Annotated in this window: 103 protein-coding genes, 2 tRNA genes and 2 pseudogenes (1 of these 107 running past the window's edge); 54 read left to right on the top strand and 53 right to left on the bottom strand. The window is 41.4% G+C overall.

Translation table 11 applies throughout. The features are described from left to right. The first annotated feature begins 267 nt into the window (after nt 1-267). From V7L07_RS30945 to V7L07_RS30955, 3 genes are all read left to right on the top strand, one after another. Nucleotides 268-1,986 (top strand): ATP-binding protein, encoded by a 1,719-nt coding sequence (locus tag V7L07_RS30945; RefSeq protein WP_335063210.1) that lies wholly within the window; start codon nt 268-270, stop codon nt 1,984-1,986. Between the two features lie 443 nt (nt 1,987-2,429). Then, complete coding sequence (locus V7L07_RS30950) at nt 2,430-2,708, top strand: GlsB/YeaQ/YmgE family stress response membrane protein (RefSeq protein WP_335063212.1); 279 nt, start codon at nt 2,430-2,432, stop codon at nt 2,706-2,708. Between the two features lie 58 nt (nt 2,709-2,766). Next, complete coding sequence (locus V7L07_RS30955; protein ID WP_335063214.1) at nt 2,767-3,678, top strand: hypothetical protein; 912 nt, start codon at nt 2,767-2,769, stop codon at nt 3,676-3,678. A 509-nt stretch (nt 3,679-4,187) separates the two neighbouring features. Here the strand turns inward: V7L07_RS30955 and V7L07_RS30960 are convergent. Beyond that, nucleotides 4,188-4,421 carry a hypothetical protein gene (locus V7L07_RS30960; protein ID WP_335063216.1) on the bottom strand — a complete coding sequence of 78 codons (234 nt, stop codon included), beginning with the start codon at nt 4,419-4,421 and terminating at the stop codon, nt 4,188-4,190. A gap of 358 nt (nt 4,422-4,779) precedes the next feature. Between V7L07_RS30960 and V7L07_RS30965 the strand changes: the two genes are divergently transcribed. After that, nucleotides 4,780-8,409, top strand: coding sequence for a response regulator (locus V7L07_RS30965; protein ID WP_335063218.1), 3,630 nt, complete (start codon nt 4,780-4,782; stop codon nt 8,407-8,409). Here the strand turns inward: V7L07_RS30965 and V7L07_RS33595 are convergent. Next, a complete protein-coding gene (locus tag V7L07_RS33595; protein ID WP_442936101.1) occupies nt 8,348-8,704 on the bottom strand; it encodes a transposase in 357 nt (118 codons plus the stop codon). The two genes, V7L07_RS30965 and V7L07_RS33595, sit on opposite strands and share 62 nt — an antisense overlap. Between V7L07_RS33595 and V7L07_RS30970 the strand changes: the two genes are divergently transcribed. Genes V7L07_RS30970 through V7L07_RS30980 form a run of 3 tightly spaced genes read left to right on the top strand, consistent with a single transcriptional unit; the run spans nt 8,700 to nt 10,389 of the window. Further along, nucleotides 8,700-9,305, top strand: a complete 606-nt coding sequence (locus V7L07_RS30970; RefSeq protein ID WP_335063220.1) for a vWA domain-containing protein — start codon at nt 8,700-8,702, stop codon at nt 9,303-9,305. The two genes, V7L07_RS33595 and V7L07_RS30970, sit on opposite strands and share 5 nt — an antisense overlap. Before the next feature lie 55 nt (nt 9,306-9,360). Continuing rightward, complete coding sequence (locus tag V7L07_RS30975; protein ID WP_335063221.1) at nt 9,361-9,966, top strand: vWA domain-containing protein; 606 nt, start codon at nt 9,361-9,363, stop codon at nt 9,964-9,966. Between the two features lie 27 nt (nt 9,967-9,993). Then, nucleotides 9,994-10,389 (top strand): salt stress protein, Slr1339 family, encoded by a 396-nt coding sequence (locus tag V7L07_RS30980; RefSeq protein WP_335063223.1) that lies wholly within the window; start codon nt 9,994-9,996, stop codon nt 10,387-10,389. Nucleotides 10,390-10,479: 90 nt separating this feature from the next. Here V7L07_RS30980 and V7L07_RS30985 read toward each other — a convergent pair whose 3' ends face one another. Further along, nucleotides 10,480-10,821 carry a winged helix-turn-helix transcriptional regulator gene (locus tag V7L07_RS30985; protein ID WP_335063224.1) on the bottom strand — a complete coding sequence of 114 codons (342 nt, stop codon included), beginning with the start codon at nt 10,819-10,821 and terminating at the stop codon, nt 10,480-10,482. Between the two features lie 277 nt (nt 10,822-11,098). On the opposite strand from V7L07_RS30985, the gene V7L07_RS30990 reads away from it, so the two are divergent. Further along, nucleotides 11,099-11,665, top strand: coding sequence for a thermonuclease family protein (locus V7L07_RS30990; protein ID WP_335063226.1), 567 nt, complete (start codon nt 11,099-11,101; stop codon nt 11,663-11,665). A gap of 7 nt (nt 11,666-11,672) precedes the next feature. Here V7L07_RS30990 and V7L07_RS30995 read toward each other — a convergent pair whose 3' ends face one another. The 4 genes from V7L07_RS30995 to V7L07_RS31010 form a co-directional block, all read right to left on the bottom strand. Next, nucleotides 11,673-12,554, bottom strand: coding sequence for a carbohydrate ABC transporter permease (locus V7L07_RS30995; protein ID WP_335063228.1), 882 nt, complete (start codon nt 12,552-12,554; stop codon nt 11,673-11,675). Nucleotides 12,555-12,944: 390 nt separating this feature from the next. After that, nucleotides 12,945-15,866, bottom strand: coding sequence for a caspase, EACC1-associated type (locus tag V7L07_RS31000; RefSeq protein WP_335063230.1), 2,922 nt, complete (start codon nt 15,864-15,866; stop codon nt 12,945-12,947). A 329-nt stretch (nt 15,867-16,195) separates the two neighbouring features. Continuing rightward, on the bottom strand, nt 16,196-16,534 hold the full coding sequence (locus tag V7L07_RS31005; RefSeq protein ID WP_335063232.1) for a type II toxin-antitoxin system PemK/MazF family toxin: 339 nt from the start codon (nt 16,532-16,534) through the stop codon (nt 16,196-16,198). Next, nucleotides 16,521-16,745 carry a ribbon-helix-helix domain-containing protein gene (locus tag V7L07_RS31010; protein ID WP_335063234.1) on the bottom strand — a complete coding sequence of 75 codons (225 nt, stop codon included), beginning with the start codon at nt 16,743-16,745 and terminating at the stop codon, nt 16,521-16,523. Before V7L07_RS31010 ends, V7L07_RS31005 begins: the two co-directional genes overlap by 14 nt. 97 nt (nt 16,746-16,842) lie before the next feature. Between V7L07_RS31010 and V7L07_RS31015 the strand changes: the two genes are divergently transcribed. Together V7L07_RS31015 and V7L07_RS31020 are read left to right on the top strand one after the other, a co-directional pair. Then, nucleotides 16,843-17,157, top strand: coding sequence for a BrnT family toxin (locus tag V7L07_RS31015; RefSeq protein WP_335063236.1), 315 nt, complete (start codon nt 16,843-16,845; stop codon nt 17,155-17,157). After that, nucleotides 17,120-17,395, top strand: coding sequence for a BrnA antitoxin family protein (locus V7L07_RS31020; RefSeq protein ID WP_335063238.1), 276 nt, complete (start codon nt 17,120-17,122; stop codon nt 17,393-17,395). Before V7L07_RS31015 ends, V7L07_RS31020 begins: the two co-directional genes overlap by 38 nt. 93 nt (nt 17,396-17,488) lie before the next feature. On the opposite strand, the gene V7L07_RS31025 is transcribed toward V7L07_RS31020, so the two are convergent. Beyond that, nucleotides 17,489-20,230: a caspase, EACC1-associated type gene (locus V7L07_RS31025; RefSeq protein WP_335063239.1), complete on the bottom strand. Its 2,742-nt coding sequence runs from the start codon at nt 20,228-20,230 to the stop codon at nt 17,489-17,491. Nucleotides 20,231-20,235: 5 nt separating this feature from the next. Beyond that, nucleotides 20,236-20,511: a hypothetical protein gene (locus V7L07_RS31030; protein ID WP_335063241.1), complete on the bottom strand. Its 276-nt coding sequence runs from the start codon at nt 20,509-20,511 to the stop codon at nt 20,236-20,238. A 76-nt stretch (nt 20,512-20,587) separates the two neighbouring features. Between V7L07_RS31030 and purN the strand changes: the two genes are divergently transcribed. The 3 genes from purN to V7L07_RS31045 all read left to right on the top strand — a co-directional run bounded on the left by purN (nt 20,588) and on the right by V7L07_RS31045 (nt 24,459). After that, nucleotides 20,588-21,238, top strand: coding sequence for a phosphoribosylglycinamide formyltransferase (gene purN, locus V7L07_RS31035; protein WP_335063242.1), 651 nt, complete (start codon nt 20,588-20,590; stop codon nt 21,236-21,238). A gap of 502 nt (nt 21,239-21,740) precedes the next feature. Then, entirely contained in the window at nt 21,741-22,511 is a 771-nt protein-coding gene (locus V7L07_RS31040; protein WP_335063244.1) for a hypothetical protein, read from the top strand. 436 nt (nt 22,512-22,947) lie between these two features. Continuing rightward, complete coding sequence (locus tag V7L07_RS31045; RefSeq protein WP_335063245.1) at nt 22,948-24,459, top strand: sensor histidine kinase; 1,512 nt, start codon at nt 22,948-22,950, stop codon at nt 24,457-24,459. Between the two features lie 231 nt (nt 24,460-24,690). Here V7L07_RS31045 and V7L07_RS31050 read toward each other — a convergent pair whose 3' ends face one another. Continuing rightward, nucleotides 24,691-25,707: a ribose-phosphate pyrophosphokinase gene (locus V7L07_RS31050; protein ID WP_335063247.1), complete on the bottom strand. Its 1,017-nt coding sequence runs from the start codon at nt 25,705-25,707 to the stop codon at nt 24,691-24,693. Nucleotides 25,708-26,359: 652 nt separating this feature from the next. Between V7L07_RS31050 and V7L07_RS31055 the strand changes: the two genes are divergently transcribed. From V7L07_RS31055 to V7L07_RS31095, 9 genes are all read left to right on the top strand, one after another. Continuing rightward, nucleotides 26,360-27,349 carry a decaprenyl-phosphate phosphoribosyltransferase gene (locus tag V7L07_RS31055; protein WP_335063248.1) on the top strand — a complete coding sequence of 330 codons (990 nt, stop codon included), beginning with the start codon at nt 26,360-26,362 and terminating at the stop codon, nt 27,347-27,349. Between the two features lie 166 nt (nt 27,350-27,515). Then, nucleotides 27,516-28,154, top strand: a complete 639-nt coding sequence (locus V7L07_RS31060; RefSeq protein WP_179068695.1) for a class I SAM-dependent methyltransferase — start codon at nt 27,516-27,518, stop codon at nt 28,152-28,154. A gap of 304 nt (nt 28,155-28,458) precedes the next feature. Then, nucleotides 28,459-29,088: a YqeG family HAD IIIA-type phosphatase gene (locus V7L07_RS31065; RefSeq protein WP_335063249.1), complete on the top strand. Its 630-nt coding sequence runs from the start codon at nt 28,459-28,461 to the stop codon at nt 29,086-29,088. A gap of 53 nt (nt 29,089-29,141) precedes the next feature. Then, nucleotides 29,142-29,477, top strand: coding sequence for an EamA family transporter (locus V7L07_RS31070; protein ID WP_335063250.1), 336 nt, complete (start codon nt 29,142-29,144; stop codon nt 29,475-29,477). Nucleotides 29,478-29,529: 52 nt separating this feature from the next. Next, nucleotides 29,530-31,098 carry a glycosyltransferase family 39 protein gene (locus V7L07_RS31075; protein ID WP_335063252.1) on the top strand — a complete coding sequence of 523 codons (1,569 nt, stop codon included), beginning with the start codon at nt 29,530-29,532 and terminating at the stop codon, nt 31,096-31,098. A gap of 172 nt (nt 31,099-31,270) precedes the next feature. Further along, on the top strand, nt 31,271-33,016 hold the full coding sequence (locus V7L07_RS31080; protein WP_335063253.1) for a protein kinase domain-containing protein: 1,746 nt from the start codon (nt 31,271-31,273) through the stop codon (nt 33,014-33,016). Next, nucleotides 33,016-33,696 (top strand): dethiobiotin synthase, encoded by a 681-nt coding sequence (gene bioD, locus V7L07_RS31085; protein ID WP_335063254.1) that lies wholly within the window; start codon nt 33,016-33,018, stop codon nt 33,694-33,696. Before V7L07_RS31080 ends, bioD begins: the two co-directional genes overlap by 1 nt. Before the next feature lie 88 nt (nt 33,697-33,784). Beyond that, a complete protein-coding gene (locus tag V7L07_RS31090; RefSeq protein ID WP_335063255.1) occupies nt 33,785-34,477 on the top strand; it encodes a DUF4337 domain-containing protein in 693 nt (230 codons plus the stop codon). 223 nt (nt 34,478-34,700) lie between these two features. Further along, nucleotides 34,701-35,918 (top strand): M20 family metallopeptidase, encoded by a 1,218-nt coding sequence (locus V7L07_RS31095; protein WP_335063256.1) that lies wholly within the window; start codon nt 34,701-34,703, stop codon nt 35,916-35,918. Between the two features lie 404 nt (nt 35,919-36,322). Here the strand turns inward: V7L07_RS31095 and V7L07_RS31100 are convergent, their stop codons facing one another. Further along, nucleotides 36,323-37,180: an acyl-CoA desaturase gene (locus V7L07_RS31100; protein ID WP_335063258.1), complete on the bottom strand. Its 858-nt coding sequence runs from the start codon at nt 37,178-37,180 to the stop codon at nt 36,323-36,325. A gap of 236 nt (nt 37,181-37,416) precedes the next feature. After that, nucleotides 37,417-38,481 carry an oxygen-dependent coproporphyrinogen oxidase gene (gene hemF, locus V7L07_RS31105; protein WP_335063260.1) on the bottom strand — a complete coding sequence of 355 codons (1,065 nt, stop codon included), beginning with the start codon at nt 38,479-38,481 and terminating at the stop codon, nt 37,417-37,419. 446 nt (nt 38,482-38,927) lie between these two features. Here hemF and acsF point away from each other — a divergent pair, with 446 nt between their 5' ends. The 4 genes from acsF (at nt 38,928) to V7L07_RS31125 (ending at nt 43,388) form a co-directional block, all read left to right on the top strand. Further along, nucleotides 38,928-39,983, top strand: coding sequence for a magnesium-protoporphyrin IX monomethyl ester (oxidative) cyclase (gene acsF / locus V7L07_RS31110; protein ID WP_335063262.1), 1,056 nt, complete (start codon nt 38,928-38,930; stop codon nt 39,981-39,983). A gap of 371 nt (nt 39,984-40,354) precedes the next feature. Next, nucleotides 40,355-42,385 (top strand): FAD-dependent oxidoreductase, encoded by a 2,031-nt coding sequence (locus V7L07_RS31115; protein ID WP_335063264.1) that lies wholly within the window; start codon nt 40,355-40,357, stop codon nt 42,383-42,385. Nucleotides 42,386-42,708: 323 nt separating this feature from the next. Further along, nucleotides 42,709-43,035: an ATP-dependent Clp protease adapter ClpS gene (gene clpS / locus V7L07_RS31120; protein WP_179064988.1), complete on the top strand. Its 327-nt coding sequence runs from the start codon at nt 42,709-42,711 to the stop codon at nt 43,033-43,035. Between the two features lie 8 nt (nt 43,036-43,043). Next, a complete protein-coding gene (locus V7L07_RS31125) occupies nt 43,044-43,388 on the top strand; it encodes a DUF2103 domain-containing protein (protein ID WP_179064987.1) in 345 nt (114 codons plus the stop codon). Between the two features lie 127 nt (nt 43,389-43,515). Here the strand turns inward: V7L07_RS31125 and V7L07_RS31130 are convergent, their stop codons facing one another. Next, nucleotides 43,516-43,836, bottom strand: coding sequence for a hypothetical protein (locus tag V7L07_RS31130; RefSeq protein WP_335063266.1), 321 nt, complete (start codon nt 43,834-43,836; stop codon nt 43,516-43,518). A gap of 660 nt (nt 43,837-44,496) precedes the next feature. Here V7L07_RS31130 and V7L07_RS31135 point away from each other — a divergent pair. Continuing rightward, nucleotides 44,497-44,943: pseudogene (locus V7L07_RS31135) on the top strand (RNA-guided endonuclease InsQ/TnpB family protein); the annotation flags it as partial. A gap of 41 nt (nt 44,944-44,984) precedes the next feature. On the opposite strand, the gene V7L07_RS31140 reads toward V7L07_RS31135, so the two are convergent. Both V7L07_RS31140 and V7L07_RS31145 read right to left on the bottom strand, forming a co-directional pair. Continuing rightward, complete coding sequence (locus V7L07_RS31140) at nt 44,985-45,434, bottom strand: beta-lactamase hydrolase domain-containing protein (RefSeq protein ID WP_335063269.1); 450 nt, start codon at nt 45,432-45,434, stop codon at nt 44,985-44,987. A 102-nt stretch (nt 45,435-45,536) separates the two neighbouring features. Continuing rightward, on the bottom strand, nt 45,537-46,040 hold the full coding sequence (locus tag V7L07_RS31145; RefSeq protein WP_334765408.1) for a 2TM domain-containing protein: 504 nt from the start codon (nt 46,038-46,040) through the stop codon (nt 45,537-45,539). Nucleotides 46,041-46,491: 451 nt separating this feature from the next. Here V7L07_RS31145 and V7L07_RS31150 point away from each other — a divergent pair, with 451 nt between their 5' ends. After that, nucleotides 46,492-47,208, top strand: coding sequence for an ROK family protein (locus V7L07_RS31150; protein WP_335063360.1), 717 nt, complete (start codon nt 46,492-46,494; stop codon nt 47,206-47,208). Nucleotides 47,209-47,695: 487 nt separating this feature from the next. Beyond that, complete coding sequence (locus tag V7L07_RS31155; RefSeq protein WP_335063270.1) at nt 47,696-48,250, top strand: peptidoglycan-binding domain-containing protein; 555 nt, start codon at nt 47,696-47,698, stop codon at nt 48,248-48,250. Between the two features lie 53 nt (nt 48,251-48,303). On the opposite strand, the gene V7L07_RS31160 is transcribed toward V7L07_RS31155, so the two are convergent. Together V7L07_RS31160 and V7L07_RS31165 are read right to left on the bottom strand one after the other, a co-directional pair. After that, a complete protein-coding gene (locus V7L07_RS31160) occupies nt 48,304-50,724 on the bottom strand; it encodes a sucrose synthase (RefSeq protein WP_335063362.1) in 2,421 nt (806 codons plus the stop codon). Between the two features lie 1,175 nt (nt 50,725-51,899). Then, nucleotides 51,900-51,972: transfer RNA gene (locus tag V7L07_RS31165), tRNA-His, on the bottom strand. Between the two features lie 124 nt (nt 51,973-52,096). Here V7L07_RS31165 and V7L07_RS31170 point away from each other — a divergent pair. The 4 genes from V7L07_RS31170 (at nt 52,097) to cobA (ending at nt 55,088) form a co-directional block, all read left to right on the top strand. Next, entirely contained in the window at nt 52,097-52,480 is a 384-nt protein-coding gene (locus V7L07_RS31170) for a DUF4359 domain-containing protein (protein WP_335063272.1), read from the top strand. 217 nt (nt 52,481-52,697) lie between these two features. Then, a complete protein-coding gene (locus tag V7L07_RS31175) occupies nt 52,698-53,375 on the top strand; it encodes a pentapeptide repeat-containing protein (protein ID WP_335063273.1) in 678 nt (225 codons plus the stop codon). A 190-nt stretch (nt 53,376-53,565) separates the two neighbouring features. Then, nucleotides 53,566-54,312, top strand: a complete 747-nt coding sequence (locus V7L07_RS31180; protein WP_335063275.1) for a sirohydrochlorin chelatase — start codon at nt 53,566-53,568, stop codon at nt 54,310-54,312. Continuing rightward, nucleotides 54,309-55,088, top strand: a complete 780-nt coding sequence (gene cobA / locus V7L07_RS31185) for a uroporphyrinogen-III C-methyltransferase (RefSeq protein ID WP_335063276.1) — start codon at nt 54,309-54,311, stop codon at nt 55,086-55,088. Before V7L07_RS31180 ends, cobA begins: the two co-directional genes overlap by 4 nt. A gap of 245 nt (nt 55,089-55,333) precedes the next feature. Here cobA and V7L07_RS31190 read toward each other — a convergent pair whose 3' ends face one another. From V7L07_RS31190 to V7L07_RS31210, 5 genes are all read right to left on the bottom strand, one after another. Continuing rightward, entirely contained in the window at nt 55,334-56,122 is a 789-nt protein-coding gene (locus V7L07_RS31190; RefSeq protein ID WP_335063278.1) for a COP23 domain-containing protein, read from the bottom strand. A gap of 237 nt (nt 56,123-56,359) precedes the next feature. Beyond that, nucleotides 56,360-56,530, bottom strand: coding sequence for a photosystem II assembly protein Psb34 (gene psb34, locus V7L07_RS31195; RefSeq protein ID WP_335063280.1), 171 nt, complete (start codon nt 56,528-56,530; stop codon nt 56,360-56,362). A gap of 210 nt (nt 56,531-56,740) precedes the next feature. Then, nucleotides 56,741-57,577, bottom strand: a complete 837-nt coding sequence (gene fghA / locus V7L07_RS31200; RefSeq protein ID WP_335063282.1) for an S-formylglutathione hydrolase — start codon at nt 57,575-57,577, stop codon at nt 56,741-56,743. A gap of 137 nt (nt 57,578-57,714) precedes the next feature. Next, nucleotides 57,715-57,903, bottom strand: a complete 189-nt coding sequence (locus tag V7L07_RS31205) for a hypothetical protein (RefSeq protein ID WP_335063283.1) — start codon at nt 57,901-57,903, stop codon at nt 57,715-57,717. 368 nt (nt 57,904-58,271) lie between these two features. Continuing rightward, complete coding sequence (locus tag V7L07_RS31210; protein ID WP_335063284.1) at nt 58,272-59,063, bottom strand: ion transporter; 792 nt, start codon at nt 59,061-59,063, stop codon at nt 58,272-58,274. An 88-nt stretch (nt 59,064-59,151) separates the two neighbouring features. On the opposite strand from V7L07_RS31210, the gene V7L07_RS31215 reads away from it, so the two are divergent. After that, nucleotides 59,152-59,577, top strand: a complete 426-nt coding sequence (locus V7L07_RS31215) for a nucleoside deaminase (RefSeq protein ID WP_335063364.1) — start codon at nt 59,152-59,154, stop codon at nt 59,575-59,577. Between the two features lie 210 nt (nt 59,578-59,787). Here V7L07_RS31215 and V7L07_RS31220 read toward each other — a convergent pair whose 3' ends face one another. Both V7L07_RS31220 and V7L07_RS31225 read right to left on the bottom strand, forming a co-directional pair. Continuing rightward, entirely contained in the window at nt 59,788-60,450 is a 663-nt protein-coding gene (locus V7L07_RS31220; RefSeq protein ID WP_179064973.1) for a response regulator, read from the bottom strand. After that, nucleotides 60,450-61,715: a sensor histidine kinase gene (locus V7L07_RS31225; RefSeq protein WP_335063285.1), complete on the bottom strand. Its 1,266-nt coding sequence runs from the start codon at nt 61,713-61,715 to the stop codon at nt 60,450-60,452. Before V7L07_RS31225 ends, V7L07_RS31220 begins: the two co-directional genes overlap by 1 nt. 359 nt (nt 61,716-62,074) lie before the next feature. On the opposite strand from V7L07_RS31225, the gene V7L07_RS31230 reads away from it, so the two are divergent. From V7L07_RS31230 to V7L07_RS31240, 3 genes are all read left to right on the top strand, one after another. Beyond that, a complete protein-coding gene (locus V7L07_RS31230; RefSeq protein WP_335063287.1) occupies nt 62,075-62,587 on the top strand; it encodes a Spy/CpxP family protein refolding chaperone in 513 nt (170 codons plus the stop codon). A 668-nt stretch (nt 62,588-63,255) separates the two neighbouring features. Beyond that, nucleotides 63,256-64,065, top strand: a complete 810-nt coding sequence (locus tag V7L07_RS31235) for a ScpA family protein (protein ID WP_335063288.1) — start codon at nt 63,256-63,258, stop codon at nt 64,063-64,065. 239 nt (nt 64,066-64,304) lie between these two features. Then, nucleotides 64,305-65,474 (top strand): NDP-sugar synthase, encoded by a 1,170-nt coding sequence (locus V7L07_RS31240; protein WP_335063290.1) that lies wholly within the window; start codon nt 64,305-64,307, stop codon nt 65,472-65,474. A gap of 151 nt (nt 65,475-65,625) precedes the next feature. Here V7L07_RS31240 and speA read toward each other — a convergent pair whose 3' ends face one another. After that, on the bottom strand, nt 65,626-67,644 hold the full coding sequence (gene speA / locus V7L07_RS31245) for a biosynthetic arginine decarboxylase (RefSeq protein WP_335063291.1): 2,019 nt from the start codon (nt 67,642-67,644) through the stop codon (nt 65,626-65,628). A 279-nt stretch (nt 67,645-67,923) separates the two neighbouring features. Between speA and ndk the strand changes: the two genes are divergently transcribed. Beyond that, entirely contained in the window at nt 67,924-68,373 is a 450-nt protein-coding gene (ndk, locus tag V7L07_RS31250) for a nucleoside-diphosphate kinase (RefSeq protein ID WP_334776433.1), read from the top strand. A 77-nt stretch (nt 68,374-68,450) separates the two neighbouring features. On the opposite strand, the gene V7L07_RS31255 is transcribed toward ndk, so the two are convergent. Further along, nucleotides 68,451-69,173, bottom strand: a complete 723-nt coding sequence (locus tag V7L07_RS31255; protein ID WP_335063292.1) for a TerC family protein — start codon at nt 69,171-69,173, stop codon at nt 68,451-68,453. A gap of 279 nt (nt 69,174-69,452) precedes the next feature. Here V7L07_RS31255 and V7L07_RS31260 point away from each other — a divergent pair, with 279 nt between their 5' ends. Together V7L07_RS31260 and V7L07_RS31265 are read left to right on the top strand one after the other, a co-directional pair. Then, nucleotides 69,453-69,722, top strand: a complete 270-nt coding sequence (locus V7L07_RS31260; RefSeq protein ID WP_335063294.1) for a type II toxin-antitoxin system ParD family antitoxin — start codon at nt 69,453-69,455, stop codon at nt 69,720-69,722. Next, nucleotides 69,722-70,027 carry a type II toxin-antitoxin system RelE/ParE family toxin gene (locus V7L07_RS31265; RefSeq protein WP_335063296.1) on the top strand — a complete coding sequence of 102 codons (306 nt, stop codon included), beginning with the start codon at nt 69,722-69,724 and terminating at the stop codon, nt 70,025-70,027. Before V7L07_RS31260 ends, V7L07_RS31265 begins: the two co-directional genes overlap by 1 nt. Before the next feature lie 6 nt (nt 70,028-70,033). Here V7L07_RS31265 and V7L07_RS31270 read toward each other — a convergent pair whose 3' ends face one another. The 6 genes from V7L07_RS31270 to V7L07_RS31295 all read right to left on the bottom strand — a co-directional run bounded on the left by V7L07_RS31270 (nt 70,034) and on the right by V7L07_RS31295 (nt 77,940). Then, entirely contained in the window at nt 70,034-71,419 is a 1,386-nt protein-coding gene (locus tag V7L07_RS31270) for an EH signature domain-containing protein (protein ID WP_335063366.1), read from the bottom strand. Between the two features lie 434 nt (nt 71,420-71,853). Beyond that, a complete protein-coding gene (locus V7L07_RS31275) occupies nt 71,854-72,858 on the bottom strand; it encodes a methyltransferase domain-containing protein (protein ID WP_335063298.1) in 1,005 nt (334 codons plus the stop codon). A gap of 88 nt (nt 72,859-72,946) precedes the next feature. Beyond that, complete coding sequence (locus V7L07_RS31280) at nt 72,947-74,758, bottom strand: ABC transporter ATP-binding protein (protein WP_335063300.1); 1,812 nt, start codon at nt 74,756-74,758, stop codon at nt 72,947-72,949. A gap of 182 nt (nt 74,759-74,940) precedes the next feature. After that, a complete protein-coding gene (locus V7L07_RS31285) occupies nt 74,941-75,759 on the bottom strand; it encodes an ABC transporter ATP-binding protein (RefSeq protein WP_335063301.1) in 819 nt (272 codons plus the stop codon). A 112-nt stretch (nt 75,760-75,871) separates the two neighbouring features. After that, nucleotides 75,872-76,912 carry a FecCD family ABC transporter permease gene (locus V7L07_RS31290; protein WP_335063302.1) on the bottom strand — a complete coding sequence of 347 codons (1,041 nt, stop codon included), beginning with the start codon at nt 76,910-76,912 and terminating at the stop codon, nt 75,872-75,874. After that, nucleotides 76,909-77,940: a FecCD family ABC transporter permease gene (locus V7L07_RS31295; protein ID WP_335063304.1), complete on the bottom strand. Its 1,032-nt coding sequence runs from the start codon at nt 77,938-77,940 to the stop codon at nt 76,909-76,911. The genes V7L07_RS31290 and V7L07_RS31295 overlap by 4 nt, the downstream gene beginning before the upstream one ends. 683 nt (nt 77,941-78,623) lie before the next feature. On the opposite strand from V7L07_RS31295, the gene V7L07_RS31300 reads away from it, so the two are divergent. Next, the gene (locus V7L07_RS31300; RefSeq protein WP_335063305.1) at nt 78,624-80,729 is read left to right on the top strand and encodes an acylase; all 2,106 of its coding nucleotides are present in this window, start codon (nt 78,624-78,626) and stop codon (nt 80,727-80,729) included. Between the two features lie 261 nt (nt 80,730-80,990). Here V7L07_RS31300 and V7L07_RS31305 read toward each other — a convergent pair whose 3' ends face one another. Next, nucleotides 80,991-81,539, bottom strand: a complete 549-nt coding sequence (locus V7L07_RS31305) for a hypothetical protein (protein WP_335063307.1) — start codon at nt 81,537-81,539, stop codon at nt 80,991-80,993. Nucleotides 81,540-81,548: 9 nt separating this feature from the next. On the opposite strand from V7L07_RS31305, the pseudogene V7L07_RS31310 reads away from it, so the two are divergent. Both V7L07_RS31310 and V7L07_RS31315 read left to right on the top strand, forming a co-directional pair. Beyond that, nucleotides 81,549-82,247 (top strand): annotated as a pseudogene (locus V7L07_RS31310) (hypothetical protein); the annotation flags it as partial. A 20-nt stretch (nt 82,248-82,267) separates the two neighbouring features. After that, the gene (locus V7L07_RS31315) at nt 82,268-82,408 is read left to right on the top strand and encodes a hypothetical protein (protein WP_335063311.1); all 141 of its coding nucleotides are present in this window, start codon (nt 82,268-82,270) and stop codon (nt 82,406-82,408) included. Nucleotides 82,409-82,433: 25 nt separating this feature from the next. Here the strand turns inward: V7L07_RS31315 and V7L07_RS31320 are convergent, their stop codons facing one another. The 3 genes from V7L07_RS31320 to V7L07_RS31330 all read right to left on the bottom strand — a co-directional run bounded on the left by V7L07_RS31320 (nt 82,434) and on the right by V7L07_RS31330 (nt 85,063). Continuing rightward, complete coding sequence (locus tag V7L07_RS31320) at nt 82,434-82,895, bottom strand: cupin domain-containing protein (protein WP_335063313.1); 462 nt, start codon at nt 82,893-82,895, stop codon at nt 82,434-82,436. Nucleotides 82,896-82,944: 49 nt separating this feature from the next. After that, the gene (locus V7L07_RS31325) at nt 82,945-83,643 is read right to left on the bottom strand and encodes a CAP domain-containing protein (protein WP_335063315.1); all 699 of its coding nucleotides are present in this window, start codon (nt 83,641-83,643) and stop codon (nt 82,945-82,947) included. Nucleotides 83,644-83,935: 292 nt separating this feature from the next. After that, nucleotides 83,936-85,063, bottom strand: coding sequence for an acyltransferase family protein (locus tag V7L07_RS31330; protein ID WP_335063317.1), 1,128 nt, complete (start codon nt 85,061-85,063; stop codon nt 83,936-83,938). A gap of 123 nt (nt 85,064-85,186) precedes the next feature. On the opposite strand from V7L07_RS31330, the gene V7L07_RS31335 reads away from it, so the two are divergent. After that, nucleotides 85,187-85,645, top strand: a complete 459-nt coding sequence (locus V7L07_RS31335; protein ID WP_335063319.1) for a peroxiredoxin — start codon at nt 85,187-85,189, stop codon at nt 85,643-85,645. Between the two features lie 152 nt (nt 85,646-85,797). On the opposite strand, the gene hpf is transcribed toward V7L07_RS31335, so the two are convergent. Then, entirely contained in the window at nt 85,798-86,442 is a 645-nt protein-coding gene (gene hpf / locus V7L07_RS31340) for a ribosome hibernation-promoting factor, HPF/YfiA family (protein WP_335063321.1), read from the bottom strand. Between the two features lie 632 nt (nt 86,443-87,074). On the opposite strand from hpf, the gene lipB reads away from it, so the two are divergent. Together lipB and V7L07_RS31350 are read left to right on the top strand one after the other, a co-directional pair. Next, on the top strand, nt 87,075-87,758 hold the full coding sequence (lipB, locus tag V7L07_RS31345; RefSeq protein ID WP_442936100.1) for a lipoyl(octanoyl) transferase LipB: 684 nt from the start codon (nt 87,075-87,077) through the stop codon (nt 87,756-87,758). A gap of 323 nt (nt 87,759-88,081) precedes the next feature. Further along, entirely contained in the window at nt 88,082-88,282 is a 201-nt protein-coding gene (locus V7L07_RS31350) for a hypothetical protein (protein ID WP_179068660.1), read from the top strand. A 92-nt stretch (nt 88,283-88,374) separates the two neighbouring features. Here the strand turns inward: V7L07_RS31350 and V7L07_RS31355 are convergent, their stop codons facing one another. Then, on the bottom strand, nt 88,375-89,130 hold the full coding sequence (locus tag V7L07_RS31355; protein WP_334777377.1) for an amino acid ABC transporter ATP-binding protein: 756 nt from the start codon (nt 89,128-89,130) through the stop codon (nt 88,375-88,377). An 80-nt stretch (nt 89,131-89,210) separates the two neighbouring features. Here V7L07_RS31355 and V7L07_RS31360 point away from each other — a divergent pair, with 80 nt between their 5' ends. The 4 genes from V7L07_RS31360 to V7L07_RS31375 all read left to right on the top strand — a co-directional run bounded on the left by V7L07_RS31360 (nt 89,211) and on the right by V7L07_RS31375 (nt 93,755). After that, entirely contained in the window at nt 89,211-90,728 is a 1,518-nt protein-coding gene (locus tag V7L07_RS31360; RefSeq protein ID WP_335063323.1) for an ABC transporter permease subunit, read from the top strand. A gap of 120 nt (nt 90,729-90,848) precedes the next feature. Continuing rightward, entirely contained in the window at nt 90,849-90,929 is an 81-nt protein-coding gene (locus tag V7L07_RS31365; protein WP_335063369.1) for a hypothetical protein, read from the top strand. A 128-nt stretch (nt 90,930-91,057) separates the two neighbouring features. Further along, a complete protein-coding gene (locus V7L07_RS31370; protein WP_335063325.1) occupies nt 91,058-91,630 on the top strand; it encodes a chemotaxis protein CheB in 573 nt (190 codons plus the stop codon). 4 nt (nt 91,631-91,634) lie between these two features. Further along, nucleotides 91,635-93,755 (top strand): hybrid sensor histidine kinase/response regulator, encoded by a 2,121-nt coding sequence (locus V7L07_RS31375; protein WP_335063327.1) that lies wholly within the window; start codon nt 91,635-91,637, stop codon nt 93,753-93,755. 115 nt (nt 93,756-93,870) lie between these two features. Here the strand turns inward: V7L07_RS31375 and V7L07_RS31380 are convergent, their stop codons facing one another. From V7L07_RS31380 to pdhA, 5 genes are all read right to left on the bottom strand, one after another. Beyond that, on the bottom strand, nt 93,871-94,242 hold the full coding sequence (locus tag V7L07_RS31380) for a DUF2237 family protein (protein WP_334777383.1): 372 nt from the start codon (nt 94,240-94,242) through the stop codon (nt 93,871-93,873). Between the two features lie 473 nt (nt 94,243-94,715). Beyond that, nucleotides 94,716-95,795 (bottom strand): class II fructose-bisphosphate aldolase, encoded by a 1,080-nt coding sequence (gene fba, locus V7L07_RS31385; protein WP_094346179.1) that lies wholly within the window; start codon nt 95,793-95,795, stop codon nt 94,716-94,718. A 322-nt stretch (nt 95,796-96,117) separates the two neighbouring features. Next, nucleotides 96,118-96,189: transfer RNA gene (locus V7L07_RS31390), tRNA-Lys, on the bottom strand. Nucleotides 96,190-96,250: 61 nt separating this feature from the next. Further along, the gene (locus tag V7L07_RS31395) at nt 96,251-97,120 is read right to left on the bottom strand and encodes an aldose epimerase family protein (RefSeq protein ID WP_335063328.1); all 870 of its coding nucleotides are present in this window, start codon (nt 97,118-97,120) and stop codon (nt 96,251-96,253) included. A 100-nt stretch (nt 97,121-97,220) separates the two neighbouring features. After that, nucleotides 97,221-98,255, bottom strand: coding sequence for a pyruvate dehydrogenase (acetyl-transferring) E1 component subunit alpha (pdhA, locus tag V7L07_RS31400; RefSeq protein ID WP_334731591.1), 1,035 nt, complete (start codon nt 98,253-98,255; stop codon nt 97,221-97,223). A gap of 873 nt (nt 98,256-99,128) precedes the next feature. Between pdhA and V7L07_RS31405 the strand changes: the two genes are divergently transcribed. Next, the gene (locus V7L07_RS31405) at nt 99,129-101,435 is read left to right on the top strand and encodes an IMS domain-containing protein (protein ID WP_335063330.1); all 2,307 of its coding nucleotides are present in this window, start codon (nt 99,129-99,131) and stop codon (nt 101,433-101,435) included. Nucleotides 101,436-101,655: 220 nt separating this feature from the next. Beyond that, on the top strand, nt 101,656-102,276 hold the full coding sequence (locus V7L07_RS31410; protein WP_335063332.1) for a hypothetical protein: 621 nt from the start codon (nt 101,656-101,658) through the stop codon (nt 102,274-102,276). 219 nt (nt 102,277-102,495) lie between these two features. Here the strand turns inward: V7L07_RS31410 and dhaL are convergent, their stop codons facing one another. The 8 genes from dhaL to V7L07_RS31450 all read right to left on the bottom strand — a co-directional run bounded on the left by dhaL (nt 102,496) and on the right by V7L07_RS31450 (nt 111,308). Then, complete coding sequence (gene dhaL, locus V7L07_RS31415; protein ID WP_335063334.1) at nt 102,496-103,131, bottom strand: dihydroxyacetone kinase subunit DhaL; 636 nt, start codon at nt 103,129-103,131, stop codon at nt 102,496-102,498. 53 nt (nt 103,132-103,184) lie between these two features. Then, entirely contained in the window at nt 103,185-104,261 is a 1,077-nt protein-coding gene (dhaK, locus tag V7L07_RS31420) for a dihydroxyacetone kinase subunit DhaK (protein WP_335063336.1), read from the bottom strand. Between the two features lie 179 nt (nt 104,262-104,440). Next, nucleotides 104,441-105,316, bottom strand: coding sequence for an MBL fold metallo-hydrolase (locus V7L07_RS31425; RefSeq protein WP_335063338.1), 876 nt, complete (start codon nt 105,314-105,316; stop codon nt 104,441-104,443). A gap of 159 nt (nt 105,317-105,475) precedes the next feature. After that, on the bottom strand, nt 105,476-106,180 hold the full coding sequence (locus V7L07_RS31430; RefSeq protein WP_335063340.1) for an RNaseH domain-containing protein: 705 nt from the start codon (nt 106,178-106,180) through the stop codon (nt 105,476-105,478). A gap of 57 nt (nt 106,181-106,237) precedes the next feature. Further along, entirely contained in the window at nt 106,238-106,945 is a 708-nt protein-coding gene (locus V7L07_RS31435) for an O-methyltransferase (RefSeq protein WP_335063341.1), read from the bottom strand. Nucleotides 106,946-107,165: 220 nt separating this feature from the next. Next, nucleotides 107,166-109,046, bottom strand: coding sequence for a glutamine--fructose-6-phosphate transaminase (isomerizing) (glmS, locus tag V7L07_RS31440; protein WP_335063343.1), 1,881 nt, complete (start codon nt 109,044-109,046; stop codon nt 107,166-107,168). Between the two features lie 405 nt (nt 109,047-109,451). Continuing rightward, entirely contained in the window at nt 109,452-109,697 is a 246-nt protein-coding gene (gene psaC / locus V7L07_RS31445; protein ID WP_334696474.1) for a photosystem I iron-sulfur center protein PsaC, read from the bottom strand. Nucleotides 109,698-110,156: 459 nt separating this feature from the next. Next, nucleotides 110,157-111,308 (bottom strand): pyridoxal-phosphate-dependent aminotransferase family protein, encoded by a 1,152-nt coding sequence (locus V7L07_RS31450; protein WP_335063345.1) that lies wholly within the window; start codon nt 111,306-111,308, stop codon nt 110,157-110,159. Nucleotides 111,309-112,062: 754 nt separating this feature from the next. Between V7L07_RS31450 and V7L07_RS31455 the strand changes: the two genes are divergently transcribed. Next, nucleotides 112,063-112,338: a hypothetical protein gene (locus V7L07_RS31455; RefSeq protein ID WP_335063347.1), complete on the top strand. Its 276-nt coding sequence runs from the start codon at nt 112,063-112,065 to the stop codon at nt 112,336-112,338. Between the two features lie 80 nt (nt 112,339-112,418). Here the strand turns inward: V7L07_RS31455 and V7L07_RS31460 are convergent, their stop codons facing one another. Further along, nucleotides 112,419-112,976 (bottom strand): DUF1634 domain-containing protein, encoded by a 558-nt coding sequence (locus tag V7L07_RS31460; protein WP_335063349.1) that lies wholly within the window; start codon nt 112,974-112,976, stop codon nt 112,419-112,421. 1 nt (nt 112,977) lies between these two features. Further along, on the bottom strand, nt 112,978-113,814 hold the full coding sequence (locus V7L07_RS31465) for a sulfite exporter TauE/SafE family protein (protein ID WP_335063351.1): 837 nt from the start codon (nt 113,812-113,814) through the stop codon (nt 112,978-112,980). Nucleotides 113,815-114,792: 978 nt separating this feature from the next. Here V7L07_RS31465 and V7L07_RS31470 point away from each other — a divergent pair. After that, nucleotides 114,793-115,343: the 5' portion of a hypothetical protein gene (locus V7L07_RS31470; protein ID WP_335063353.1), read on the top strand. 103 nt of this gene lie beyond the right edge of the window; 551 of the gene's 654 nt are visible here — the first part of the coding sequence; it begins with the start codon at nt 114,793-114,795; the stop codon falls past the right edge of the window.

The following is a 115,343-nucleotide window of genomic DNA, read 5'->3' on the forward strand; positions in this document are numbered from 1 at the left end:
CCAGTCCCCAATCCCCAGTCCCCACTCCCCAGTCCCCAGTCCCCAATCCCCAATCCCCAATCCCCAATCCCCAGTCATTCTTTCCTCCAAGGCTTTTGAAATTTGTTTCATCAAGATTGCCTTCTGCCTCTCTTGCTAAATTAAAAGTTTTGCTCATATCTGCTAAATATGTAGCTTTCAGCCTGACAAGTGGGAATTTTAGGAAAAGGGCAAAGTTCCTAAAACTAAATCAGCACAGTAGCTAGCACTTGAGGTTTTGAGCAAGGAATGAAAATTAGTCAAAAATTAATTTCGGGTATTTTAGGAATAGCTACTCTCTCAGGAATTATTGGTGCGATTAGTGCCCATCAACAATTAGAGATAGCTAAGTATCTTGCTCAACAAGAGGCAGAAGAAGTTGCTGGACTACTGGGATATTTCGTAAGTCATGAGCTTGAAGACCATAAAATGCGATCGCAAAATGAGATGCTAGCCCATTTGCAAAAGCATGTTGAATCGCTACACAAGCAACGTCAGCGCGATTTGGAGATTGTAGACCGCAATAAAATCATCCAGGCAGATGTATTTACAGAAGATATCGGTACGCGATTAGATCGCGATCGCAATAATGAAGTTGGTAAAACTATTGAAGATGGTATAACAAGAACATATATTGAAACTAGTCCTGAATACCCAAATGGGATTAAATTGATTGCTGTGGCTTTTAAGACTAGCAAAAATGAAACAATTGGTGCAGTAATTTTAGAATATACACCGCTTTATCAAGCAGCACTAGCAACAGCCCATAAAAATATTCTCGTCACATCGGTCATTAGTTTGGGATGTAGCATATTTGCCTTAACAGCCGGTTATCTACTCTCCATAACCATTTCCAAACCAATTAAACAACTCCAGGAAGCTGTGATGAATCTGGCTGAAGGTAAGCTGAATACCAGAGTTAGTATTCGCTCCCACGGTGAGATTGGCGAGTTGGCTACCTCATTCAATAAAATGGCAGACGATCTACAATCTTCCAGAGATGATTTGGTCAATGCTAACGAACAATTACGAGACGAAATTACCGAGCGGCAATTCGCAGAAGCCGAACTTCAGCAAGCTTTAAAAGACCTGAAAAAAACCCAAATCCAATTGATTCAATCGGAAAAAATGTCGAGTCTGGGTCAACTAGTGGCGGGAGTTGCCCATGAAATTAATAATCCGGTTAATTTTATCTATGGCAATCTCCAACACACTGATGATTACACTCAACAATTGCTGCTGTTAATTAAGCTTTATCAAAATTATTATCCTAACCCAGAGCCAGAAATTAAAAATGCTCACGAAGAAGCAGATATTGAGTATTTAACAGAAGATTTACCTAAGATGTTAACCTCAATGAAGATAGGGGCTAAACGCATCCGAGAAATTGTTCTTAGTCTCCGAATTTTCTCTCGTTTGGATGAGGCTGAGTTCAAAACGGCTGATCTCCATGAAGGAATCGACAGTACCCTATTAATTTTGCAATACCGTTTGAAAGCACAAAATAATCGCCCTGAAATTCAAGTGGTGAAAGAATATGGTAAAATGCCTCAAATCCAGTGTTTTGCAGGGCAACTAAATCAGGTTTTTATGAACCTCTTGGCAAATGCAATCGATGCTTTAGAAGATGCTTTCCAAAAAGAACTTTGTCGAAACCCTTTGATTCGCATTTTTTCTGAACAGATAAATGAAAATGCGATCATTCGGATTACTGATAATGGAATAGGAATTCCAGAAGAAATCCAGTCGCGTTTATTTGACCCTTTTTTCACCACAAAACCAATTGGTAAGGGGACTGGTATGGGCTTATCGATCAGTTACCAGATAATTACTGACAGGCATGGTGGATCTTTACAATGTATTTCATCACCAGGACATGGTGCAGAGTTTATAATTGCAATCCCAATTCGAGTTGCAAAATCAGCACAATCATCAATTAGCGATCGCCATAAGCTAAATGACATCTAGTTTGCATATCTAAAATTTATCACAACAGAATTCAGAACTCAGGAGTCAGAATTCAGAATGGGCTAAACCTTAGCTATCCGCTAACAGAATGAATTCTGTACAAGTGGCAGATAGCGCAGTGGTAGTCAGTATTGGTACACTTACAGGTAAAAGCTACGCTTTTAGCGTCTGTCTGCGACACGCTGCGCGAACGTAGAGAGCATCGCATCTTTATTCTGAATTCTGAATTCTGTATTCTGATTCCTGTTTTATATAACTCTTGTGGGATGCGTCGAAAAACCCACCTTAATTATGCAAGTTAAAAGTCGAACAGCTTACCTATCGGTAATATCTAAAGATTTTTGATATTAGTTCTCTAGATAGATCAGAAATTTTGCAGGCAAACTTTAATATAAAGTCAGTTAAAAACAAACAAAGCAGATCCTCAAGGAAGGAGAAATTCTATGACTAACATTATTGCTTGGCTGGTTTTGGGTTTAATTGCAGGTGCATTAGCTAAGTTATTTTATCCCGGAACCCAAGGTGGTGGTATTCTCTCCACAATTATATTAGGAATCCTTGGAGCCGTATTCGGGGGTTATTTGGGTCAAGTCTTGCTCGGAAGTAGTTCAGCCGCCGCCGCATCTGTAGGAGCTTTATCTCTGGGAAGCATTTTATTTTCTGTGATTGGGGCGATGATACTGATTTTCCTTTGGGGTTTACTGACTCGTCGGGCTGTGTAATTACCTCAAATTAGCTAACAGTTTTGGGAATCACTTCTAGCTGCAATAAACCGATAAAATGACACTAGAAAAAGAGCGAATAACTATAGGGGTTTTCGCTAGGTATTCCGATGCACAATTGGTACTTCAAGAGTTAAAAGCTGCTAATTTTCCAATGCAGAAAGTTTCTGTTGTTGCACGGAATACAGAAGAAAAAAGTGATATTGCTGGTGTTGAAATTAGAGAACACACTAGCAATACATCCTCAGAAGATGCTGCTGGAGCCGTTACTGGTGCTGCTTTAGATGGTCTGACTGGCTTATTAGTCGGTTTAGTACTCTTGGTAATTCCTGGTATAGGCCCAGTCATCTTAGCTGGAGCAGAAGTAAGTGCGATCGCTACCACTTTAGCAGGTGCTTTGCCTGCTTTGTTCCTAAGTTTAGGAATTGCTGAAAAGCCAGCACAGGGTTACAGCGATCTTGTCTGCAAAGGTTACTATTTGGTGATAGTAACTGGTATAGACATAGAAATTCGCCTTGCTAAGAGAATTTTTAATCGTCGCGATCTTGAACAGTGGACGATTTGTGAGCCATACTCGACCCCGAATAGTCGCTACAAACACGCACTGGGTATTTTTTATACGCGCCAAGATGCTGAAAAAGCGCTTACTGAACTGAGAACTGCTGGCTTTCCAATGAGTCAAATATCGCTAGTTACTAAACATGCAAGTAGCCTAAATGCTATTTCGGAGGAAAATATTAGTATTTCTCAAGATAACTACACTAATTTAGGAATTTCTGATGATCTGGCCAGATATTATGAGTATCATTTAGGACTTGATCATTACCTATTGGTTCTAAAAGGTACTGATATCTACGTAGCAGGTGCGAGAGCTATTTTAGAAAGTAACAAAATTCAACATTTTACTATCTATAGCCAATCTGAACTTGATGCAACTAGAAGCGATCGTCAGGTGATTAGAAATTTATAGTAAAACGTCAAGTTAATATTAAGATCCTTGACTAAATGTCGTCATTGTGTATATTTCTGAACATTATATATCAGCCTAGTACAGCACAGCGTAAATAAAGCCACCATTTTAAACCGTTGAAAAGCCTAACTTATAAGATTTTTGACTTCCGCCTTGCGATACTAGGAATATACTTATTCCAAAATTATATACTCTTATGGGGATTGATTGGCTTTTAAAACCTTAGCTTTCCACTAAAATACTGCTGGCGATAACCAGGTTATGTTTGCTCTATATACTGATGTATAATAATATTGATATCATGTCCAATCATCAAAGCTAAGATATTTAGCATTTCTAGAAATTGCGTTTTAATGAACTTAATTTTAACTATATGGCAGCATGATTTTACTATCCTGCTTTTTTAAGCCCCAAAGTTATTTAAAGCTCATATATACGAATATTAAATGAGCAGATAATTACTTAATATCCTCCAATGGTGTTTTGATAAAATGATCTCGATATTAAATCTAAGAGGCAAGAGAGTAATCTGTAGGTAAAGTAATATCTGTTTCAAATAGTAAAATAGTAGTTTCGTAACCAATCCTACCTATATCTGGTTCTGAACCCATTTCCATTTCTACGAGATCCGACCAGTATCCAGAGTTAGGATGACATTGTATTATGGTTCCCAATCCACCGATAAATTCCACCTTTTGCCCTTTACAGAATTTAGGTCTTGCTAAGTCAATAACTGTAATCATAAAAACTACCATTTTTGAAAAAGTCTAATGTTAAATTTATAATCTAATAACAAGTGTTTAATTATCCACCACAAGATTCAATTACGACATCAGCCATTGCTTCTTTTGAAAGAAGTTATGCTATCTATTTAAAGGTTCATAAATTAAAACATCAAAATGATAGAAAAGAAAAATATTAGTTATATTTTATTTAAAATAACGTTATATATAAATATATTAAGATACAAATAATAATATTTGCAGTGTAAAAAAAATAGACATTTCCTACGAGAATGTATCCTAATATTTATTTTGGATAGTCAAAACATCATCAGAATAGTCTCAAAAACAGAAGTAACTTGAATACCTGCCGGGAATAATGTTGAACCGTTTGAAGATTGGAACCAAGATTGGAATAAGTTTTGCCTTAAGTTTGGCAACTCTGGCCACCATTGGTCTAATCTCCTACCAAAGCACCAATGAGCTAATTGAAACTTCACGTAAAGAAAGCCATACTTACCAGGTGTTAAGTCAGCTTGAAGACCTCAACTTGCAACTGACAAATGCTGAGACTGGACAACGCGGTTACATTATCACTGGCGAACAGCGCTATTTAGAACCTTATAACGCTGCTATTCAAGTAATAAATCAAAAAGTTAGGGAAATTCAAAGGTTAACGGTAGATAATCCCAACCAACAAAATCGGCTTGATATTTTGCAGCCACTACTAACCGAGAGGATGGCTGTAATGAAAAATGTCATACAGTTACGGCAAAGCCAGGGCTTAGAAGCTTCTCAGAAAGCTGTTTTGACAGACCAGGGTAAGCAACTGATGGATAATATCCAGAAAGTTATCCAGGCGATGAAAAATGAGGAGAATGCACTGCTGAAAATGCGCTCAGAGAAAGCACGAGCAGCCGCCCAGCAAACGATCGCCAGTATTGTCTATAGTATTCCCTTATTTTCTTTGCTCTTAGCTTTGATTGGATTCACCCTGACCAGACATATCTCAGCACCACTGAAGCAAGTTTCTGATTTAGCAGAAAAAATGGCAGATGGGGATTTATCGGTAAGTTTACAAAATAGCGATCGCCTGGATGAAATTGGTGTGTTGACACGCACCTTCAACCAAATGATTGTTAATCTGCGAAACACAACTCAAAGAAATGAGGAGCAAAACTGGCTAAAATCTAACTTAGCCGAATTTACCCAGATGCTCCAAGGGCAGCGAAATCTGGAAAGCGTGGCTCGGATGCTCTTGTCAAATTTAGCACCACTGGTTGGGGCCTCGCAGGGCGTTTTTTATGCGATGGACTCCATAGATGACCAGCCTGTGCTGAAGTTGTTGAGTAGTTATGCTTACAAAGAGCGGAAAAACCTCGCAAATCAGTTTCGCTTAGGTGAAGGATTGGTGGGACAATGTGCCCTAGAAAAACAAAGAATCCTCCTAACAGAAGTTCCTAATGACTATATCCGCATCAATTCTGGCTTGGGAGAAGCACCACCGCTAAATATTATTGTCTTACCTATACTATTTGAAGCAGAGGTAAATGCTGTAATTGAACTTGCCTCTTTTGGGTCTTTTAACCAGTTACACCTGACATTTCTAGAGCAATTGAGTGAAATTCTTGGTGTATTTTTAAATAATATTGCCTCACAAGTACAAACCCAGCAACTACTCGAAGAGTCTGTTGCTTTAACAGAAGAACTCCAAACCCAGCAAGAAGAACTACAGCAAAGCAATCAACGCCTAGAAGAACAGGCGCATGAGTTAGAGGAATCACAATTTCTGGTCAAGCAGTCTAACGAAGAATTACAGCAATTAAATGAGGAGCTAGAAGAAAAAGCAGAATTATTAGAAGTCCAAAATCAGGAAGTTGCCCGCAAGAATCAGGAAGTTGAAGGGGCGAGGCAGTCTTTGGAAGAAAAAGCTGAACAATTGGCATTGTCTTCCAAATATAAGTCAGAATTTCTCGCGAATATGTCCCACGAGTTACGGACACCGCTAAATAGCCTGTTAATTTTGGCAAGGCTGCTAGCAGATAACTCTCTCAACAATTTAACTGACAAACAAGTAGAATACAGCCGGACTATTTACTCAGCTGGAAATGATTTGCTGGAGTTGATTAATGACATTCTAGATTTAGCAAAAATTGAGTCGGGCACTATGTCGCTTGATATTGAGCAAATTGCTTTAGCAGATTTGGAAACATCTCTAGAGCAGACTTTCCGGCAAGTTGCCCACAATAAAGAACTCAGTTTTACTATTGAACTGGATGAGAAGTTACCCCCAACTATTTATAACGACTCCAAACGCCTGCAACAAGTTCTGAAAAATCTCCTAGCTAACGCTTTTAAGTTTACAGAACAGGGAAGCGTGAAGTTACAAATAGCCCAAGTTGATAATTCCATGATTGCTTTTGCCGTCAGCGATACAGGTATAGGTATTCCAGCCGAGAAGCAGAAGATTATTTTTGAGGCATTTCAGCAGGCAGATGGCACTACCAGCCGCAAGTATGGCGGGACTGGCTTAGGCTTATCAATCAGCCGTGAATTGGCTCAACTGTTGGGAGGGAGAATTGAAATAGTTAGCGAACCAGGGCAAGGAAGCACCTTCACCCTTTTCTTACCCAGGCGACAAGAAAAAAAGAATAGTCAAAATACGCTCACTACCCCACCCCCTGAGCCAATCACCTCTATCCGCACAGCATCGACTATCAAAGATGTGCCAATGGTGGAAACCAGAACCACATTTATAGATACCTCTTCATCCGCGAAAGTACTTACCATCCTCCCTAGCGAAATTCCAGACGATCGAGAAATAATTCAACCAGGCGATCGCACCTTGCTAATTATTGAGGATGACGATAAATTTGCCCGCATCTTACTAGATATGGCACGTCAGCAGGGCTTTAAGACTATTGTTGCTTTACACAGTAAACAAGGTCTAGCACTAGCAGAACAGTTTAAACCCAATGCAATTATGCTAGATATCCACATGCCAGAGATGGATGGCTGGACGGTGCTGGATCGTCTGAAGCATAAACCAGATACCAGACATATACCAGTACACATCCTTTCTGTAGATGAAAGACAGCAACGGGGATTAAATCTAGGAGCGATTACCTATCTACAAAAACCTGTGTCTCCAGAAGCCCTAACTCAGGTATTGACTGAGATTAAAGGCTTTATTGAGCGTCAGGTAAAAAATCTCCTGATCGTCGAAGATGACCCGGTACAAGCTCAAAGTATTATCGAACTGATTGGTAATGGCGATGTCCAGAGTACAGCAGTGGGTACGGGAGCAGAAGCCCTCTCGATTTTGCGATCGCATCACTTTGATTGTATGGTACTGGATCTCGGTCTGCCCGATATGAGCGGGTTTGCCCTCATTGAACAGATCAAGCTTGAACCCAGGCTGTTGAAACTGCCAATCATTGTGTATACAGGCAAAGAACTCAGCCGACAAGAAGAAACCCAATTGCGGGGACTAGCAGAGACAATTATCATTAAAAATGTGCGATCGCCAGAACGATTGTTAGATGAAACTGCCCTATTCTTACATCGAGTGCAAGCAAATTTGCCCCCACCAAAGCGGCAAATACTAGAGCAACTACATCAAAACGATCCGGTGCTGGCCAATCGGAAAATTTTGATTGTAGATGATGACCTGCGAAATATTTTTGCCCTGACCAGCTTTTTAGAAAGCTATCAAATGCAAGTCCTATTTGCCGAAAATGGTAGAGATGGCATAGAGGAGCTGCAAACAAATCCTGACATTAATATCGTTTTGATGGATATCATGATGCCGGAAATGGATGGTTACGAAACCACCCGTGCTATCCGCCAGCAACAACAGTTTCGCTCACTACCAATCATTGCTTTAACTGCCAAAGCCATGCCAGGCGACAAGGAAAAATGCATCGAAGCTGGAGCTTCTGACTACATCACCAAACCTGTAGATACTGAGCAACTGCTTTCACTACTGCGAGTTTGGCTGTATCGGTGAACCAGTGAATCAATTGAAGAAGCGGTCTGAGTTTGAGCAGACGCGGAGCATGTTTGGCGCGAGTATATTGCGAACGCAACGGACAGACTTTGCACTTCATTGCAGCAAAACGTACCTCAATGACTGGATAACCACGGTGATCTGTTTTAGGACACCAAGCAACATTGGGATTGCCAGCAGGACAGGTACATGATTGAGTAGCATAATTGATACGAAAGCTTAAAATACTTACGGTGTCGTTAAATTCATGGACTAGACTAGAACCACAGGGTAAGAATCGAAGGAAAATTATGATGAGCGATCGCGACTATACCTTAATCATTGACAAAAGCGGTAGTATGTCCACACCCGACCAAGTGGGTGGTAGAAGTAGATGGGAAATCGCCCAAGAGTCTACTCTCGCTTTGGCCAGAAAGGCCGAACAGTTTGACCCCGATGGCATCACCGTCTATGTGTTTTCTGGTAGATTTAAACGCTACGATGATGTCACCTCAGCCAAAGTCGCGCAGATATTTCTCGAAAACGACCCTTCTGGCACAACAAACTTAGCAGGTGTACTCCAGGATGCACTCAATAATTACTTTCAACGCAAAGCAGCCGGTAAAAGTAAGCCAAACGGAGAGACAATTTTAGTTATTACCGATGGTGAACCAGACGATCGCAAGGCTGTGTTTGAAGTAATTATTCATGCTACTCGCCAGATGGAACGTGATGAAGAATTAGGAATTTCAATCATTCAAGTAGGTTCAGATGCCCAAGCAACTAAGTTCCTCAAAGCTTTGGACGATCAGTTACAAAGTGTCGGCGCTAAATTTGATATTTGTGATACCGTCACTTTAGACGACTTAGAAGAAATGAGCCTTTTAGATGTATTAACAAACGCAATAACTGACTAATGTGCTGATCGCTCATAGTCTAGTAACTCTTTACTATTAACTGGAGAATTTAATAATGCTAGAAAATCGTGACTATACCTTGATTATTGACAAAAGCGGCAGCATGGCAACCCAAGATCAAAAGGGTGGTAGAACTAGATGGGTTGCGGCACAAGAATCTACTTTAGCTTTAGCTAGTAAGTGTGAGCAATTTGACCCCGATGGCATCACTATTTATGTATTTTCTGGTAGATTTAAACGATACGAAAATGTGACATCTAGCATAGTACCGCAAATTTTCCGAGAGAATGACCCCTCTGGTACAACTGATTTGGCAGGTGTGTTAAAACACGCAACTGATGATTATCTGCAACGTAAAGCAGCCGGTCAAACCAAGCCAAATGGTGAAACAATTTTAGTGATTACTGATGGGGAACCGGACGATCGCAAAGCAGTTATGAGAGTAATTATTGAAGCTTCTCGCCGCATCGATCGAGATGAAGAATTAGCCATTTCCTTCATTCAAGTCGGCACAGATCCACAAGCTACCCGCTTTCTCAAAGTCTTAGATGATGAACTCCAAAGTGCTGGTGCTAAGTTTGATATCTGTGACACCATTACTATGGAAGATATGGAAGATTTGAGTCTATCGGAAGTGCTACTTAATGCTATTAATGACTAGCTATACCATTTATTAGGAATTGCCAAAATGGATTCCATTGATAAGCTATTAGCTGAACTCCAAACTGAATACAAAGAAGTAAAACCACAACAGCAGAAATCAAAATCAGCCGCAGCCAAATCGTTTATTCCAGCATCGCCAAAGCCGACATCTTTTATGGATAACCTTTTGGCAGAAGTGAAAGCTGGTTTTGCCGAAGAGGATGCTGCTATTGAATTAAAAAGACAGCAAGAACTAGAACAGGAACGAATTCGACAAGAACAACTTAAAGCCAAACAATTAGAGGCTTTGAAAGTTCAAGCAAAACAATGGTTAGCTAAAGTAGATCCACTTTCGTCTGAAGGACTTTGGTTTGAAAGGTTTGCTGAAAGTTACCCCTCAAAATTAGAGGCAGCGATTGAATATTTACGAAACAACGAATAAAATAATTCGTAATTCGTAATTCGTGATTTGAAGAAATTTGCTAGCTCAAATTGAAAGTTAGCAATGATTATTTATTACTTATGCTCAATATTAATGGTGACTTGATCTAGCTAAATGTTGCACAGCCCATTCATGCATAGCATAGAGAATTGGTTGCAAACTTTCTCCTAAAGGCGTTAGAGAATATTCTACTTTGGGTGGAATTTGGGGATAAACTTCTCGATGAATAATGCCGTCTTCCTCCATTTCTCTGAGTTGCTGAGTTAGCATCTTTTGCGTAACTCCAGGTAAAGCGCGTTGCAACTCACCAAAGCGTTTTACGCCACTCATTAATTCTCTAATAATCAAAACTTTCCAGCGTCCGCCAATCACCTTTATGGTAGTTTCTACTTCACAAGTCAGCCTGAAATGGTTTTCTGCTTCAGCTTTCATAGTTTTTTAGGAATAGCCTAACTCAGGTTTGCTGGGTAGTAATACTATTTATCTGATTATTACTTGTTTTAGGTTTTCCATAACTAGTGTAGCAGTTCCGGGAATATGAAAAGTTTTTCATCAGGCTAAACCTATTGAGTTTTTGCACTTTAATAGCAGAAATCTGTCGCATCATCTTTTGAATTTTGAATTAGCTGTGGCAGTATGTCAACAGTTAACAAATATATCTTTGTATTTTGCTAGTATCATCCCACAGAGGTAATGTAGGTGAGTTTGGATGGAGAGATTAACTAAACCAGTACGATTTTGGCTTTGTGCAACTATCATAATTTGGGGTTTGATGGGCTGCGAACGCTTTATCGGTAATTCTGGAGAACCAGTTGAGCGAGTGAGTGATGGCGATACTTTAGTAGTCAAAGATACCAACGGCAAAAATTTTACTGTGCGTTTTGCTTGTGTAGATGCACCAGAAATAGCCCATACAAACAAAGAAAAACAGAGTAAACGCAGTAGCGATCGCAATCAATTTACTTGGGGTGTAAAAGCTCAAGAACGGGTGCAACAACTGGTTCAACAAGGAGGCGATCGCGTGACTTTGAATATCACCGATAGCGATCGCTATGGACGCAAAATTGCCGAAGTCCGTTTAAAAAATGGTACTTTTGTGCAACAGGTATTGTTGCAAGAAGGTTTAGCAAAAGTATATCGTCCCTATTTAAACAAATGTCCTAGCAAAGATTTAGTTCAACAAGCCGAAGCTGAGGCGAAAGAACGACGGCTTGGCATTTGGAGTGATACTAAATTTGTGAATCCTTGGGAATATCGCAGCCTATATAAAAAATAAAGTCTCCCTACTCTTCTCCCCAAGTTTGCAGTTGCAAATACACTAGTACCAACGTCGCTGCTAGTAATACCGTCGCGGCGGCTGCTGCATAACCAAAATCAAATTGAGCAAAAGCCTCTTGGTAAATGTAGTAAACTAGCAAATTAGTTGAATTCAGTGGGCCACCGCCAGTCATCACATAAACTTGCTCAAAACTCCGCAATGTAAAAATCGCGGTAGTGATGATTGCAAATATCACAGTCGGGCGCAATCCAGGTAGAGTAATATACCAAAATTGTTGCCAAGCATTTGCCCCATCCAAATCTGCTGCTTCGTAACGACTGGGCGGAATTGCTTGCAACCCTGCTAAAAAAACTACCATATTGAAACCGAGTTGTTTCCAAATACTCATTAAAATAATTACCGGCATTGCCCAAAATGTATCCCCTAGCCAAGGTATAGCTGGAATTCCAAAAAAATCTAAAAGCCCGTTAACTGGCCCTGATGTTTGAAACAGCCAGCGAAATCCCAAACCGGCTGCCACAAGTGAAATAATTGAAGGTAAAAAATAAGCACTCCGCAGAATTCCCCGCAAGGGAATGGAGCGATTTAATAGTACTGCCAATCCCAAAGAGATAACTAAGCTGGGAATGATGGTAGCGACAGTAAAATAAAAGGTGTTACCCAAAACTTGCCAGAAGTCTGGGTTGAGTAGCAAGCGCCAATAGTTTTTTAAGCCTATCCAATAAATACCTTTTAAGGTGAAACTACCAGCTGTGAAACTGAGGTAGAACAAATAAGCGATCGGCCAAATGATAAAAACGCCTAGTAAAATTAATGCTGGTGTGAGGAAAATCCAGGCTGCTACTGTATCGTTATCCAACCACGACTTAGGATATATTTTTGGCATCTATAATTTTTTCTTTTAGCTGTATGACCCTCCGCCCTGATTCTACCCTTAGCTTGGTTTCTTCTAGCATTAGCGATCGCTTGGGTAAGCTCTTGGTTCACAATTTAATCTACTCTGTTTTTTGAAAAAAAATTAGATTGTTCTGCTTCGCTACACTCAAAAAGGATGAAGAGTGCTGAATTCCGAGTTCCGTTAGCGCTAGCGGGGCGTTTAGCCCGTGCTGAGTTAAAAGACCGCCCACGTCCGCGCAGCGTCTCACAGAGAGGCGCGGGGCTTTTACCATAGTGCGAAAGTACTAAGTACTGAACTTCAAAACTCAGCACTCAGTACTCAGCACTCAGCACTCAGCACTGAGTATGGTAAAGGAAAGAAGGGTAGAGGGCAAAAGAGCTAAAGTATAAAGGGGTAAAAATTCTTCCCAGCCACGCACACCACACGAATACCAATATCGTGGTTGATGAGGTAGCGCTCTGCCCTATTGTCGAGGTCGCGGGACGCAGAACGGCAATAGATAGGATAGTCGAACCAGGAACCGCCCCGCAACATCTGATATTGATTATCATCATCTATCCATGCACTTCCATCACTAGGCGCTCCTTTATAGCTGTCATGCCAAGTATCTTCGCACCACTCCCAGACATTCCCGTGCATATCGTATAATCCAAAGGCGTTGGGTGGAAAACTTCCTACTTCTGTTGTTTCTTGACGATTTTTTCCTTTTGGTGCAGAAGCGTAGGTATAATTCCCATCATAGTTAGCTAACTCAGTTGTAATCGTCTCGCCAAAGTAAAATGGTGTCGTTGTTCCTGCACGACAGGCGTATTCCCACTCTGCTTCACTAGGTAGGCGATATTCGCGCCCAGTCTTTTGACTCAGCTTTTTGCAAAAGTCTACTGCATTATTCGAGGAAACTCGCTCTACAGGGCGTTTTTTTCCCTTGAATTTAGAGAGATTATTACCCATTATTTGCTGGTATTGTTCCTGAGTCACTTGAAACTTGCCGATAAAAAAAGTAGGCACATTTACAGGGTGCTGTGGTTCTTCATTTTTGGTTCGACCATTTTCACCGGGTGGCGAACCCATATTAAAAGAGCCTCCAAAAATCTCAACCATATCTAAAGTTATGCCATTGCCTAAGTCCTCCTTAAAAAACTTAGCTTCCTTGTTAGAATCTGGTTTAATTACCTGTCCCTTTTCATCCACCGTTACCGTTTCAAACTTAACGGAAATCTCTTCTTGCTGTCTGATTTTCTCTTGCTGTTTCCGGGAATCTGCTTCTGAAGATAGTTGAATAATAATTGCTTCAAGTGCAGATGTTTCTGCATCATTTAGTTCTAAAATTCGTTTTTTCTCTTGCTGTTTCCAGGATTCTGCTTCTGAAGATGGTTGAATAATAATTGCTTCGAGTTCAGCTATTTCCGCATCATTTAGTTCTAAAATTCGTTGAAAACGTTGAAGTTCTTCACGAGTAACGTCACTGAGAGGATATTCAAACTGCATCGATTCTCTAAACACCTCTTCATACTGCTGAAGCTTTTGCCGATGTTCCTCGATCGCCACAACAATTGGATTTTCAATTGCAGTCACATCCTCAGCAGTCAGATTCAAGGCTTGGTGACGTTGCGTTAGTTGAGAGCGTTTGAAATCACTGAGCGGATATTCTTGCTGAATACTTTCAGTAAATTCCTGCTCATATTGCCGCAAGTTTGCTTGATGCGTTTCAATCTCCGCATTAATCCGCCTCTCGATCGCACCCACATCCCCTTCACTCAACCCCAACGTCTGCCACGTTTGCTGCAACTGTTTTTGCATCACCTCATCTGGATAATGCTGGCGCTGCGTCGCCTTCACAAACGCCTGCTCGTATTGCTGGAGTTTTTGATGATAGCTTTCAATCTGTGTTGTGATTTGGGCTTCAATTGGGGCAATATCTACATCCGTTAGTCCCAAGCGCTGCTGCTGTTGGTGTAAATCATTGCGGGTTGTCTCGCTGAGAGGATATTCCTGCTGCGTGGCAGTAAAAAACAGCCGTTGGTAACCCTGGAGTTTTTGGTGATATGCTTCTACCTCAGCCGTAATCTGAGATTCGATCGCGGCAATATCCCCATTTGCAAGCTCTAATTGCTGCTGGGTTTGCCGTAAGCGATCGCGGCTTGTCGTACTAAGCGGAAACTCCTGTCGCAGTGCTGTTGTAAAAGCTTGCTGATAAGTTTGCAGATTTAGCTGATGTGTTTTAAACCGTGCAGTCACTAGTGCCTCAATCGGCATCGTGTCCTCATTCCGCAGCCCCAAAATTTGCTGGAGATTTTGCAAATCGAGGCGATCGCCATCTGTAATCGTTTCGTCTCGCTCCAGTAGCTCGGTGAATACCTGCTGATACTGCTGGAGTTTTTCACGGAACTCCTTGCGGTACGGTTCTAATACCTCATCTTCGATCGCCTTCGCTTCAGTTGTCTCCAATCCCAAGCGAGTCATCTGATAATCTAATGTCCGACGTCCAACAAGGGAAATTTCGCCTCGATGAATAAATCGCATTACCTCTTTACGGTATTGCTGTCTAGGATCGCCCGGAGCCACCTTTGTCAGTCGAATTTTAAAGCCTTCTCGACTTGCATAGATTTCCGGCTTCATCGCCGGCTGAAGTTCTTGCACCTTCTGACTGGCATATTCATGGAGTTCATCAATGGAGATAAACTCATCGCGATCGCGATCGGCTTCTCCCGACTTAATACCTTCAATCAAAAAACGAGTGTAAATCGATAAATCTTGCCCCACTTGCTCAAAGGAATATTGAGTCGAAGTAGAAGAAGTCAACACGACTCGTCCTTCACCACCCAACTGCTGCCGGATGTCAATCGTGCCGTCATCTTTGGCAGACATTCCCTCAGCAAACGCGCCACTAAAGCAGCTATCCAGGATCACCACCTGCCGACGGGAGCGGCTTTCGCTCATGCGATCGTGAATAAAATTGGCAGACACCGATGTTGAGCGAATCAATTCGCCCTGCTGTGTCTTCCTGGTGTTGCGAGTCGCTAGATACAGCCTACCGCGATCGTCTTTGATGCCGTGTCCTGAAAAGTACAGCAGCAGCAAATCATCCTTGTGCCGTCCAGAGAATAGCGTTTCGATCGCCATTTCTACAACTTGTCGCTCAGGATTTTTTAGCAGGGTAATATCTGATGTAGCAAATTCGCCTATCTGTGGATGCAGCAGTAACTCATATACTGCATCCACATCTCTGACCGCACTGGGCAACGGATTCAGCCCAGGCTCATATTCACTGACCCCAATCAGCAACGCTACCTTCACCATTTAACCTACCTATGCTGCGATCAAATTCGATACGCTTTCATCTCTGTACTGTTTCCTTTATAGCAAGTTTTAGAGTATCACCTCTATCAACCCGACTCAACGCGAATGTAGAAATCATCAGGATAAACTACTTCTTGTGGGGTGGGCGTCTCGCCCGCCCCACAAGATTGGGTAATTTATTTCTTGGAAGTCCCTAAAAAGAGAAAATTTTCTTTCTGTTCGATGCTGTGGAATAGCTGAACTTCTAAGGCGATCGCTTGGGTAAGCTTTTGGTTCATAATTATCTCTACTTGGAGTCTTTACTTAAACATCGCTATTTTTCTGCAAACTCAAACCAATCCCAAATGCAATTTCAACGCCGAATCAATTAGTACCATCATCTCTTCGTTTAAACTATTTAATACTTCACCTGTAATTCGTTGCTTAGAAATTGTTCGTACTTGCTGCGCCTGTACTTTAGAAGGTTTTGTTAAACCACTAATCTCTGGATTAAGCAAAACTTCAAAGGGATAAACACGGCTGACATTAGAAGTAAGCGGTAAAATTGTCACAGTGGTAGCAGCACTATTACTGATATCATTACTGACAATTAGCACTGGACGACGTTTACCCATTTCTGAACCCATCACCGGACTAAGATTTGCGTAATAAATATCACCACGTTTCATCTGTTAAACCATCTGCTACTGTCACATCCCAATCGTTATCAATTTCAGCAGACGCTTCTCGGTAAGCTGCCTCTAATTCTCGGTTTCGCAGCAATTCTAATGCTTCTTCAATTACTTGAGAACGAGATTTACATCCTTTATTGCGCTTGTAATTTTCGACAAACTCCACTAAAGACGGTGGCAAGGAAATAGAGAGTTTTTCTACATTCATCTTCCTACCAATTAGTAGCAAAAATAATTACTACTAATATTCTAGCTTAATCTCGTAGCCCAGCAGGTGCGTTTGGCTAAGTGGCTGTAACTACAATTTGTCGTTACAATCAGGTAAGCGTAGCTGTGTTTCGGTAATGCAGTTTGAATGGGATGAAGCAAAACGCTTTACAAATCTTGGCAAGCACGGAATCGATTTTATCGATATCCCAGCAGTATTTGATGGAGACACGGTGACGGTTGAAGATGACCGCTACAGCTACGGAGAGCAGCGTTTCGTCACCTTTGGCTTGTTGCAGGGGCGAGTCGTTGCTATTGTCCATACAGAGCGTGATGATTTAACGCGCATTATTTCTGCAAGAAAGGCAACCAAATATGAGCAACGAATCTATTTCGAGCAATTCTCAGACTGATTGGCAACGACTTGATGCTATGAGCGATGAAGATATTGATTTATCAGATTGCCCAGAAATTACACCAGAACTGTTTGCCAAGGCTACAGTTCGACGGGGTTTACCTGCGGCAAAAAATAAAGCACAGGTGACGTTACGCATTGACAGCGATGTATTAGAGTGGTTTAAGTCGCAAGGACGGGGTTATCAAACGCAGATCAATACTTTACTCCGAGCATATATGAAAGCTCATCGATAGTCATTAAAACGATGCTGTGGAATAGTTGAACTTCTAAGGCGATCGCTTGAGATGGGATTCTATTAACATTATATTTCTCCTCTGCTCATAGAACTATGGTTTATACAAAACCCAACCTCGTGATTTAATCAATCGATTCTCCGATTGTATATTGCCATAACTTAGGAGTTCATGCTGTGCTGATGTTCCACACCCCCAAACTCTTTCTGGATATGGTTTTTGTTCTCCAACACATAATCCTTTCCATCCCTGATATATTGTTGTAGCACCAATTGATACTGACACACTAGAACTATTTACTGTTCTATCTTTGAATTTTTCAAATAAAGAATTCAGCGAATCCATTTGCTGTGTAGTAAGAGATTTTGCTTTAGAGGGTAGTGAAAAAATCTGCGGCATATCAACTCCAATTTGACACTGAATGCGTAAACCATTCTGCTCATTCCAAATATCATAGAAGCCTTCATAGAAACCGTATTTAGTAGCATTTGCGAGAATATTAATACATTGATTATATTGACCTATTGCTAGAAAAGCTTTGGCATCTCTAGTAAGACCTTCCGCAGTTTTTCTTTGTGCTGGGAGAAACATCTCTTTCCACACCACTATTCCACTAACTAAGGCAATTAAGGAAGCAATGTAAAATACTAAATGATTATTCCTACTGGAAAATATTCTATTAGAGTCTAGATTTGAAACTAAATTTCCGCTAATTAAATTATTTTTTGGTGGTTCAGAAGAACTATCATTAGTTGTTTCTGTCATAGAACTAAGCAATGAAGGTTGATCCTTCTGAGTAATCGATTTATCTGGTTCCGATATTAATAACTCTACTGATGATGTTGGATTGTTTGTTAAATTTTGATTAGCAATTAATGGTGATTGATTAGGTTCTAAAGATTGGAAAGTTGTGATAACTTGCTGTTCAATAGAAAGAACAGTACCATTACTCAAATCTAAAACTTGCTGAAATCGTCGCAACTCTTCACGAGTAGCATCACTGAGAGGATATTCAAACTGCATCGACTCTCTAAACACCTCTTCATACTGCTGAAGCTTTTGCCGATGTTCCTCGATCGCAGCAATAATTGGATTTTCAATTGCAGTCACATCCTCAGCAGTCAGATTCAACGCTTGATGACGTTGCGTTAGTTGAGAGCGTTTGAAAGCACTGAGCGGATATTCTTGCTCAATAGCCTCTGTAAATTCCTGCTCATATTGCCGCAAGTTTGCTTGATGGGTTTCAATCTCCGCATTAATCCGCCTCTCGATCGCACTCACATCTCCTTCACTCAACCCCAACGTCTGCCACGTTTGCTGCAACTGCTTTCGCGTCACCTCATCTGGATAATGCTGGCGCTGCGTCGCCTTCACAAACGCTTGCTCGTACTGCTGGAGTTTTTGATGATAGCTTTCAATCTGGGTTGTGATTTGTGCTTCGATTGGGGCAACATCTACATCAGTCAGTTCCAAGCGCTGCTGCTGTTGGTGTAAGTCATTGCGGGTTGCTTCGCTGAGAGGATATTCCTGCTGCGTGGCAGTAGAAAACAGCCGTTGGTAGTCCTGGAGTTTCTGGTGATATGCCTCTACCTCAGCCGTAATCTGAGATTCTATCGCCGCAATATCTCCATTTTCAAGTTCTAATTGCTGCTGGGTTTGCCGTAAGCGATCGCGGCTTGCTGCACTTAGGGGAAACTCCTGTCGCAGTGCCGTTGTAAACGCTTGCTGATATGTTTGCAGGTTTTGCTGATGTGTCTTAAACCGTGCAGTCACTAGTGCCTCAATTGGCATCGTGTCCTCATTCCGCAGCCCCAAAATTTGCTGGAGATTTTGTAGATCGTGGCGATCACCATCTGTAATCGTCTCATCCCGCTCCAGTACCTCGGTGAACACTTGCTGATACTGCTGGAGTTTGTCGCGGAAATCATTGCGATAAGGTTCTAACACCTCATCTTCGATCGCCTTTGCTTCAGTTGTCTCCAATTCCAAGCGAGTCCTCAATACATCCAATGTACGACGACCAACAAAGGAAATTTCGCCTCGATGAATAAATCGCGCTACCTCTTTACGGTATCGCTGTCTGGGATCGCCCGGAGCCACCTTTGCCAATCGAATTTTAAAGCCTTCTCGAATTGCATAGATTTCCGGCTTCATCGCCGGCTGAAGTTCTCGCACCTTCTGACTGGCGTATTCATGGAGTTCATCAATGGAGATAAACTCATCGCGATCGCGATCGGCTTCTCCCGACTTGATACCTTCAATCAAAAAACGAGTATAAATTGATAAATCTTGTCCCTCTTGCTCAAAAGAATATTGTGTTGAACTAGAAGAAGTCAATACGGCTCGTCCTTCACCGCCTAACTGCTCTCGGATGTCAATCGCGCCGTCATCTTTGGCGGACATGCCCTCGGCAAACGCGCCACTAAAGCAGCTATCCAGGATAACCACTTGCCGACGAGAGCGGCTAAGACTCATACACTGTTGGATAAAGCGCGCTGCAACAGCAGTAGAACGAACTAATTCACCTTTGCTATTTTTGCGTGTTTTGCGCGTTGCCAAGTAAAGCTGTCCTAGATCATCCTTGATGCCATGCCCTGAAAAGTAAAACAACACCAAGTCATCTTTTGGGTGATTGGTAAATAGACGCTCGATCGCTTCTTCTACATCTTGTCGCTCAGGATTTTTTAGCAGGGTAATATCTGAGGCAACAAATCCACCCATGTCTGTATGCAGAAGCACCTCTCGCAACGCTTCTACATCCTTAACTGCTCCAGGAAGAGGACTCAGCCCTGGTTCATACTCACTGACCCCAATCAGCAACGCTACCTTCGCCATTTAACTCACCTATGCTGCGATCGAATCCGATATGGCTTTAATTTCTGTGCTGTCTTCTTTATACCAAGTTTTAGAATATTATTTCTATCAACCGGACTAGTTATAAGTTGAATGTGGAACAGCTTACCCTGCAATGCCAATGCATCAGGTAACAATGCCAATGCATCGGCTGACAATGCCAATGCACCGGGTAACAATGCCAATGCACCGAGTAACAATGCCAATGCATCGGTTGACAATGCCAATGCATCGGGTAACAATGCCAATGCGTCCTTTTGCATTAAACAAGCTACGCTTTTACACAAAAGTGTACTTATTATATCTTTTTGGCATCTATAATTTTTCCTCTTAGCTGTTATGACCTTCCGCCCTGATTCTACCCTGAGCTTGATTTCTCCCAGCATTAGCGATGTTTGTGAACAAATTGCCCCTTTAAAACTGGGAATTATGGCTTCTGGGAATGGCAGCAATTTTGATGTAGTTGCCCAAGCTATCCAAGATGGGCGGCTAAATGCCCAAATTCAAGTTTTAATTTACAATAATCCCTCTGCGAAGGCAGCAGTGAGAGCAGCTAATAGAGGTGTAGAAACTGTTTTATTAAATCACCGCAAGTATCAAAGCCGAGAAGAGTTTGATCGGGAAATTGTGCAGACATTGCAGCGCTACGATGTAGAGTGGGTGATTTTGGCAGGTTGGATGCGATTGTTAACATCAGTTTTCATTGATGCCTTTCCTGATAAAATTATTAATATCCATCCTAGTTTGTTACCTAGTTTCAAAGGCATTCATGCTGTAGAACAAGCCTTGGCATCTGGGGTAAAAATCACTGGTTGTACAGTGCATATAGCTTGTTTAGAAATGGACAGTGGCCCAATATTGATGCAAGCCGCAGTCCCAGTACTGCCGGATGATACAGCAGAAACGCTCCACACCAGAATTCAAATTCAGGAACATCGAATTTTACCACTGGCGATCGCTCTGGCAGCTTCTTCGTCAAAGCACAAGTAACCAAACAAAATTAATTACATAGCGATTATTCACAGAATTCTCGGTAATCTAGTTCTACTTGCTTAGAGTCGATGTGATTACGCCAATTAGATAAATCAGCAAACTTGATTCAATCATCTGCGATCGCAAAACCTTGTCTATAGCATTTCCCGACCTAGCAAGGTACACCCGTAAGGTTTCTAACCGCCCGTTTCACGTTAAGTTCACACTAATGAACACTGCCGTGCCCCTACACCTTGCAATCTAATGTTGTACCTCATCTGAATTGGAACCGCTATACCACCACTGCGTAATTGATCCCATGCTGTCATTGATTTTCATTACTTTTTTACAGAAGCGGTGAAAGTTAGTACATCCCTGGTTAGGATAAATAAGGAGAGGGATACTTCAGGGAGTAGAGGTTTGGGTGTTGTTGTGTTTAAAGAGAAGTCGGAAATCTGACATCCTCTGGGTGTAAGATTATACTAATTTGAGTAGCGAGAAACAGTTGAAATAGCGTCTTATGTCAATTATTGCGCTCAGGGCGTGGTATCTACAAGATTATGAGCCGATTCCAGAACTGGAAAAACGTCCGCCAGACATTCGCTTAAGCAAAAAAAGTCTGTTGAAATCAGCATTGCGAGCAGACTTTTTGGAAGAAAGTGACGAAGTGAAGAAATCAACTTGGTTTGGGCGCTATCTGGAAGGGGAAAATATTGAATTTTATATTGAAGGTAGTGGTGGCTATTGTGTCTCTAACATTGACTTAATTAGCCATGAAATTTATTTTACCAAGCAAGCAGTGTTGGCTCAGTTAGAACCAACGATTTTTTTATCTTCTCAAACTGAATATCCCGCAGCGACAGATGCTCTCAGAGAAGAACTGCGAAAAAGTTTGGAAAGTTTAAACTTGCGATCACGCCTTCCCCTAACATTAGTAGAATCCTCTCGTGTCAGTGGCGCACCTCTACGAATTAACCGCACAATCATGCGAAAAATCCGTAAGAGTTTGCTATTTATCGCTGACACTGCGCCCATTGCGATTATTGATGGTAAAGAAATCCCCCAATTAATTCCCAGTCCGAATGTCTGTATTGAAATTGGCTATGCCATCCAAAGTAAGCGTTCTGAACAGATTTTATTAGCGCAGATGGAACGCCCAGACTTTGAAGGGCAATTTTCTTTCGACTTACCCACACAGCAAATTTTGCAATTCCAAGACACCACAGAACTGAATAAAATCCTTACAGGAACCATTGAAAATCAGCTAGCACGATTCAAATTATTTGTTTGAAGCTAGATAATATTACTTATGCATTGACAATAAACATCAAATATGTAATATCATGTCTGGTTAAACACTTGTGATTGCTTCACTTCGTTGCGCTCGCAAGGACATGATATAAAAGGTCAAAAACCATATTTGTCGTAGGGACAATTCATGAATTGCCCCTACAACGCGATCTATTGACCCCTACCCCTGCTCCCCCTGCCCCCCTGCCTCTTCTTCAATCCCTCAAAGACTTCCGTGTATACCGTAGCCTTTCAGGAGAGAGTTTTTCCAGATACCGTGAAAAGTCAGAACTGCGATCGCAGTTAGGGGAAATTGCCCCCGAATTGTTCGGTTCTACCACTGTTATCAGTACACAAATAGCTATAACCTCTTAGGTAGTAGTGAAATTTCTACCCTAGACGCTGTTAGTCGCTCTTGAATTAAGGGGTGAAAACCTGTGTACAAATGGATATTGCCAAGCCTGAGCGAAATCTTGGCTGAAAATCAATCAAGTGTGGCCGAATCTTCACCTGCTAAAGCAGAGCAGCAATGGCGTGTCAGCCTCGCAGCGACAGAACATTTGCTATTAAATACTTTAGCATCTGATTCAGTTGATACAATCCAAGGATTAGTTTTAGCTGCACCAGCACCCTTATTTAGTCAACCAAAACTGATTCAAAGTTTACAAACAGTAACTTTTACGGCAAAACCATTTAATCCCTTGGCACTGATGCCATTTCAGATGCCAGGTGTGATGTCTGCTGCGGGTTACAGCACCGCGTATGTAAATGATGAAATTGCTCCCCATGAATCGGTACTTCCCTTACTACCTGCCGATCCGCTAGGGGCAGAACAATTTTGCTTGGTTTTTACAGATAAATTTAGATTAGTACTGGTTTTAGCAACCCACAAAAACGGTAAAAAAACCTTTTCATTTTCTTTTGAACCAGAAGTAGTGCAACAGGCTTGGCGATCGCTAGGGGCACGAGTAATGCTGGCTAATCCAGAATTTTTCGCCCGCTTGGACGCATTAGTAGAACAGTATTCCCCGGTAGCACCAGACTACCGCATCATAATTCAGTTTAGCCAGTTGTTGCTTCAGAAATTCACAGAACCAGAAGAAACTAGGGACTCTTTACTAGGGACTGGGGATAAGTTGGACAAGGAGAATAACCAATCCCCATTACCCCTTATCCCCAGAGGGGGCCCCACCATCCCCAATCCCCAATCCCCAAATCCTGATGTAGAATTGCTCCAAGCCTTCGCTCACGAAGTTCGCACACCTTTAACAACTATTCGCACCATGACTCGTCTATTGTTGAAGCGGCGAGACTTAGATGTTAGTGTGATCAATCGCTTAAAAATTATCGATCACGAATGTACTGAACAAATTGACCGCATGGAATTGCTGTTTAAGGCAGCAGAACTGGAAACTACTACCTCATCAAAATCATCAAAAACTCAACTCACGCCGATGTCTTTAGATCAAGTATTGCAGCAGAGTATTCCCCGTTGGGAACAAGCAGCACATCGGCGGAACTTAACTTTAAATGTTGTTTTACCTCAGCAACTACCAACAGTGGTGAGCAATCCCACCATGTTGGATCAGGTACTCACTGGTTTGATGGAAAATTTTACTCGCAGTTTACCTGCTGGCAGCCATATTCAAGTACAAGTTATCCCAGCTGGAGATCAACTGAAGTTACAATTATCGCCCCAATTCGGCTGCAAAGATTCAAATAAAGCTGCCACACCTGCAAGGCCACCAATTCGTAAAGCTCTGGGTCAATTGCTGATGTTTCAACCAGAAACAGGTACGATTAGTTTAAATATCGCCGCAACCAAGCATTTGTTTCAGGCGATCGGTGGCAAACTGATTGTGCGTCAGCGTCCACACTACGGGGAAGTTTTGACGATTTTCCTGCCTTTAGAAGTTAGCAATAAACATAAACCAGTAGTCAGTAATTAGACATAAGGATTGGGATTACGGAGTTTATGTCATAGAAGGATAATTCTGTTACAAGTTGCGTTACCTATGTCTCACTAATAGTTAGATAGGCTTATGATCGTAATTAAATTAAGTTATTGCAAATTAGATGTTTTTTAACTTATTCATTTAAAATTTTAGAGTTGCTAAAAATTTACACTGTCCCCCAATAAAGAGGACAGTGTACGTAATTTACACCATTAGAATGACAGTCTAGCGAAACATACTACTGACTGAAGTATCTTCATGAATCCGCCAAATAGTTTCTCCTAAGAGATTAGCTACTGACAGCACCACTAGTTGGGGAAAACGATTGTTTTCTGGTATGGGAATCGTATTTGTCACAATCACTTCCTCAAATAAGCCACTGGATAATCGCTCCATCGCTGGTGGAGAGAACACCGCATGAGTTGCACAGGCATATACCTGACGCGCTCCTTCTTCACGCAGCAATCGCGCTCCTTCAGCGATCGTGCCCCCAGTATCAATCATGTCATCCACTAATACTGCTGTTTTGCCTCTAACATCGCCGATGACATTTAACACTTCTGCAACATTATGTGCCTGACGACGTTTGTCAATAATCGCCAATGGGGCATCACCCAGTTTTTTCGCAAATGCCCTAGCTCTTGCTACACCACCAACATCGGGAGAAACAACTACCAGATCGGGTAATTGTTTGCTTGCTAGATAATCCAGCAATACTGGTGAACCGTAGACATGATCAAAGGGGATATCGAAATAGCCTTGAATCTGAGCCGAGTGTAAATCCATTGCTAGAACGCGATTGGCTCCTGCTTCAGTGATCAAGTTAGCAACCAGCTTGGCGGTTATTGACTCTCGTCCTGCTGTTTTGCGATCGGCACGAGCATAGCCATAGTAGGGAATTACTGCTGTTACCTGTCGCGCAGAAGCCCGACGACAGGCGTCAACCATAATCAATAATTCCATCAAATGATCGTTTACGGGTTGACAACATGGCTGGATTAAATAGACATCACAACCGCGAATAGATTCTTGGATTTGAACGTAAAGTTCTCCATCCGCAAATCTTTTGCGAATCATTGGCCCCAAGTCCATACCCACATAACGAGCGACTTCTTGAGACAGCTGTATATTGGCAGAGCCAGAAAACAGCCGCAGACGATGATTATCGTTGAGTCCTGTTGTAGATGGTTGCACTTTGAAAGTTGCAGAACTGAGTACAGCAGATCCTCTATGTGCATTCATAGTAATATTATCATTAGAGATTTAATAGATTTAACCGAGAAACAGCCTAAAAAAACATCTGTGAGTTTTGTTAAAGCTTCCATACAAAATTTAAACATTTCTGCATAAAATTATCAAATTATCATTCGCTAATTATTTAGTCTTCTTGGCAAATAAGGTATTGATAGCTTAACTGTCATCAATTTCATCCACTAGGTCTATAGTTAAATTTTTTAGGTTGAGGAAAATAACCCCAATTGCTTAAACATTGTTGTAGTAAGTTTTTCTAACTATCTTAATTTATAGCTGGCAGTAAAGCATTTACAACTTAATGAGTTTATTCTCACAACAGTATAGCACCTATTATTAAGTAGAACAAATGTAGTTTTTTGTTTTATATGTTACGCAGTAATAAAAACGATAATCAATTGCGAAGTCCAAAAGAAGCTAGCAGCGCCCAAAACTCACCTACGTACAAGCAAGTTTTTAAATAAAGATTGGATAAAGCTTGAATAAAGATTAAATAAAATTTTTTTTTTGATACCAAAATAAAGGTAGTATTATCTAGAGAAAACCTTGTAAGTATTTTTACTAAAAAAACATATTATTAATAAATCTAAACGAAGTTGTTGAATCTAAATTCTCTTGAGATATAGAAGCGGTAGGCATACTTATGGACTCTCGGCGTACTTCAGTAGTAGAAAAATCTTTAACTGCCATAGCAACTAATTCCAAGAAGTCAGCGTACTACTTAGCTGCCATGCGGCCGCGACAATGGACGAAAAACCTGGTGGTATTTGCAGCACCATTGTTCGCATTTAGCATCAATCTGCAATCTCTGCTGGGTAGCTTATTGGCATTTGTATTATTTTGCTGTGCATCAAGTGGCTTCTACTTAATCAATGACATCGTAGATGTGGAATCTGATCGTCAACACCCTGTCAAGTGTAAGCGTCCAATAGCTGCTGGATTAGTCAGCATCCGTGTTGCTACTGGGATGGCATTGGTGCTTTTAGGTGGAGCGCTAATTTTTGGGTGGTTGCGATCGCCCCATTTGGGTGCAGCGATAACTGCATACGCGCTGTTACAGGTTGCCTATAATCTGCGACTCAAACGGATGGTGATTTTGGATATTGGGGCGATCGCTACTGGATTTGTGCTACGAGCTTATGCCGGCGCTGCTGCTACCAGTATTACTTTATCATCTTGGTTTTTAATGTGTACTGCAATGTTGGCGCTATTTCTAGGTATTGAAAAGCGCAAAGCAGAACTACGATTAGCGCAACTTAAAGGCAACAAGCCTCGCTCTGTCCTCAAATACTATTCCTTGCCTCTACTAGGTCGCATGGAAAATGTTGTCACCACAGGCACAGTTCTCACCTATGCTCTTTGGAGTTCCGGGCCCTATCTACATGGAGCGCCCACCTCTTGGATGCTACTGACTTTACCGTTTGTGTTGTATGGAATTTTTCGCTATCAACTGCTGAGTGATCCCCAACAGATTAGCACTTACAGCGACAACCATCATCCAGAGCAAGGTGGACGTAGTGAACGCCCAGAAGAAGTTTTATTGAAAGACTTGCCAATACTAATCACAGTTATTGGTTGGATTATCACATGCTTTTTGATTCTCTGGTTGAGAAAGCAAGGGATGATTGAATAAATCTCACAGGAGAAGCCACTAGTACCGCAAGGCGGAAGTCAAAATTCAAAAGAATTATATTCCGAGCTTCTTACGCCATTTGAAATAGTCTGTTTATTTACGCCGTGCTGTACTAGCAGTTAGTCTGCCCGATCAAGCTTGTAACTGTTTCACCCTAACAAGTTGTATGAATAGTTTTAGCCTTGCTGACGAGATGAAACTACCTTGTCAAAAAATGTCTGGACTTGCTGCACTAAAAACACGCTATCGTCCATTTATCTGTCCTCTTGATATGGTTCTTGCCAAGATTCCCGAAGGCGCACGTCTTTATGATATTGGTTGCGGTACAGGAGCGTTACTTTATCTGGCTTTAAAGTTGCGTTCAGTAAAAGTAGCTCATGGTTATGATATTTCACGTGAAGCGGTGAAAGCTTCTGAGGCTTTTGCAATGAAATCTGAAATTTTTCAGGTCAGGCATTTGCATCCAGAAGAAACACCACCAGATTTACATGGATATGACACTGTAACTATGATTGATGTTCTCCACCACATTCCTCCAAAATTACAGGACGATTTTCTCCGTAAAACAATTTCGCAGATGGATTCAGGAGCAAGGCTGATTATTAAAGACATTGAGGCATCCAAAATTATTGGGTCTTTTATGAATCAGCTTCATGACTTGTTACTGGCAAGAGAATGGGTTCACCAACGCCGAAGTAGCGATCTTGTTCAAGTTTTTCAATCAATGGGAGCTACAGTTAGTCGTCCAATTCTCCGTTGGACTCTTTGGTATCCACACTTTCAAATTGTGGTATTAGTACCTTAAAGGACTTCCAAATAAAAAAATCTCAAATTTTCTTGTTGATAGGTGTCCGCATTACTTGCCGCGACGCGAACACCCATCCCATATTCAGGGTATGCAGAACTCAGAGCGAGACTTCGACTCTTCTCTACTAGACTCTCTCTGTGCGTAGCTTTCTTCCACAAAAAAGTGCTACTGCAAGTTTGACAATAAACCTGTCGAACTGCTCAGTACAAGTCAGTCAAACGCTGCCCACCCCACAAGATGGATAATTTATTTATTGGAAGTCCCTAAGGCGTGATGGGAGGAAACTTGACGGAATTTGTAGATGAAAAATCCCACAGCTATTTTCATAAAACTCTTCAGCACCTTTATTTCCTGGCTGCATTTGCTCATTCAGGGAAACAACCAACCAGGTTTTAAAAGGAAACCCCACAGACTACCACGACAAGTCTATACATTGGCAAGTATCGAAATTGAGTGGCTAAAAACCTGTAAAATTCAAGGGATAATCCTCGATTTAGACAACACTATTGTTTCAGAAGATGATCTCTACCTATCTCCTTATGCAGAAGATTGGATTAAGCAAGCAAAGTTAGCCGGATTGCAATTTTTTATCCTCTCAAATGGGAAACGTCGCTATCGCGTCAAATATTGGTCTCATCGCCTTGATATTCCAGCACTCAGTCCGGCGAAAAAACCCTTCCCCCCTGCATTTCGACAGGCAACAGCTTATATGAAATTACCAGCAAAACAAATACTCGTTATTGGTGATAGTTTACATACTGATTTTGTGGGAGCATTAATTTGTAGATGTGGTTTCATCCAAGTCGCTAGCCTACCGCACCCGCCCCGATGGTGGGAAAAACTTGCTGGGAAATGGGTGCAAATACCTTATCCATCTGGAGGAGAACTTTGGGATTTTGACGATACTGCTGGCTATGAGAGTTTCTTCTAAATTGCTCTTTTCATCAAAAAAATATCACTTTATAAATTGAGTAAATTTTCACTATGAATAACCAGATAGTTTTTAGCTTGCTGATTTTAATCACGGTGGGGTTAAACACACTGGCACAAAATCTATTGAAACTAGGAGCAGGACAAAATCCGTTAAATATCTATTTAATGGCAGGGATTTTGAGTTATGGTTTGAGTGCGGTTTTTTATGTAGTAGTTTTAGGCAAACTGAATTTATCTGTTGCCTATCCATTAGTAATAGGATTAACAATTATAGTTACAATGATTACTGGATCTGTAATTTTGAAAGAAAAAATCTTAATTTCCCAATGGTTAGGAGCAGGTTTGATGTTGAGTGGTATCTGGGCAATTGCTTTAGGTAAACATTGACTATAAAAAAACTAAATTATGTAAGAACTAAAAGTGCCAGGACGTAAAACAAATGATCATGACAATCAAAAATCAGAGATGGTCTAAATATTATATCTCTATTTTAATATTGGTTTTTTTGAGTGGTTTACTCCGCTTTTTTATGCTGTCAAGCCAGAGTCTTTGGTACGATGAAGGCTTGACCTTAACTAATTCTGATGTTTCGACTTTTCAAGAGAGTATTTCGAGAGTTAGAAACATCACAAATAGTGATAGGTTTCAGCCACTATACTTTATAGTTATGTTTTGGTGGCGTCAGCTATTTGGCGAAAGTGAATTTGCCCTTCGCTCACTCTCTACTATTTTAGGTATTGGCTCAAATGTCATTCTATTCTTTACTGCTTTGCGGATATATGGTAAAAAGCACGCCTTCTGGACTCTGGTAATTTTGACATTCAGTTGTTTCTGTGTCAACTACAGCCAAGAAGCAAGAATTTATTCCTTCGCAATGTTTATCGCCTCACTTCAATTATATTTCTTTAGCAAAGTATTAGTTAAAAATCAAACTCATCAAAATACTTCAAAATGGCTGTTTAGTATTTTTACTGCCTTAGGGCTTTTTAGTAACATTACTATGTGGCTTTTTACTACAGCTTTATGTGTATCTCATATTGCCATCTATAGAAATTTCAAGGAATGGCTACAATGGTGGCTTCCTGCTGCGTTTTTATCTATACCGTCAGTTATATATCACCTGACTTTACCTGGAGCAACCGATCCCGAAACAATTCCAATTAATCGTTTGGGATTACCCATAATCCAAAATATTCTTTTTGTGTTAAATGGAATTTTGGTGGGAACAACCTATGGCCCTTCAATGGAGCAATTGCGCGGTGATGATAGAGTGCAAGTTATGCTTACTTATTGGCCTCAACTACTTTTATTATTAATTGTCGGTACTGTAATTTTATTGGCTTTAGTAAGAGTTTTATTGATACACAAGAAAAAGGGCAGAGAGCAACATCCTGATTACTTTTTTACTTCTGTTTTTGTTATAGCATTTTTGCTAGGATTGCTTTTAGCTATAGTTGCCAAAACTAATTGGGTGCCACGTCACTCTTATTATCTTTGGTTACCACTTGCCATACTTCTACCATCGGCTTTGAGTCAAAGACCTAGTATCACATCAAAGCGCTATGGAGTGTCTAAGTTGGCTCAAATTGCTGTCATCTCTCTGATAGTTATGAATATTTATTCTCTTGGTAACTACTACTTCAATGGAGACTATCAGAGAGATGACTATCGTTCTGCTGTCCAGTACCTAATAAAAAATCGCTCCTCTTCTACACAATCTGTATTTTTATTTGCTAATCCCAGATTATTTGAATATTACGGTGACAGTTTCACTCTGGATGCAAGAAATTTGGGGGAACGGTTAAAAAAAGAAGTTCCGAATGAAAATTTTGCTGAAGAAATTGAAAAATTAACAAATAATAAGGATACTGTTCTCCTGACAATTAATCGTGATTATCAATTTCCTAAAGGGTTGATTGAAAGAAAAATGAGTAGTTTGTATAAGCTGGATTCTCAAGTTGATTTTGCATATTTTAAAATATATCGTTTTGTCAAGAAGAAAAATTGAATTGGGCGATTGGAGGCTCTGAAGTTATGGAGTAAAAAAGAACCTTGCTCTGGTGGGGGTGTAGTTGTTAGGTATAGTAGAATATTGCGGCAGGTAACTGTCAGTCGCCTCTTGGACTTAATCTTTGTGGGTGACTTCCTCTTCAGTTGCTACTACACTCAATCAATCGATCATGCAACCACCCATTACAGTTGGTACTGTCTTGCAAAACCGTTACCGCATAATTCAAATTCTCGGACAAGGAGGATTTGGTAGAACCTATCTGGCAGAAGACCAGAGGCGCTTTAACGAACTTTGCGCGATCAAGGAATTGACTTCAACAGCAACAGGGGCTTTGGCTTGGGAGAAGGCACAAGAGCTTTTTCACCGAGAGGCTGCCATTTTATATCAAATCGAACACCCACAAGTCCCTAAATTTCGGGAAAGATTTGAGCAAGATCAACGCTTATTTTTGGTGGAAGACTACGTTGCAGGTCAGACGTACCGGACTCTGCTAGCTGAACGTCAAGCTGTGGATCAAACTTTTACAGAAGCAGAAGTATTACAGCTAATAGAGTTGTTGCTGCCTGTTTTAGAGCATATTCACAGTCGAGGGATTATTCACCGAGATATCTCGCCAGAAAATATTATTTTGCGAGATAGTGACGCGAAACCTGTGTTAATTGACTTTGGGGTAGTGAAAGAACTAGCAACGCGTTTACGATCGCCAGATAATGCCCTGCCAGAAACCACTGTGGGAAAATTAGGCTACTCTCCTAGCGAACAAATGCAAACAGGGGGAGCTTATCCTAGCAGTGACTTGTATGCTTTAGCGGTAAGCGCGGTCGTTTTGCTGACTGGTAAAGAACCAAAGGATTTATTTGATGAAAACCAACTAACTTGGAATTGGCAGCGGTGGGTAAAAGTAAATCCACGATTTGCTGTAGTGTTGAATCGGATGTTGAATCATATACCGAGCGATCGCTATCAAAGTGCTGCTAGTGTATTGCAAGCACTCCAACCTTTACAGCAACCGAATCTTCCCCCTCTGAATGTGTCCAACTTACAGACAATGGCTGTTGGTCGTCGTCCTGACTTAGTACCACCACCAGCTTCGCCTCAGAAACCCAATCCTGTGATTCCACCAAGCACCACTAACTCAATTTTGGATAATCCCTTAGCGATTACCGCAATTGGCAGCGCTGTCGTGATTATCGCCGGATTCGGTTCTTGGGCGCTGGTAAGTTCCATCCGCAGTCAGCCGAAAACACCAATTGAAACGCTTCCACAAAATTTCCCTTCACCAGTGATTCCTGGTGGTACTACACCCACACTTACACCCACACCCACACCCACCAGCAATCAATCTGTTGTACCTAGTAAACGCCTCAATCTGGGAGCATCTAATAACACAGCCACGGTTAACGATACTCTGAAAACAAATCAAATAATCAGGTACACTTTTTTCGGGCAAAAAGGTGACAAGCTAACTGCGTTTCTTGACCCAGGAAGCAATATTTTGTTAACAGTCTTCAGTCCCAATCAACAACCAATTGATATTAATGCCCAACAAGTAACAGCATATCAAGGCATATTGCTGGTTACTGGTAGATATACTATTGAGTTAACTCTGGTTCCAGGAGTTACCGAAAGCAATTACAACCTGAATGTTGCATTAGAAAAACTAGTTAAACCAACACCCATAGAGACACCCTTGCCAATACCCACAGTAACGCCCTTACCAATACCCACAGTAACGCCCTTACCAATACCCACAGCAACACCCTTGCCAATACCCACAGAAACACCCTTGCCAATACCCACAGCAACACCCTTACCAATACCCACAGAAACACCCTTGCCAATTCCTACCACTATTGAAACGCCAACTTTGCCACCGACTGATGGAACACAACCATTTTCTGGTCAAAGAAATTAATGTTAAACACACTACTAATTACTGGAACTGATACGGAAGCTGGTAAAACTGTTTTAACGACAGCATTAGCAGCCTATTGGCAAAAATATTACCCGCAGCGTAGCTGGGGAATCATGAAACCGATTCAATCAGGAATTGGCGATCGCGAGTGGTATCAAAAGCTATTTGCGCTAGAACAATCTGCTGAAGAAATTACACCTTTGTACTTTCAAGCACCTCTAGCCCCTCCCATCGCAGCAGCACGGGAAAATCGCCAAGTAGATTTAGCTCTTGTGTGGCAAGCTTTGTCTAAGTTGCGATCGCACCGTGATTTTGTACTTGTAGAAGCCTTGGGAGGGTTGGGTTCGCCAATCACAGAGGAATTAACGGTAGCTGATTTGGCAGGGGAATGGCGTTTACCAACGGTATTAGTAGTACCAGTGAGATTAGGTGCGATCGCTCAAGCAGTGGCAAATGTAGCATTAGCTAGACAATCGCGCGTCAATCTCAAAGGTATTGTTCTGAACTGCGTACAACCCCGAACAGATGCAGAAATAGCCGATTGGACACCACATCAATTGATTCAATCACTTACCAATACACCAGTTTTAGGCTGTTTACCTTATTTAGATAATCTTACTGATTTAGATAAACTTGCTCAAATAGCATCAGATTTAGATTGGGAAACACTGACATTTTAAATTGAGCATTGGATATTGAGTATTAACAACATACAATTGCAAATTAAGCAACCCTTGTTTTATATTTAAGTGAAATTGGTATAACGATATGGACATCAACCCAATTGACCTGCTTGGGGAGGACGACGATGAACCGGAAACGCCAGCTAACCGTGAAAAACGCAAAAGTCGTCTAAATAGTGCTGTAGCAATTGCAGTTGCATTGATAGCAACTTTTATGGGCATCTGCAAAGTCAAAGACGATAATATAGTTCAGGCAATGCAGCAAGCTCAAGCAAATAAAATTGATGATTGGGCGTTATACCAGGCTCGTAATATTCGTGAAGAAATAGCCAAATCAAATGTGGTGCAACTCAAATTGCAATCTCTTTCTCAACCTGCTGCTGTGAGGGCTGACTATGAAAAACAGATTGCCGCTTATCAAAGCATTGCGGATAAAGAAGACCAGAAAAAGCAGCAACAGAAGGTAATTGCCGAACAAGATCAAACAACCTATGACCAGCTTAATTATCATGACGACCAGTTTGATCTAGCTGATGCCTCCTTATCGATCTCTGTCTCGCTATTTGCTATTACATCTCTATCTCAGAAAAAATGGTTGTTCTACGCCGCTTTAGTTCCAACTCTATTTGGCTTGATCATGGGGTTATCAGGATTATTAAACTGGCAAGTACATCCTGATGCCTTGACTAAATTACTATCCGAAAATTTCTTAGAAAAGCCAGCCGAAAAAAAAATAGTGCTTTCCATTGGCGCTTCCCCAAATTCCAAAGTGTTTTAACTTACTTAGGGACTTCCAAATAACAAAATATCCAATTAACCCTTGTGGGGTGGGCGACACGAGATCCCAGTTTATATGTCGGGCAAGATGCCCACCCCCACAAGATTGGATAATTTATTTGTTGGAAGTCCCTAAGAAGATTTTGATGCGAATTCTTCCCCATTCCCGGCGATAAACTGGGAAAATAAACTCAGTTATGTACTTAAACTAGTTTGTATTCATAATGGTTTCTACCTTTCCCAATCCCTCTTCTGTTGATCTATCTCGCATCCGACTCGCGATCCGTTCATTGCAACCGCAATTAGTAGAGTGGCGGCGGCGATTGCATCAACAACCAGAGTTGGGTTTTCAGGAAAAACTGACAGCTGAGTTTGTATCACAAAAGCTGCAAGAATGGGAGATTGAGCATAAAACTGGTATTGCCCACACTGGCATTGTTGCCACGATTAAAGGTAACAAACTCCCCACGAGCAAAGTTTTAGCAATTCGGGCGGATATGGATGCTTTGCCAATCCAAGAACTCAACGAAGTACCGTACAAATCGCAGCATGAGGGAGTGATGCACGCTTGTGGACATGATGGACATACAGCGATCGCTTTAGGTACAGCTTATTATCTTCAGCAGCATCGGCAAGACTTCTCTGGTACGGTGAAAATTATCTTTCAGCCAGCAGAAGAATCACCAGGAGGCGCGAAGCCGATGATTGAAGCTGGAGTCCTGAAAAATCCTGATGTTGATGCGATTATTGGTTTGCACTTGTGGAATAATTTACCTTTAGGAACAGTAGGTGTGCGGGCTGGGGCGTTGATGGCTGCTGTGGAGTGCTTCAACTGCACAATTTTGGGCAAAGGTGGACACGGCGCACTACCCCATCAAACTGTTGATTCTGTTGTTGTTGCTGCCCAAATCGTCAATGCTTTGCAAACCATTGTCGCTCGAAATGTGAATCCCATTGATTCGGCAGTGGTGACAGTGGGTGAACTTCATGCAGGAACCAAGCGTAATGTGATTGCTGATACAGCGAGAATGAGTGCTACTGTCAGGTATTTTAATCCTAGTTTGAAAGGCTTTTTTCAAGAGCGTGTCGAGCAGATTATTGCTGGAATTTGTCAGAGTCATGGTGCGAATTATGACTTAGAATACTGGTCACTTTACCCACCAGTAATTAATGATATGAGAATAGCAGAACTGGTGCGATCTGTAGCCGAAGAAGTGGTAGAAACTTCTCTAGGTATTGTGCCAGAATGCCAAACTATGGCTGCTGAAGATATGTCATTTTTCTTAGAAGAGGTTCCTGGTTGTTATTTCTTTTTGGGTTCTGCTAACCCAGCGAAAGACTTAGCATATCCCCATCATCATCCCCGGTTTGATTTTGACGAAACCGCCTTGGCAATGGGTGTGGAAATATTTATTAGATGCGTGGAAAAATACTTTCTTTAAACTTACCGAAGAAAGGCAGAATAATGCAAAAGTACGACGGAGTGATCGCAATCTCTGCGATGGAATTAGTATTTTTCAATAAATCTTGACTTTATTATACAATAATATCAGTTTTATCACTGAACTTTCATAGCTCAATTTAAAGCTATTCTGTAGCGAGAATATACGGTCAATAAATTTATCTGTTGATGCAAGCAGGGGAGGAAGAATTAACTTTTTTCCTTCCCTGCTTATCCGAACCGTATTGGACTCCATTGGATCTACTGCAATACTTGTCGGTTAACGGGAAAAGGGCAATGGGAAAGGGGAAAGAAAAAACTTTTAACCTTTACCCTTTAACCTTTACCAAAAACCAAATTCCAGTTTAAAATCCACGAAGCGAGCAGTATTGGGATCTACTGGATCTACAAATCTCCAGCTTTCATCGCTTGAGCAGGTGGTAGGTTCACATCTTTTGCCAAACTGACTGTTTTCAACAATCCAATTACCCACCAAGTCATGTCAATTTCCCACCAGCGCCAACCACATTTGGCTACGTGAGGATAGGCATGATGATTATTGTGCCATCCTTCTCCATAGGTGAGAATCGCTGCCCACCAAAGATTACGAGAATTATCATTGCAGGCAAAGCTGCGATATCCCCATAGATGAGTTACTGAATTGATAAACCAAGTCGTATGCCAGAGAATCACAGTTCTCAAAAATACACCATAGATAATGAATGACCAACCGCCAAGTACATAAAGCAACAATGCAACTGGAATTTGCAGCGATAGAAAGTAGCGATTGAGCCAACGATAAAAAGGATATCGCACTAAATCGGGAGCAAATCGCTGATAGCGCTCATAATCGAAGAATTCTGGACGGGGATAAAAAATCCACAGGATATGACTCCACCAAAAACCTCTGCGGGCAGAGTAGGGATCTTTATATTCGTCTTCGGTGTGAGCATGATGCAAACGATGTCCAGCCACCCAGAAGATCGGCCCTCCTTGTAAAGATAATGCACCCAAAATGGCGATCGCATACTCTAACCACCTAGGTACTTTAAAGCTGCGATGACTCAGCAACCGATGATAGCCTAAGCAAACTCCGATACTGCCAAATAGCCAGTGCAGAAATACAGCTACACCCAATGCACTCCAAGAGAAAAACCAAGGAGCTAGCAATGCAACTGCATGGATAGTACCAAAAAATACCACTGCGACCCAATCGAGACGCAGAGGTTTCTCTGGCAAAGTTTCTAAAGAATTGAATCTCACTAAATATTTCCTCAACAACCACAAAACAGTTATCAATCAATTCCAATACCGTTCACCTAAGCCCAAAATTCTTGGTAAGTAAGTCGGCACAATAAAACCAAACTGTGTAAAAAAAGTAAACAAGCCTCAAACTCTCTTTCCCCCTGCTCCTTGCCCCCTGTCTTATCCCAACATAATTATTTACGCCGACCTACTTATGGCTGCTCATTGTGAAACTCTTATTACTAAAAATGTTGTTATTTTTGGACAAAAGTTACATTTGTCCAATCATGAGGCTGGAGAAATATTTCGGTAAGCCGTGCTTCGGGTGTGCCTGGTTCTGGCTCATAGCAATATTCCCAACGTGCAAGAGGTGGTAGAGACATCAATATAGATTCAGTTCTCCCATTGGTTTGCAGACCAAAAACCGTCCCCCGGTCATATACCAAATTAAACTCTGCGTAACGACCCCGACGGTATAGTTGAAACTGGTGTTGGCGATCGCCATACTCTATTTCCTGCCGTCGTTCTACAATGGGCAAATAGGCGGGTAGAAATGCTTGACCGCAAGACTGCACAAAGGCAAAAATATCTTCCCAGTTCCGAGATACCGTTCCGACTTGCTGACTGTAGAGTGCTGCGGGACTATCTGTTTGAGAACCAACATAAAGCTGGCCACTAGCATCCTGATAATCAAAGAAAATGCCGCCAATGCCTCGCTGTTCTTGGCGATGTTTCAAGTAGAAGTATTCATCACACCAGCGTTTAAAGGTTGGATAATACTCTGGATGGTAGATATCACAGGCGTTTTTTAACGTCTGATGAAAATGAACTGCATCCTGTGCAAAGGGATAATATGGCGTTAAATCAGCCCCACCACCAAACCACCAAATTGGGCCTGCCTCAAAGTAACGATAGTTGAGATGTACTGTTGGTACGTAGGGATTACGGGGATGCAGTACCATTGAGGTTCCCGTAGCGAAAAACTCATGTCCTGCGGCTTCTGGACGTTGAGCCAAAATTGCTGGAGGTAGATTATTTCCCCAAACTGCGGAAAAGTTCACGCCACCCTGTTCAAACACCCGCCCTTCTCGAATCACGCGGGTACGTCCTTCTCCGCCTTCTACTCGCTCCCAGTGGTCTTGTTGAAAGCGTGCTTCTCCATCAAGTTGCTCTAAGGCTGTGCAAATCTCATCCTGTAAGTTCTGCATGAATTGCTGCGATCGCACCCGCGAATCCTGGGGTATTGTGTTGCTAGGTGATGTCAGCATTGTTGTGTAATTTCTAGATTCTTGCAGAGAATTCTCGGAATGACGACCCATGTTAAAACCTCTGAAACTTTGAGTAAGTTTTTGTACTGATATATAACTATGTAGCTATATAGTTATTTTAAAGCAAAGAAGTTTCAAAACTTAATAAATTATTTAAATCCTAGTCCTCAAAGGTTTTCTGTTTGTACTTTTTCGGTTCTAGTATCTGGGTTATAAGAGAAGGCAGGGGGCAGGAGGAAAGAATTATGATTGAATTGGGAACTGGGAACACTTCGCCAAAGCTCTGTCACTATTGGGGATTGGGAAGATTTGAATGGGGATTCAGACTCCCAAGCAAAATCTTAAAAAATTTCCTCCCCAATCCCCAGTTCCCAGTCCCCAATCCCGCAACCAGAAATTCCGACTTTACTAAAGGATTGTGAAGAGGTCTAGCCAAATAATCCCATCTATCATAACTTAATAGTTATAAAACTATTAACTGGAATGCTGCATTACTCATGGTTAACACCCTACCCAAGCCAGAAACTAAAACCCCCAGCAAAGAAACTGTACTCACCCCTCGGTTTTATACTACAGATTTTGAAACCGCAGCCCAGTTGGATTTGTCTGCCCAAGAAACAGAATTGCAGGCGATGTTGACAGAAATGCGGACAGACTACAACCGCCACCATTTTGTTCGCGATGAAGCGTTTGAGCAGTCTTGGGAACATGTTAGCGGTGAAGCAAGACAGGCATTTATAGAATATTTGGAACGCTCTTGCATTTCTGAGTTTTCCGGCTTCTTGCTATTCAAGGAACTATCCCGCAAGCTCAAAAATCGCAGTCCAGTGCTAGCGGAAATATTTCAACTGATGGCGCGTGATGAAGCCCGCCACGCCGGATTTCTCAACAAAGCAATGGGCGATTTTAAAGTTTCCCTGGATTTAGCCACTGTTACTAAAACCCGCACCTATACGTTTTTCCCGATTGAGTGGGTACTTTACACCGTTTACCTATCAGAAAAAATTGGGTACTGGCGTTACATTATTATTTTCAGACATCTAGAAAAGCACCCAGAAAACGAGTTTTACCCCATTTTCCGGTACTTTGAGAGTTGGTGTCAGGACGAAAACCGCCACGGAGATATATTTAAAGCGCTTTTACGTTCTCAACCGCAACTCTGGAACACCTGGAAATCTCGGCTGTGGAGTCGCTTTTTCTTACTATCGGTATTTGCTACCCACACCTTGACAGTTCATGAACGTTCCGGGTTCTACAAATCACTGGGGCTTGATGCCACAGAATTCGATCTCCAAGTTGTCCGCAACACCAATGAAACCGCCGGACGGGCTTTTCCTGTGATGTTGAATACCGAACATCCCAAGTTTTTCTCCCGCCTGCAACGCTGTGCAGGTTACAACTTGAAAATTGCAGAGATTGAGGGCAGTTCTGTGCCGAAAGTTGTCAAGTTAATTCGCAAACTACCTTTGATTGCAGCAATTATTTGGAATCTGTTGTTAGTTTACCTCATCAAACCCATTGATACTGAGGCTTTACGGGGAACGGTTCGTTAGCTATTAGACATCTGCTAATGAAAAAGTAGGGACGCAAAATCTCGCGTCTCTACAAGGGTGATAGATAATCCATAATTAATTTGATCAGATATCTATTAGACATTTCCAGAAAAGATTTAGATACCACACAATTATACGCAGACCTAACCCCCCTTCCCTACTAGCGTTGGGGGGTTTTAAAGCCTCTCTCCGAAGCGGGGAGAGGTTTGGAGAGGGGTCTTTTTCTTTTCTGGAGATGTCTATTAAGCAAGATGCCCCAGGCTATACTTGCGATCGCTCTATTACGAATGCCTTCAATTAGCTTGTAATGAACATTTGCTGGATGCTACCTTCTACAAGGTGACACAGGATTTGGAGCGGTTTTTTTAACAATGAAGCGTAGACATAAGGTAGCTTTTAGCTTAACATCACTGATTAGTCTCAATTTAATATCTAGTTTAATTGTATTTGATAGAGCAAAGGCAGCACCAGCAAGAACTCCAGACAAAAGTGTTAATTGCGAGATTTTGGTGGTTGGGGGTGGACTATCTGGTGTGGCCACAGCTTATGAGGGTTTGTTAGCAGGACGAACAGTTTGTCTGACAGAAATTACTGACTGGTTGGGGGGACAAATTTCTGCTCAAGGGACATCTGCATTAGACGAGCGCCCAACTCAGCGAGCTCTCAAATTCTATTCTCGCGGCTATCTGGAATTGCGAAACCGCATTGGGCGCAAATACGGTAAGCTTAACCCCGGTGATTGTTGGGTAAGTGAATCTTGTTTTCTTCCTCGCGATGCTCACACTATTTTGACCCAGATGCTTCAAGATGCCGAAAAGCAGGGCAAAGGAAAGCTGCAATGGTTTCCCAACACGGTAATTAAGGATTTAGAAATTTCTGCTGATGGCAAAATAATTAATAGTGCGATCGCAATTCAACATCAACCACCAAAAGGCGCACCACCTCTTAATACTTTTACTTTATCTCAAACTATCGAAGATTCTTATAGCTACGAAAACTCATCTCGGTTTACCAAAACTATTCTCCGTTTCATTCCCAAGGCAGCAAAAGAGGATGCTCCTAAATGGTACGTTGTAGACGCCAGCGAAACCGGAGAAATTATTGCCCTTGCTGATGTTCCCTATCGATTAGGCATTGATGCCCGTTCTTACCTAGAACCTTCTGCTTCTGCCACCAACAACGATCCATATTGCCCTCAAGGCTTTACTTATACCTTTGGAATGGAGGCAACCAAGGAACCGCAACCGCAAACAATGCCCCCATTTTATTTACAATATGCGCCATATTTCAGCTATGAATTAACGCGACTGGCTAACTTTGATTTAGTTTTTACCTATCGTCGCATTTGGAGTCCAAATCAAGGGAAACCAGCAAAATTCGGTGGTGTAAGTTTTACTGCGCCTACACCAGGGGATATCTCAATGCAAAACTGGACTTGGGGTAACGACTACCGCCCCGGAACAGCCAGGGATAATTTAATTTATACTCGCCAACAGTTACAAGCTACTGGACAGTTACAACCAGGGGGGTGGATGGGAGGACTACGAACAGAAACCCTCCGCAACGCTGAGGAAAATGCCCTCTCTTTCTATTACTGGTTGGTAGCTGGAACTACAGATTCTCAACTAGGAGAAGGTGTCAAGCAGCAGCAAACTAATAACCGTTTTGTTTCTGGTTTAAATTCCCCGATGGGTACAGTGCATGGTTTATCGAAATATCCTTATATGCGAGAAGGACGCCGCATCATTGGCCGCCCTAGTTGGGGACAGCCTGGAGGCTTTACTATCTGGGAAATTGATATTTCTCGCCGAGATTATAATGATGAGTATTATTCCAAGACTCTGCCAGCAGATATGTATCGTCGGCTACGAGCAGCAGTTGCCGGTTTAGAAGCCGTATCAGTAATTGACGGTAAAGTTCCACCAGACAAAGCAATGCGACGGACTCGTTCTACCATTTTTCCTGATGCTGTGGGAATTGGTCACTACGCCATAGATTTCCATCCTTGCATGGTAAATAGTCCTCCAGAAGCCCCTGGTAACACAGAACGTCCAGGTGAAAGGCGTGGTGCCGGTCAAGCCTATCCTTTCCAAATTGCTCTGAGGGCGATGATTCCCCAGAAAATTGACAATTTGCTAGTAGGAGGCAAAAGCATTGCCACTAGTCATATCGCCTCCGCTGCCTATCGGGTACATTCCTTTGAATGGTCGGCTGGTGCAGCTGCGGGAACTGTTGCCAGTTTTGCCATCAAAAATGCGATCGCACCTCACCAACTAGTTGATAATTTACCTAAACAAGAGCCACAACTAGAAGCACTCAAACGGCTTTTGCAACAAAATGGCAACCCTACCGCTTTCCCAGATACATCTATTTTTAACGAAAACTGGGATAATTGGAAATAGGGATTGGGGACTGGGGACTGGGGATTGGGGACTGGGGATTAAATTCTTTCCAATGCACAATACCTAACTCTAATATCGAGTTTGGGTGATTACTTGTAATAAAATCTATCAATGTAGGTTGAGTTGAAAGCAGTGAAACCCAACGTGAACAAAGATCAAGTGTTGAGTTTTGTTCCTCAACCCAACCTACAAATATTACCAGTGTTTAACCGAACCTGATATAACTCCTAACTCCTAACTCTTAACTCCCCAATGCCCAAAACAATAAACTAAACTAGTTACTTGTAGTGTAGTTTTGTAAAATTATCTTGACCAATTGTTGTATGGTTATGACACTTTCAGCAGATGTTTACGGAATGGCTACAGCACCAACTATAGCTCCTGAACGGTCTAGTCAAGTTGTCCGTAAGACTTATCCAAATTACAAAGTGATTGTATTAAACGACGATTTTAATACATTCCCACATGTGGCTGAATGTTTGATGAAATATATTCCAGGGATGAGTGGCGATCGCGCGTGGGATCTGACTAATCAGGTACACTATGAAGGTCAAGCGATCGTCTGGGTCGGGCCCCAAGAACCTGCGGAACTCTATCACCAGCAGCTGCGCCGAGCCGGTTTGACAATGGCACCTCTAGAAGCAGCTTAATTAATATTATGGGCAAACCCACCGTAGATCCTCTCCGCACGGCTTCTCTACGAGACGCTACGCGAACACAAAAAGCTGCTAGACTAGTTTGGAATCACTCGACACATCTTTCTGGTCTGATTCCTATATTAGAACGCCTTTGTCAGCACGATGGTATCCAAACTGTGACGCCAGGAGTGATTGGGCGGGCAAAAGGTCACTGTCCAAAAATGCAACTCCGCGTCTCAGTACCGATTCGCGGTGGTTATAAAGTTATCGCACGGCAGGGTAAAACGGTACAAGAAGTATTTATTTTAACGACTTTACCCCAAGATCAATTAGAAACAACATTAGCGATCGCTATGAGATGTTAATCATTCCTCATGCCCTTTAAGAGTGCTGAGTAATGAGTGCTGAGTACTGAGTGGGAACTCGGAGCGGTTTCAATACCCCACTACCGCTAACAGAACTAGTTTTACCCCATGCCCAATGCCCAAAAAACTATTCTTCAACCCGATGTACTGCAAATTTGTGTAGCGGCAAACTAACAATGCAAGAAAAAGTTAAGAAATATGAAAGAGCCGTAGTTATTTTCAAAGTCATGAGTACATAGTCCCAGTTGGGTAAAACCATTTTCTCCAGACCAAAAGCTAGACAATAAACTAGCCAGTAACTAAAGCTCATTCTGAACAGAATTCGCTCTGTTTCTTCCACGTCATTTGTTTGCTGCTGCCCGTCCCACAGTAACAACAGTCCAATAATGCAAGCTACAAAGGAAACAGCAACTACAAATTCGTGACAAAATATATTTAACGAATGCATTTGTGTTTATTCCCACATTTTTCAGTTAAAATTCAGTCTAAAGGAATATTCCTTGCAGAAATACAAATTATTTACAAACCTCAATAGATTCAAGAGCGGTGAGTAAAAAATCTCACCTAGAACTCAACACTTGGTTATGGGTCTAGTCCGGTACGGCGGAAATAAACATACCATTCCAAATGGTGCAAGACCTTGGAATACAATTCTTGTGACTTTTGACTTCCGCCTTGCGGTACTAGTGGTCTATCGCAAAAGTTTTGAAAGTTAGTGGTGTTCAGGAGTGAAACCCAACCTACTGCTCGCTTCTCTTTCCCTCTCATAGAGCTACGCTGTACACACAAGTCCTAAAAACCTTGTTTGATAGGACTTTCCTCGTTCCCATGCTCTGCATGGGAACGAGAGCAACGATAAAATAATAGAAAATCAAGCTTTTTTCGACTTGTGTATACACCATAGCTCTATGAGAGGCTGCGCCAACCGTTTCGCGAACAAGTAAGCGAGAGGCTTCTTTTTGTTTAACTAATTCGGCGGAATTCCCCATCCGTCTACACGGTGGGGATGGATAGCCGGGTGATGACGAAAACACCTCCGACTAATATCAACCGCAGGTTGATAAAGAAGTGGGGTGTTTGAGAAATCACCAACATTATATTTTAGTACAATGTCAAAGGCATGGTGACGCTCGAAGACTCGCTAACGCTACGCTATCGTAATCATAAATTGGCGAAATCAATATCTGATGCGGGTTGGGGAACATTCACTAACTTTTTAGCCTATAAGCTAGAACGCAGAGGTGGAAAGTTGGTTGAAATTGATAGATGGTTCCCTAGTTCTAAGCTTTGCTCTAACTGTTTTTATCAAATAGGTGAGATGCCATTAGATGTCCGTGAATGGACTTGTCCTCACTGTAATACTCACCATGATCGTGACGCGAACGCCGCGCAAAACATCAGAGCAGAGGGTATCAGAATGATAAAGGCGGAAGGTTCAGCCGTCTCTGCTGTAGGAGGGGAGATAAGACCAAAACTCGGACGAAAGTCTAAGTTGCGGCACTCGCCTATGAGTACAGAAGCCCCAACTTCAGCCGTACTCGGCAAGTTGGGGTAGTTCACGCTAAAAGATTAAGGCTTGGTTGTTGCACGAAATCACTAACTTTTCTCTGCTTGCTTGGCAATATACTTCTCAAGTAGGAATTGCTTGAGGTGCGGTTGTTCTAAGTTTAAACCCAGTTCTTGGGCTTTCTGACTAATTTCCTCATAAGTTAGACCTTCACTAATAGCATTGGCAATCAAGGCAATACCACCAGCCCTTGCTCCAGCAGCACAGTGAATTAAAATTGGTTTGGGTAAGTTCTCAATCTCCTGAATAGCTAACTCTGTTAGCTCTTGATTTGCCTCCGAAGGCTTTAACGGAACGTTGGCATATTGCAGTCCAGCGGTTTCGGCTTGCTGCTGTTCGTCATTAAGAAAACCGGCTTCATCGGGAGAACGCAAATTCAGCACCGATTTAAATCCCTCTTGGGCTGCCTGTTTTAAATCTTCAGAAGTTAGCTGTCCAGCAGCGCTTAAGTCGTCACTAACCTTTTTAGTGTTGCTCATAACCTTTAACTACACTATTTCGATAGTTTTATCGTAGTTCATTTTGTAGCTAGAGACAGGATGGAGTTTTGCATTGTTTTGCATTTTATTTAATCCACGTTCCTAAGCCTGTAATGCCTTAAACCACTTATTCAAAACTGTGCTGATGGTTTTTTTAATCTGATGTTTACGACTCCACTTTTGGAATGCCATTTCATACTCTTCACCCTTGATTTGAAAAGTATTCCAAACATCAAGCCCTATAGGCAATCCACAGAATAGCACAATGTACAGTGACCAAGTAATTGCGCCACCAGTGACTAAATTAACCAGTATAAAAAAACCGTTGAGAATTGCATAATTGCCTAGACGTTTCTGAAATCTTCTGATACGGTAGGCATCAAAAGCTTTTCTCTGTTGGACTTGACCCTGTTGTACACTCCAATCACGTTCCGCTAGTTTTAAAGAATCAGGTGATATTTCTAACTCAGCGGCAATTTCTAATATTTGCTCATAAGAAAATTCTGTATCTTTGTCATCAGCTTGACGAGCGATCGCCAAGTGCAGAATTTGTTGGACATCTTCTTGGCTATACGAGCGGATGCTTTGAGGTTCAAACGCCGTCATAATTCTTTCTCTTATATTACTTTTAATAGAAACTTGCTGCCCAATAGATTTTAAGCAGCTACGCCAGTACTATTTCCATTATTCTTACATTAACAAATCTAGATGCTCTCCTGCATCGAATGTATGAGATTTTTAACTTTTGGCAGGGGTAGGAGGCAGGGAAAGAAGTTCTTTAATTTTGAATTGATTTCTCTCTAGCAATATCTAGCAATATAACTGACAATTCAGGTCATGTGGAAAAGCTAACCATTGACCTAACCCCCTTCCCGAAACGGGAAGGGGGAAAATTCAAAGTCTCTCTCCTACAACGAGAGAGAAATAGAAGAGAGGTTTTCCAGATACCGTGAAAAATCAGAGCAATATAAAGACTCTCCAAACATCCAGATATTATCAAATGCAGCAGAGCATAATTAATAACGAAATAGCAGGCATTAACAAGGATGTAGACTCAATGGTTGACGAAAATGGATCGATTCGTACCCTATCGGTTGATATTGGCGGTAGTGGCGTTAAGGCTATGGTTTTGGATATTACGGGGAATCCTATAACCGAAAGGGCACGTTTAGATACACCCCAACCTGCGACACCGGAGGTTGTAATTAATGCAATTGTTAGGTTAGCAGCGGCTCAAGGTGAATTTCATCGCGTTTCGGTTGGTTTTCCCGGTGTGGTGCGCTGTGGAGTTACAGAAACAGCGGTAAACTTACATCCAGATTGGATCGGATTTGATTTGGAAACAGCATTATTAAAACACTTAAATAAACCTGTACGAGTGATTAATGATGCAGATATGCAGGGTTTTGGTGCGATCGCAGGTAAAGGTGTGGAATTGGTGATTACTCTGGGTACGGGGTTTGGTTCGGCTTTATTTGTGGATGGGAGACTGGTGCCAAATATGGAAATGGGGCATCATCCGTTTCGCAAAGGAGAGACTTTCGAGCAACAGTTGGGGCGTGCAGAGTTAGAAAAAATTGGTGAGAAAAGATGGAATAGGCGTTTAGAAAAAGCGATCGCATCTTTGCAACATCTATTTAATTATGATTACCTGTACATTGGCGGTGGCGAAGCTGTGAGAGTGAATTTCCAGCTACCGTTAAATGTAAAACTCATCCCCAATATCACTGGTTTATTAGGCGGTATTGCTTTATGGCGAGATGAAAAAAGGTAAAAAGTTTTTCAGTATCCACAACTAGGCTTACTAAGCAATGCCTCCAATGGGCTACATCTACGGGGATTTTATCAGAAGAATTCATAACTCAGGAGCGGAGCCGGAGACGCTCCGCCTCCGGTCAGAATTCTGTACGAGTGGGTGATAACGCAATACAGTTCAGATAAACCCAAAACACTTGTAGAGACGGTGATTTATCGCGTCTCTATTTGATGGCATTCCCAGATGATCGTATAGTATGTTATTGTCTAAACCGTTGATTTAGATAGTATATCTGACAACTTAATAGCTTGATTAAAGATAAAAAAAGCACAAAACTAATGACATGATTCTAATTAGATGGCATCGGAGGTGAGTAAATATGAACATAACAATATTATCTGAAAAAATTAGTGCATGACTTTTTTATTTTGTGAGTATGTACTATCCCAGACAGCCGCAATATTGTTGCTTAAAAGAAATATTGGTTGAAGTAAAATAAACTACAATGACTGAAATTGGCCTGATGATGACGGGCATGTTAACAATTAGACAAGCATCTGGGGCCAGTTTGCCACAGCAGCAATTATTTCAGGTGCAAAATGACCTAAACCAGTCAAAACAAAGTCAGTTAGAGATAACTGCTCAAGTCACACCACCTGAATTTATGCAGATAGATGAGATTTCCCCGGCTTCTTCCTCAGCGTTAAAAGTAGAGAAAGAAAACATACTTAAGAAAATTAGTAGAAAAAATCAGTTACTAGTTCCTTCTAACTTCAGTGACTCTAAAAAATATTCTCAGCCTGGAGGTAAAATCCGTACAAAGGCTACAGGAAGGTTCCAGAAGTTTAGTAGCCAACCTCTACCAACTCTTTATTTTGGTAGTTCTGGTGTTGCTGTCAGAGCTTTACAACAGCTGTTAGTATCTAACGGTTATGCTGTGAGAGTAGATGGAATTTTTGGCGCACTCACAGAGACGGCTGTCAAAGCCTTTCAAAACCAGCGAAATTTAGGTGTAGATGGAGTAGTTGGTCAACAAACTTGGGGTGCGTTGACAATTTAGTTATTAGTCATTAGTCATTAGTCATTAGTCATTAGCTAATGACTAATCACAAACTAACGGTGCTTATGCTGCTCTAATAGCTGTTGCGCTCTTGGCTTGTAAATTAAATAGAACAAAGCCTCGATATAGCGCAATAAATCTTCCCGATTTTCCTTTGAAGTAAAGTTCCAGAAGCCATAAATCCGCGCTAAGGATAACAGCTTGGTAGTGTGAATTTTCCAAGTATAGGTAGTGTAAACTCGGTCAATTCCTCGCTGAGAAATTTCATTCCAATAGTTAGGATTTTGTTCACATTTAGTAATAAAATCCACTATTTTTGTGGCTGTTTCCTCTAAATTTGTCGGGTTAATCAAAAATCCATTCACCTTATCTTGAATAATCTCTAATGGCCCACCAAACTGTGTGGCGAAAGTCGGTAATCCTGAAACCATTGCTTCTAAAATTGTCAAACCAAAAGCTTCAAATAAAGCTGGTTGTACAAAAATTCCCTGATGATCGGCAATGACTCGGTAAATTTCTCCGGAATCAGTTTTGGAAAGGCGGACACCCAACCAGCGAATCTTTCCGTGGAGATTGTACTGGTCAATGATTTGATAGAGTTTAATAATTTCGTCGCGTTCTTCGTTGTCGCCTGATTCTTCGACGCGTAATTTACCCGCCACCAAAATTAAGTTGCAATGTTCTTGTAATTCTTTACTTTGACCAAAGCATTCAGCTAAACCTGTGAGATTTTTAATGTGGTCGAGACGCGCCATTGAGAAGAGAGGACGCTTGTTAGGATCGTCGAGTTTACCAAAGATTTGCGCGGGGTCTTCCAGAGTAAAGAGTGTTTCTGCAAGGCGTTGGCGATCGCTCTCTACGCGGTCTTTATTTCGGGTATAGGGGAAGTAATTATTTTCGTTTACTCCAGGGGGTACAACATTAAACTTAGGACTAAATAATTCAATCCCATTAGTTACATGGTACAACTCCGGCATGGTGAAGCATTTGTAAGACTCGTACTGTCCTACACTATCCGGCGTCCCGACAATTTCTTGGTAGGTGCTGCTAATCACAAAATTGGCAGCATTCATGGCGATTAAATCAGCAGTGAATTGCAAGGAAAAATGATATTTATCTTCCAAATCTTGCCAGTAGAGGTTACTAAACAAGTATTTAGATTTTTCTAAAGCATGGGCAACGTTACATTGAGTCACTTTCAGCCGTCGCGCCAGCAAGAATGCCACTAAATTTCCATCGGTATAGTTGCCAACTATTAAGTCAGGCGTGCCGTGAAATTCTGCCCGTAGTTCTCTTTCTGAGTCAATGGCGAAAGTTTCTAAATAAGGCCAAAACTCAAACCGGGAAATCCAGTTTTGAGTTATGTTGGGATTAAATTCTCGCAAAGGTACTCGCAAAATCCAAGCGTTTTCACTACCAAGTACTTTTTCTAGCCGTTGATTACAAAGAGTACCATCACTGTTGGGAATCAAACGGGTGAGAATAATTACCTTTGGCTGGACATTCAATCCCTCTAAACCAGCTAGTAGGACATCTTCTTGTAGTTGCTTTTCTAGGCTTTTTGCCTGATCAAGGACGTAAACTACTTGACCACCGGTATCGGGACGCCCCAAAACGCCCTCTTGCCCAAACCAACCGTGAGCTGACACCAAGACGATTTTAAAAATCATCGGGACGCGAGAGATGAAGGCTTCTAGGGCTTGAGGATCGGGAGAATCAATCAATTCATCAAGAATATTGAGGGTTTCCCTAACTCGCGCTGCGGTGTTACCCCAACCCGGTTCAAAACCCATTGTTTGCAATTGAAACCGGAATTGTTCATAGAGTTCATCGTCGGCGCGATTATTCACAAAATCGATCGCCTTTTTAACTTGCTGGGAAAGTTGCTGCTGAGATTTAATGCGATCGCTGATTAGCAGTTGAATACCGTTGTAGTGGTGTAGGCGCAAGAAATGAAATAAGCTGTCCAGCAATTGTTTGGAGTCTTGGAATAGTTGGCTGGAAAGATAGCGGTTGAGGAATTGCACTCCCTTACCAATATTTTTGGGATCGCGGATGACTGGGGTGTAATCATAAAACGGGCCAAAATCCAACTCCAGCAAGCCGCCGTCGTTAGGATGAGATTTATTCACAAAGCGATCGCGCAGATCCAACAAATCCTGCACCGTCATCGGCTCGATGCTCAAGTCTGAAGTCAACCAATAAACTTCTTGGCTGGCAATCTTAGAACGGATAATGAAACAAAAGTTTGAGTCCTCCTGAATTATTTCCTGAGTATAGTAAATGAGTTTTCCTAACTCAGAATAAGTGTAAAAAGTTTCAGGTTTCTGAGACTTGGAGCAATACTCACTATATACATTGAGTATGTCGTTCCGCAGCAAGTACTTCTTTTCTTGTTGGCGTAATTCACTAATAAAGGAACGCAAATCACTTCTTTCTTCACTATCTAAGACTGCTTGAAGCAATTCAGACATGGCAACTCCATTAGATAACGATGTTTGCATTATTAACTTTTAAGGCTAGACAAATAAGCCTCCATCTTTTCTGAAACCGCATATAAACACGAAATAACACAGATAAATCACATTTATCTGTGTACCTACAAATATCAAATTTTCAGTAGGCACTTAAATCATGTTCTACTTTAACTAAAGTATCTATGGCTCAATATTTTTGGCTCTAACCAAAGGAATACAATTTTTATTCCTTTAGTTATATGTTAGTAAATAACTACATAATAATAACTAGGCACAACATATTATGCCCTCATATTCTTGATATAATTTTTACCATATCATTTATTTACGTGTATTGTAAATTTTTGTTGATAAATAGAATGATCTTGATTTGCCATATTTCTAATGCAAACATAAAGTTGTTTAAATCTGGCCGATTTATATGCCTACCAATACACTTAACAATTAAAAATTAAAAATTAAAGAAATTTTAGACGGGGATTTAGCGAGAAACGCGGTCTTGGGCAAAGCCCAAGTGGAGCGATTTCTCAAGACAAACCCCGACTGAAATGGGTGCTACATGTAGATGTAGGGGTTTTAAACCCTTTAATTTACGATAAATTAATAGCTTCCGACCCTAAATGAATCAATTATCAATTACATCGGAAAAAGCGAATTGCGAATTGTTCGGTCAAGGCTAGAATGTTGCAAAAAAATTGTAAGTTGGGTGGAGGCTTTGCGTAACCCAACATCGTGATATCTGTTGGGTTGCGCTCCGCTCCACCCAACTTACGTCTAATGCACAATTTTTTTGCTTGTCCCGCCACTACATATACTTAGATTTTTTCAGGAATCAAATCGGATTCCTATATAAAAAGCTCATGCTCTAGAGAAGTATGAGCAGATGCTTAGTCCAATAACACAGTAACAGCTTCTCTATCCTTAGCCCGTCTCGTAGAGAAGTAGGATGTCGTAAGACATCTTACACCTAATTTTCATTGAGAAAGTAGATTTGCTTATATACATCAAATTATTGAATAAGATAAACTAATAAATTATTCTGGGTTTACAACCCTTTCAAGTCCATAAACTTGTAGATGGCAGACCCTTGCTAAAGTAGTGGTTATGAATCTTCAAAACCACAATCCAACTTTAATATATAGGAATGTACAGATCGATATAAAATTATGTAGGGCGAACGATGGGACTCGAACCCACGAATGGTGGTACCACAAACCACTGCCTTAACCACTTGGCTACGCTCGCCATTCAACAATCTGAATTATAGCAATAATTTGGCAAACGATCAAGAGTTTTTCTTCAAGGAACGGACTTAGTTGATTTAGAGTCTCCAGAATCTAACGATTACAATAAATTTTACTTGGCAAATATGAAACCATTGACCATCATCGCGTATACTGGAGCAGCAGTAGGACTTGCCGCCTTGGGTGTGACAATGGCGAAAACCAATCCCAGTCAGGTTGAATACGAAGAATATGCAGTTCAACGGCTGACAAAATACTTAAAAACCGATGTATGTAAAAAAACTACGAATATTATCGAAAATTTAATCCGTTTTAATTGTGATAAGTTGGTTGACTCAGCTAACCCACAAATCCAAGGAATTATTGCTAGGACTACAGAAAGGCAAAATTTTATTGTTTTTAGTATTTATCGTACAGATTTAAAAATAAATTCTTGGATACCTTCTTACAAATTTGAAACTGTGGGAGCTTTTGATCAATTTTATACTTACACTGCCGAAGAACAATAAATAAGCAGCAGGGTGAGAATATAAAGGTATTGTAACTTCTTTTAATTTTATTCTTGATGCTTTGTTGTAAGCTGCTTTTTAGAAGGAGTTGTATTTCTGCTCAACCTAATTTTGTATTAATTTTAATAAAAATAAGGAAATGTATTTTTTACTTGACTATTAGAGCATTCTTAACGTACAAGGTATTTTTTAGATGAGATGATTTCAAGTAAAAAATATGTCTAGCAAGCATAGAGCTATTGATCCTCCTAATTTACCTTTAGATGAAACAATGAATAAGGGTATACCAGATAACCAATTATATGAATTAGAAAGCTATAAAAATGTACATTTATCAAATTGCCAGATTGAGGGAACGAAGGGAGTAGAGTTTCAGTATGCATACTTTGATAATGTTAAATCTATAAATACTTACTTTAAAAAACTTACTCTACAAGATGTGAGAATTGCTAAAAGTGATTTTGCCAATACTGAATGGGAAGAAGCTTCACTTAATAGAGTTGAATTTCTTAACTGTAGATTGCTGGGATTTCAAGCAATAAAGTCCAGATTCAAAAATGTTATTTTTAAAGGCTGTCAAGGACAATTATCACAATTTAATTCAAGTAAATTTGATAATGCTATTTTTGAGAATTGTATCCTTGAAGAGTCTACATTTATAGAATCTTCTCTGATAAATGTAAAATTTATAAACTGCCAAATGAATAATGTTATGCTTGCTGATGCTAAATTTAAAAATACAGATTTTCGGGGTTCTAATATAGAGGGTTTACAAATTAATATAAATCAGCTTCAAGGTGCAGTTTTAGATATATTTCAAGCGGCTTATATTCTTCAAAGGTATGCAAATGTAATAGTTAAAGCTGTTGATGAAGAAATAACGGATCAGGCATAAAAGTTGAAAGTAAGTTTTGATTTATCGTTGTAAAAGACAACAAATCTGCTACATCAGGCTTATCTTTATCCTCTTTTTTTAGTGAAGTGTTATTAGTAATTGATAATAATTTTAATAATTACTAGAGTACTTAATTATTCCCAGCTTCATTTTAAAATAAAGATAGTAACTGAGAGTTCAAGCTTTGCCAATGTCATCAGCCTATCTGCTATTGTCTCACGGAAGTCGCGATCGCCGCCCAGAAATTGCTATGCAGCAACTAGCTAGGCTGGTATGTCACAAATTGCCAAAAAACCACAACTCAGTAAATAGCGAATATCTGGTTGGCATAGCAGCTTTAGAAATGAGTTCTCAGCCTTTACACGAGCAGATTCAACAATTTGCTAAGAGCGCCTTTGGCGGTCGCAAACTATCTCAAAATGAGAACCACCTCAAAATTGTACCGCTATTTCTGCTGCCGGGAGTGCATGTTATGACAGATATTCCCGCCGAAGTAGCACTCGCACAACAGGCTACTGGTGAAGATATCATCATTGAGTTGCAACCATATTTAGGCTCTCACCCCAATTTAGATAAATTGCTGGCCAAGCAAATAGCTACTATAGAAGCAGAAGTATGGATTCTCTTAGCTCATGGTAGTCGTCGCCCAGGTTCACAAGAAACTGTGGAAGCAATAGCGGCGAGGTTGGGAGCCGTGACTGCTTATTGGGCTGGGCCTCCTAGTTTAGAATCACGGGTGAAAGAGTTGGTAACTGCTGGTTATCGGGAAATTGCGATCTTACCATACTTTTTATTCGCTGGTGGAATAACCGATGCGATCGCTACCTCAATCGAGGCGCTAAAATTACAATTTTCTGCGGTGAATTTCCAATTGGCGCAGCCATTGGGAGCAAGTGCAGAATTAGCCGAGCTAATTTGGGATTTAACAGATAGATGAACCGCACAGAAAAACAGGAGAACAAGTATTTGGGAAAGGTTTATTTAGTAGGTGCGGGGCCAGGAGATCCAGGATTAATTACTCTGAAGGCAAAAGGTTTGTTGGAATGTGCAGATGTAGTTATCTATGATGCCTTAGTCAGTCCGGCAATTCTAGCAATGATTAATCCCCAAGCCGAGCAAATTAATGCTGGTAAGCGTGCGGGGAGACATTCGTTGTTGCAGTCAGAGACAACCCAATTGCTGATTGATAAAGCGCAGGATCATGCAATTGTGGTGCGGCTAAAGGGTGGCGATCCGTTTATCTTTGGTCGCGGTGGCGAAGAAATGGAAGAATTAGTTAAAGCGGGGATATCAGCGGAAGTTGTGCCGGGTATCACATCGGGAATCGCAGCAGCGGCATACTCAGGCATACCTTTAACGCATCGGCTGTATAGTTCATCGGTGACATTTGTAACTGGTCACGAGGCAGTAGGTAAGTATAGACCGATTGTGAATTGGAGTGCGATCGCTCACGGTTCCGAAACCATTGTAATTTATATGGGAATTCACAATCTGCCTTATATTGTGGAACAATTAAGTATCGCTGGGTTGAATTTAGAAACGCCTATTGCTTTGGTGCGCTGGGGTACGCGACCAGAACAAGAAGAATTGATTGGTACTTTAGAGACAATTGTAGAGCAGGTAGAGGAAACTGGATTTAGTGCGCCTGCGATCGCAGTTATTGGACAAGTAGTAAATATGCACAGTATTTTGTCTGGTTGTCGTCCAGTTTAATGTTTGGTGCAAAGCTTGTTTATAGCGGTTATCGTTTGCATGCAATACAGTCTGACCTCTCTCCTAAAAGGAGAGAGGCTTTAAATCTTACTCCCCTTCCCTTGTAGGGAAGGGGCTGGGGGTTAGGTCTGTATTGCGCTCAACTGAGAAACGCTATAAAAAAAAGCGGACAAGATGTCCGCCCCACAATTAGGTAGTTGGATATTTTTATTTGAAAGTCATTTTGTATTAAAACCCACTCTTGTTTACCGGAAATTACCAGGATTTAGACGAGCGCCGTTAGGCTGAGACTGACGACGAATTGCAACTCCCCTCCGCAAATTGTTTCCAGTACCGCCATCTTGGCGATCGAGGAAAGGTTTGAGATTAATCCCACTTCGAGATGAACTAATCCGATTATTACCATTGCCTAGAAGGGTGCGTCCTAAATTATATAATTCGTTGCCTCCACTACTGCGATCGCCATAAGTGTTAACAGCTATAGTCTGTTGTCCACTGTCAGCAGTAGTCAAGTTCTGAAAAATGCTATTGCGGATAACATAAGGATCTTTCCCACGCGGGACTGTCAGCACAATTCTACAGCTTGGATTCGCCTCAGTTGTGACGCAGACGATATTTTCGTTATTTTCGACAGCTGTCTGAAGTTCTTGTAAACCATCTGGACGATAAAGTTCTAAACGACTGGCAATTGCTGCACAACGCCTTTGTGCATCCCAACCACCACCCAAAGCCGCAGGTGCAGCCCAAGGAAAGAATTGTCCTGGTTGACTTTGTGGCTGATACATGACAGTATACTGACCATTGTAAGACTGACAGGTAAACCGAGTTGCAGTGTCAGATGAGGGTGAAGATGGTATACCAGTCGATGTGTCTATTGGGACTGGTGTTGATGTATCACCCGATGGTACTGTAGGCACTACTACACCATCGCCACTAGTACCAGTATCATATTGTGCCATTGCTGCGGAATTGCTCAGACACAAAGATAAACCAAGAACACCCAAAGACATAAATCTCAGCAGTTGTGATGGCATAAATCATCCTCCAGTATAAATCGGTAGGGAATTGATAGTCTAAGTGACGGATAATTCTGTTTTTTGATTCATCAAAAACGCTATTTTTTCCTCTCTTGCCTTAACCGAACAGTATTGGGGCGTAGTCCATTCTGAATTCTTCTTAACAAAACGCAAAAAACCTCGACTAATTTAGCCGAGGTAAATTCGAGAAGTGAGATTGACGATGAGATACAGCGATACTGAAATCGAAAAATCCTAGCTAACGCTAAAACCAACCAAAACTAAAGTGGTGACGATTAAAGTGGCAAAAAGAGCTTGTAAAACGTATTTACGTTGTTCCCAAATTGCTGGGTACTCAGCATAGTATATCTGGGGTTCAGCTGCGTAGTTGTTGAGGATGCCGTCTTCGTTAATGGTGGTATACATAGTTTTTTCTCTTCTTTGTTAAGTTATGTAACTAAATATAACTATTTTGTTACAAATCGTCAATATGGCTTGACAAAAAAAGACTAATAGTATTGATAAAGCTGACTTATCACGGGATCTGGAAAATCTCGCTTCCATTCCATTAAGGAAAGTGTCAAATCTGAATTCCTTTTTTCTGGTCTAGTTTTTTAAAGCGATACCTACGGTAAGCTACGCTAACGCATGGTGGCGGATATGATCTTCAATAAAACTGGCGATGAAATAATAACTGTGGTCATAGCCTTCTTGGTAACGCAAGTTTAGCGGCTGGTTAACATCTGCACAAGCTTGTTCAAATACCTCTGGCAGTAATTGTTCAGCTAAAAATTTATCAGTAGTCCCTTGGTCAATCAGAATTGGACTGTGATATCCTAGTTGCTTGACTAGTTCACTAGCATCATAAGCACGCCAACTTTCTTGATTGCTGCCAAGATAACCACTAAAAGCCTTTTGACCCCAAGGACAATGCATAGGTGCAGTGATTGGTGCAAAAGCTGATACTGATTTATAGAGTTCTGGGTTTCTCAATGCACAGACAAGCGCCCCATGTCCTCCCATCGAATGACCAAAAATACCTTGTTTTTCAGGTTGGGTAGGAAAGTTGGCGGTAATTAAAGCAGGTAATTCCTGGACGACATAACTATACATTTGGTAGTGTTGACGCCACGGTTCTTCTGTAGCATCAACATAAAAGCCCGCACCAGTGCCAAAGTCCCAGTCATCATCCTCAGCTGCAATGCCAGTATTACGCGGACTAGTATCTGGTGCAACCAATATCAAACCGTACTCAGCTGCCGAGCGTTGCACTCCCGCCTTCGCCATAAAATTCTCTTCCGTGCAAGTTAAACCAGAGAGAAAATAGAGAATCGGCACAGGATTTTGAGTTGCTTGTGGTGGTTGATAGACAGCAAAGCGCATTTCACCGTTACAGGCAAAGGAGTGATGACTGTAAAAACCGAGTTTGCCACCAAAGCTTTTATATTCTGAAATGAGGTTGAGGTTAGGCATTGATTATATTCTCTTATTTGACTACATCGGATTTGCTATCTGTAAAATAACGCTGAAGCGGGGTGTTCAAAGAAGAAAACCCAAGCGATCGCATGAACTAACCACCGCTCACACTGAACTTAGGATTATAATGAGCTTTATTTATAAATGCATAATAACCGTGACGCATCAAAGTTATCGTCGTGATAGAGGCATTCAAACTTATTGAAACCTTGTTTTTGAGATATCTCATATAAAGTTTGTTGCGTTTCTGGAAAATCACATGAAGAAATATGGTTTTCAATCATTGAATAGTCTTGCGTTTGGAGTTGTCTGTTCCCTGACATTTTGCTTATTTCCTTAATGTGACAGTTTTGTGAAATCAAGGTTGATAGTGGTTAGTGATTTCTGGAGTTTAGACTAAAATCTTGGACTTTGGACAAAAATATCTGTTCACGAGCAACATGATGCAAATGTGAGTAAATTGGAGCATTAAGAGAATGTTTGAAAAGGGCGAATAGAATTCGCTACTACACAAACCAAGTCCACCTGCGTGGACTAATACAAAATCAAGAGTTTTTAACCTGCGGAGGCAGGTTTTGCCTGTGTAGCCGCGATTTCTAATCGCCCAGGCAAGTAAGAAATTAGACTTTTCAAACAACCTCTAAGAGGAACTCTGCATAAAACCCGATCAAATCCGGGGTGCGATCGCGCCTCAATCAACCCTGCGACTAGGTAACTTAGTCCCACATCTTTTACAAAACCCAGCATCTAGATCGTGGAAAGTCAAACCACAACCTGCACAAACTGTTTCTACCTGATTAGCAGTTTTCACCACTCGCTTAATTAAATCTCCTACTTGCCAAGGAATCAGCGCAATTCCTGTAAAAATCATCAATACTGTTAGCAAGCGTCCTAATTCAGAAATTGGAATCACATCGCCAAATCCGACAGTTGTCATGGTGACAACTGAGAAATAAAAGGCGTCCAAAAATGTACCGTAATTTTGAGGATTAACTGGATGTTCGACTTGATAAATTAAACCAGAGTAAATAAAAACAATTGCAAATAATGTAAATAATATTCGCGCAAAAATCATGCCATCTTCGGTGCTGATACTGGCGAATAAAAACTTTCTATCAATAAATCTAATTAATCGTAAAATCCGAAACCATCTTAGTAGACGGATAAAACTAATATCCACCATTCCGAGAAAGAATGGTAAAATCGCCATTAAATCAATAATCGAATAAAAACTAAAAATATACTTAATTTTATTTTCCGCACTCCAGAGACGGAGTAAATATTCCACCGCAAAGATGATGACGATCGCAGTATCAGCGAGATTTAACTCAAACCGCATATAATCAGGAATATTATATGTTTCTGCCACAAAAATTCCTGATGATATTAACACCAAAGAGGCAAGTGTTAAATTAATTACTTTACCGATTGGTGTTTCTAGGTCTTTTAAGTAAAACTCTGTTTCTTGTCTGCTCAGTAACATATTCGACCATTAATACATCTTAATTTCCAGTTATAGCATTAGAAATACGATATTATTAATCATTATCCTTATGTTAACTCCAGCTTATATGAACCGAGAATATTTTATGCGTTTAGCTTTGGCAGAAGCAAAAGAAGGCGATGCACCTTACGGTGCTGTGATTGTTAAAGATAACGAAGTCGTAGCTGTAGCTCATAATACTGTGAGGAGAGACAACGATCCATCAGCCCATGCAGAAATTAACGTAATTCGTAGTTTAACAGCTAAACTTAAAAACCCCTCTTTAGAAGGTTATAGCATATATACAACTGGTGAACCTTGTCCGATGTGTGCAACTGCTTGTGTTTGGAGTGGTTTATCAGAAATTGTATATGGTGCTTCAATTCAAGATTTAATAAGTCTAAATCAATCACAAATTAATATATCTTCTGAAGAAGTAATATCCAAGTCATTTAGGAATATAAAAGTCACAAAAGGCGTTTTAAAAAATGAATGCTTGGAGTTATTTAAATAAGCTATAAAAAGCTAACTTGTATTAACAATTAGAATATGATGTAGTGTTACGGTTTCTGTAACGCACTGAAAACCCCAAAATGACGCTTTACTTTCAGCGTAAACACACACTACACCTAATATATAACAACTCTATTTTTCCTCAAAAATAGAATTGTTATAGAAGTTAAAATTACGAATTACAAATTACGAATTACAAATTACGAATTATTTAATTTGGCTCATTCAAATAGGATAAATATGTATTTGCCCAAATAGCAGCTTGGGTGCGATCGCGCAAATTTAATCTGTTTAAAATATTTGTCACATGATTTTTCACCGTTCCCTCAGAAATGTAGAGTTCCTGAGCAATTTCTCGGTTACTAGCGCCTGTTGCAATTAACCGCAAAACCTCTTTTTCTCTAGGAGTAAGTTCAGCTAAACTAGATGGTACAGGCGGGGACTGGATTAGTGCAGGATGAGAAAATTGAGTTAGCAGCTTTTTGACTATACCTGGGCCTAAGTGAGTATATCCTTTATGAACAGCACGAATAGCAACAGCTAATTCTTCTGATGGTGTATCTTTCAATAAATAACCCATTGCTCCATGTTTCAAAGCTGCTGATACATATTCATCATCATCAAAAGTTGTCAGTACTAAAATCTTACTTGTGGGAAAACGTTTTTGAATCTCTCGCGTAGCTGCAACTCCATCCATAATTGGCATTCTGATATCTAGTAAGATTACATCTGGCTGAAATTTCGCAACCAAATCAATCGCCTGTTCACCATTTTCTGCTTCTCCAACTATCTCTAAATCTGGTTCTAGTTCCAATAATGCTCTTAATCCTTGACGAATTAAACTTTGGTCATCTACCAGCAACACTTTAATCATTATGTCAACCTTGCTAATGGAATATTAACTATAATTTTACAACCAGAACCAAGAGCGCTATTAATATTAAAGTTACCTCCAAGTGCTAAAGTGCGATCGCGCATACTGTGAAGTCCAAAACCAGTAGTATTTTGCCCTAAATCAAAACCTTTACCATTATCCTGAATTATCAATCGCAAATTACCTTTTGTCCTCGTGAGTTCTAGTTTAACCTCCGTTGCATCAGCATATTTAGATATATTTGTCAAAGATTCTTGAGTAATCCGGTAAATAGCGGTATTGATTTCAGGTGGTAGAGAATATTCCAGGTTAATTTGGTAAATTGGTAAAATCCCGTTAGAGCGATAAAAATTTTCGGAAAGACTAGCGATCGCGCGTTCTAAAGATTGTTCTTGTAAGGGATTAGAACGCATAGTAGAAACAGATTGGCGGACATCTTTTAATGCTTTTGACCCTAATTCCTTCGCAGTTGCGAGAAATGTTTCAGCCTTACCTGGGTTAGATTGCCATAGCTTTAAAGCAGTTTCTAATTGCAGATTTAAAGCAGTTAGAGAATGTCCTAATGAATCATGAATTTCACGAGCAATTCGGTTACGTTCTTCTAAAGTAGCTTGATTTTCAATTCGCATCGCATATTGACGGAGCTTTTCATTAGCGATCGCTAACTTTTCTCGACTATGCCGTTCAGATAATACTGCATTCATCATTAACAAAACAAAAACCAAGCTTAAGCCAAATACCAGCGACGAATTCAAAATCAAAAATCGATATCGTTCTTGTGCTTGTGGTGATGCTTGAAAATTGAATAACTGGTATTTGAGTTGTGTCGTCAAAAGAAATAAGCTAAATGATAAAGTTGTAACGAATAAACGCCCAGGTAACTGAAAAATTAGACAACTGCGAGTAACTAGAATTATGTATAGAAAGGGAAAAAGCCGAGCAAACCTTTCACCAAAAAGTCCAGTTGTTAAAATCAATAAAATTTCAACAGTTATGTAGATAACCTTATTTATCTGGTTACTCCTGGGTAATCTTAAGCCCATTAATGCAAAAATAATCAGACTATAAATTGATAGTTCTGGTAATATGTTACAAACTGACAATTCGGGAAATACACCACAAATCGATAGTTCTGGAGGCTTGGGACGAAATTGCCGTAATGGAGGTGGTATAACTGCTGTCAATGCAGTGATCGCTAATAGTGTCCACTCCAGATAAAGCAGAGATGGAAAAGGATGTTTATTAATTTTAATTTGACTATTCATTAATCGCTTCACTCCAGTTATGAATGAGTTAATAGTTAAGAGATTTGAATGCAACTTGAGCAGTATTTTCCGGCGTTTAAGCTTTTCGCTGACTGAGTAATTAAGACTAAATGCAGGATATCAAAATATTACGTAATAATCTAAACAAAGATTTATCACAATCCTAAATTCTTTGGAAAATCATTCCAAACTCTTAACTTACCACTCCCCACTCCTAACTATTTATTGTCAATCATATTTGTCAAAATTCAATCATGACTAAAGTCATGGGTAGAACCATGACTTTCTCCTCATGTAACTACTAAAGATAAGTTCTTATGATAGTGGCATCCAACCAGGAAAAACCCACGAGATAAGTAATGAAACTCAAAGTATTATCGCTAGTTGCTGGAGCGATCGCCTTAACTTTAACTGCAACCTCCTTTGCTGTTCACGCCCAAACAGCCTCTCCTTCACCCATCTTACTTGCACAAACTCCCCAAAAAGAAAGGGGCCCTTGGAAAGACTTAGGTCTAACAGATGCCCAAAAAACCCAAATTCAGACAATTCGCCGTGATAGCCGCACCAAAATTGAAGCAGTTTTCACCCCAGAACAAAAAGCAAAATTAGAGGCAGCGAAACAAGCACGTCGGGCTGAGTGGGAAGCACGTAAGGCTCAGGGGCAAACAGGTCAAGGTCAACGGCAACTAGGACAGCATCATGGTCGCAAAAAAGGTGATTTTGCTGACTTAAATCTGAGTGAAATACAGAAAAACCAAATCAAACAAATCCGCGAGTCTGAAAAACAACAAATTCAAGCAGTCTTCACCCCCGAACAACTGCAAAAAATACAGCAATTCCGTCAAAATCGTCAACAAAGAAATCCTGGATAATACCTAATCTTTGAAAAAGTATTTAATAAGTACGAGGTGGGCAACACTGCCCATCTCATCCCAGAATAGATTTCCATAGTCAAAAATTAATAGACTTCTTGCAGAAGATGCGGAAAGGGTAAAACTTCATCCCCTTTCCCTTTCCCTATTTATTGAAAATAATAGATCGCAAAGATCCGATGAATCGCCGTCAAGACTGATGGTTGTAAAGACGGCGATTCATCGCGTCTCTTGTCTTAACCAAACAGTATTGAATGGCACTAAGAAAAGCCAAAAGGCTTGTTTCACCTCGTTCCCAGTCTTCAGACTGGGAATGTATTCCCAGAGGGCTGCTGCCTCTGGTCAGTCCACTGGAGGCGGAGCCTCACAAAATCGGTTCCCAGCCTCCAGGCTGGGAAACGGTCAGTACACTAAGGACTGTGTCTTAAACTTAGTCCCATTCCGAACAGTATTGTCTCCACCTGTCCCAGATTTAGGTAGCTCATGTTGCTCACCCCCACAAGAAAATTTGGGATGTTTTTTTATTGACTGTAAGTCACGAGTGTGAGGCTTGCGGAAATCAAAAGTTGCACAATCCGATCTCACAATTCACAATGGTGATTGATCACAAATTTTAGAAGATACTGCCACCAGGCAATTCCTGTCATTAATTAACTTAGAACCTGTTGATGGAAGCTTCCGAGCTATTAGAAACAATCACATTCTTGATTTACCAAGCCGAGCAGGGGGAAATTGATCCTTGGGATGTCCAAGTGATTGAGGTGATTGACCGCTACTTAGAATTGATGGCACCAGGGGCAATAACAAGAGGCTACGAAGCGGACTTGTCTCAATCTGGACAGGCTTTTTTATCAGCATCAATGCTGGTATTATTCAAAGCTAACACCTTGATGCAGTTGTCAACGGTAGAAGATGCACAAGATGGTGTAGAAGATGATACCCTACTGGAAGGTGAAGACGGTGTATCACATCAGGGTCATCGTCTACCATTAGAACGGCAATTGCGTCGTCGTCCAGCGGCAATGCCGCCACCAAAGCGCCGGGTGACTCTGCAAGAGTTAATTGAGCAATTGCAGATCATGGCTAACCAACTGAAACTGGTAGAAAAAGTCAGTAAACCGATCCGTCCCAGGCGTCAGCCTAGCGTCCAGAGTATGCGGGAGGCGCTGGAGTTAGCCCACCAGGAAAATCTGACAGAAGTCGCTGGAGAACTAGAGCAGGTGTTGAGATTGTCAGCAAGAGACCTAAGTTTAGAACAAAATTGGTTAAATTTAGAACAACTTGTAGAATTGTGGACTCAGACAAAGCTTCTCAACCAAAATGGGTCTGGACATGAGTCTAAACAAAGTCAACTAGTTAGCGTTTTCTGGGCACTACTACTACTCTCAGCTCAATCGAAAGTAGAGCTATTTCAAGAGGAGTTTTACGATGAGATCAAAATTCGCTTACTTAGACCCCTTGAACACCCAATGAATTAAGAAAGCTAAAAGTAGCCCTATATCCCTACAGATAATTTACAGATTTTTGATTCAGCCCTAAAATCCGAGTAAATTGAAAGGATAAGCGATCGCTTGTCATCTAAGTATCACGATGGTTGCAATAACCACTAAATTACTGTTATCCCTGTTTTGAGGGATGACTTAGAGCAGAAATAAAAACGATGATTAAGTATCACTCGATGAAAGTAAACTGGCTTGTGGTTGAGGAATAAATTTTTATGAAAGCGATGATTCTGGCAGCGGGCAAGGGTACTCGCGTGCGTCCGATTACGTACACTATGCCCAAACCGATGATGCCCATCCTGCAAAAGCCAGTGATGGAGTTCTTGCTGGAACTGTTACGCCATCATGGATTTGACCAGATTTTGGTCAATGTTAGTCATTTGGCTGAGGAAATTGAAAACTATTTCCGTGACGGTCAGCGCTTTGGCGTGCAGATTGCCTATTCCTTTGAAGGGAAAATTGATGACGACGGTAAACTAGTGGGCGAAGCCATAGGTTCTGCTGGAGGAATGCGCCGCATCCAAGATTTCTCACCCTTTTTTGATGATACCTTTGTGGTTTTATGTGGTGATGCTTTAATTGACCTAGATTTAACTGCGGCGGTTAAATGGCATAAATCCAAAGGTGCGATCGCTACTATTATTACGAAATCTGTCCCCAAAGAAGAAGTTTCTAGCTATGGTGTGGTTGTAACTGACGAAGAAGGCCGGGTCAAAGCTTTCCAAGAAAAACCTTCAACGGAAGAAGCCCTTAGCACCAACATCAACACAGGTATTTATATCTTTGAGCCAGAAGTTTTTAACTATATACCCTCTGGTGTCGAATATGACATTGGTAGCCAATTGTTTCCCAATTTGGTAGAAATCAAAGCACCCTTCTACGCCATCCCTATGGACTTTGAATGGGTAGATATTGGTAAAGTCCCAGACTATTGGCGGGCGATTCGCGGTGTGCTGCTGGGTGAAATCAAAAATGTGCAAATCCCCGGTCATCAAGTCTCCCCTGGCATCTACACTGGCTTAAATGTCGCCATAAATTGGGACAAGGTAGATATCACCGGCCCCGTTTACATTGGCGGGATGACAAGAATCGAAGACGGAGCTAAAATCGTCGGGCCAGCCATGATTGGCCCCAATTGCTGGATATGTAGTGGCGCAACAGTAGATAACAGCGTGATTTTTGAATGGTCGCGCCTGGGACCTGGAGTCCGTTTAGTCGATAAACTAGTATTTGGACGTTATTGCGTAGATAAAACTGGCGCTGCGATCGATGTTCAAGCCGCTGCTTTAGACTGGCTGATTACTGATGCCCGTCAGACAGTACCATCACATACCCCTCTTGAGCGACAAGCGATAGAGGAATTGTTGGGGACAAATGTAAATTAGGGAATGGGGATTGGGGATTGGGGATTGGGTATTGGGGATTGGGTATTAGGTATTGGGTATTGGGAAAAACTTTCCTGTCTAATTCCCATTCTTTACTCTCTCTTAGTCCCCAGTCCCCAGTCCCCAGTCCCCAGTCCCCAGTCCCCAGTCCCTAACTATTTAAGTACGTGTATCTCCTAAGACTCTGCTCGTATGTTTGCAGTAGTCGCTGAGATTCTGCTAGGGTGATGCGCTTTTCTTCTAATGCTTTCTCGCAACGCTGGCGAATGTTTTCCACCATGTCTTCGGAGTCATACTGCACATAGCTGACAACTTCACTCATGGTGTCACCTTTGACAACGTGTTCAATCTGGTAGCCTTTGGGTGTTAATTGGATGTGAACAGCGTTAGTATCGCCAAATAGGTTGTGCAAATTGCCCATAATTTCTTGGTAAGCTCCATTCAAGAACATCCCCAAGTAATAGGGTTCTCCGGGCTTGTAGGTGTGCAACTCTAAAACAGACTTGACATCGCGCAGGTCAATAAAGCGGTCGATTTTACCATCACTGTCGCAGGTGAGGTCTGCTAAAATTCCCCGCCGCGTTGGTTCTTCATCCAAGCGGTGAATTGGCATAATGGGGAATAGTTGGTCGATCGCCCAACAATCTGGTGCTGATTGAAACACTGACATATTCACGTAATAGATGGAAGCCATGATTTTTTCTAGGTCTTCTAGTTCATCGGGTACGTATTCTTGCTGTCTAGTAATGGTAAGAATTTTCTGACAACAAGCCCAGTAGAGGCGTTCGGCTTTGGCTCGTTCTCTGAGGCGTAAAATTCCTAAGTTGAAGCGACTGATGGCTTCTTCTTTGAATTGGGCAGCGTCGTGGAACAACTCTTGATAATTCTCTTGGTTGATGGATTGGTAGCTTTCCCAAAGATAGTTAATAATTGGGGATTCTCCCTCTTGTGGAGGTTCTGGTGCGTCGAGGGGGACATCACTAGTACTGAGAACGTCAAAAATCAGCAGCGATTGATGGGAAGCAAGCGCTCGTCCACTTTCGCTAATCAGTGTTGGTACGGGAATTTGCCGCTCGGCACAGGTATCTTTTAACTCTGCCACGATATCGTTGGCATAGTTCTGCATGTTGTAATTTTTCGATGCATAGAAGTTGGTTTGGGAGCCATCGTAATCTACACCCAAGCCACCACCAACATCAAGATATTTCATATCCGCTCCCAACATGGACAATTCCACATAAATACGGCTGGCTTCTTGGATGGCATCTTTAATCACATTGATAGCAGAGATTTGTGAGCCGATGTGGAAGTGCATCAACTGCAAAGAATCGAGCAGGTTAGCTTCTCGTAACTTGTCAACAGCCTCAATAACTTCAGGCATTGTCAAACCAAATTTAGCGCGATCGCCACTAGAGGCTCCCCAACGCCCCATGCCTTGGGTACTGAGTTTAGCACGAACCCCCAAAATCGGCTTAATACCTAACTGGCGATTGGCATCAATTACCAAATCAACCTCTTCAATCTGTTCTAAGACGATGATTGGTGTTTGCCCTAGTCTTTGGGCTAACATTGCCGTTTCAATGTATTCTCGGTCTTTGTAGCCGTTGCAAACGAGCAATGCTCCTGGTGTATCCAACACAGCTAGAGCAATCATTAATTCTGGCTTGGAACCGGCTTCTAAACCAAATTGATGAGGCTTGCCAAATTTCACCAAATCCTCAATCAAATGCCGCTCTTGATTGCACTTGACGGGAAACACGCCACGGTAGACACCAGGGTAGTTGTAGCGGGCGATCGCTTTAGCAAAACAAGCATTCAAGCGTTCAATTCGGTCTTCCAAAATATCAGAAAAGCGGATCAACATGGGAAGTCCCAAGTTGCGCTGTTTCATGGCGTTGACCAATTCAAACAAGTCAAGAGATCCCCCGCGATCGCCCTTAGGTGACACGGTAACGTGTCCAGCAGCGCTAATGGAAAAATAAGGTTGTCCCCATCCTTCAATGCGATACAAGGCTTCGCTATCCTCAATTTTCCAGGAGCGAGGTAAATCTCCTGTAGTAGGAGGACTAGGTGGTAACAGTTTTTTGTGCTTATGATTTTTCACTTCAAATTTCTGTCCATTGGCAGGTAGTACCACCTCGTCAGATGTAGCAGTTGACTCAACACCCATTTCTTCCTAACCTCTGTTTTTCACCCACGAGTTAACAATTTAGCGCATTCATCTGGGAACGTATATGCACCTAAAGATAATTTCTGAGATAAACTCTGATTGGTCAAGAGTCATTAGTCATTGGTCATTAGTCATTGGTCATTGGTCATTAGTGGAAAACTATTGGACTTAAGACAGAGGATGAATAGCAAATGACATAGACGCGCCAACGGCTACCCGCAGGGTAGGACAAAGGACAATTGACTAGATAAAAACTTTATTAAGTTTTAGGAGATAGCAATGGAACGCACATTTTTAGCAATTAAGCCTGATGGAGTACAGCGGGGATTAGTGGGGGAAATTATCCGTCGCTTTGAAACCAAAGGTTTTACCCTAGTTGGTTTAAAGTTCCTGAAAGTCAGTCGGGAATTGGCTGAACAACACTATGGTGTTCACCGAGAACGTCCCTTTTTTGGTGGTTTAGTGGAATTTATCACTTCTAGCCCAGTAGTGGCGACGGTATGGGAAGGTGATGGCGTTATTGCATCTGCCAGAAAGATTATTGGTGCGACAAACCCATTAACAGCAGAGCCAGGAACCATTCGCGGCGATTTTGGACTGAATATTGGTCGTAACTTAATCCACGGTTCTGATGCTCCAGAAACCGCTCAACAGGAAATCGCTCTATGGTTTAAGGATGAAGAGTTGGTAAGTTGGCAACCACACTTAACGCCTTGGTTGCACGAGTAAGACATTAGGGGCTGGGGATTGGGGACTGGGGATTAGGAATTAGTTATTTCCCCCTGCTCCCTGCCCCCCTGCTCTTTTTATTTAGAGACTTCGCTCTTTTCCGGTTCTACTTGTGGTGACTCAGCAGCAACACGTTTGGAAAATCCCCAACCTAAAATTAAAAAGATGGCAGGAATCATGATCCATTCTGGTGGAACGAGAGCATCGTTCACCACTTTCAATAACAAGCGCAAGCCAACCAAAGCTACAGTTACATAACCTGCATCTTCTAGGTTTTCGTATTCGTCTAGCCAACGGATAAACAATCCCGCCATGAATCGCAGCGCAATAATCCCAATTGTTGCACCCGTCAGCACCAACCACCTTTCTTGAGAAACTGCGATCGCAGTTGTGACGCTATCTAAAGAAAATGCTAAATCTGTAAATGCAATCACGGGTATAGCTTGCAACAATGAATTAAAACGCGGACCGTGGTGGTGATCATCTTCACTTTGTTGAGAGGCAAAGTGCTGGAATACCAACCACAGCAGGTAAGCAGCGCCCAATAATTCAAATTGCCAGAATTGTTGTACCCAAGTAGCAGTTAAAATCAGGGTGATTCGTAGCACGTAGGCAACGACTAAACCAAAGTTGAGGGCCTTACGCTCAAGTTCTTTGTCTTCTAGCCCTTGAGCGATCGCAGCCAGGGCGATCGCATTATCGGCAGATAACACTGCCTCTAAAAATATCAGGATCAGCAGAACTATCGGGGCTTCAACGCTGAAATGAAAGTGGAGGTAATCAAAAATTTGATCTAGCATTCCGGGTTTCTCAAGCAGAAAAAATTAAAATTTGACAAGAACAGAGATTTTCATATTAAAAAGCGCAATAAATTGCTACTCTAATTCAGCTTAACGTGGTTGTGATGTATTTTGAAGAGGGTTGAATGTGTGCGATCGCAGTACTACTCAACTATCATTTGTAATATTTAATACAGTAAAAACTAGATATCTTACTTAATGCGATCGTAATGGACTGCCGTTATTTCGCTTATCGAATTAGAATATGAGAACAAAAATATGAAAATATGGTAATAGTTTATGAATATTTCCTTAACGATCGAGCTTGAGCAGTTCATTCAAAGTCAGGTTGCAAGTGGGAAGTATACTTCATCAGAAGAAGTGATTCTTGCAGGCATTAGGCTATTAGAGGAACGGGAACGTATTTATAAGGGTCGGTTTGAGGAACTCCAAAGGGAAATTATGATTGGGGTTGAGCAACTTGATCGAGGAGAACGACTCGACGGTAGAGAAGTAATCGAGCAACTACGTCAAAAGAACCAAGCTTTGAGAAAGACTCAGGGGCAATAATGAGTTTATATTTTCTATCATTTCAAGCTACCCAAGACTTACAAGAAATTAACGATTACCTATTTGCTGGAAATCCAGATGTTGCAGATAGATTGCTCACACTCATCACTCAAAAGTTTGATATTTTAGCAAAGTTTCCCAGTATCGGACGTAGACGGGATGAGCTTTTACCTGCGTTGCGTAGCTTTCCAGTTGATGATTATTTGATATTTTATCGCCCAATTGCAGAGGGGATTGAAGTTGTACGGATAGTGAGTGGCTATCGTGATTTAGAGACCCTCTTTTTAGATGATGATTTAAGTTAATAATTTTCACTCTATTAAAAAACAAATCTTCTTACAGTAGGCTTTAGCTTCCCGTTCTAGATATTCAATTTCTCTTTTCCACGGCTCAAGACTGTTTTCTCGCTTTCGTAATTTATCTGCTGTAGGGTTTCTGGAAGGCTGGGTATTTGGATTAGGCAGAATTCCATGATTTTTAAGCCAAGTGGGGGAAAATTCCTGCCAAAGATAAACATGATCATGTCTATCGCCACCTAGACAGCGAATACGTTTGACTGAAAGTGTTGATTCACCAAAAAAGATTTGCTGATTTTTGGAATTTTTAGGAAACAGACGCGTCTCACCACCTCTTCCACGAAAGAATTCGACTACAAACCACTCACCAAAATCAAATATACAGACTTCTGTCGGGTCGCTACCATCATCCTCTAATAGATCAACATCACCTTGGATTTGATACGCTATGGCAAGTTGTGATGTCTTAGGTAACAAGATGCGAAGCCGTTCAAAGCGGTTACTGTAACTAGCCCAAAAGTTTCTGCGACTACATAGGCGTTTTGACTCGAAGTCTGGTAAATCGAGCTTGTTCAATATTAGATTTACTAAATTTTGGAAATCACCATACTTGATACCTCCAATCCACTCTCGAAGTCTTCGCCTTGCTGGATCTGAAAGTTTATACCAATTCTCACCATTTCTATAGTTATTTCGCAACCAATCAACCAGTAAAAAATAATTGTTTGATATATCATGAGAAACATTAGTTAGTAAATGATCAACAGCCTTTATTTGCTGACTTCCTGACATTTCATCTAAACAACTTAACAACCATTTTACTTGGTTCTGATTTGGGAAGTTAATTGTAATAAAATAGGGAGCTATGTCTTCTATGAATTGGCTAAACAATGGAATATAAGCAGGTAAAATGTCTTGGATGCTGTTTAGTAATTCAGTTCGATTAACGCACTTTTCACAAGCAATTTTTGCTAATTCTCTACCTGCTTGTTTACTGCAAAGTGCGCGAATAATTTGAACTGGTAGCAGGTGACTAACTAAGTCGGAATTAGCAAAAATATCAAAAGATTCAGCTAGAGACTGTGCTAACACCTGTTCTTGCTGATCGCCATAATAAACAGCTAAACGCCACAATAGCTGATGTTGCAACCATAAATTAGAAATTGCTACCTTCCAAATGGCTGCTGATGTTTTCCTGCATCGGTCAATATTTTGCTGATCCCACTGTGCTTTAGCATGGATGCAGTAAATCCAGTCCAACTTACTTACTCGATCAGCTTTACCCTGTTCAATACCTTCCAATACTTTATCAACACTTGGTATTGATATTGTTACATCTGGTAAGTTACTTGCAAGTTGAATAAGTTGATTAGGACTACACTGGGGAGTTTCAGATCTAATTCAGCTTAACGTGGTTGTGGTGCATTTTGAAGAGGATTCAATGGGTGCGATCGCAGTGCCATTAGGATAATATTTGTATTATTTCATACAATTTAAGTTTTAACATTTGACTAAATGCGATCGCAACAGACTGGTATCAGTTTGCCATTAGGGACTTCCAAGAAATAAATTATCCAATTAACTCTTGTGGGGCTGCCAGATCCCCGACTTCTTCAAGAAGTCAGGGATCTGAACACCACTAACCTCTCAGAACTTTTGGGAGAGAACACTAGAAGCACACAAAATGAAACTGATGCTAAACAAGAACGTTTAAGTAATGCAGACATTGAAACTTAATTCAACAACGGCAAAATTACGCTGTTTACGTGCATTTTGCCGCTTCAGACCTTATAAGCTGTGAACAGATACGAAATATCGCTTTGGTCATCATGCCGCTACCTAACTACGTTTGAGGGAGTTTGGCTGGTAGAGTTTCTATCGATTAATTCTGTACTCCCCTTCGCACGCACAGCGCGGAACATTCCAAATCGGCACAGTCCTGTACCAAAAGCCAAACGCATCAGCAAAAACGTCGGCATCTCGCGCAGAGATTTAATGAAACTAGATAGACCAAAACGCACCAATCCCTGTGGTCTAATCACTCCTTGCCAGATAGAATCCAACCAAGAAGGAAGCGTTTGTTCCGTCCAGTCTGCCGTAATTACCTCCCCCTCGACTAAGGAAGTCGCTGCCAAAAGCTCAGAAAAGCCTTCAATGCTGGAAAAAGCTGGATGAGACCACTGATCGAGAAGTTGCTGCATTACTGGTTTTTCCCAGAAATTTAGAGGTTTTTGGCGGTCATCTCTCTGATTCCAGTCAGCTACAACCAACACCCCACCAGGCTTTAGCACCCGCATTAATTCTCTAGCAAAAACGGTTTTATCTGGCATGTGGGGGCCTGCTTCGATTGACCAGACCACATCAAAACTAGCATCTGGAAACGACAATGCCATCGCATCATCCACCGCAAACTGGGCGTTTAGCCCTTTAGGGGTTAATTCTTGGGCACGCTTTACCTGCTGTGGGCTGATGGTAATTCCTGTGACAGCAAACCCATAATCTCGCGCTAAAATCCGGCTGCTGCCGCCAATACCACAGCCAACATCTAAGACGGTAGTACCAGGAGGTAATTTTTCTATTCCACCCCATTTAACCATTTCATGGACAAAATCAGATTTAGCAGCCAAAAAATCCTTTCTTCGTGGCGGCGAACCGTAGTGACCAAGGTGAATGTGTTCCCCCCAATAAAACTCTACGATGCCGTCAAGAGTCCATTGATCGTAGGAATTGGCAACTGTGGCTGAGGATTGATACTTGCGGGCAGTCAGGAGATAAGCCGCAATTCCAATCACCAAAAACAGAAGAAAACCAATTACAAAATATAATAATAAATTTGACATTGTTTTGAACTCTCCTGTACGCCTACCGTAGATAGATTTTTTGCACGAATCTCGTAGCCATGAATTTTGTAGCAGGAACCCTTGACAATTATTTCATCCCTGACTGCACATTCCATAAGCCAGCATAAATCCCATTGTTATCCAACAATTCTTCATGTGTTCCCGATTCAACTAATTCTCCATATTCCATCACGTAAATACAATCAGCATTGCGGATAGTAGAAAGACGATGAGCGATCGCAATTGTCGTTCGATTAACAGTAATCCGTTCTAGAGAACGCTGAATGGCAGCTTCAGTTTCATTATCCACCGCCGATGTAGCTTCATCTAAAATCAAAATTGGCGGATTCTTTAAAATAGCGCGTGCGATCGCAATTCTTTGGCGTTGTCCACCAGATAGTTTTTGACCCCGTTCTCCAACTATTGTCTCATAACCTTGAGGTAGCCGCAGAATAAAATCATGAGCTTCGGCAATTTTCGCCGCTTCAATTATTTTTTCATCCGCAGCATTAAAAGTACCATAGGCGATATTTTCAGCAATCGTACCGTGAAATAAGAATACATCTTGGCTGACCAACCCGATACTACGACGCAAATCACCTAGATTTAACTTTTGAATATTAATACCATCAATTGCGATCGTCCCCGCAGAAATATCATATAATCGCAGTAATAATTTAACTAAAGTGCTTTTACCGGAACCTGTAGAACCAACAATAGCAATAGTTTTTCCGGCGGGTACATGTAAGGATAGTTTTTTAATTACTGGATCTCTATCTTGATAAGCAAAAGCAACTTTTTTAAATTCAATGTCACCACGTACTCGGTCAACCAATAAAATTTCATCCCCAGTTGCAATATTGATAGGAGTATCTAATAAATTCATGATCCGTTTGGTAGAAGCCATTGACCTTTGATAGTTGTCAAATATTCCGCCTAATTCTACGAAAGGCCACAATAATCTTTGTACTAAAACGAGTAAAACACTATAACTACCAATAGATATTTTACCAGTATATGTTGCCATCCCTCCCCAAAATAGTAAGGCTGTAAACCCTACTAAAACTAACATTCTAATTAAAGGATTAAATGCAGCAGAAAGTTTAATTGCTTTGGTATTACTTTTTCTATATGCTTCGCTTTCTGCTGCCAATCTAGCACTTTCATAGTCTTCGGCAGTAAAACTTTTAATTGTGGTAATGCCACTGATATTATTTGCTAGCCGGGAGTTCAGAAAACCGACTTTTTCCCGCACCTCATCATAACGATCTTCCAAAAGTTTTTGATAGGTAAAAGATCCCCAAATAATAAATGGTATTGGCAACAGTGCTACCAGGGTTATAGAAAAAGGTAAAATAAAAAAACTACCACCAATTAAAATGATAATTGAAGTGATTATATTGATAATTTGATTAGCTCCAAAATTCAATAAATCTTCTAACTGATTGATATCATCATTCAAAATTGACATCAAACCGCCAGTGCTACTTTCTTCAAAGTAAGCTGAATCTAATTTTTGTACATGATTGTAGGTATCCAAGCGTAAGTCATACTGGATATTTTGGGCTAAATTACGCCAAAGTCTACTATATGCATACTCAGAAATTGATTCTAATATCCAGACAATGATAGTAATCAATGAAAGCAGTAAGAATTGCCAAAATATATCTTTTACACCCAACTTGGCAAATACAGAGTTTTGCTGCTCTACGAGAATATCTACCGCAATACCAACTAACCACGGCGGTGCTAAGTCTAAAATCGTATTAATAATAGAACATAATGTTGCCTGCCAAATTTGTAGGTAATATTGACTGCCATAGTTGAGCAAGCGTTGTAAAGGAGAGGCTGGATTTCTATGATTTTTAGATCCTATGGGAGATTTTGATGTGATTGTCACGACTGTTTATTATTTGTAATGAGGTGATTAATAAAGTAGCTAAAAAAATAAATTATCCAATTTTGTGGGGTGGGCAAGATGCCCACCATATCTACTGGGCGGGCAAGATGCCCACCTCACAAGAGTTAATTAGATATTTTTTTTGGAAGTCCCCAAGAGCGATATTTATAGTAAAAATTGCATTAGGAATTTAAGGAAATTTGTTTGTCATTTACTTTTCCTTTTCGTCCTATCGGTACACACATTGGTGTCTCCATTACTGGGTCAGCAATAATTCGGCACTCCAACCCAAAAACCTCTTGAACCATTTCTTGAGTCATCACTAGCTTTGGTTCTCCAGCAGCAAAAATTCGGCCATCTTTGACTGCAACTAAGTAATCAGCATAACGACACGCTTGATTTAAATCATGCAGCACCATCACAATTGTCCGTCCTTGATTTTGGTTCAACTCATACAACAAATCCAAAATCTCTATCTGATGTGCCAAATCTAAAAAAGTAGTCGGTTCATCTAAAAGTAAAATATCTGTATCTTGTGCCAACGCCATTGCAATCCAAGCTCTTTGTCGTTGTCCACCGGACAACGTATCTAATGATCTATCTGCCAATTTCAACAGATCTGTAATTTCTAGTGCCTGCTGCACGATTTTTTCATCTTTTGCTGACCACTGCTGCGACCAATTTTGATAAGGATAACGTCCTTGTGCTACCAAATCTTGCACGGTTAATCCTTCTGGTGCTACTGGCCCTTGAGGCAAAATACCTAATTGCTGTGCGACTTCTTTAGTTGAAAGATTAAAAATAGATGTTCCATCAAGATAGACTGTACCACCACGGGGTTTAAGCAATCTTGCCAAACCTCTTAACAACGTTGATTTACCACAACCATTAGCACCAACTAAACCACTAATTTGTCCAGTGGGAATTGACAAATTTAGGTCACGGATAATCAGCGCACCATCATAAGCTAAAGACAGATTTTTGGTTGACAATCCTTTCATAAGTGAAACCATTTTAGATTTTGGATTTTGGATTTATGAAAATCTAATTTGTTAGTTGATAAAATATCCTTTTTCCCTAGTCCCCAGTCCCCAGTCCCCAGTCTCCAGTCCCTTATTTTTTGCGGTTACGAATTAACAAATAAAGAAAATAAGGAGCGCCAATAGCAGCAGTTACAACGCCACAAGGAAGTTCGATTGGTGCAAATAGCGTTCTTCCTAGCAAGTCTGCTATCACAACAATCACTCCCCCCAAGAGTGCAGAAGTAGGAATCAAGCCTTCATGGGTTGTACCTACTAACTGTCGTCCTACATGGGGTGCGATTAATCCAATAAAACCAATATTACCGGCGGTGGCGACTCCTGCACCTGCTAAGGCTACACCCACCAGCACGAGTAAACCACGTTGCCATTCCACTCGATTACCTAAACTTTTGGCGACATCATCTCCCAAGTTAAGAGCGTTTAAATCCCTTGCTAGTGTCAAAGCCATTGGGATAAAAACAATTAACCAAGGTAACAAAGAAAAGACTTGCTCCCAAGTCCGACTGTAGACGCTTCCAGCTAACCAAACCAAAGCATCACCAACGTCAGAAATTTCGCCAAAGGTAATCATTAAGCTGGTTATGGCACTGGCGATCGCAGATAAACCAACACCCATTAAAATTAATAAAATCGGAGAACTACCATTATTCCAAGCTAGCGAGTAAATTAAAATCGCCATTAGCAAAGCACCAGCAAAGGCTGATAGAGGTAAGGTATAAACCGGTGCTGAGGGAAATAATACAATTACTACAACTGCCGCCAGACTCGCCCCAGCATTGATGCCGATAATACCTGGGTCAGCCAATGGATTGCGTGTCAGTCCTTGGAAGATAGTACCAGAAATTGCTAGCGCTACTCCCACCATAAAAGCTACAAGGGTGCGGGGTAGACGCAAATTCTGAATCACGAATACATGGTCTGGGTTTCCTGTATCTAAACCCAATATAGTTTTCACGATATTTAAAGGCGAGATTGGATATTCACCCCGCCCGATATTCATCACCATCGCCACTACAATCGCTACTGCCAAACATAGCAGTGTGACTGGTACACGTCGGTCGATGCGGAAAGATATCACCTGCGAACGAATGACTAGCCAATCAAAACTCATTTTTTCACCTTTGACTTAGCTAGGTAGACAAAAAAAGGAGCGCCAACTATTGATGTCATTACACCTACAGGTAATTCTTGTGGTTTGAGCAATACACGGGCAGCAATATCTGCAACCAAGAGTAAAATAGCACCCAGAACTGCACAATAAGGTAATATCCAACGATAATCGGCTTTAATATAAAATCTCACTATATGAGGAACGACTAAACCAATGAAGCCGATTGTCCCTGCAAGAGCGACGGCACTTCCTGCTAGTAAGACTACGCTGATAGCGGTAAATATTTTGATCGAAGCTGTCTGTTGACCCAAGCCTTTAGCGACATCTTCACCTAAACTCATAGTGGTAATTTGTCTGCCAAGGGCAAAAGCTAATACTAATCCGATGCCAACGAAAGGTAGTAGTTGTAAGAATAAATTAAAATCTCGACCAGATAAGGAACCAGCTAACCAAAATCTCACCTCTTCGAGTGTTTGTTGACTGACAATGAGGATACCGGTGGTGAAGGAAGAAATCAGAGCAGTTAACGCCGCTCCTGCTACTGTCAGATTCAGTGGGGTGGCTCCTCCTCTTCCCAGAGAACCAAGGAGGTAAACTAACACTGCTGTTAGTCCCGCACCCAAAAATGCGACAAGGGCGTAAACACTTAGGGATGAGCTGCCAAAAACAAAAATTGTGACAACCACAAAGAGGGCGGCTCCCGACTCAATACCCAAAATACCTGGATCTGCTAAGGGGTTTCGCGTCAAACCCTGCATTAATGCTCCTGATACAGCAAGAGATGAACCTACAAGGATAGCAATTAGCGATCGCGGTAATCTCACAGTCTGAATAACTAAGTGATCGTAGGAACCATCAAAGGCTATAAAAGATGTCAAAATCTTACCTAGAGGTATTTCTGCTGCACCTAGCGTCACACTGTACACCAAGCAAATTAGCAGCATACATAGTCCCAAAACCAGACCAAATAAGGCTGACATTTGTGGCTTTTTTAATCCTCTCGGTGAGAGTGTAGTTGCTTTTATCATGATCCTGCTATCACTTGAAAATATTACGCTCTAGTGGTTAGTTGTTTTTTCAATGGGCACTCTCAATATTTAACAGCTTTTTAATCATTTAAATTGATAATCTTTCTTGATAAATATATAGATTACACGATCGTGTAGCCCTTTCTCCATTTTTCAAAGGAATAAAGGATGCTCTTAAAACTTTGACATCTTTTCTCAATAAAGTGGTATTGTTAGATTAACTTAAATCTGCTTTCTCAAAGTCAATTGTGTGCAAAGAGGGGACTGGGGACTGGGAAAGAAGCAAGGGAGCAGGGTGCAGGGAAGAATGACACTAAGAAAAGCCAAAAGGCTTGTCTAACCTCGTTCCCAGTCTGAAGACTGGGAATGTATTCCCAGAGGCTCTGCCTCTGGTCAATCCACTGACTTTTCACGTTATGTGGAAAAGCTACAAAAAAAACTAACCCCCTCTTCCCTACCAGAGGGGAAAACTCAAAGTCTCTCTCCTAAAAGGAGAGAGAAATAGAAGAGAGGTTTTCCAGATACCGTGAAAAGTCAGGGTCAATCCACTGGAAGCGGAGCCTCCAGGCTGGGAACCAGTTAGTGCAACAGCTGTGTTTTAACTTAGTGCCATTCCTCCCTGCTCCCTTGCTTCCTCCCCAGTCCCCAATCCCCAGGCATTACATCTCTAAATGGTGGTGTTCGTGAGAATTGATAGTTTACTTAGAGTTTACAAACGAAAACCAATACGTGTTTTACCTTTAATACTCAGCTTGATATTGGTTTTGCTTGTCGGCAGCCGCACTATAGCTGTACCAACAAAATCCACAGAGATATTATGGGATACTTATGGTGTGCCGCATATTTACGGGAAAGATGACCAAAGTGCATTTTATGCATTTGGTTGGGCACAAATGCAAAGTCATGGAGATTTAGTTTTACGTCTTTATGGTCAAGCACGGGGACGCGCAGCTGAATATTGGGGAGAGAAATATCTAGATTCAGATCGTTGGGTACAGACTGCGGGAATACCAGAACGCGCTCGTTCTTGGTACCAGACACAGAGTCCAACTTTTCGTAGTTATCTTGATGCTTTTGCTACTGGGATCAATGCTTATGCAAAACAAAATCCTAACTTGATTGATGATGAAGTTGAAGTGGTGCTACCAGTCAAGGCAGAAGATGTCATGGCTCACTTACATCGAGTACTTAACTTTACCTTTGTGGTCAATCCTGAGCAAGTATTAGGTCTGAGCAAAGAAAAGTTGCAAGCAGGATCTAATGGTTGGGCGATCGCACCAAGTCATTCTGCCTCTGGTAATGCTATGTTGCTAGCAAACCCACATCTACCTTGGTCAGATTTATTTTTGTGGTATGAGGCTCAAATCACCGCACCAGGCATTGATGCGTATGGGGCAACACTTGTAGGTATTCCCGTATTAGCGATCGCCTTTAACAACAACTTAGGTTGGACTCATACCGTTAATACTTATGATGGTTGGGATGTTTACGAACTCACACCGGTAGGTGATGGGTACAGGTTTGATGACAAAGTTCGTAACTTCCTTTCAAAAACTCTTTCCCTAAAAGTGAAGCAGAAAGATGGCTCCTTGCAAGAGCAATCCTTGGTAGTGAAAAGTTCTGTCCACGGGCCTGTGGTAGTCGAGAAAAATGGTAAAATCCTGGCGCTGAGAGTTGCAGGTCTTGACCGACCAGGTGTACTCCAAGAGTGGTGGGATATGGCACGAGCAAAAAACCTTGCCCAGTTTGAAAAGACACTCCAGCGCTTGCAATTGCCAATGTTTACGGTGATGTATGCGGATCGAGAAGGGCATATTATGCACCTATTCAACGGTCAAGTTCCAGTGCGCTCCTTTGGTGATTTTAAATATTGGCAAGGCATAATCCCAGGAAATACATCTAAAACCTTGTGGACAAAAATTCATCCTTACAAAGATTTACCGCGCATAGTTGACCCTAAAAGCGGCTGGTTGCAAAATACAAATGACCCACCTTGGACAACTACATTTCCCCCCGCCATTAAAGCAGATAATTACCCGCCTTACATAGCACCTCGTTTTATGGATTTCCGCTCCCAACGTTCTGTAAGGATGTTGGCTGAGGATGACAAAATCTCTTTTGATCAAATGGTTGTAGACAAGCACTCTACCCGGATGGAACTGGCCGATCGGATTTTGGATGATTTAATTCCGGCTGCCCGCAAATATGGTCAGGACTTGGGGCAAAAAGCAGCCGATGTCCTAGAAGCCTGGGATCGGCAAGCCAATGCAGATAGTCGTGGGGCAGTATTATTTGCCTTTTGGGTACAACAGATGGACTTAGATAAAACCTTTAGTAAACCTTGGAATGAAAATTCTCCACGCACCACACCCAATGGTTTAGTTAATCCTGAAAGTGCAGTTGCAACTCTGCAAGCAGTAGCAGCACAGGTAGAAAAGACTTATGGAGCGCTTGATGTACCGTGGGGTAAGGTTTTTCGGCTACGCTTGGGTAATCTGGATTTACCTGCCAATGGTGGGGATGGTAATCTGGGGATTTTTCGTGCGCTCTATTTTGCCCCAGGGGCAGAGCAAACGTTCCAAGCCGTTGATGGTGATTCTTATGTAGCTGCAATTGAATTTTCCAACCCTGTACGGGCAATGGCACTCACCAGCTACGGTAACGCGTCTCAACCCGGATCGCCCCACATTGGCGACCAGTTACAGATGTTTGCCAACAAAAAGTTGCGGACTGTGTGGCGCGATCGCTCAGATATTCTTGCTCATCTAGAAGAGCGTAAAATATTCTGAGGTCAATAGTCTGCTTTTAGGGTTTGCGATCGCAGTTTGCAACGAATAATTTACAGCAGTTTTCATGTATTTGAACCACTCTTATTGTAGAAGCGTAAGGCTTTGCACCCCTACCGCGTGGTCTATTTACCTGAAAATAGCTGTAATCTATTTCATTTGTAATCCTTCTTTCTTGTTCCCTATCTCAACGAGTAATTTCACAACTTATTTAGGATTGCCATAACATGAGCCTAAATAACAAAATAACACTGCTAATTTTGACTAGTGAACTTCTTGCCGGAATGTTGTCAAATCTTCCTCTACTGTTTGGCGGGTGGCTGTGAGTGTTACGTCGATATTTCCTAAAGTAGCCAGAAGATTATCCTTCGCATCATTCATCAACCCAGAAGCTTGATTACCTACTGTTTGTAGAGTATTAGTTTGCTCATGAAAGATTCTACTTGCTTGGGTGAGAATTTGGATAATTCCAGTCCGAGTAGTTTGAAGCATCTGCTGTTCTACTATTGCGCGTTCTTGTAGTGCTGTTTGCAGTTCCTCTCGTATTCCTCGGAAAGTAGCAGCAGCTTGCACTGCACTTGCTTCAAAAGCACTTCGCTGGGCTGTCATTCCTTCGATACTCTGAACTACACCTCGATTAATTTCGTGGGCTGTTTGTTGTATAACTCCCGTAGTTTCAGTTTGGAATTGACTCAAAGTTTGCCCCATATTGTTAGCAAATCCTTGAAGCATCTGCTGTTCTACTGCTGCACGTTCTTGAAGTGCTGTTTGCAGTTCCTCTCGAATTCCTCGGAAGGTAGCAGCAGCTTGCACTGCACTTGTTTCAAAAAGTGGAAGGCAACACTTGACCCAATGGGGATGCCTTTAGTCAGTGCAACTCTCGAAGGCAATGTAGCGGACGACCCATTGTATTTTCCCACCTGGCAAAAGATACAAAAAGTAATTGGGCACAAAAATTTTGTGTTTATTGCTGACTGTAAAGCGCGTTCTCTTGCAACCCGTGCCAACATCGCAGGGGCACTTGGATTTTACTGTGTTCCCTTACCAATGAGCGGACAAAACCCTCAATTCCTCAAACAATGGGTAAAACAATCACCAACAGAAGTTGTTGATATTCATTTGTCTCAACAGCAAGAAGAAGTTGCTGCTGAAGGCCGCTTTAAGAGGGGTTCCTTGCCTGCCTTACCTATTTATTTCCAGAATCAAAATCGAATCACTGGTTTGATGTTTTTGTTAAATATCGCTTTACGCGTTTTTACCCTCATGGAGTTTGTCGTCAGACAGGTACTTCAACAAGCTCAAGATTCTTTGCCAGGTCTTTATGATGGCAATCCCAAGCGCAAAACGGATCGTCCTTCTGCCGAACAAATACTTAAGGTTTTTTGTCACATAACTCTTTATTTACTCCCTGATTCTACGATCTTCATTACACCTCTCAACCAGCTTCAAAAACAGATTCTTTCCGCCATGAAAATCCCTGAATCCCTTTATGACCCCGAACTTAAGCTGTGTAAGACATAATTCCCCCTCACTGGGTCAAAATGAGCGAACGCACAGTTCTTAGAGGATGCCTGGCGATCGCTCCCCATCACAACCCTCAAACCCTGCTAAAATCCATGTATCAAATATACCAACTACCATGTCTGGCAAAGGATTTGGTCAAGGTAAACCCACAAAAATAGTACAAAAAGCATCCTGCAATTATTGCTAGTAGGGACTCGGAGCAGGTTCTCCCACACTGTTAGTCCAGATGTCGTCTGGCAGCGATCGATCGCGGTGACATACCCGATCAAGGTCAGGATACGTGATTGTGTCTACTGCCGCTCGGTTGCCGACTACTAGGCATCGCGTTGCCAAGGCGCTGCGATTCTCAAGGAAGTGACCTACCGCCACTCCTGCTTGAAAAGTTGCAGCGTCGCCAGGACGTAATACAGTCTTTGTGTCTCCTTCAATGAGCGTGATCTCGCCTTCGAGGACATAGACCATTTCATCCTCAGCACTATGCCAATGCTTGATAGATGAACGAGAGCCAGGTTGCAGAACTTCGATGAACGCGCCAAACTGGGTAAGCCCTCCTGCTTCGCTGATCCAGAGGGTGCGATTTGGCTCGTGCGCGGCGTGAGAAGGGCTTTCCTCTACGACGAAACGATCAGGAGTGATAACAGTCATACTGACACCTCTAGGAATTCTGGGGCATATATCTATTCCCTACTGCAAATTATTTTTCCTGATATCCACCAGCGTAGTCAATCACGCAGATTGTTCTGTATGCTTTGTGAGTTCCATAAGCAACACCAGAGACTTTGAAAGCGCCGTTAAAAATATTTTTTCGATGACCGCGATCGCGCACACCATCATCAATAATTAATTGCATAACGATATCTTGAGCGCTGTTTGGGCCATAACTGATATTTTCACCTGCGGTTGTTTGCCATTTACCATAGCGGTTGATGCGAGTAAAAGGACTGCTACCATCGCTACCATCATGACCTGTAACACCCTTTGGGCCTTGGTCTTTAACGTGGTCTTTTGCTCCTAAAGACATACCCTTTGATGCACTCAAGGCTCCTATAGGACGTGCTGATTTGAGAAATGCGATCGCTTCATCAACTGCCTTAACTCCTTCTTGAGTTCGCAAATAAGTATTATTAGAAATTTTGACTCGGTTCCCCTCAAAACGCTTTCTATAGTTTTCCAGAATCGGGAGATATGACTTGGGATTTGTTCTGACCTTATTTGTCTCAACAATTACCTGTTGTTCTAGTGGTGAAAGATAACTTGCCTTTGCTAACAAAGTTGGACTAGTTTGTACTGCTGGATTAGGGTTGGCTACAGAGGGGTTAGATTGAAGCAGTTGATTTGAGCAGCCCAATATCAAGGCAATTGGCAAAAATACCCAAAATTTCATGCGACGCATACATTACCTCACAATTTTTCTATGAATTAATTTAGTGAATTAGAAGAAATAAGAATTTTCAACGCACAGATAAATCTGTGGAAGCTTCCAACGCTAGAAACGATATCAAGAACTTAAATGAGTTCGCCAAAGAAAGCGCAGATTAACGCGCCAGTAATTGTAGATAAAGTTGTGCTTGCCTTTGTTCCTAAAGTGTTACAAATCTATCACTTAATACCTGTTGTAACATTAACAACAATAAAACGTAAATAATAACCAAAATCTTTTTAATTTCTGACGCCTGCTGCCAAATTTACACTTTCAGAAACCAGCGTTGCCGATACATTAGAACCCCAACAGCCCACCACAACAATACAGTGACTAGAGCAAATAACAGGGAACCATTCAACGCCCCTGCCCAAGATGCGAAAAAATTCTGGTAAATCCAATTGTAGGTAGTGGGAGCGTCTTTGCCAGCGCCAATAGTGGTTTTGACTAAGATTTTAATCAACAAAATTGATGCAACGAAAAGAGCGATCGCATTTAAGCCCATAATTTCAAAAGGCTTACTCCAGCGACGCATCAACCGGACTTCGATGAATTCATAACAAGCTGCTAGCAACAGTAATGCCCAACCGCTGCTAAAGAACACATAAGAACTTGTCCACAGCTTTTTGTTAATAGGGAATGTCCATCCCCACGCCCAACCGATAATTAAGCAACCAACTCCAAATAATGCTAAACCTATACTTGTGCGTGACTGTACAGATTGGCTGCGTATCCATTGCCCAGTGAAGTAGCCAGCGAGGACGCTTACTATAGCGGGAATAGTACTGAAGAGTCCTTCTGGATCTCCCATAAATTTGAAACCATCACCCTTGTATAAATGTGCTTTGGGAATAATCAGGCGGTCAACATAAGCACCAAAATTCCCTTCCCGCGTCAAAACTCCCGCACCGTATTCTGGTACTGGTAAATACGTCATTGCTAACCAGTAACCGATAAGTAGAACTACTGCAAGTATCCATTGACCTTTACGCGGAAGGTTGAGAACAGCTAGAGAAGCCAGCAGATAGGTAAGGCTAATGCGCTGCAACACTCCCATAATGCGGATGCTACTCAAATCAAAAGTCCAAATACCCTGATTCCAAAAGCCATTTAGTAGCAATCCCAAGGCAAAGAGAATGGCCGCGCGGCGCAATATTCGCCAGTAAACAGTTGGGGTTGGTTTATTACCTTCAGTGTACTTTGACAGTGAAAAAGTCATCGCTACACCAACAATGAACAGAAAGAAGGGAAATACCAAATCAGTTGGTGTGCAACCGTGCCAATCAGCGTGGGCTAAGGGAGGATATACATCATCTGCGACACCCGCCATATTGACGAGAATCATCGCCGCAATGGTAATGCCGCGAAAAACATCCAATGAAGTCAGGCGCATAATCGAAGCGGAATTTTGTGTTAGATGAGTATCTAAGCTACTCCCCTTGATGCAGGTAATCAAGCAAAATTTATAAACTTGGATACAAGGTAAAATTTTGTTAAGTAATTACCACTATTTGTTATGCCAATCAAAGTTGGAGATACCGCTCCTAATTTCACTCTACCTGACCAAAATGGCTCAACAGTAAGCCTCCAAGACTTTCGCGGCAACAAAGCTGTTGTCTTATATTTTTATCCCAAAGACGACACACCTGGATGTACGGCGGAATCTTGCGCTTTTCGCGATCAGTATGAAGTATTTAAAACCTCTGGCGCTGAAGTTGTCGGCGTCAGTGCTGATTCTAGCGAATCTCACCAGCGATTTGCTGCGAAATACAATCTACCTTTTACTCTATTAACTGACAAAGGCGACCAAGTACGAAAGCTATATGGTGCAACAGCAGCCTTTGGCTTATTCCCTGGTCGCGTTACTTACGTCATTGACCAACAGGGAGTTGTGCAATACGTGTTTGATTCAATGTTTAACTTTAAAGGTCATGTTGAAGAAGCACTGAAAACTTTGCAACAGATTGCGAAATAGGGTACTGGGTACTGGGTACTGGGGATTGGGAAACTCTCTCCTAGTCCCTAGTCCCTAGTCCCCATTCCCCAGTCCCCAGTCCCTAGTCCCTAGTCCCTAGTCCCTAGTCCCTAGTCCCTAGTCCCTAGTCCCTAGTCCCCAGTCCCCATTCCCTATTTAGAATGCGACTTTTCCGGCATGACAATATTAGCGTGGCTTGCCTTGCCATTCTTGCCGTTAGTATGACCGTTACCATTGCGGGGATGAATTACGCCATAACCGCCGTGGTTGCGTTCGTAAATGACATTAATCTCTCCAGTTTCAGAATTGTGGAACATATAAAAATCGTGTCCTACGAGTTGCAGCTGTTCCAAGGCTTCTGCAAGGGTCATCGGGGGCATGGAAAAATATTTGGTGCGGACGACTTCGTTGGGTAATTCGGGGGTGCGATCGCCAATTAAATCTGTTACTATCGACTCCGCAACAACTACTTCTGTTGGTAGAGCATAAGTTTTCTGGTCTTGGCGTCGTTCTTTGTATTTCCTCAGTTGACGGGCAATTTTATCTGCAACTAAGTCAATGCTGGCGTATAGGTTTTCGCTACTTTCCTCGGCACGAATAACGCTACCGTTAGCATAAATAGTTACTTCAGCTGCTTGTCTTGTATTAATTCGGGGATTCCGGGCGACGCTAAGATGCACATCTACTTCATTTGTAATGCTCTGAAAGTGACTAACTGCTTTTTCAATCTTTTGATGTACATACTCACGAATCGCATCGGTGATTTCAATATTTTTGCTGTGGATGACAAGCTTCATGTAATACTCTCCCGCTGAATATTTGGATGTGTGAATTTGCTTTGTATGAAAAGAAGTTGCGGTAAGGTTTTTTATTCCCGCCAAAACAAATTGTGAACTATATTGTATATAGTGCTGGTAAGCTGTCTCTCAGCTTCCTGCATTTGAGTTGTTGTCAAGTATACCCTTGATTTACCTCCTTATCTCTGCGCTGATATCCAATTCGATATCCACTTAGAACTCTTGGGTGAGGCAATCTGAATGGTAACTCCCATGAGTACCATCTTCTTGAAAGCAACGCTTACAGAACTGTTGATAGTTGCTCCTTCTGTGTTCGGTTGAAGTTTGCTTGCTGTTGTTAAATAATACAAGTCTTTGGGGAAGTTTGATCCTGTTTGAAATGCAAACAATTTTATGAGAATCATCAGCCAGTGCATTCGTCTTTATCATCTTGGCATGATGCTTATTGCAGAGAATTCCTCCTAAAAACCTATTGAGGTTAATATTCAACCTAGCACTTTGTATTTTCTAATGCAGGTTCCCTTGACTTTCCTTTAAAATCCTTTGCAAAGCTTAATATTTGTTGATTCTAATCCTGTAACTTGAAATATATTTCGTCCTTATTACAGTTGATTTTCGGCATAATCCATAGTATGAAACCACACAAAAACCGTTGTTTGCTGTATAACCAAGGATTAATGCCTTACTTAAAAGCTCATGGATGGCAGCGATCGCTCCTCACCGAGCGCATCCATAACCCTAATCTAGATGACGTGTTAATTTTACTAGAGCATCCTCCTGTCTACACTCTCGGACAAGGAAGCAACTCAGATTTTCTCAAATTTGATATTGACAAAAGTCAATATGATGTGCATCGAATTGAACGAGGCGGCGAGGTTACTTACCATTGTCCCGGTCAATTGGTAGGCTATCCAATTTTAAATCTGCAAAGTTATCGTAAAGACCTTCATTGGTATTTACGGCAACTCGAAGAAGTAATAATTCGCGTATTGGCAGTTTATGGTTTGCAAGGCGAAAGAATTCCGGCTTTTACTGGCGTTTGGTTACAAGGGCGAAAAGTTGCAGCCATTGGGATTAAAGTCAGCCGTTGGATTACTATGCACGGCTTTGCATTAAACGTTTGTCCAGACATGACAGGCTTTGAGCGCATTGTGCCCTGCGGTATTTCTGATAAACCTGTAGGCAGTTTAGCCGAATGGATTCCAGGTATCACCTGCCAAGAAGTGCGTTTTTATGTAGCACAGTCCTTTGCAGAAGTCTTTGGTGTGGAATTAATCGAATCTCAACCTCAAGAATTTTTCTTCCAACCTGAGTAATTATGTAAGAAATACTATAGTAGTCCGATTTAAATTGTGAGACACTTGTGAGAGCAGTCAATGTTTAATAGTATCAAAATGAGGAGGTAAGAGGTAAAAGGTAAGAGATAGGAAGCAGGAGGCAGAAATAACCCATATTTAGAAGCGCGGTACTTAGGCTATGAAGGCTTTGTGTCTGGTTCTATGCGTCTCTATACAATTTTTATTTTTAAACTGGGTATAAAACCTAGAACTACTATTTAACTGCGATTGTCGAAGCTAAAATTTGATTATTTACAAATTTCTATACTAACTTTTTACGGCTGTAAAGCACAATTTTGCGCGTGAATTACTCAAATAATCTCCAGGTATATGCCCCATCTTTAACATCTCTGAGAGAACGTGATTGGACAGCTTTGATAGAACTATTTGATAGAGACGACGGTGATGAAATTGAAGCCGACATCAGTGGTAGTCTATTTTGGCTGATACCTGAACCTTGTTGGGAAGATGATCCCTTTGAATTCTTACGCGAGTACCTTTAATGAGTGCTGAGTGCTGAGTGATGAGTTATGAGTGATGAGTTATGAGTGATGAGTTATGAGTGCAAAAGAAGTCTTTAACTCCAAACTCCTAACTATCTAACGTTGAGGCGACTGAGGAAAATACGTAGGCGATCGCTTTGAGGATTAGTCAGTACTTCGTAAGCTGGGCCTTGTTCTGTCACAATACCTTTATCTAAAAATATCACCTGATGGGCTACTTCTTTTGCAAACTGCATTTCATGAGTGACAACCACCATTGTCATCCCTTCTGCGGCTAATTGCTGCATCACTTGCAAAACTTCGCCGACGAGTTCAGGATCTAGGGCGCTGGTAGGTTCGTCAAATAGCATAACTTGGGGATTCATACATAAACTGCGGGCGATCGCTACTCGTTGCTTTTGTCCGCCAGAAAGTTGTTCGGGATAAGCAGAGGCTTTTTCAGATAAGCCAACTTTTTCTAAATATAATCTCGCTAGTTGGGCGCTTTCTTTCGGTGTTTTACCCAATACTTTCCGAGGTGCGAGTGTCATATTTTCTAGGACGCTGAGATGGGGAAACAGGTTGAATTGCTGGAAAACCATGCCTACTTGTGTTCGTAGTTGTCGCAGTTGGCTATAGTTGACAGTGGGCCTAGATAAGTTGATTCCGTTGATGATTAAACGCCCGTTGTCAATGGTTTCTAGGCGATTGAAGCAGCGTAGTAGGGTACTTTTACCACAGCCAGAAGAACCGATAACTGCAACGACTTCTCCCCGGTTGATTTCGCCGGTGATTCCTTTGAGAACTTTCAGGGAACCAAAGTTTTTTTCGATATTGTCAAAAATAATCGCAGGGATGGTATTGTTCATTACTTGTATTAAGCTGCTTTACAGTTGATTGTAAGGTTTTCAGGCTACCGCAGAGAGCGTAGAGGGAGAGAGAAAATAATATGGTTAAATTTGGTTTTATCCGTTGGCTGCACTTATTTCTAGTTATAAGTTTTAGCTGTTTGTTACTGGTTAGCTGTGCTGTGAACTCTAGCGCGGGGAAAACTCTGCGGGTTGCTACGGAACCTGCGTTTCCACCTTTTGAGTTTAAAGGGCAAGGTGGTGAGTTGCAGGGTTTTTCGATTGATTTAATGAATGCGATCGCTACTGCTGCTAACTTTAAAGTGAATTTTCAAAGTCTGCCTTTTGATGGCATTATCCCAGCTTTAGCAGCCAAAACTGTAGATGCGGCCATTAGTTCGATCACGATTACAGAGGAGAGGGCGAAGACTGTTTCTTTTTCCCACCCTTATTTTAAGGCTGGGTTAGCGATCGCAATTCGCACAGATAATCAAGATATTACTGGTTTTGACAGTCTCAAAAATAAAAAAATTGCGGTACAAATTGGTACAACTGGGGCTGCAAAGGCTAAGAGTATTCCTGGGGTACAAATTCGTAGTTTTGATTCTGCGCCTTTAGCCCTGCAAGAATTGTCCAATGGTAATGTGGATGCGGTAATTAATGATGCACCTGTTACTTTATATGCAATTAATACGGACAATCTCCAGGGAATTAAAGTAGTACAGCAATTGCTGACGGAGGAGTTTTACGGGATTGCTACAGCTAAAAATTCACCGAATTTAGCATTAATAAATAATGGTTTAGATAGGGTGTTAAAAAATGGTACTTATTCCCAAATTTATCAAAAATGGTTTAAAGTTGAACCACCTCTATTACCAACTAAATCGCCATTTGAAAATCAAAATAACGCTGGCGCGCCTAAAATATTAACTTCAATTGGCGTGATTTTGCAGGCTTTACCAAGTCTATTGCAGGGTGCATTGGTAACATTGCAATTGACGATACTTTCTGTAGTATTTGGTTTAATTGGCGGTTCCCTGATTGGTATTGTTCGCCTTTCCCATATTGCGCCTGTGCGTTGGGTGGCGAGGGCGTATGTAGATTTTTTCCGGGGAACGCCTTTGTTAGTACAAATTTTTATGATTTACTTTGGATTACCTGCAATTTTGCAAGAACTTGGTTTGACTTTTACTTTCGATCGTCTCACTGCTGGGGTAATTGCCTTAAGTTTGAATAGTGCTGCATACATTGCCGAAGTTGTCCGTGCTGGAATTCAATCGATTGAAACAGGACAAGCAGAAGCAGCACAATCATTAGGTTTAAGTTCTACACAAACCACGATTTATGTCATCTTTCCCCAAGCTTTTCGGCGGATGATTCCACCTTTAGGTAATGAGTTTATCAGTTTATTGAAAGATACTAGCTTAGTTTCTGTAATTGGTTTTGAGGAATTACTACGTAAAGGGCAGTTAATTGTTGCTGACAATTATCGTGCTTTTGAAATTTACGCAGGTGTAGCGGTGGTTTATTTATGTTTGACCTTACTTTCTTCACAGGCGTTTAGTCGCTTAGAAGTGTGGATGAATCCAGTTAAAAACCAGAAGAAATATGATACCTAATAATTTTTCATTAAGGTGTGTTAGCACCTGAACAGATTAGAAAAAACAGCTTATTTATTAACAGATAGTTTCGGATAGATGATAATAATCGCAATGGCATCTGGAGTATTTTCTCGTGTTATGGGTACTTACATCAGCTATCATATCAATGGTGCAACTGGGGTTGCATTGTGGTGTTGCAAATCTTGTTGTTTCTCATAGCAATGATTTTGCACCTAAACATGAGTGACTGGTAAGGGCAAAGAACCAAGAAAATACTGATTGATTCAGGATGCAAGAGCCTTTGCCATTTATGTAAACCACATTCCGCAGGTGTTAGGGCGAAATAAGTGTCGTTTAAAATTGTAGTAATTGGTACTTCTTTAGGCGGATTATCAGCATTGAAAATTATCCTGGGGAATTTACCAGTAGATTTTCCTGTGCCGATCGCGATCGTGCAACACCGTCACAAAGAGTCTAATAACACACTCCAAGAGTTATTACAAGAATCTACTTTGTTGAAAATTCGCGAAGTGGAAGACAAGGACGAAATACTAACAGGATATATCTACATAGCTCCAGCAGATTATCACTTACTGGTTGAACCAGGTCACTTTGCCCTTTCGACTGATGAGCCTGTTTCTTATGCCCGACCGTCTATTGATGTGCTGTTTGAGTCGGCAGCCGATGTCTACACAGAGGAAGTTATTGGTGTAATATTGACAGGAGCCAACCAAGATGGTATGCAGGGCCTTAAGAAAATAAAAGCACGGGGAGGAATTACTATTGTACAAGAACCTACCACGGCAGAGAGCGACATTATGCCAGAAGCAGCAATTTCTGCTGTTACAGTAGACTGGATTTTGACACTCTCAAACATTGCTTCTCAGATGGTTAAACTTTGTCATTCATCACAGAAATAAACCGATGCAGATGGAACCCAAAGTCAACATCCTCCTAGTGGATGATAAACTAGAAAATTTGTTGGCACTAGAGGCAATCCTAGAAAAACTAGGGGAAAATCTTGTGAGAGCTACTGCTGGGGAAGAAGCTTTGCGGTGTCTGCTGCATCAAGACTTTGCAGTGATTTTGCTAGATGTGCAAATGCCTGGGATGGATGGCTTTGAAACTGCTACCCTCATTCGCAATCGGGGGCGATCGCGTCACACTCCAATTATCTTTCTCACCGCTTTTAGCACCAGTGACCAAATGCTGTTTAAAGGCTATGCCTTGGGTGCAGTTGATTATTTGCTCAAACCATTAGATCCCAATATCTTGACTTCTAAAGTCACAGTATTCGTAGAACTTTTTAAGAAAACAGAAGCCGTCAAGCAACAAGCAGCGCAGCTGGTAGCTGTGAATACCGAACTCAGACAAAGTGAAGAACGGTTCCGATCGCTAAGTACCTGCTCACCAGTCGGCATTTTTGAAACTGATACTGAAGGCAACTGTAAATATACTAATCCCCGCTATCAGGCAATTTGTGGCTTGATAGCGGCAGAAAGTTTAGAAAAGAGATGGTTGGAATCTGTTCATCCAGAAGATAGAGAACGAGCGATCGCCAGTTGGTCTGCTTACATTTGCGAAGGTCGGGACTACTCAGAAGAATTTCGCTTTCAAACTACTCAAACTAGCATCCGTTGGGTTCAAGTCCGCTCATCACCGATGCTTTCCAGTCAAGGAGAATTGCTGGGATATGTAGGCACTCTTGAAGATATCACTGAACGCAAACAAGCAGAAGAAGTCCGCGCTCAAGTAATTCGAGAACAGACCGCTAGACAAGAAGCAGAAGCGGCAAATCGGATGAAAGATGAGTTTCTGGCTGTTCTCTCCCACGAACTTCGCACACCTCTTACCTCGATGCTTGGCTGGTCAAAAATCCTCCGCGCCAAGAAACTTGATGACAAAGCCACTTCCCGCGCCTTGGAGGCGATCGAACGCAACGCCATATCTCAGATGCAGCTAATTGAGGATATCTTGGATGTATCCCGGATTATCCGTGGTCAGTTGCGGTTAAACGTATCTGCGGTGAATCTAATCTCGGTGATGGAGGCAGCTTTAGAGGCAGTGCGTCCCCTAGCGGAACCAAAAGATATTCAATTAAATACTATCCTGGATACAACGGTCGGGTCAGTTTATGGCGATCCAGCCCGTTTACAGCAAATAGTTTGGAATCTACTAACTAATGCCATTAAATTTACCCCTAAAGGTGGCAGAGTGGAGGTTAAGCTGTCAACCTATTTTGGATTTTCGATTTCAGATTTTGGATTGGGATCTGATAGTGAAAATTTAGACTCTTCAAACACTGATGAAAGTAGTAGTCTAAAATCTAAAATTCCAAATTCCAAATCCCAGTATGCTCAAATCCAAGTTATCGATACAGGCATTGGTATCAGTTCTGAGTTTTTACCCAAAGTATTTGAACGTTTTCGCCAAGCAGACAGTACCACAACGCGATCGCACAACGGCTTAGGACTAGGACTCGCGATCGTCCGTCATCTAGTAGAACTGCATAAGGGTACAATCTTTGCTCAAAGTTCAGGTAGTGGACAAGGAGCAACCTTTACGGTGAGACTACCATTGCTACAAGACAATAGGGAAAATAGGGAAGCGACAGGAAAAATTTCCTCCCCTGTAGCATCTACGCCCCTTGCTGGATTAAGAGTTTTAGTTGTAGATGATGAGACAGATACCCGTAACTTTCTCAGTTTTATGTTTGAGGAATATGGGGCTTTTGCCACTGCGGTAGCATCAGTTGATGAAGCCCTAGTAGTACTTGAGCAGGCAAAACCAGATATCCTGATTAGCGACATCGGTATGTCAGAGCAAGATGGTTATACACTAATTAGAAAACTACGCTCTTTAGAACCAGAAAAAGGCGGATGCATCCCAGCGATCGCGTTAACAGCATATACGCGAGAAGAAGACCGCTTAGAAGCGCTTTCAGCAGGATTTCAGCAGCATGTATCTAAGCCAATTGACCCTAATAAATTGATTGCTGCGGTCGCCAATGTATTAAAACTGCCACTGGAAGTTCCAGTGAATTGATTTGGAATTGGGGACTGGGGAAGAAGCAAGGGAGCAGGGAGCAAGGGAGAAAAGTTTTCCCCTCAGCAAGAACAGCACCCCTCCCCTCTGCCTCTTTTCAATGCCCAATGCCCAATCAAGACAAAGTTAGAGCGTGTTTTTTCAGTTCGTCTAGAGAAACCACTTCCAACGCCCTGGCATGGGTTGCTGAAAGTATTACGGGTGGGGCAACGCCAGCTTCGAGAGCTTCTTGCCAGCGAGAAGCACACAAACACCAGCGATCGCCAGGCTTCAATCCAGGAAAATTAAAATCAGGAACAGCTGTGCTAAGGTCGTTTCCCCGCGATTTGGTAAACTCCAGGAATTCTGGTGTTACTTGGGCACATACGACATGCGATCCGAAATCTTGACCACCTGTACGACAAAAACCGTCGCGGTAAAATCCTGTCACGGGAGAAGTACAACAAGCTTCTAGGTTTCCATCAATTACATTTTTAGCGTCTGTCATAGTTAATTCACTTTAAACTATTGAGGAATTTGAACAACCTCTCAATAGTTTAGAGTTTTGAGGGTAAATTTTAATTACTCAATGAGGAACTAAGCGCGATCGCTCTTGATAACTCCCGAAACAGAAGATTAGCCACTTTAAACATCAATTTATTTTGCAAATAAAACAAAAAACCGGGTAAACACCCGGTTTCTGACAATCCTCAGTTTTTTAAGAGCATAGCAGCGCTCATTGGTGTCAACTTAAGCCTGGGCGAATGGAATTCGCGGCTACACAAACAAAGTCCGCCTGCGAGGAGTAAGAGAAAATTAATATTTTTAACCCGCGCAGGCGGGTTTCGTCTGTGTAGACGAGCCAGTGCGTTGGGCGGCTCCGCCGACTTGAAGCACCTGGCGTGCGGTTTCTAACCGCCCTTTTAACGTTAAGTTGACACCTATGAGCAGCGCTATCCCCCTATTTATTAGCTGTCAAAATTAAACTTTAGCAGCTGCTTTGGTAACAACGTTGAGTTCACCTTTAGCATACTTAGCAGCAAAATCTTCCAAAGAAATTTGCTTAATCTTGCTAGCGTTGCCAGCTGTGCCAAATTGCTGATAGCGTTCAGCACAAACCTTCTGCATGTATGTAATCGAAGGCTTGAGGAAGTGACGGGGGTCAAACTCCTCTGGTTTTTTAGCCAAAGCTTCACGAACAGCAGCAGTAATAGCCAAACGGTTGTCGGTGTCGATATTTACTTTCCGTACACCACTCTTAATACCTTTTTGGATTTCTTCTACAGGTACACCGTAGGTTTCAGGAATTGCACCACCATACTGGTTAATCAGTGCTAGCAAATCTTCAGGTACAGAAGAAGAACCGTGCATTACCAAGTGGGTGTTAGGCAGACGGCGGTGAATTTCTTCAATGCGGCTGATTGCCAAAATTTCACCTGTCGGCTTGCGGGTAAACTTGTAAGCACCGTGGCTAGTGCCAATGGCAACAGCCAAAGCATCTACTTGGGTTGCTTCTACGAAGTCAACAGCTTCATCGGGGTCGGTTAGCAGTTGAGAGTGGTCGAGTGTACCTTCAAACCCGTGACCATCTTCAGCTTCACCAGCACCAGTTTCCAGAGAACCCAAACAACCGAGTTCACCTTCAACGCTGACACCCAAAGCATGAGCTACATTTACAACTTCGCGGGTAACATTAACGTTGTACTCGAAGCTAGCGGGAGTCTTAGCATCAGCTTCTAAAGAACCATCCATCATCACGCTGGTGAAGTTGTTCTTAATTGCTGAGTAGCAGGTAGCAGGAGCATTCCCATGATCTTGGTGCATGACAATGGGAATGTGAGGATAGGTTTCTACTGCTGCCAAAATCAGGTGGCGCAAGAAGTTTTCTCCAGCATAAGCACGAGCGCCGCGTGAAGCTTGCAAAATTACGGGGCTATCTGTCTCGACAGCAGCCTTCAGGATTGCCTGAATCTGCTCCAAATTGTTAACGTTGAAAGCTGGGATGCCGTAACCGTTTTCAGCTGCGTGATCCAACAGCAGCCGCAGTGGTACAAGCGCCATAGATAGTCCTCCTAATGTGGTTGTCAGCTAATCGGTCTGAGAGAAGCGTAATGATTACGCTAAATCTTAAGAGTTTTTTCAACTTATAGGAAATTATAACTAGTGTCGTGTGTCTATGTTGAAAAACTTTACGTCATAGTTACTATAAAAAAGTCCTATACTTGCTCCCTACTGCTGTACTATGCCCCATACACGCTCCTTACTGCTGTACATTTAGCTACCCTATAACTAGTAGCTTTGGTAGCCCAGTATCCCAAATGCTTTTTACTAAAATTATCAAGAGTAGCGATCGCCTCTTTATTTGATCCAATAAATTTCTATATGGGTCGCCCGGGATTCGAACCCGGAACTAATCGGTTAAAAGCCGAGTACTCTACCGTTGAGTTAGCGACCCTTTCGCTGCGTTTCGCAACTTTGCCATCATAGCACAAACATCTGTAGATTTGTAAAGGTATTTAGAAAAAATTTGCAGTTAACCTTACAGATGCAGTGTGGCTAGCTCCTGGTGCTAACACAGTCAGGTTATCACCAGTATTGAGAGAGTTACGGGTGGCACTCCACGGCTCTAGACAGTAGAATTCTTTGCCTTTGACTGTCCAAAATACCAGGTAGGTAGAGAAATCATCATAATCCAGGGTGAGTTTTAACTTCCGGCTGCGATCTATCGCAGTTGCCGATTGACTCGTTAACTGTCCAAAGGCAAAATCAATTTCATCACGACTAAAGTCAAAATTGCCGTCAAAGGAGTGAAATTCTTTAGTTTGATTGTCTTGATACTGCTGAGAGGGAATTTCAAGCTTTAACTGAGTTTTATCACCACACAGAAAGTACGGATGGAAACCAGCCGAAAAGGGCATTGGTGTGGATGACAAGTTTTTATACTGCTGACGGACTTCTAAGGTATTACCTTGAAGTTCGTAGGTGAAAGCCAGCTGAAAATCAAAAGGATAAACTGCCTTGGTTTGCTCATTGCTATTCAGAACAACAGTCAGACTAGCTTGATCTTTAGTTTTTTGTTCTGTTGCTGACCACGGCAATTCACGAGCAAAACCGTGTTGCTTGAGAGTATATTTTTGACCGTTATGAGTGTAAGTATTATCTGGTAGATTGCCACAAATAGGAAACAAAATTGGATTCCCACCTCTGACACTCAACTCAGGATTAGTAAAGCGTTCAGTATCCAGGTAGAAAATTTCTTGCCCTTGAATGCGCCAACGAGTGATGATCCCACCACGTTCGGGTACGACTTCCAACTGAGAACCAGCGGCTTCGTCAGAAAGAATATAGGTTTTGTACTGTTGCTGTTGAACTGCAATGCTAAACACAAATTTTAGTCCTGGGTATAGTGGAGTGCTGAGTACCTAGTGCTGAGTCCTGAGCAGAATAAAAAATACTCAGCACTCAGCACTCATAACTCAGCACTGTTTATTCGTCTTCTGCAAACACGAAACGATATAACTCGCTAGGATCTGGTTCAGGGCTGCTTTCGGCGAACTTAACAGCCTCGTCGATTACATCCTGAATTTTGCGGTCAATGGCTTTAATCTCTTGCTCATCCGCCAGATTTTGCTCTAGTAAATAAGCTGCTAACTTCTTAATTGGGTCACGGGCAAACCAAAATTCTTTCTCCGCTTTGCTTCGCATTTCATCTGGGTCTGCCAAGGAATGACCCCGGAAGCGGTAGGTAAGTGCTTCAATTAATGTTGGGCCTTCACCTGCACGGGCACGGGCTACAGCTTCTTGAGCCACTGCTCTTACTGCTAGTACATCCATACCATCGACTTCTACGCCCACCATGTTAAACACACTGGCTTTTTTATAAATCTCTGGCTGGGAAGTGGCTCGTTCGTGAGACATCCCAATGGCCCACTTATTATTTTCGACCACAAACAGAATTGGCAGTTTCCAGAGGGCTGCCATATTTAACGTCTCGAAAAACTGACCGTTGTTAGCTGCACCGTCGCCAAAAAAGCAAGCTGTCACTTGGTCAGCACTTTCGTCTCCCAGCACTTCGCGGCGGTATTTGCTTTGAAAAGCCGCTCCAGCGGCTACAGGAATTCCCTCAGCCACAAAAGCGTAGCCACCTAGCAAGCGATGTTCGGCAGAAAACATGTGCATGGAACCACCGCGCCCTTTGCTGCAACCTGTGGCTTTGCCAAATAATTCTGCCATTACCTCTTTTGCTGGTACACCCGCACTTAGAGCATGAACGTGGTCGCGGTAAGTACTACAAACGTAATCTTCACCTGGTCGCATTGACTGGACAACACCACTACAAACGGCTTCTTGACCGTTGTACAAATGGACAAAACCAAACATTTTGCCCCTGTAGTACATTTCAGCGCACTTGTCTTCAAACAAGCGTCCTAATACCATGTCCTCATACAACCGTAACCCTTCTTCCTTCGTAATGTGCGTAGTAGCAGGATTAAATGTGGGTAAAGTACGCTCTTGAACCATTATTTTTGAGTATCCCTGTTGTACAACTTAAAGTTACGGTCTTAAAATAAGTTGGTCTGATAACAACTCAGCTTTTAACAGGCTAGCGTTTGCAAGACTCAACAATCAAACTTTATTTATGCACCAAAAAAGGGTCTTAGGGAATAGCTGAAGTTTTAATTTTTGATTTTTAACTTTTCAGCCCATGCCCCGTGAGGATTTGACTCTAACGGCAATATTTACCGCTTTGGGTTTTTCTCTCTCACCTAAAGAGTGCTGAGTGCTGAGTAACGAGTGCTGAGTAAAAAGATTCACAAGTATTACGTCTTACTCAGAACTCATAACTTAGAACTCAGAACTCAGCACTCCTAAATATTCCCCTTCATACACTAGCAATCAAGATAGGCTGCTTTCTGCATATCCATTAACAATTTAAAAAAAGAAGCAAAAGTCTTTGTACCCAAATTGGTAATTGTAATTAAAGGTTAATTATGATATGATTTGCTTCTCCTGTTATCAGGGTCTAATCCCCAATAGTGGTATTTTTGTTACCCTCTACTGGGAAAGTCCCGAAAAAATCAATTATCAATAGATTCTTGCAACCACAACATTTATGCCGTGATTAAAAGCGGTAGTTGTGGTTTGTGATATCGAAGGCTGATAATAGTTGTGTTAAACAAAAATACTAAGAAATAAGACAAAAAATTGAGGCTTTCTAGGCGAAAACAAAAAATTAGTACTAGAATGTGACTCAAAATTTCGGGAAGGTACAAAACAAGTTGTTGCAATATACACTTGTAGAGTAAATTCTATACGGCACTGTTATGGCACGGTTTTACAGGCCTGGAACGCTCTAGGTGAATTATGTTGATCACGGTGCAGGGGAAGTAGGCTGTGCGAATTCCGCTAGATTACTACCGAATTTTAGGACTACCGTTAGCGGCAAGTGAAGAACAATTGCGGCAGGCATACAGCGATCGCATTGTACAATTGCCTAGACGTGAGTATTCTCAGGCAGCAATTTCTTCTCGTAAACAACTCATAGAAGAAGCTTACGTGGTTTTATCAGATCCAAAACAACGCAGTACCTACGATCAGCTTTATCTTGCTCATGCCTATGACCCTGATAACCTTGCTGCTGCCGCAGTAGCACTGGAAAATCGTCCAGAAAGCACCAAACGGGGTAGTGACATCCAAAGTCTGGGTATCGAAATTACCCAAGACGAATTAGTTGGCGCTTTATTAATTTTGCAGGAGTTGGGGGAATACGAACTTGTACTAAAACTAGGTCGTCCGTACCTGGTAAATAAAAATGGTGCTACAAGTGCAAGAAAAAGCAATAATTTAGCAGACGAAGAAATACACGAAAGTGCTGAACATCCCGATGTTGTTCTCACTGTTGCCCTTGCTTGTCTAGAATTAGGTCGCGAACAGTGGCAGCAAGGTCACTACGAAAATGCCGCCATATCTCTAGAAACTGGTCAAGAACTGTTAGTACGCGAAGGATTATTCTCAAGTGTCCAGGCGGAAATTCAGGCGGATCTTTACAAATTGCGGCCATATCGAATTTTGGAGTTGTTGGCACTGCCTCAAGAAAAAACTGCCGAACGCAGCCAAGGTTTAGAATTATTACAAAATCTCTTAGAAGATCGTGGCGGGATTGATGGCACGAACAATGATGATTCTGGTTTAAATATAGATGACTTTCTGCGTTTTATCCAGCAGTTACGCAACCACTTAACAGTCGCAGAACAGCACAAGTTATTTGAAGCCCAAAGCAAACGTAATTCTGCTGTTGCCACTTACTTAGCTGTTTATGCCTTGATAGCACGGGGATTTGCTCAACGGCAACCGGCTTTAATTCGTCAAGCAAGGCAAATGCTCATACGTCTGGGTAAGCGCCAAGATGTACATTTAGAACAGTCGCTATGTGCTTTACTCTTAGGACAAACTGAAGAAGCAACCCGTGTTTTAGAACTTAGTCAAGAGTACGAAGCTTTAGCTTTTATTCGCGAAAAATCTCAAGACTCTCCAGATTTGTTACCAGGGCTGTGTCTATATGCAGAACAGTGGTTGCAACACGAAGTATTTCCCCATTTTCGAGATTTAGCAAACCAGCAAGCTTTTCTAAAAGATTACTTTGCGAACCAACAGGTACAAGCTTATTTAGAAGCACTGCCAACGGATGCAGAAACAACTAATGAATGGGCTGTAATTAACCCCCAATATTTTCCTAAGCCGCAGACAAATAATTCGCCTTTCCCTAACAATTCAACTAGGAATTCAGGGAAATTTAATCACAGCAGAACACCTGACCTAGATTTGCCAGAAACACCAACAAAAGAAATACCCGAATATTCAAATTTCTCACCACCTATATGGAATTCATCAGAGAGTGTAAAATCAGAGGTTCCTGCTGCTGAACGGATGAGCAGAGGCACAAAGGAGCATTTGAATGGTTCAGCTAAAAGTGCTGCACCCAGTCATAATCAAAAGCGTCGCCGGAGAAAACCAACTCCATCTGCTAGCCGAGTACGTGTACCAGATAATCGCCCTCATTCTCGTCGTCCCCGGCGGCGGCGAACCTTTGCTAACACCATCGAAGGGAAAACACGGCTGGTATGGAGAGTATTTATTTCTTTGGTGAGTCTATTAGTTTTCTGGGTGTTAGCCACTACAACTTTTGGATGGTTAAAAAATCTGTTTTTTCCTACACGAAATGCACCTCCTTCACAGTTGTTTATACAAATAAATGAACCACCAACACTTATTCCCGGCCCCGATAGTAAACCACAACCAACAGATGGCCCTTTAACAGATGCAACTGCAGAAGAAGTTATTCAGAATTGGCTATCTACCAAAGCCGAAGCTTTAGGGCCGAATCATAAGATTAATAATTTAGAGAATATTTTAACTGGTTCCGCTTTGTCTCAATGGCGGCTCATTGCTCAACAAGATAAGACAGACAACCGCTATCGCAAATACGATCATAGTCTGAAGGTGGAATCTGTAGAGAAAATTGAGTTATTTGCAGATCGTGCCGCAGTGGTAGCTACGGTGAAGGAAGCGACACAGTTATATGAAAATGGTCAGTTTCAAAAGTCTTCTAACGAGAATTTGCGAGTTAGGTATGATTTGATTCGAGAACGAGGTAAGTGGCGTATTCAGAGTGCGTCTGTTGTGAATCAGATAATTAGATAAGTTGGAATTTTGAAGTTATCTCTATAACTTAGCTCTGCGCTAAACTGGAGTTTAGAAGACTTTAATAATTCAGTAATCTGACAAATCAACAATATAACAAGACAAATTTGTATAGGTTGAGAAAGCTAATTCCCATAAATCGTCGTCCGATTATGGTGATTTCACTGAATTCTGTGGGAATACTTATAAATAGAAGCCTAAATATTCCTCGAAGAGCATTATGTTTGGAAAGATTGCAGCAGCGTTTCAGGAGTCTAGGCAATTTATAAAAAGAAGCCTAGAAGAATATATTATATTTAGCTCAGGTGCTAAACAGTTGACTTTGACCAAAAAAATGGTTTTACTTCTCTGTCAACAAGCTGAATCTAGAGTTGAGCAATTAAAAAGTCTAAAACCACACTCTGAAGAGGGACTTATTGCAACAATAGAATACAATAAAATTCAAGTAAAATTACATTTTACTCCTGAGAAAATAACTCTTAATGAAGATTATCTTGAAGGGGAACTTCGCTTATTAAAACCTCCTGAATTTGATACTGAATCCATTGTTTATCGTTACCTCATTGCAGGTTGGAAAACATTTTTAGGAGGTAAACTTCCCAATGAAGCTTTACCAAAAGAGGTTAGAATTGAAAATGATAAGGTTTACTATACTCTTGCTCGAAATCAATTGCAGCTTTTAGATGACCTCTTCTATAGTCTTGAAAATGGTTCTACTTTGATTACTAACCTTAAACAAGGAAATTTAACTATTGAAACTTCAGTAGCTTTGAGTTGGAATAATATCAAGCTTCAAAATCTACTTCAACTTCTGAATCTCAAAGTAAGAACAGAGAAATAGTCTTTATTTCAATCCGGTTCAGTTAAGGCTTTACTCTTTGTCAAAGTGATTTTTTACGAAATGCAAAGGACGCAGAGGACACGAGGGAAGAGAAGTTTAACTGAACTGTATTGGTTTTTATTTTCCTTTTAATAGTAGCTATCAAGAACCTCTCCCCATAAGCGAGGTGGGGTGCAATGACTATGGATGGGAATCATAACTAATTACCCGAACTTGATATTACTCAGAACTTTCTAACACCCCTAGTAAACTCTTCAACATCAAATAAGCAGAAGTCCCTCCTGGATCTTGATGTCCAATACTCCGTTCACCCAGGTAGCTAGCCCGTCCCTTTTTCGCCTGCATTGGTATAGTTTCCTGCAACCCACTTTGGGCTGCTGCTACAGCCTTTTGCATAGCTTCCAGCGTCCTCTTATTTTCTTCTACAGCCTGCCTAAAAGCGGCTACAGCCGGAGATAGCACATCAATCATCGTTTTGTCTCCTAGTTGCGCTTTGCCGCGTTGTAGCACCCCGTCTAAGCCTGCTTGGAGTATTCCTAAAACATCTTGTTCTGTTAATTCATGCTTACCAACTACTGCTGTACTGGCTCGTAAAAACCAGGTGCCATAAAGAGGGCCACTAGCACCGCCAATTGAAGAAATTAAGGTCATACTCACAGCTTTGAAAATGCTGCTGATGTCCTTGTCTGTAATAGTTGGTAACTGAGCACTTACCTTTTTGAAGCCGCGATCCATATTGATCCCGTGGTCAGCATCTCCGATCGCAGCATCTAATTCTGTCAAATATGCTTTATTCTGCTCTATCTCGCTTGCATAAGCCTGTAACCATTGCAATATCTGCGTTTGACTCAACATAATTCGTAATTCGTAATGACGCTCGAATACTCGCTACCGCTACGCTAACGTAATTATGAAATTCCCCAGCGCCAACTTGGCGTTTTTACTGGTGCGTCCCATAGCCGGATCATCTCGTCATCTAATTTCAGTAGGGTAATGGAACAACCTTGCATTTCTAAAGATGTGATGTAAGGGCCTATCAAGTTTCGCACAATTTGCAATCCTTGCTGTTCGCAGATTTGGGCGAGTTTGCGGTAAACAAGATACAGTTCGGAAATCGGGGTTCCACCCATACTATTGACGAAAGCTAACAAGCGATCGCCTTTGGCAAATGGGAGATTTGTTAGTTCTATATCTACCCATTCTTCTTTGTCTTCATCCCACTCGCGGAGTATGCGGCTGTATGCTGCATCTTCAAGGAGCGATCGCGTCAAAATTTCGGTAATCTCGTCTACTGATTTGATGGCTGTACGTTCTGTTCCTGGCTCACCGTGAATACCGATACCTAATTCGATTTCGCGATCGCTCAATTCAAATGTCGGCGTTCCATTAGCGGGTACTGTACAAGATGTTAGAGCAATTCCCATACTCCGTCCATTCAGATTGACTCGGCGACATAAATTTGCTATTTGTGGCAAATCATACCCAGCCTCAGCCGCAGCGCCACAAATTTTTTCCGCCAGGATTGTTGTTCCGACACCCCGCCGTCCTTGAGTATAGAGGCTATCCTTCACTGCTACATCGTCATCAATCAAAATATTTAGCGATCGAATGCCTTCACCACGGGCTAACTCCGTTGCGATCTCAAAATTCATCACATCGCCACTGTAATTTTTGACGATATAAAGGATACCTGAACCTCCATCTACAAGCTTTGCGGCTTCTAGCATTTGGTCGGGAGTTGGTGAAGTGAAAACCTCACCAGGACAAGCTGCATCCAGCATTCCTTTGCCCACGAAGCCAGCGTGCATTGGTTCATGTCCACTGCCACCACCAGAAATAATTGCTACTTTACCCTGTATCGATGCATCGGCTCGATAGACAAAAGTCGGATCGTAATTCAGTTTAATTAAATCGGAATGAGCCGCCGCCATACCTTCTAGACTTTCCCGTACAAAGTCTTCCGGCTTGTTGATCAGCTTTTTCATAATCCGTGTTTGGTTAAAAGGGTGCTAAAACCCAGGTTATAGCGATCGCTGGTTTGTATGCAATATAGTTTGATCTCTCTCCTAAAAGGAGAGAGACTTTGAATTTTCCCCTTTCCCGGCGCGGGAAGGGGGTTAGGTTTTTCATGGGATTTTCCACATGAATAGGACTTAGGCACGAGTTAATCCAAAGATTCCATTAACTCAATACACTTGTGCATCTGCTGGCGAACCGTTTCCCGATCGGCATGAAACCTTCGTCCATGACCTGGTAACACCCATTCAAAAGAGTAATTAGCCAAATTACGCATTGATTTAGTCTGCTCTGACCAAGAATACCAGCAGAAACCGTGGAATGCAGCCAGTTGATGCAAGCTTTCTGACCAAGCGAGATGATCGCCAGTGAACAGAAACTTATTTTTATAAAGTAGGACTGTTTGTCCTTTGGTGTGACCGGGAACTGGGATAATTAATAAATCTGGTGTCAAGGGAAATAGTTCTGAACCAGTTAGCTGTATTTCCACATTGCGAGTATCCGCAGTAATATCATCAGCGTGGAGGATGCGATCGCACTGAAAATGCTCGGCAAACTTTTGATGATCTGCCACATCATCCTTATGAGTTAGGTACATATAACGAATTGGTCCCAGTTCTTCTAAACGCTTCACTAAAGGCGGCGTAAACCGGGGAGAATCCACCAAAATGTTACCTTCTGGAAGTTGAATTAAATAGCTAGCAGCACCGTAAGATTTTTCAGAATGATAGCCACAGTGGTAAACATTTTCTGCTACTAATATGGGAAACTTTTCTTGAGCAACTTTGATATCTTTTGGTTTCTCAACTGTGCCAATAGAACTAGTAGGACAAGCTAAAAGTGCTTCAAGTGCTGCTAATCTTTCCGCCTCATTGGTTGGTTGATGATAAACCACCGACTGTTCATCAACACGAGAAAAAACTTCAGGAGTCATCCAGCGACAGGTATCACAATCAATACAGGTAGTATCTACATAAAAATCGCCGTTGACATTTTGGGGACGACGCTGATTTAAATGAGCCATATTAATCCTTTTGCTTTCAGATGCTTACTGGGAAGCGATAAACTCTATATCACTACGCTAGCAAAAGTAAGTTGAGACTGTAGATGCCACTAGAAGTAAATCTGCTCAAAAATATAAATAATCGTGAACCTTGGTCAGCAGAAAATGGAAAAACTGAATTTATAAATTTACACCAAGTATACACAGATGATCTTCTATGATTTCCTGGCCTAAATGCATTGGGTATGGCAAAATGATATTTCCCATAGACCAAGCAGGTGAACATCTTAAATAGTGAGGTACTCGACATAGTGCCTTTAAAGCTTCTTCTGTCTGAAAATCTGGGTGTACAAAGAACGGCACTATCTCCACCATCTGTTGATGTTTGAATGGAATGTTAGCACCGTATTTATCCTCTTGGAAGCCAAGTTTATAAAGTTCAGGTATTGGCATTTCATCTTGCGTCTTCTGTGTTTTTGGTAGCCTTCCCACAGAGAAGTAATGTAGTAGTTCTGGTGCTGACTTATCGTAAAAACCGCTCAGATGTTGGAAATCTCGGGCTGGACAATCTTCGTTCCAAGCTTCTCGATTGGTAATGTACTGCGGTGTTTCTTTACCAGTGCGAATACGAATTACTGCTAATAAGTTCTGTAGTTGTTTGTTGTCACGCTTATACTCGCAACTGTTACCAGGAACATGGCAGAAGTCGAGAACGTTGCGTTTTGCCAAAAGGTTCTCATTTTGCAACTGGGGCCAGATTTTGCCATCATTGTCTTCGCCGCGTCCATTACGCCACCCTTCAGCTTCAATTAGAACAATAGTTGGTCGGTCTAAATGTTTAGTTACTACGCGTGCAATAAACTGTACTAATTCCGTGCCGTTCAACTTGATTTTACTTTGAAGGCGCTTTGCAACTATACCAACAAAACAATTTTGTCGTAGCTACATGAGCATTTCTACAAAAGAAGGAAAGTATTTATACAATTCTGCATAGGATTTAACATCCTTGGAGGGGATACAAATTCCTTTCCCAGCATCGCAATCATCTGTAGGCATTTGGCTATCTAAATACTGAATTTCTTTTGGTGTAAGATTTGGTACGTTTATTTCATAAGAACTATCTAATTCTGTTGCATGAAAATTCTTGCTAAACTTACATTGTTCTGCCACATTACAGTAGTTCTGTTCAAAAAAGAGCCATCCAACTGTTAATATACGACAACCATCAGCATAACGAAAATCAAAAATATGCTTATAATTAAGCTTTTCATCTTCCGAACCTGCTGAATTAGCGTTACTAACACTTTGTTTCAGTTGATTATTAATTATCCTTTTATACAGATTTCCTATATTCTTGCCAGTTAAATCTAATTCAGCATCATTAGGTCTTCCAAATTTGAAAGCATACTCCTCTGCGTCATTTACTGTTATTCCTCCACAATTATCTTGAATTTGAAAGTACTCTTTGTTCACTAAAATTTTTATCCAAAGCCCTTCATAATTCTCATTGCTCTGTAAATGAGTTGCACCATCTACTGAGTTGTCTACAAGATCGATAATCGCACGAATAAGCGGTATGTCTCGCACCAACATATATATGAATAAATCTTTAGTTGGTTCAGCATGAATTAGCCGTGGATTATCACTCATCTGATTTTACTTCTTTATAAAATACCCTTTTTATAGCGTAGTTTATGCTTATTTGGCTTGCATTCATTTTCCTCTGCTCCTAATCATAAAAATAACCCCTGAGAGCGATCGCATATCTTCTTAATACAAGCGTACTCTGTAAAGGGTTATTGTTTTACCGAATTATTTATTGTTCAACCGAATTATTCCTCCACACATTAATGTTACGTATAAAAATATACTATTCCACAGTTACAGACTTGGCTAAATTCCTCGGCTGATCGACATCCAAACCGCGACGGGCGGCAATGTGATAAGCCAATAGTTGCAAAGGAACTACTGTCAGAATTGGAGAAAGTAATTCTTCTACATGAGAGACGGGAAGAAGATCGTTAAAAATTTCCGCAGCTTCGCCATCGTTGACGGGAGTCACGCCAATTAAGCGAGAATCTCTGGCTTTGGCTTCTTGGGCATTAGAAATCACCTTTTCGTAAACACTACCAGGAATTGCGATCGCAACTACTGGTACTTTCGCATCTAAAAGTGCGATGGGCCCGTGTTTCATTTCTCCAGCCGGATACCCTTCGGCGTGAATATAGCTGATTTCTTTTAATTTCAACGCCCCTTCTAAAGCAATGGGAAAGTTGATTCCTCTCCCGATAAAAATAAAATCTTGGGTTTCGGCGAATTCGTGGGCTAACTGTTCGGTTAAACGTTCCTGACTTTCCAAAGTTGCCTCAATTTCTTTGGGAATCTGTCGCAACCCATTAATAATTTGATCTAATGTATCTTTTGAAACTGTCTGACGACGAGCTGCTAAATCCAATGCCAAAGCATAAAATGCCATCAGTTGGGCGGTAAAAGTTTTTGTCGCCGCTACGCCAATTTCAATTCCCGCTAAGGTACTAATGACATGCGGCACTAAATGACCAAGGCTGCTTTCCGGACGATTAGTAATACCTAGTAGTCGCGCTTGATATTTAGGTTCTTTCCCTTGGCGACGTTCTTTTTCCATTGTCAAAGCCGCTAGGGTATCGGCTGTTTCACCTGATTGGGTAACGCCAATGATTAACGTGTTAGCTGTCACGGGTGATGGTGCATAGCGATACTCAGAAGCGTAATGTACTTGAGTGGAAATTCCTGCTAGTTGTTCGAGTAAATATTTTCCGATTAATGCTGCGTGCCAACTAGTACCACAGGCGAGGATCTGAATTTGTTCTAAATCGTTGTATAAATCTCCAGGTAAGCCAAGGTTGATTGGCGATTCGCTAGATTCGCCTGGATTAAAGTAAGCGTCTAAACTAGCTCTTACTACCCCTGGTTGCTCATGGATTTCTTTGAGCATGAAGTGTTTGAATCCCTGCTTTTCAACCATTGCCGGATTGAAGTTGAGCAGTCGGGGTTGTTTTTTCAACCTATCGCCAGCAAAATTGTAAATCTCAACACCCAAAGGTGTGAGGCGGGCAATTTCGCCATTTTCCAGAGGTAGCACCGCACGGGTGTAGGCAACGATCGCTGGCGTGTCAGAGGCACAAAAGAACTCTCCTTGCCCAAAGCCAATCACCAAAGGCGCTTGCTGGCGAACAACAATCAATTCATCGGGGTAGTCAGCAGAAATAACTGCGATCGCAAATGCCCCACGTAAGTGGTTAACAGCTTGGCGAATTGCCTCTAGGAAGGGAGATGAGGAAGATGAGGGGGAAAGATTCTTTAAAAATTCGGCTATCAGATGGGGAATAACTTCGGTATCGGTTTCAGAAAGAAATATGTGTCCTTTGGCTTTGAGTTCCTCGCGTAACTCACGGTAGTTTTCAATAATGCCATTTTGCACTACCGCCACTCGCTTTGCTGTATCCAAATGGGGATGGGCGTTGTACTCTTCTGGTTTACCATGAGTTGCCCAGCGTGTATGACCAATACCAATTTGGGCAGGGGTTTCTATTTGTTCGAGTTTAGAACGCAGGTTATGGAGTTTGCCCTTTGCCCGCACACAAGTTACCTCACCTTCCCAAATAGTGGCGATTCCAGCCGAATCATAGCCCCTGTACTCTAGTTTTTCCAGCCCAGCCAGTAAAATGTCTGTCGCCGCTTGAGTGCCTATATATCCAACAATTCCGCACATTGTTCACGCCACTTTTTTTCAGGATGATTAAATCCAGTATAGTGTGTAGCACAAACTTGACATTTTGCAAAGAAAAAAGGGAGTAATTTACTCCCTCTACCACTAGGTATTGTTATGGATTTTAGGGTTTTACAACGGATTGCCCGTTAGCTTTTGACCTGACGGTAAAAGTGCGGCTTCTAGGATTTAGATACCCAGAGATTATATCCCCAATCTAAAATTACGATTTTGTAAAGCGGGTAGTCTCCACTCTACGATGCTAAAAGTGCTTCCTAATTGAGACACTTAAAAGTCTTGAGTGCTGAGTTCCGAGTTCCAAGTGAAGAATCAAAAAATTTGTATTTGTGATTTACTTCTTTTTATCTCAGCACTCAGCACTCAGCACTCCGATCAGCACTCAGCTTTTTAGTAGGCTAGACCCAAACTGCGAGTTGTTTCAGCGCCCAGGTAAACCCGGATGCTCAAAAAGTCAGTGGGACAAGCGGTTTCGCAACGCTTACAGCCAACGCAGTCTTCTGTACGGGGTGAGGAGGCAATTTGAGCAGCTTTACAGCCATCCCAAGGAACCATCTCAAGTACATCAGTAGGGCAAGCGCGGACGCATTGGGTGCAGCCAATGCAGGTATCGTAGATTTTTACGGAATGAGACATTGAATAAACGGCTCCTTTCGAGTGTTCTTCTCTGCGAAAGAATCATAATCAACGCATAGTCTACCGCAGTGGTTGATAGGCCGTAATCAAAAGGCTACATAACTTCAAACAATGTAATAAGCACCCAAGATATTTGTTTTTACGAGATTGTCCCTATTGACTTATTAATCAGTAACATCATCAGAACGTATTTACACTATTGCTTTACCAGAATGTGGGAAAAAGGTAAAGATATATGAAATAAAAGTCAACTTAACGCGAAACGGGCGGTTAGAAACCGCGTCTACACAAACAAAAGCTAACGATCCTGGGTTTCAAAACCTTGATTTGACCTTTGACATTCAAAACAGTCGCTACAATTTTTCACAAAGCCAAGTGTATTAATCCATATACAAATTAAAAGAGCAAGTTAATAATTAAACTCGCTCTTTTGACTGGTTCTTTGGAAATGACCAATGACTATTTTGTAAACACTCTAAGTGCTGCTGCTACACCAGAACCAGGGGTGAAGTCTTCATAGCCAAGTTCTGAGAGGGTAACTTCTAAGGATGCTATACAGCTGAGGATATCGCGATCGCTCACAAAACCCAAGTGACCAATACGGAAAATTTTATTACTCAAGTGGTCTTGACCACCAGCTAAGGCAATATCAAAGCGTTTTTTGATAAATGACCGAATCTTATCCGGTTCAATTCCTTGTGGTGCTACAGCTGTAATCGCCGGACTAGCATAACTATCTGCTGCCAACAGGGGTAAATTTAACCCTTGAATAGCGGCGCGGGTAGCATTCTTCAGCCGTTCATGTCGAGCAAATATTGATTCCAAGCCTTCCTCTTTCATGATTCGCAACGTGGTGTGTAACGCTACAATCAAGTTCACAGGGGGAGTAAATGGGGTTGTATTTTTGGCTGTGGCTTTGCGATATTTGCCTAAGTCCAAATAATATTTCGGTAGCTTTGCAGTTTTGTAAGCTTCCCAAGCTTTGGGACTGACTGAAACAAAACCCAACCCTGGCGGAATCATATAACCTTTTTGGGAACCGGAAGCGACGATATCCAAACCCCAAGCATCCACGGGTAAATTGAACGCACCCAAGCTAGTGACAGCATCAACGATAATTAAAGCTTCACCGTGTTCTTTGACGTGGCGGTTAATGGTTTCTAGATCATTCAACACACCCGTTGAGGTTTCGCTGTGGGTAATGATTACGGCTTTGATTTGCTTTTGGGTATCTGCTTGGAGTTTTTCGGCAAATACTGCGGGGTCTAAGGGTTTTCCCCATTCCACCTTAATTTCTTCTACATTCAAACCGTAGGCTTGACCAACTTCTACCCAGCGTTCACCAAATTTACCATTAGAGCCAACTAAAATGCGATCGCCTGGAGAGAGAAAATTAATTATTGCCGCTTCTACAGCACCCGTACCACTGACATTCAGCGTCAGCACATCGTTTTGAGTTTGGTGCAGCCATTTCAGGTTTTCTGTCACCTCTGCCAATATATTGCTAAATTCACTAGTACGGTGTCCAATTGGATGCTTGGCTAATGCCAGTAAGGCAGCTTCGGGCACCGGGGTAGGGCCTGGAATCATCAGCATCAGCTTATCGTTCATGTGTCTATCCTAAAAGTCAAATAAAAGTCAAAATTGTGGGAAGTTGGTTAAGTCTGATCGCAAATCTTTAGATATTCATCTACAAATTACACTCAGTTTCTCACCAGTCTTGTTGTATATTTTCCAAATTCATAGGAAAAGTATCGTGGGAGTTAACGATCGGCAAGCTTGACGTTTGCAATTTATACCAGACTCTAACTCCGATAAAACTTCTGTTCCAGGCAATTTTACCACACACCTAGACGCCAGGTTAAAGTGTCTGATCGTAGGGGTCTTAAACCCTTTAATTTACGATAAACTGCAAAGTGGAAAGGCTGTTGTCGATGAAACCGGAAGCCCACACTTACTCCGTCAGGAGAAGTGTGGGTAGTTCACTATCGCCTTCAACAGAAGATTGAAAAAGAGGCTCTTGTGCAGGGAGCGGGGAGCAAGGGGGATAGAAAAGAATTGGGTGGGATTCAACCCAATCAATTCGAGAACCACTGGTGGAGATGTGGGGGACGTAAGAACATGTTCTGCTCCGCTACACGGCAGGAGTCAGGGGTCATTCCCCCCAAGCTAAGAGCCTCTTCGTTGAATCCCAGATAAGCATTGCTGCTGTTCAAAACAAAAGGTAAGCTATAGCCAGAGCTTTCTTCCTTTGGGCGTAGGTAGATGTTGAGTAGCAAAATTTTTATATTCCTGCATATAGCATGGGCAGAAATTTGAACTAATAATAGCTACAATAAAATTACTGAGGCCTCTTAATCGGAAAATGACAGACTTAACTCCAAATAGCACCTTTTTAATAGCAGGAATTGTTTTTATAACAATTGCTGTCATCGGGAAATCTAAATTAGCTTTTATTGAAATCAATCCTGGTTTTTTTGGTAGACTTTTGGCTCTAATTATTGGGACTTCGAGTCTATTATATGCTTTGGGATTGTTAAATTTTTCAGTCGGAAACCTTGATTTATTAAGAACTTCTTTTTTGACAGAACAAATAAAACAGAGTATAAGTTCAATTAACGAGCTTTTACAAGGCTCATAATCATTCAGAAAATTTATTTATGGCGTTATATCAAGGGTTAAGGCGAAAATATTTAGTTTAGTCCCTTAACCTTTATATTACTAATAATATGCTCCGACAAGACTATAAGTTAGACTAGCCATTACTAGTAAAGTAACAATCACATAAATAAATTCTCGCTGTAGTAAAAAAGTTAATAGGGAAATAAAAACGCGCAAAATTGGAGTCGCAATTAGTAGTAGCAGTCCGAGTTGAATAATGCTACGATCGCTACCTGATAAAACTGCTTTTACTACACCTATCGGTGAGCAAAATTCCGATGGTTCTCCCCGAAAAAAGTGATATTCCGCAGGTTCAGCACCGTGATGAATCAAGTAGAGTATCCCCCCTAGCAAAACCACAGCACTAGCTATCAAAACACCATATTTCATGAGATTACTGAGCAAATATTCTAATTGCTGCTCGCTTAATGTTTTGATGATGTTATTGTTAACATCAATTTCACCTTCATGAGGCAATTGTGCTACTGTGCTAGTATTTTGCTCTTTTAATTGTTCGATATTAGAGTCTGGATTTTCTGGCGGTAAAGTTAGTGTAACCACTTCACTATTTGGTTGTGCTAGTAATGCCCAACGAAAGCTATTATTAAATTTATACATTTTACAGCCCCCCGATTAAACTGTTGTAGACCATCTTCAAAGCCATTACCACCAGCACAACACTGAAGATAATTCTTAAAATCTGCGTTTTAGCGCCTGTCAATACTCGTGCGCCTAAGAAAGCACCAGGTAATACCCCCAACATCACCGGCATTGATAATCCCGGATCGATGTAGCCTCGTGCTAGGTAAACTCCAGTTGATGCTGCTGCTGTTACGCCGATCATAAAATTGCTGGTGGTGGTAGAAACTTTGAAGGGTAGACGCATAGTTTGATCCATCGCCAATACCTTGAATCCCCCAGAACCAATACCAAGTAACCCAGAAAGCACCCCAGCTATTAACATCACACCAAATCCCATTGGTACTGAATGAACTTGGTAAGACATCACTCCCTCTGGAGTTGGATAACTACTATTCAGTTTGAGATAATTTGCGATCGGATCTATTACTTCATCTTCAGCGTGTTCTATTCTGGGTCGTTGTGAAAGGTATGCTGAATAAATCAGGACGATCGCTAACACGATAGTTAGGGCTTTTACAGAAACAAAAGTAGCGATCATTGCTCCTGCGATCGCACCAATGGTTGTCGCTACTTCTAAAAACATTCCCAATCGCAAATTAGTATAGCCTTTTTTAATATAAGTAGATGCTGCACCCAAAGAAGTAGCGATTACAGATACTAGTGAAGCACCGACGGCGTATCGAATATCAACGCCAAATACCGAAGTTAATAAGGGAACAATTACTACTCCACCCCCTAACCCAGTTAGCGCCCCTAACAAGCCAGCGCTAAATGAACCAATCCAAATAAGTAATGAAAATTCTAAAGTAGTCAAATTTAATTCCTCTTTTTTTTACATCTATATCAAGATGCCAAAATATTTTTTGTATTATTTAAAACTTAATCGATATTTTACTACTGACTACAGATATAGCTGTTTATAATCATGTGTCATACCCTAATTACTTGGGTATTCAAGAGTCAGAAGCCAAAAGAAACTTGAAATCCTAACTTCTCATTCAAAAGCCTCATTAAATTCCTGAAAGTGCAAAGATTAAATCAATACTAGATGCAGGTATTGTCGTAGGTGCAATTACAAAAATATTGCACTAGCACTTCCGAGAAGGAAAGACAATCTAGTTTTAAACCATAATGGGATAACTTTTCTTTTTTCATTAAGCAAGTTTTGATCTTTCCAATGGCGCATATCTCGATGGAGATATAGGGAATTATGGGTTATATTTGAGTAAATTTTCTTCTTTCTTGACTAGTCTCTGACTGATACTTACAGATATCAATATATCTCTAACTTAATGCATATATCTTTGGTTGTATTTCTAAAGATATATTTAATACTACCCGATGTATTTCCTAGAATCAAGTATTAGTAAAAATCTAATCTTACTTTTTATTCCCAAAGATAAAATCGCGTACAGGAATTAAACATATAGGAATACTTCAAATTTATTTTCATAATTAAAAATCATGGTAAATACTTAGTAGCTTGACAAAAGCAATACATATTGAATATCTAGATTTTTAAAATTTAATCTGAATACAAGCATACTTAGATAACTTGACGTAACAATTTTACTTAAAAGATAAGTGTATTAAATTAAATCAGCCAAAGGTAATACTTCCAAAATACAGTTGAAATGATAGTGTAAAAATTAAAATTTATGCTCAATAAAACCGGAGTATTATCGCAGACATTTTTTACAGAAATTCAATATTTAACATTAGTTACAATATTGACGATACTCTTTAAATATCCAGCTATAGGCTGCAATTAGTAAAAGATTGGGACAAAAACATGAAAAACTTCAGATATATTTTGATGGTGGTTGTATTATTCGCAAGCTTAGTATTTGCTAAACCTTCCTTAGCCGATCGCCCGAAATATAGCAAAAACCCTGATTACATAACACTGACTCAACAATTGAAGAATTTGAAAACGGCGGAAAAAACACAAACTCAATTAGAGGGCTATACACCAGAGCAAATCGACCAGAAAATTAACGAGTTAGAGTTGCAACAATATGCTTTTGAGTCAGGAATCGACTGGGGTCAATGTACTAATCAAACAGGAAAAACTCTAGCCATCTACGGCCCAGAACCAAATATTGAGGATGATGAATATTCTGAGAGGGCTGCATTGTATTTTCTGGGTAATGGCCAGACAACTAAAGATCGATGGAATTGTAAGGGAGTTTATCTACCAAATGACGCTACGGCCAGGACTTTGGGAATAAACGAACAAGGCACAGAATTGCCGGGTGGCTTTGTAATTAAGGTTCCGAATGGAACTAACTTAGTTTTGAAGACAAATCCAGATAGTGGGGTAATTGAATTCAATCAAACTGG

The organism is Nostoc sp., assembly GCF_036916985.1.
Taxonomy (GTDB): domain Bacteria; phylum Cyanobacteriota; class Cyanobacteriia; order Cyanobacteriales; family Nostocaceae; genus Nostoc.

Excerpts from the sequence above, each read along its gene's own strand:
- dhaK (WP_335063336.1), bottom strand. The coding sequence starts at position 104,261 with ATGAAAAAGCTGATCAACAAGCCGGAAGACTTTGTACGGGAAAGTCTA.
- V7L07_RS30980 (WP_335063223.1), top strand. The coding sequence starts at position 9,994 with ATGGATTCCATTGATAAGCTATTAGCTGAACTCCAAACTGAATACAAA.
- V7L07_RS31290 (WP_335063302.1), bottom strand. The coding sequence starts at position 76,912 with ATGAGTTTTGATTGGCTAGTCATTCGTTCGCAGGTGATATCTTTCCGC.
- V7L07_RS31255 (WP_335063292.1), bottom strand. The coding sequence starts at position 69,173 with ATGCTAGATCAAATTTTTGATTACCTCCACTTTCATTTCAGCGTTGAA.
- V7L07_RS30985 (WP_335063224.1), bottom strand. The coding sequence starts at position 10,821 with ATGAAAGCTGAAGCAGAAAACCATTTCAGGCTGACTTGTGAAGTAGAA.
- V7L07_RS31355 (WP_334777377.1), bottom strand. The coding sequence starts at position 89,130 with ATGAACAATACCATCCCTGCGATTATTTTTGACAATATCGAAAAAAAC.
- V7L07_RS31325 (WP_335063315.1), bottom strand. The coding sequence starts at position 83,643 with ATGCGTCGCATGAAATTTTGGGTATTTTTGCCAATTGCCTTGATATTG.
- glmS (WP_335063343.1), bottom strand. The coding sequence starts at position 109,046 with ATGTGCGGAATTGTTGGATATATAGGCACTCAAGCGGCGACAGACATT.
- V7L07_RS30990 (WP_335063226.1), top strand. The coding sequence starts at position 11,099 with ATGGAGAGATTAACTAAACCAGTACGATTTTGGCTTTGTGCAACTATC.
- V7L07_RS31460 (WP_335063349.1), bottom strand. The coding sequence starts at position 112,976 with ATGTATAAATTTAATAATAGCTTTCGTTGGGCATTACTAGCACAACCA.
- V7L07_RS31295 (WP_335063304.1), bottom strand. The coding sequence starts at position 77,940 with ATGATAAAAGCAACTACACTCTCACCGAGAGGATTAAAAAAGCCACAA.
- V7L07_RS31040 (WP_335063244.1), top strand. The coding sequence starts at position 21,741 with ATGTCAATTATTGCGCTCAGGGCGTGGTATCTACAAGATTATGAGCCG.
- V7L07_RS31435 (WP_335063341.1), bottom strand. The coding sequence starts at position 106,945 with ATGAGTGATAATCCACGGCTAATTCATGCTGAACCAACTAAAGATTTA.
- V7L07_RS31180 (WP_335063275.1), top strand. The coding sequence starts at position 53,566 with ATGTCATCAGCCTATCTGCTATTGTCTCACGGAAGTCGCGATCGCCGC.
- V7L07_RS31275 (WP_335063298.1), bottom strand. The coding sequence starts at position 72,858 with ATGTCAAATTTATTATTATATTTTGTAATTGGTTTTCTTCTGTTTTTG.
- V7L07_RS31260 (WP_335063294.1), top strand. The coding sequence starts at position 69,453 with ATGAATATTTCCTTAACGATCGAGCTTGAGCAGTTCATTCAAAGTCAG.
- V7L07_RS31025 (WP_335063239.1), bottom strand. The coding sequence starts at position 20,230 with ATGGCGAAGGTAGCGTTGCTGATTGGGGTCAGTGAGTATGAACCAGGG.
- V7L07_RS31080 (WP_335063253.1), top strand. The coding sequence starts at position 31,271 with ATGCAACCACCCATTACAGTTGGTACTGTCTTGCAAAACCGTTACCGC.
- V7L07_RS31050 (WP_335063247.1), bottom strand. The coding sequence starts at position 25,707 with ATGAATGCACATAGAGGATCTGCTGTACTCAGTTCTGCAACTTTCAAA.
- V7L07_RS30955 (WP_335063214.1), top strand. The coding sequence starts at position 2,767 with ATGACACTAGAAAAAGAGCGAATAACTATAGGGGTTTTCGCTAGGTAT.
- clpS (WP_179064988.1), top strand. The coding sequence starts at position 42,709 with ATGGTTATGACACTTTCAGCAGATGTTTACGGAATGGCTACAGCACCA.
- V7L07_RS31010 (WP_335063234.1), bottom strand. The coding sequence starts at position 16,745 with ATGAATGTAGAAAAACTCTCTATTTCCTTGCCACCGTCTTTAGTGGAG.
- V7L07_RS31150 (WP_335063360.1), top strand. The coding sequence starts at position 46,492 with ATGGTTGACGAAAATGGATCGATTCGTACCCTATCGGTTGATATTGGC.
- V7L07_RS31155 (WP_335063270.1), top strand. The coding sequence starts at position 47,696 with ATGACTGAAATTGGCCTGATGATGACGGGCATGTTAACAATTAGACAA.
- bioD (WP_335063254.1), top strand. The coding sequence starts at position 33,016 with ATGTTAAACACACTACTAATTACTGGAACTGATACGGAAGCTGGTAAA.
- cobA (WP_335063276.1), top strand. The coding sequence starts at position 54,309 with ATGAACCGCACAGAAAAACAGGAGAACAAGTATTTGGGAAAGGTTTAT.
- psaC (WP_334696474.1), bottom strand. The coding sequence starts at position 109,697 with ATGTCTCATTCCGTAAAAATCTACGATACCTGCATTGGCTGCACCCAA.
- V7L07_RS31265 (WP_335063296.1), top strand. The coding sequence starts at position 69,722 with ATGAGTTTATATTTTCTATCATTTCAAGCTACCCAAGACTTACAAGAA.
- V7L07_RS31065 (WP_335063249.1), top strand. The coding sequence starts at position 28,459 with ATGAAAAATCCCACAGCTATTTTCATAAAACTCTTCAGCACCTTTATT.
- V7L07_RS31320 (WP_335063313.1), bottom strand. The coding sequence starts at position 82,895 with ATGACTGTTATCACTCCTGATCGTTTCGTCGTAGAGGAAAGCCCTTCT.
- V7L07_RS31095 (WP_335063256.1), top strand. The coding sequence starts at position 34,701 with ATGGTTTCTACCTTTCCCAATCCCTCTTCTGTTGATCTATCTCGCATC.
- V7L07_RS31220 (WP_179064973.1), bottom strand. The coding sequence starts at position 60,450 with ATGATTAAAGTGTTGCTGGTAGATGACCAAAGTTTAATTCGTCAAGGA.
- V7L07_RS31175 (WP_335063273.1), top strand. The coding sequence starts at position 52,698 with ATGTCTAGCAAGCATAGAGCTATTGATCCTCCTAATTTACCTTTAGAT.
- V7L07_RS31055 (WP_335063248.1), top strand. The coding sequence starts at position 26,360 with ATGGACTCTCGGCGTACTTCAGTAGTAGAAAAATCTTTAACTGCCATA.
- V7L07_RS31425 (WP_335063338.1), bottom strand. The coding sequence starts at position 105,316 with ATGGCTCATTTAAATCAGCGTCGTCCCCAAAATGTCAACGGCGATTTT.
- V7L07_RS31190 (WP_335063278.1), bottom strand. The coding sequence starts at position 56,122 with ATGCCATCACAACTGCTGAGATTTATGTCTTTGGGTGTTCTTGGTTTA.
- V7L07_RS31170 (WP_335063272.1), top strand. The coding sequence starts at position 52,097 with ATGAAACCATTGACCATCATCGCGTATACTGGAGCAGCAGTAGGACTT.
- V7L07_RS31000 (WP_335063230.1), bottom strand. The coding sequence starts at position 15,866 with ATGGTGAAGGTAGCGTTGCTGATTGGGGTCAGTGAATATGAGCCTGGG.
- V7L07_RS31205 (WP_335063283.1), bottom strand. The coding sequence starts at position 57,903 with ATGTCAGGGAACAGACAACTCCAAACGCAAGACTATTCAATGATTGAA.
- fghA (WP_335063282.1), bottom strand. The coding sequence starts at position 57,577 with ATGCCTAACCTCAACCTCATTTCAGAATATAAAAGCTTTGGTGGCAAA.
- V7L07_RS31225 (WP_335063285.1), bottom strand. The coding sequence starts at position 61,715 with ATGAATAGTCAAATTAAAATTAATAAACATCCTTTTCCATCTCTGCTT.
- V7L07_RS30975 (WP_335063221.1), top strand. The coding sequence starts at position 9,361 with ATGCTAGAAAATCGTGACTATACCTTGATTATTGACAAAAGCGGCAGC.
- V7L07_RS31210 (WP_335063284.1), bottom strand. The coding sequence starts at position 59,063 with ATGTTACTGAGCAGACAAGAAACAGAGTTTTACTTAAAAGACCTAGAA.
- V7L07_RS30995 (WP_335063228.1), bottom strand. The coding sequence starts at position 12,554 with ATGCCAAAAATATATCCTAAGTCGTGGTTGGATAACGATACAGTAGCA.
- purN (WP_335063242.1), top strand. The coding sequence starts at position 20,588 with ATGACCTTCCGCCCTGATTCTACCCTGAGCTTGATTTCTCCCAGCATT.
- V7L07_RS31360 (WP_335063323.1), top strand. The coding sequence starts at position 89,211 with ATGGTTAAATTTGGTTTTATCCGTTGGCTGCACTTATTTCTAGTTATA.
- V7L07_RS30945 (WP_335063210.1), top strand. The coding sequence starts at position 268 with ATGAAAATTAGTCAAAAATTAATTTCGGGTATTTTAGGAATAGCTACT.
- V7L07_RS31335 (WP_335063319.1), top strand. The coding sequence starts at position 85,187 with ATGCCAATCAAAGTTGGAGATACCGCTCCTAATTTCACTCTACCTGAC.
- fba (WP_094346179.1), bottom strand. The coding sequence starts at position 95,795 with ATGGCGCTTGTACCACTGCGGCTGCTGTTGGATCACGCAGCTGAAAAC.
- V7L07_RS31020 (WP_335063238.1), top strand. The coding sequence starts at position 17,120 with ATGAGCAACGAATCTATTTCGAGCAATTCTCAGACTGATTGGCAACGA.
- V7L07_RS30965 (WP_335063218.1), top strand. The coding sequence starts at position 4,780 with ATGTTGAACCGTTTGAAGATTGGAACCAAGATTGGAATAAGTTTTGCC.
- V7L07_RS31375 (WP_335063327.1), top strand. The coding sequence starts at position 91,635 with ATGCAGATGGAACCCAAAGTCAACATCCTCCTAGTGGATGATAAACTA.
- V7L07_RS31075 (WP_335063252.1), top strand. The coding sequence starts at position 29,530 with ATGATCATGACAATCAAAAATCAGAGATGGTCTAAATATTATATCTCT.
- speA (WP_335063291.1), bottom strand. The coding sequence starts at position 67,644 with ATGGGTGTTGAGTCAACTGCTACATCTGACGAGGTGGTACTACCTGCC.
- V7L07_RS31140 (WP_335063269.1), bottom strand. The coding sequence starts at position 45,434 with ATGAGCAACACTAAAAAGGTTAGTGACGACTTAAGCGCTGCTGGACAG.
- dhaL (WP_335063334.1), bottom strand. The coding sequence starts at position 103,131 with ATGTTGAGTCAAACGCAGATATTGCAATGGTTACAGGCTTATGCAAGC.
- V7L07_RS31215 (WP_335063364.1), top strand. The coding sequence starts at position 59,152 with ATGAACCGAGAATATTTTATGCGTTTAGCTTTGGCAGAAGCAAAAGAA.
- V7L07_RS30970 (WP_335063220.1), top strand. The coding sequence starts at position 8,700 with ATGATGAGCGATCGCGACTATACCTTAATCATTGACAAAAGCGGTAGT.
- V7L07_RS31455 (WP_335063347.1), top strand. The coding sequence starts at position 112,063 with ATGACAGACTTAACTCCAAATAGCACCTTTTTAATAGCAGGAATTGTT.
- V7L07_RS31380 (WP_334777383.1), bottom strand. The coding sequence starts at position 94,242 with ATGACAGACGCTAAAAATGTAATTGATGGAAACCTAGAAGCTTGTTGT.
- V7L07_RS31145 (WP_334765408.1), bottom strand. The coding sequence starts at position 46,040 with ATGACGGCGTTTGAACCTCAAAGCATCCGCTCGTATAGCCAAGAAGAT.
- V7L07_RS31315 (WP_335063311.1), top strand. The coding sequence starts at position 82,268 with ATGAGCGAACGCACAGTTCTTAGAGGATGCCTGGCGATCGCTCCCCAT.
- V7L07_RS31060 (WP_179068695.1), top strand. The coding sequence starts at position 27,516 with ATGAATAGTTTTAGCCTTGCTGACGAGATGAAACTACCTTGTCAAAAA.
- V7L07_RS31005 (WP_335063232.1), bottom strand. The coding sequence starts at position 16,534 with ATGAAACGTGGTGATATTTATTACGCAAATCTTAGTCCGGTGATGGGT.
- hpf (WP_335063321.1), bottom strand. The coding sequence starts at position 86,442 with ATGAAGCTTGTCATCCACAGCAAAAATATTGAAATCACCGATGCGATT.
- V7L07_RS31115 (WP_335063264.1), top strand. The coding sequence starts at position 40,355 with ATGAAGCGTAGACATAAGGTAGCTTTTAGCTTAACATCACTGATTAGT.
- V7L07_RS31090 (WP_335063255.1), top strand. The coding sequence starts at position 33,785 with ATGGACATCAACCCAATTGACCTGCTTGGGGAGGACGACGATGAACCG.
- V7L07_RS31410 (WP_335063332.1), top strand. The coding sequence starts at position 101,656 with ATGTTTGGAAAGATTGCAGCAGCGTTTCAGGAGTCTAGGCAATTTATA.
- V7L07_RS31070 (WP_335063250.1), top strand. The coding sequence starts at position 29,142 with ATGAATAACCAGATAGTTTTTAGCTTGCTGATTTTAATCACGGTGGGG.
- acsF (WP_335063262.1), top strand. The coding sequence starts at position 38,928 with ATGGTTAACACCCTACCCAAGCCAGAAACTAAAACCCCCAGCAAAGAA.
- V7L07_RS31365 (WP_335063369.1), top strand. The coding sequence starts at position 90,849 with ATGGGTACTTACATCAGCTATCATATCAATGGTGCAACTGGGGTTGCA.
- ndk (WP_334776433.1), top strand. The coding sequence starts at position 67,924 with ATGGAACGCACATTTTTAGCAATTAAGCCTGATGGAGTACAGCGGGGA.
- V7L07_RS31230 (WP_335063287.1), top strand. The coding sequence starts at position 62,075 with ATGAAACTCAAAGTATTATCGCTAGTTGCTGGAGCGATCGCCTTAACT.
- lipB (WP_442936100.1), top strand. The coding sequence starts at position 87,075 with ATGAAACCACACAAAAACCGTTGTTTGCTGTATAACCAAGGATTAATG.
- V7L07_RS31240 (WP_335063290.1), top strand. The coding sequence starts at position 64,305 with ATGAAAGCGATGATTCTGGCAGCGGGCAAGGGTACTCGCGTGCGTCCG.
- V7L07_RS31450 (WP_335063345.1), bottom strand. The coding sequence starts at position 111,308 with ATGAACGATAAGCTGATGCTGATGATTCCAGGCCCTACCCCGGTGCCC.
- V7L07_RS31125 (WP_179064987.1), top strand. The coding sequence starts at position 43,044 with ATGGGCAAACCCACCGTAGATCCTCTCCGCACGGCTTCTCTACGAGAC.
- V7L07_RS30950 (WP_335063212.1), top strand. The coding sequence starts at position 2,430 with ATGACTAACATTATTGCTTGGCTGGTTTTGGGTTTAATTGCAGGTGCA.
- V7L07_RS31130 (WP_335063266.1), bottom strand. The coding sequence starts at position 43,836 with ATGCATTCGTTAAATATATTTTGTCACGAATTTGTAGTTGCTGTTTCC.
- V7L07_RS31160 (WP_335063362.1), bottom strand. The coding sequence starts at position 50,724 with ATGTCTGAATTGCTTCAAGCAGTCTTAGATAGTGAAGAAAGAAGTGAT.
- pdhA (WP_334731591.1), bottom strand. The coding sequence starts at position 98,255 with ATGGTTCAAGAGCGTACTTTACCCACATTTAATCCTGCTACTACGCAC.
- psb34 (WP_335063280.1), bottom strand. The coding sequence starts at position 56,530 with ATGTATACCACCATTAACGAAGACGGCATCCTCAACAACTACGCAGCT.
- V7L07_RS31330 (WP_335063317.1), bottom strand. The coding sequence starts at position 85,063 with ATGCGCCTGACTTCATTGGATGTTTTTCGCGGCATTACCATTGCGGCG.
- V7L07_RS31285 (WP_335063301.1), bottom strand. The coding sequence starts at position 75,759 with ATGAAAGGATTGTCAACCAAAAATCTGTCTTTAGCTTATGATGGTGCG.
- V7L07_RS31235 (WP_335063288.1), top strand. The coding sequence starts at position 63,256 with ATGGAAGCTTCCGAGCTATTAGAAACAATCACATTCTTGATTTACCAA.
- V7L07_RS31030 (WP_335063241.1), bottom strand. The coding sequence starts at position 20,511 with ATGCAAAAGGACGCATTGGCATTGTTACCCGATGCATTGGCATTGTCA.
- V7L07_RS30960 (WP_335063216.1), bottom strand. The coding sequence starts at position 4,421 with ATGATTACAGTTATTGACTTAGCAAGACCTAAATTCTGTAAAGGGCAA.
- hemF (WP_335063260.1), bottom strand. The coding sequence starts at position 38,481 with ATGGGTCGTCATTCCGAGAATTCTCTGCAAGAATCTAGAAATTACACA.